This window comes from Halomonas sp. DN3, assembly GCF_024137905.1.
Taxonomy (GTDB): Bacteria; Pseudomonadota; Gammaproteobacteria; order Pseudomonadales; family Halomonadaceae; genus Halomonas; species Halomonas litopenaei.
Genome location: NZ_CP099965.1, coordinates 2,014,375 through 2,129,717, shown reverse-complemented (window position 1 = coordinate 2,129,717; position 115,343 = coordinate 2,014,375). Strand labels below are relative to the sequence as shown.

Sequence of the window (115,343 nt, the reverse complement as noted above, 5' to 3'; positions counted from 1 at the left end):
CGCTCGCCCCAGGGCCTGTTTCACCTGCGCCTGCCCCGCGAGCGCTGTCACGTCCTGCCCGGCGCCACCACGGTGGAACGCATCGCCCAGTGGCTGGCGGCGACCGTCGCCCGAGACACCGGAGAGGACACCGCGGTGCGCGCCTATGAAGGCGTCGACAAGGGCGCCACGGCAAGAAGCCCCGGCGAACGATCTCGATAACTTCTCGATAACTTCTCGATAACGTCTCGAGATCGGCAAGAGTGTCCGACCACCGAGACAACCAAGCGCATTTGAAGAATGCCATGAGCCAACCGACGTCATGAGCGAACTGATCGCCTCCTCCTCGCCGCACGAGGCCCGCACAGCGACCGGCGAACAGGGCTGCCGCCCCGGCTGCGGCGCCTGCTGCATTGCGCCGTCGATCAGCTCACCGATTCCCGGCATGCCGGCGGGCAAGCCCGCCGGCATCCGCTGCGTGCAGCTCGACGACGACAACCTGTGCCGCCTGTTCGGCCGACCCGAGCGTCCGGCGGTGTGCGAGCGCTTCGACTACGACACCGATATCTGCGGCAGCCACAGAGACCAGGCACTGGCCAATATTGACGAACTCGAACGTCTGACCTGAGTCGGGCTGACCTGAATCATGCTGACTTGCTCCGAGTAGCCGTCGCTCAGCATCATCTGCACCTGGTGTGTTCAGCACGCCCCCTTCTTGCTGCGCTCCCTACTGATGCCCACTCGACTGATGCCCCATCAGTGATCCACCAACAAGAAAAGACCGGGCCACCCAAAGGTGGCCCAGCCTTCCTTGTAACGACCTTCATGACAACCCTGGTCATGACGACCCAGGTCTACTCCACGTCGAGCTGCCCGTTATTACGCAGTATCGTCAGGAAGGCCTCCGACGACTGACCCTCCATGCTGACCCCGTCCAGGGTGATCTTCTGGTCGGCGTTGCTGTGCTGATCATCGAGCCCGCCATCGCTCTTGATGTAGAGCACGGTGCCACCGTCTTCCTCCTGGGCGAAGACAAAACTATCCAGCGCCGACTGGTCAGGGTCAGTGCTCGAGGAGTCAAAGTCGTTGAGCAGATCCTTTAGGGACAGCTTGTCGGCATTCGGGTCCTTGACCTGGAAGTCGCTGACCACGTCGAGCGCAGGGGCGTCAGCACTGCCGGCATCTCCCAGATTCCACACGAAGGTGTCAGACCCTAGCCCTCCAAGCAGGACATCATCGCCAGCGCCACCAATCAGTACATCCGCGCCACTTCCTCCAGACAGATCGTCATCGCCGCTTCCACCAATCAGGGTGTCATTGCCGGTTCCGCCAGTTAACTCCAAATCCTCATCAGGCAGAGTAAGGTTCAGAAGCCCTTCAGCAGTATCTCCATCACCGTCCGTCCCTTCCAGCGACAAAGGCAGTGTCTTGTCGAGCCAGGTGTATTTAAAATCGGTGCTTTGAGAGAAACCCTCCCAGTCACCAACACCTTTCAGCTCCAATGCTTCGAAGGGCTTATCGCTTGTCAAGACGAACTTCGATCCGCTAGGTACATTATTCAACCGAAGCGCGCCATCAGTCATTTCTATAATCGTTACCCGGGAAGTGATGTCAACACCCGATCCGTTGTAAATGCGCACATCGCCCGCATCGAGGTCAAGCTTCTGGTCCTGATTGTGATCGCTGGGACGACCACTGTCTTTGTCACCATCGGGAGCCCATGCAAAAGCCGTCACTATGAACTGCGGGGTAAGTTGTCTCGCCTGATAGATCGTCTGCTCAAAGCGAATGGCACTACGATGATCGTCCCAACTCGGGACATTAGACGAAACATCAAGGTTGTCAACAAAGTCATAACGCACGACTTCGCCACCGCCGGTATAATAATCAAAACCCGCCCCCATCTTCGAACCATTCGCCACAACTGTTGTTGAATTACCTGAATATACTGATCTGGCGGAGACAAGGACGTCGGGGGCGCCATTGCTACCATCGATGGTAAGGTAATATGAACCGAGGCCACTGCCGTCACTGATCATCGACGGGCTAGAGTCACCAACGGCCTTGAGATCATTATCGAAGGCCTCCACCGAATAGTTGGATCCATCCGCTGACAGGCTGACCCGGTAGACGACATCACCGCCGGATGTTCTTGCTTACACCGCCTTGCCATCGCTGATCACATGGTAGGTCAGCGTTTCGCCAGTCGACGTGGTCACCGTTCCGCCACCAAGGCCTTTCACCTCAGCCCCATCCATCGCGGGACTGAAGCCAAGTGACTCTAGACCGTCGGCACCGCTAGTGCTGAAGTTGACTGCACCGCCCTCGCCGGACACAAGGAAGGCGCCATCGGGAGTGAAATCCCTCGGTGCGTCATCGATAATCTCGATATCCAGCACACTGCTGGCGAAACCATCCTTAGAATCGATAACCAAGACCGAAAAGGCATCAGCATAGCCTTCATCATTTGCACCCGCCTGACTGTCGTTGTCTACCTTCCTATCAAGATGATATTCGTAGCTGAGCGTGCCTCCGCTCACATCACCGCTATATCCGGTCAGTGTTAAGGTGCCATAGTCAGTGCTCAGCACGACCGGAGTGCTGCTGGAAAGCGCCTGCAGCTCTGACAGTGTCAGGCTTTCAGTGCCGACCTTCAGCTCTTTCAAGCCATTGGGCGTAGATAGATTGAACGAACCTGTGCGAGAAAGCTCGTTGGCGTCTGGCTGACTGCCATCGGCCAGGTTCGCCTCAGCGACCCTGGCCTCAGGCTCTAAGGTATCGAACCCCGTCAGCGCTGCCGACGTAGCCTCCGAGGGTAACGTCAACTCCAGGCTACCGTTTGCCCTGTCACCATCACCATCCGTACCCTCCACCGGCAATGACAGTGCCTCGTCCAGCCAGGTGTAATTGAAATCACCCAGCGAATGGGCCCATGAATCATCGGTACCACGAATCTCGACCGCCTCGAAGGCTTCATCGGTGGTCAGCTCAAACCGGACGTTGTCCGGCAAGTTAAACACTCTAAGCGTGCCGTTGGCATTCTCGGTAAAGCTTACATTCGCAGTAATATCAGTGCCCGCACTGTTATAGACGCGAACATTCTCCTTCGTGATAAATATCGTCTCGTCAGTGCTCTCAGCGTAAGGATGGCCACTGGTGTTGCCCTCATCATCGGCCCAGGCAAACACCTTGATTTCAAGGCTCGCATTAGCTGGTTTTTCGTTGAAAACGACCTGCTCGAAACGCGTCACACCCCGATGATTGTCCCAGCTTGCTTCGCTATTCGAGAACTCAAGATTATCGACAAAGTCGAAGCGCGTCACTTCATTATGGCCTGTCAGGGAGTCGCCGCCCACGGACAGCTCGGAGCCCATACCGTGCTGAAACCAAGAAGCACTATTGCCATTTTTGCTCCAGGCCGATACCAGCACGTCCGGAGCCCCCTCGCGGCCCTCGAACTCAAGGTATTTGTCACCATCGAACTTGGGATTCGTGGGGTGTTGATAATCCACGTGTCTTTGGTATTCGTCAACATCATGGTCGGAATCGGCGAACGCTCTAAGCTCGTCATCAAATACGTTAACCGAATAGGTGGATCCATCCTCCGCTAGAACAACCTCGAATGCCACTTCATCATCGCCGGTCTTGGCCTCCAGTGTTTTGCCATCACCATCCAGTTGATAGGTAAGGCCCTTTCCAGCAGAAGTGAGAACCTTCCCACCATGGATGCCTGTGACTTCCTGGCCGTCGATGGACGAGGCGAATACCAGTGAGCCCACACCATCGGCACCTACGATATCTGCAAAGACATCTCCCACCATGCCGTTGGCCAGAAGTCCTTCCGCTTCGAATGCCTGGGGCATATCATCATCGATCAGCACCGACAGCTTGCCGTTGGCCTCGCTGCCATCGGCATCGGTCACGGTGTAGCCGGCATCGAACGTCAGGTCGTTTTCATTGTCGCCCGCCGCGTGCTTCAGCGCCTGGTGCAGCGTCACCTCGTACTTGCCTGCGGCCTGATCGGTCAGCTTGATGGTGATCACCGACGCTTTATTACCACTATCATCGGTCACCGTCCCGGTCAGCGTGTGGCCATCGGCACTGCGCTCAAAGCTCACCGTACGCCCGTCCACCGTCTCAAGGTCGTCGGGCAGGCCGGTCAGGTTCCACTGGAAGGCGTTGCTGGTCGCGGCGCCATCGTCGCCAAACTCATAGCCCAGCGTCCCTTCCGCAACGGTAGCCTCTCCCGTCACATCGCCGGTGCCTCCGGCGTTGCCGCCGTCCAGCCCGTCTTCGTCGACGGTCGCCGTCGGGCTCGCGGTGTTCGGGTTGCCGTCTTCGCCCGGCAAAGTGGGCGTGGAGTCGTCTGCCAGGGTCAGGCTCAGGATCGCCTCGCTGGTGTCCCCGTCACCGTCGGTGAGGGTGTAACGAATCTCCACCGGGCCCTCGGCGCCGGCCTTCGGAGTAAAGGTCACCTCACCGGTAGCAGCGTTGATACTGACGCTGCCCTTGGAAGCGGCGCCTTGCGGCACCACTTCTACGGCGCTCGTCAGCGTCGCACCATCGGCACCCACGCTGTCGTTGGCCAGGACATTGACCGTCACCGGCTGGTTTTCGTTATCGGCACTCTGGGTCGCGCTGTCGTCGGCCGCCACCGGGCTATCATCATCGATCAACACCGACAGCGTGCCGTTAGCCTGGCTGCCATCGGCATCGGTCACGGTGTAGCCGGCATCGAACGTCAGGTCGTTCTCGTTGTCGCCCGCTGCGTGCTTCAGCGCCTGGTGCAGCGTCATCTCGTACTTGCCTGCGGCCTGATCGGTCAGGGTAATGGTGATCACCGACTCGGCGACGTCGTTGCTATCGGTCACCGATCCGGTGAGCGTGTGGCCATCGGCACTACGCTCAAAGCTCACCGTACGCCCGTCCACCGTCTCAAGGTCGTCGGGCAGGCCGCTCAGGTTCCACTGGAAGGCGTTGCTGGTCGCGGCGCCATCATCGCCAAAGTCATAGCCCAGGTCGCCCTTCGCAACGGTGGCCTGTCCGGTCACATCGCCGGTGCCTCCGGCGTTGCCGCCGGCCAGACCGTCCTCGTCGACGGTCGCCGTCGGGCTCGCGGTATTCGGGTCGCCGTCGTCGCTCGGCACGCTGGGCGTGGAGTCGTCTGCCAGGGTCAGGCTCAGGATCGCCTCGCTGGTGTCCCCGTCACCGTCGGTGAGGGTGTAACGAATCTCCACCGGGCCCTCGGCGCCGTCATTCGGAGTAAAGGTCACCTCACCGGTGGTCGCGTTGATACTGACGCTGCCCTTGGAAGCGGCGCCTTGCGGCACCACTTCTACGGCGCTCGTCAGCGTCGCACCATCGGCACCCACGCTGTCGTTGGCCAGGACATTGACCGTCACCGGCTGGTTTTCGTTATCGGCACTCTGGGTCGCGCTGTCGTCGGCCGCCACCGGGCTGTCATCATCGATCAACACCGACAGCGTGCCGTTGGCCTGGCTGCCATCGGCATCGGTCACGGTGTAGCCGGCATCGAACGTCAGGTCGTTCTCGTTGTCGCCCGCTGCGTGCTTCAGCGCCTGGTGCAGCGTCACCTCGTACTTGCCTGCGGCCTGATCGGTCAGGGTAATGGTGATCACCGACTCGGCGACGTCGTTGCTATCGGTCACCGATCCGGTGAGCGTGTGGCCATCGGCACTACGCTCAAAGCTCACCGTACGCCCGTCCACCGTCTCAAGGTCGTCGGGCAGGCCGCTCAGGTTCCACTGGAAGGCGTTGCTGGTCGCGGCGCCATCATCGCCAAAGTCATAGCCCAGGTCGCCCTTCGCAACGGTGGCCTGTCCGGTCACATCGCCGGTGCCTCCGGCGTTGCCGCCGGCCAGACCGTCCTCGTCGACGGTCGCCGTCGGGCTCGCGGTATTCGGGTCGCCGTCGTCGCTCGGCACGCTGGGCGTGGAGTCGTCTGCCAGGGTCAGGCTCAGGATCGCCTCGCTGGTGTCCCCGTCACCGTCGGTGAGGGTGTAACGAATCTCCACCGGGCCCTCGGCGCCGTCATTCGGAGTAAAGGTCACCTCACCGGTGGTCGCGTTGATACTGACGCTGCCCTTGGAAGCGGCGCCTTGCGGCACCACTTCTACGGCGCTCGTCAGCGTCGCACCATCGGCACCCACGGCGTCGTTGGCCAGTACATTGACCGTCACCGGCTGGTTTTCGTTATCGGCACTCTGGGTCGCGCTGTCGTCGTCCGCCACCGGGCTGTCATCATCGATCAACACCGACAGCGTGCCGTTGGCCTGGCTGCCATCGGCATCGGTCACAGTGTAGCCGGCATCGAACGTCAGGTCGTTTTCATTGTCGCCCGCTGCGTGCTTCAGCGCCTGATGCAGCGTCACCTCGTACTTGCCTGCGGCCTGATCGGTCAGGGTAATGGTGATCACCGGTTCTTTTTCTGCGTTGCTATCGGTCACCGATCCGGTGAGCGTGTGGCCATCGGTACTGCGCTCAAAGCTCACCGTACGCCCGTCCACCGTCTCAAGGTCGGTCGGCAGACCGCTCAGGTTCCACTGGAAGGCGTTGCTGCTCGCGGCGCCATCGTCGCCAAAGCTGTAGCCCAGGTCGCCCTTCGTGACGGTGGCCTCTCCGGTCACATCGTCGGTGCCTCCGGCCTTGCCGCCGGCCAGACCGTCCTCGTCGACGGTCGCCGTCGGGCTCGCGGTATTCGGGTTGCCGTCGTCGCCCGGCAAGGTGGGCGTGGAGTCCTTCGCTACCGTCACCGTCAATGTCGAAGAGGACTCGTCACCGTCACCATCGGTGATGGTGTAGTCGATCACCGCGTCATCTTCAAAGCCACCCGCCGGGGTAAAGGTGATCTCGCCGTTGGGATCGATTGACACCGTACCGACGCTGTCGCCTCCCCGCACGGAGGCAGCGGTCAGGGTGGCACCATCGACGCCCTGGGTGTCATTGGTCAACACGTTGTAGGTTTTCGCCGTGTCTTCCGCCGTCTCGGTAGCGTCGGCAACCGCCTCGGGCTCGGTGTCGAGGATGTTGATCTCCAGCGCAGCGCTCGAGCTATCACCCTCGTTGTCGGTCACCGTCAGCGTAAAGCTGTCCAGCACCGTAGCATCACTGCTGTGATGGGCCCTCGCACCATTCTCGGTGTAGCTGTAGGTGATCTTGCCGCTGGCCGGGTCGTAGTCGATCACCGTAATACGGCCGTGCGCACTATTAATGGCCACATGAGTCGAGTCATCGCCCGCGCGGACCTTGGTAATGTCCTCGCCTTCCAAGGTCACCGTCGTGATGCCGGCATCCGCCGCCACCGTCATGGTGCCATCGAACGCGTCCCTGCTACCTTCCACTACGCTGTGATCGCCGGCCACCGACGCCGGATCATCGGGATCACTGCCGTCCGGCCCGTTGCCGTCGGGAATCTCGATCGTCGGTACGTCATCATCAACCCCGTTGATGGTGATCGTCAGCGTCGCGCTGCTGGTGTCATCGTCGAGGTCTTTGAGGGTGTAGCTGAACACCTCGTTCAGCGCAGCACTGTCGCCCTTCAGCGCCTGCACCGTCGCGTTGGTGTTGTCCAGCGCGTAGCTGTAACTGCCGTCCGCCGCGATGGTCAGGGTGCCGTACTGGCCCTGAATCGACACCTCACCAGTGGCGGGAACGGACGCACTGCTCCCCGATACGTTGTCACTGCTGATGGTGGTGACGTCGGGCTTATCTTCGCCCTGGGTGTCAGCCCCGGCGCCATTATTCGCACCCGCGATCACATTACCGCTGACCGAGGTGGCATTCTCCTGGATCGCGTTGGCGTCATCCTCTGCCACGGGCGCGGTGTCGAGGATGCTGATCTCCAGCGCAGCACTCGAGCTGTCGCCCTCGTTATCGGTTACCGTCAGCGCAAAGCTGTCCAGCACCGTGGCGTCACCGCTGTGATCGGCCCTCAGCCCATTCTCGGTGTAGCTATAGGTGATCTTGCCGCTGGCCGGGTCGTAGTCGATCACCGTAATACGGCCGTGCGCACTATTAATGGCCACATGAGTCGAGTCATCGCCCGCGCGGACCTTGGTAATGTCCTCGCCTTCCAGGGTCACCGTCGTGATGCCGGCATCCGCCGCCACCGTCATGGTGCCATCGAACGCGTCCCTGCTACCTTCCACTACGCTGTGATCGCCGGCCACCGACGCCGGATCATCGGGATCACTGCCGTCCGGCCCGTTGCCGTCGGGAATCTCGATCGTCGGTACGTCATCATCAACCCCGTTGATGGTGATCGTCAGCGCCGCGCTGCTGGTGTCATCGTCGAGGTCCTTGAGGGTGTAGCTGAACACCTCGCTCAGCGCAGCACTGTCGCCCTTCAGCGCCTGCACCGTCGCATTGGTGTTGTCCAGCGCGTAGCTGTAACTGCCATCCGCCGCGATGGTCAGGGTGCCGTACTGGCCCTGAATCGACACCTCACCATCGTCGGGAACGGAGGTCGCCTTGTCCGCCGCCACGTTGCTGTGGCGGATCGCGCTGACGTCGGGCTTATCTTCGCCTTGGGTGTCAGCCCCGGCGCCATTATTCGCACCCGCGATCACTTTACCGCTGACCGAGGTGGCATTCTCCTCAATGACGTTGGCGTCATCCTCTGCCACGGGCGCGGTGTCGAGGATGTTGATCTCCAGCGCAGCACTCGAGCTGTCGCCCTCGTTGTCGGTCACCGTCAGCGCAAAGCTGTCCAGCACCGGATCGCTGCCGCTGTGATCGGCCCTCAGCCCATTCTCGGTATAGAAGTAGGTGATCTCGCCGCTGGCCGCGTCGTAGTTGGTCACCGTCACGCTGCCGTGATCACCCACGATGGTCACATGGGTCGAGTCATTGCCCTCCTGGGCACCCATGATGTTCTCGGCCTTACCGTCCTTGTCGGTCAGGGTCACGCTCGTGATGCCGGCATCCGCCGCCACCGTCATGGTGCTGACCGGGGTCTTGTCACCGCTAGCTTCCACCACGCTGTGATCGCCGGCCACCGACGCCGGATCATCGGGATCACTGCCGTCCGGCCCGTTGCCGTCGGGAATCTCGATCGTCGGTACGTCATCATCAACCCCGTTGATGGTGATCGTCAGCGTCGCGCTGCTGGTGTCATCGTCGAGGTCCTTGAGGGTGTAGCTGAACACCTCGTTCAGCGCAGCACTGTCGCCCTTCAGCGCCTGCACCGTCGCGTTGGTGTTATCCAGCGAGTAGCTGTAACTGCCATCCGCCGCGATGGTCAGGGTGCCGTACTGGCCCTGAATCGACACCTCACCAGTGGCGGGAACGGACGCACTGCTCCCCGATACGTTGTCACTGCTGATGGTGGTGACGTCGGGCTTGTCTTCGCCCTGAATGTCAGCCCCGACCGCCGGATCCCCCACTCCATCGATCACATTAGCGCTGACCGAGGTGGCATTCTCTTCGATGACGTTGGCGTCATCCTCTGCCACGGGCGCGGTATCCAGGATGTTGATCTCCAGATCCGCGCTCGAGCTATCACCCTCGTTGTCGCTCACCGTCAGCGCAAAGCTGTCCAGCACCGGATCGCTGCCGCTGTGATCGGCCCTCAGCCCATTCTCGGTATAGAAGTAGGTGATCTCGCCGCTGGCCGCATCGTAGTCGGTCACCGTCATGCTGCCGTGATCACCTACGATGGTCACATGGGTCGAGTCATCGCCCTCCTGGGCACCCATGATGTTCTCGGCCTTACCGTCCTTGTCGGTCAGGGTCACGCTCGTGATGCCGGCATCCGCCTCCACCGTCATGGTGCTGACCGGGGTCTTGTCACCGCTAGCTTCCACCAAGCTGTGATCGCCGGCCACCGACGCCGGATCGTCGGGATCACTGCCGTCCGGCCCGTTGCCGTCGGGAATCTCGATCGTCGGTACGTCATCATCAACCCCGTTGATGGTGATCGTCAGCGTCGCGCTGCTGGTGTCTCCTTCGTCGTCGGAGACCGTATAGCTGAAGGTCTCGGTCAGCTTCTCGCCTTGCTTCAACGCCTGAACCTCGGCGTTGTCAGCATCGACACTGTAGCTCCAGGTACCGTCCCCGTTGTCGGTGAAGGTGCCGTATTTTGCCGTGTCGTCGTCGCTGAAGCTGTCGAACGACATGGGGTCGGCGCCGGCGGTGTCGTTGGTCAGCACATTGCCACTGCTTGCCGTATCGGCATCCTCACCCAATGCCGCGGTGTCATCCTCGGCCTGGGGTTCGGTGTCGAGGATGTTGACCTCCAGCGCAGCGCTCGAGCTATCACCCTCGTTGTCGGTCACCGTCAGCGCAAAGCTGTCCAGCACCGGATCGCTGCCGCTGTGATCGGCCCTCTGGCCATTCTCGGTGTAGCTATAGGTGATCTCGCCGGTGGCCGCGTCGTAGTCGGTAACCGTCACGCTGCCGTGCACACCATTGACGGTCACCGTCTTGCCGCTCGCGCTATCGGCCTCGGTGATGTCCTTGGCCACACCGTCCTTGTCGGTCAGGGTCACCCCGGTGATGCCGGCATCCGCCGCCACCGTCATGGTGCTGACCGGGGTCCTGTCACCGCTAGCTTCCACCACGCTGTGATCGCCGGCCACCGACGTCGGATCATCGGGATCACTGCCGTCCGGCCCGTTGCCGTCGGGAATCTCGATCGTCGGTACGTCATCGTCAACCCCGTTGATGGTGATCGTCAGGGTCGTGGTGCTGGTGTCACCGTCGTCGTCGGAGACGGTGTAGCTGAAGGTCTCGGTCAGCGTTTCGCCTTGCGTCAACGCCTGAACCTCGGCGTTATCAGCATCGACACTGTAGCTCCAGGTACCGTCACCGTTGTCGGTGAAGGTGCCGTATTTTGCCGTGTCGTCGTCGCTGAAGCTGTCGAACGACATGGGGTCGGCGCCGGCGGTGTCGTTGGTCAGCACGTTGCCACTGATTGCCGTATCGGCATCCTCACCCAACGCCGCGGTGTCAGCCTTGGCCTCGGGCTCGGTGTCGAGGATGTTGATATCCAGGCTGTCGGAATTGCTTTCGCCAGCAATATCGGTAACCACTACTTCGAAGCGATCGACAACACTGCCATCGCCGGCGTCATGATCTGCTCTTTGCGAGTTCTCGGTATAGCGATATTCAACGACACCGCTATCGAAACCAGTGATTTCGAGCATGCCTTGATCGGTTTCGATCACCACCGGATTGTCGCTGGTGGCCCCGGTGATATTCGAACCTGCAATGGTCGCTGTAGCGATCCCGGCGGTGGCTGACAGCAGCATCGCACCAGAGACCGTCTCACCACTGCCCTCCACTACGCTGTTGTCGCCGACGGAGAGGTCACCATCGCTATCCTGAATCACCACATTGGGATCACCATCCGTGCTGCCGTCGATCAGCACGGTCAAGGTCGCAGTGCTGACGTCACCATCTGCGTCCTTGACGGTGTAGCTGAAGGTCTCAACGAGATGCTCGCCATCATCAAGTGCCTGTACCGCAGCGTTCACCGTATTGACGGAGTAGCTCCAGGTACCGTCACCGTTGTCGGTGAAGGTGCCATATTTAGCTGAAGTGTCGTTAAAGCCTTCGAACCTCAGTCCATCGGGCCTGGACTGGTCATTTTCCAGAACATTTCCAATGACTGGCGAGCCGCTATCTTCCCCGACACGAGCCGCGTCATCTTCCGCCAACGGCACGGTGTCGAGGATGTTGATCTCCAGCGCAGCACTCGAGCTGTCGCCCTCGTTGTCGGTCACCGTCAGCGCAAAGCTGTCCAGCACCGGATCGCTGCCGCTGTGATCGGCCCTCAGCCCATTCTCGGTATAGAAGTAGGTGATCTTGCCGCTGGCCGCATCGTAGTCGGTCACCGTCACGCTGCCGTGATCACCTACGATGGTCACATGGGTCGAGTCATCGCCCTCTTGGGCACCCATGATGTTCTCGGCCTTACCGTCCTTGTCCGTCAGGGTCACGCTCGTGATGCCGGCATCTGCCGCCACCGTCATGGTGCTGACCGGGGTCTTGTCACCGCTAGCTTCCACCACGCTGTGATCGCCGGCCACCGATGCCGGATCATCGGGATCACTGCCGTCCGGCCCGTTGCCGTCGGGAATCTCGATCGTCGGCACGTCATCGTCGTTGCCGGTGATGGTGATCGTCAGCGTCGCGGTGCTGCTGTCGCCGTCGTTGTCGGAGACCGTATAGCTGAAGGTCTCGGTCAGCGTCTCGCCTTGCGTCAACGCCTGAACCTCGGCGTTGTCAGCATCGACACGGTAGCTCCAGGTACCGTCACCGTTGTCGGTGAAGGTGCCGTATCTTGCCGTGTCGGCGTCGCTGAAGCTGTCAAACGACATGGGATCGGCGCCGGCGGTGTCGTTGGTCAGCACGTCGCCACTGATTGCCGTATCGGCATCCTCACCCAATGCCGCGGTGTCATCCTCGGCCTCGGGCTCGGTGTCCAAGATGCTGATATCCAGGCTGTCGGAATTGCTTTCGCCAGCAGTGTCCGTCACCACTACTTCGAAGCGATCGACAACACTGCCATCGCCGGCGTCGTGATCTGCTCGTTGCGAGTTATCGGTATAGCGATATTCAACGACACCGCTATCGAAACCAGTGATTTCGAGTTTGCCTTGATCGGTTTCGATCACCACCGGATTGTCGCTGGTGGCCCCGGTGATATCCGAACCTGCAATGGTCGCTGTAGCGATCCCGGCGGTGGCTGTCAGCAGCATCGCACCAGAGACCGTCTCACCACTGCCCTCCACTACGCTGTTGTCGCCGACGGAGAGGTCACCATCGCTATCCTGAATCACCACATTGGGATCACCATCCGTGCTGCCGTCGATCAGCACGGTCAAGGTCGCAGTGCTGACGTCGCCATCTGTGTCCTTGACGGTGTAGCTGAAGGTCTCTACCAGATGCTCGCCATCATCAAGTGCCTGTACCGCAGCATTCACCGTATTGACGGAGTAGCTCCAGGTACCGTCACCGTTGTCGGTGAAAGTGCCATATTTAGCTGAAGTGTCGTTAAAGCCTTCGAACCTCAGTCCATCGGCTCTGGAGAGGTCATTTTCCAGAACATTTCCAATGACTGGCGAGCCGCTATCTTCCCCGACACGAGCAGCGTCATCCTCCGCCAACGGCACGGTATCGAGGACGTTGACCTCCAGCGCAGCGCTAGAGCTGTCACCCTCGTTGTCGGTCACCGTCAGCGCAAAGCTGTCCAGCACCGGATCGCTGCCGCTGTGATCGGCCCTCAGCCCATTCTCTGTGTAGTTGTAGGTGATCTCGCCGCTGGCCGCGTCAAAGTTGGTCACCGTCACGCTGCCGTGATCACCCACGATGGTCACATGGGTCGAGTCATCGCCCTCCTGGGCACCCATGATGTTCTCGGCCTTACCGTCCTTGTCGGTCAGGGTCACGCTCGTGATGCCGGCCTCCGCCGCCACCGTCATGGTGCTGACCGGGGTCGTGGCACCGCTGCCTTCCACCACGCTGTGATCGCCGGCCACCGACTCGGGATCACCTGGCTGACTGTTTTCCGGCTCGTTGCCGTCGGGAATCTCGATCGTCGGCACGTCGTCATCGTTGCCGGTGATGGTGATCGTCAGCGTCGCGGTGCTGGTGTCTCCTTCGTCGTCGGAGACCGTATAGCTGAAGGTCTCGGTCAGCGTCTCGCCTTGCGTCAACGCCTGAACCTCGGCGTTGTCAGCATCGACACGGTAGCTCCAGGTACCGTCACCGTTGTCGGTGAAGGTGCCGTATCTTGCCGTGTCGGCGTCGCTGAAGCTGTCAAACGACATGGGATCGGCGCCGGCGGTGTCGTTGGTCAGCACGTCGCCACTGATTGCCGTATCGGCATCCTCACCCAATGCCGCGGTGTCATCCTCGGCCTCGGGCTCGGTGTCGAGGATGTTGATCGCCAGACTCTCAGTGACAGTGCCACCGGCAGCATCCGTCACCACGATGTCAAAACGATCAAACACGCTACCATCACCTGCAGTGTGGTCGGCAGCCAAACCGTTCTCGGTGTAATCGTAAGTGGCGATTCCGGTTTCTGGATCGAAGCCGGTAATGGTCAACGTACCGTGCTCACCTTCAAGCACCAGCGGAAACTCGGAGGCAGCACTCGCGATCTCTCGCCCAGCGACACCGATCGATGCAACACCCGACGGCGCAGACACAGTAAAACTGCCGGTCACGGTCTCTTCACCGCCCTCAACGGCACCGTTGACGCCGGCAGATGCCTCTCCATCACTGTCTTCAAACTCTATCGATGGGGAGCCTGCGTCGACTTCCTCTTCAAGCTCTTCAAGCGGTGTACCGCCCACTTCCCCGCGCTCAGACGGTCCGATCTGGAGAGGATCACCAAAGGAGTAGAACTGTGAGCCAGAAACTTCGGCAATTCTCATCAAACGAACGAAGTCAAACCCATCATTGCCCCCACCCGCAACGTCGCCCGCTGTAGGTTCCTCGATCGCTTCGAGGATGTCGGTGTTGCCCTCGGCAATCAGCTCCAGCAGCTCCGAAACTTCCTCGCGGCTCAGAAAGTCAACGGAGTTGGCATCGCCCTGCCCCATATCCTCAGGCAACGAAACCTGCTGCGCATCGACCAGGGTGACACCGGGCCTGCCGTCCGCAAACTGCAGCGTCACGAGGGTGCCGTCCGCCGTGATGACGATATCGCCGACCTCCAGACGATCCCCTTCTTCCAGAGCGATGACGTCGCCATTCGGCCGTTTGACCCAGGCGTTTCCTTGCAATGAGCTGACAATAGCGATGGTAACAGGCACGGGGACCTCGAGTTTTTCGTAACGGGGCGTAAGACAATGGCTAGTAAACTGGTACGAAGAATACTACTTACGCTACACGTCGTTACACACTGTACCAATGGCCAATAGTCGCTACGATCAAGTAATGCACCTTCCGAGATACTGCTTTCTTCCTAGTCACCATAGAAAGCCATGCTTTTTGCTGCCACTTTTGTACGTTTTCTCTTCTTTTTCATGCTGATTTCGGAACAGCGTGGTGAAACATTGGCCCTTGCACAGGAGCGCTGGCGGCGAGAACAGACAGACTGGGGACGCCTTGAGCTGACAGCTCGAGACGCCTGTAAGAAACAAACAGAAACGCCCGACTGGCCAAGCCAGTCGGGCGTCGTCTTGTCGCTGAGACGTCAGTGAAGGGGCAGCTAGCGCATCAAGCGTCGGTGGTCTGCGATACCCGACGATCGAGCAGGCTTCGCCAGCGCATCAACACCGGCGCATCACTCAGGCTGACCTGGGACAGCAGACGGCGAAACTCGCTTCGAACCGCATCGTCGTCGGGATCGACACACGTCAGCCAGACTTCCAGAGCCCCGAGCAACTGATGAAGGTTGCCGTCCCGCTCCGCCTGGGTGCGCGCCTGCTCGGCGAGGGTCCGTACCGCTTCGGCGTCGCGACCCAGGCGGTGGCGTACCAGCGCCAACTGGGTGGCAAGCTCCGGGACAAACAGCGTCGTGCGCTCTCGGGCCATCAGCAGACACTGATCCAGATAGTCTTCGGCCTGCTCCAGCTCCCCCATGGCAAGACAGGCGTCCACGTACCACAGGTTCGGACGCTGACTCGGGTCCCGGCCGGTCACTTCCGCCAGTTCCTCGTGGGCCGCCTGAAGCTGCTGCAGGCCTTCACGACTCCCCGCCAACGCCTGCTGCCATCCCAGTACCGCACGGGAGGCGACCTGCCATAGGTGCAGATCGGAGCTGCCGGTGAGCTCATACGCTCTCTGGGCCCGATTGGCCGCTTCGTGGACATGCCCAAGCTGGCGGTACAACGCGGAGGCGTACATCAGCGCCATCGCCAGACTGCCGGGATGATGGATCTCTTCCGCCAGGCGAATGGCCGATTCCACATGGCGTTCCGCCCGCTGGTAGTCGCCACGCAGACACAGCGCCCATCCCTGGAAGCAGGCAGCCGCCACCTGCGGGTGGTCAGAGAACGGCAACCACTCGATCATCATCGGCTTGTTCAGCGGATCCAGCTCTTCCAGATGGTCATAGGCCTGGCGAATTCTGCCAGCCCAGTACTCACAGCTTGCCCCGGCGTAGTCGGCTAGGCGCTGGTAGCGCGGGTCCTCAAGACGCAAGGCGAGATCGTTCAGCCGCGAGGCCAGCAGAAAGGCGTCGGCGTGGGCGTTGCGCTGACTGCAGCCAACCCATAGTCCCCACTTGACCAGGAACGCCTGCTCGAGATCGTCCTCATCCTCGAGGTCGGTGGTGCACTCAGCCAGCAGCTCACGTGCCTTGACGAAGCTCTCGTGGGCAGTAGGCGAACCATGCCCCTCCAGGGCGAAAGCGGCCTGACCACGCACCGTCAGCAAGCTGATTTCACGCTCTGCCTGGGGCTCGACCTGGCGCAGACTGGCGAGGCCGGCGTCGGCCATCTTCAGCGCCGTGCGATTGGCACTGACCTTGAGCGCCTCCCGGGCGGCAAGCTCGAAGTAGCGCGCGCCTCGAGCGTAGTGACCACTGCGCCGCAGGTGCATGGCGAAGTCACCGGGATGACGACTGATCCACACCGGGAAACGTTCTTCGATCAACTGAACCACGCGGCGATGCATGTCGACCCGCACGTCACGCGGACAGGAAAGATAGGCTGCCTCATGCAACAGCTGGTGGGTGAACTGAAATTCTCGCGCCCCCACGTCACCATCGGACGGCTCGATGATCTCGAGTCGACGCATTTCTTCCAGCGCCCGGCTCAGCCGTTCCGGCTCCCAACCACTGCACTCGGCCAGAAAGTCGAAGCGGAAGTGGCGACCCAGCACCGCCGCGATGTGCGCCACTTCGCGATCGCCATCCAGTTGATCGATGCGACTGGTCAACAGGCCAAGCAGGCCGTGGGGCAGTTCGTCGAGCTGGACGCTACGCCCTTCCCGCCGGTCCATGTCGAGACGACGACAGATCTCCTGCAGGTAGAGCGGGACGCCATCGCAGCGCTCGATGATCTGGCCCCGCAGGCGCGGCGACAGATGCAGCCGATAGCGCCGAGCCAGCTGGGTCAACAGCCGCGACGACTGCATGGCGTCGAGCCTGCCAAGCGCAATCTGCTGATCCCAGTGCAGTCGGGTGGGCAAGGATTCACGACCATGATGGCTGGCGATCAACAACAGCGGACAGTTGATCGGCAGCCGCGCCTGGAGGCCGGCCAGCACCTTGAACGATGGCTCGTCGACCCACTGCAGGTCGTCGATCATCAGTACCAGCGGACGTTCCTGTGACAGCTCATGAATCAGCCCATGCAGAAGCGCCACCACCGCTTCCACCGCCTCGCTGCTCTGCGCAAGCAGCGAGACTTCGTGAGGTTCGCGAATACCCATGGCCTCTTCGAGCCAACGAATATCGTCGTCATCCAGCTCGCTTAGGCCCAGGCGCTCGACCAACGCCGCCAGGCCCTCGCTGTCGATCTCGCCCCCCAGGTGCCAGCGCACCAGGTGGCGCGCCACACCATAGGATTCCTGCACCGACATGCGGGTGTTGGGCTGCCAGCAGATGGTGGCGTCGCGACTCTGCTCAAGGTGGCGAAACCCTACCAGCAGTGCCGACTTGCCAAGCCCGGAAGGCCCCTTCACCAGCACGCTCTGACGCAGGCCGATACCGGCCCGCGCCAGTGCATCGCGCAGCATGCGCAGCGCGTTCTCGCGCCCCACCAGGCTTGGCGGCGTCGCGTCACGGCCGCCCTCATTGGTGCCCAGCACCAGGGCACGCAGGCGGACTCGGCCGTCGCTTGCCACCAACCGCGAAAACAACCTCGGTTGCAGGTCCAGCGCCGGCGGCATGTGCTGGCTGGCCTCCTGAGAAATGACGAGTTCGCTGCCCTCGGCGGCGCTCATCAAGTCGAGTGCCCGCTGGGTCACCTGACCCAGCGGGTCCACCAGGTGGCGCGACGGCAGATAGACCACCTGGCCGCTGTTCAGGCCCGCCGCCAGGGTCATGTGGGGCAGGCTCCCTTCACCGGTCCAGTGTCGCTGCAACTCTTCCGCCAACAGACGTCGACAGTGTTCGTACAGGGCCACCAGTTCTGCCAGCTGATGCGCCGGCCCATGGGTACCGAAACAGGCAAGCCCCAGCCCGCCCGTGGCCCCAGGCAACCAGAAACCTCCCAGATGGTGGCACTGCTTCTCGAGCCAGCGCATCAGTTCGATCTGCAATGCCAGACAGGCCCGCGTCTCGGCCCGGCTGCCCATGTCGCCGTCCAGTGTCAGGCGAATCGCCATGACCGACAGCTGCCTGTGCTCGACCTCCTCTTCGCCGAGCGGCGGACTGTCCATCGCCAGGGTCCGCGAGAAGGCGCCCTTGGGCGACAAGGACGGATTTTCGGGCTGTCCGTCGGACCAGTAACAAGCCAACTGCAGGAAACTGGGGTCTGGCTGTTGCCCGGACAGCGCCAGCAACTGCAGGAAGGCGTTGTACTGCTCATGCGCCGCCGCCATCTGGCCTTGCTCGGCCAGTTGGCGCACCAGCTTTTCATGAAAGGGAGCGTAACCGGAAAATCGGCTGACCAGCTCCTGCAACAACGCATCGGGGATGCTGCCTTCCTGGTCGAGCACGTCTTCGGCGAAGCGAATGACCCGCTGGCGCCACTCGTTGCGCACCTGAATCAGCCATCGCTGGAAGTCGGGACAGGCCGGCAGCTGTAGCTCCTCCACCAGGTCGCCTCGATATAACCCCAGCAATTCTTCCAGGGTGTCGATGTCACGACTGCCCTCCAGCAGCCGCTGCAGTTCATGAACATCGAACCCCCATTGCGACGGCAGTTGAAAGGCGATGGTCTGGCGCGACACCGTCAACACCTTGTCGGCCTCATCCCCCAGCGACTGACGCAGACAGTGAAGGGCATGTCTCAGGTTGGTGCGACCGGAGGACAACCCCTGGTCGGGCCACAGCAGTTCGGCCAGGGTCGCGCGGTTGACCGGCTGCTGATGCAGCAGCAGGTAGACCAGCAGCGCCTTGACCTTGTCGTAGCTGAATTGAACGAGGACATCGTCTCCCAGGTTGAGGGAAAAGTGCCCAAAGAGTGCCAGGTGGTCCTGGTCCGTTATCTGGGAAGCATCGTGTTGGGCGTCCCGCATGATGGTGTCCCTGCGTGGCGGTGCTATCGGCCTCAGGCCGGCACACCGCTGTGAAATCGAAAGGCGACGTCCGGGGTCGTCACAAGTTGCTCTTCGCGGGCCTTGAAGACCGCAATGCGCGCTTCTATCGGCGCGTCTGAAAGCTGGCTCGCCAGTGTGATGTAGTCCTCGAAGTGGCGTCCTTCCGACTTAACCAGACCTCGGTAGAACTTGGCAAGTTCGTCGTCGAGATGTGGAATAAGTCGCGCAAAGCGTTCACAACTGCGCGCCTCGATCAAGGCACCGACGATCAGCACATCCACCAGACGCTCCGGCTCATCGCGCCTGACCAGTTCCCTCAGTCCTTCAGCATAGCGCGATGCGCTGAGATGGCGGTACTCAATCCCCCTGGCGCGCATGATTTTCACGACCTGCTCGAAGTGCAGAAGCTCTTCACGAGCCAATTGCGACATCTTGGTCAGCAGGTCGACGTGATCCACGTAGCGATACATCAGACTCATGGCCGTGGACGCCGCTTTCTTCTCGCACTGGGCGTGATCGATCAACAACAGGGTTTCATTGTCCAGCGCCCACTCGACCCATGCATTCGGCGTCGCACACGGCAGGAACTCGAGAAGCTCCTCAGGCAGCGAGGTGTCATGGTCGGGGCTGATGGTGACATTCATGAAAGCGGTTTCCATTGCTGGGCCCCATCGGGCCCGGACTCGAGATGAAGTGTCCGACGTTCTTCGGCGGCCTGCTGAAGGGCCTGGCTGATGGCGGCGTACAACTGCTGAGGCTGGTCCGGCACACCTGGGCGCAGCACGATACCGTAGGCTGCCAGGTCGCCGATACGATCACGCCCCACCCTCAGCAGCTCTATCACACGCGACGCCGCCGGCTGAGACGAACGAAAACGCACGCGATGGCGTCGCATCTGGCGCTCCAGCAGGTCTTCGTCGATCACCTCGACGAAATTCGCGGCCACCTCGATACGCAGAGCGTCCAGTTCCCCGATCCGCCTCTCGCGCTCATCGCCATCCAGCGAGAACCAGCGCAGAATTTCCTGATCATGGCGCTGACAGCCACGGCAGACGTTATCGCCCACCGTGGTCGAACACAGCCCGACGCAGGGCGACACCACAACTTGGGTCATCGTCGGACACCTCATCGTGCTAAAAATTGAATCGGCACATGGTAACGCCTGCCTCGAGCGGACACACCCCTACCCCAGTCGAATAGGCACGAACCGGCCTCGGCGACCAAAGTTCAAAGCCCGTCATGACGGGCTCTCTTAACATTGTCGACAGTTTATTCTAGAATCCCGGCCACCGTTGACAGCGTGTCCCTCACGTTCGAGCGAGACGCGTTCGAGCGTGACCACCACAAACCAATGAGGGCCCCCACGTGCTTGAAGCCTATCGCCAACATGTCGAAGAGCGTGCCCAGGAAGGCATTCCCCCCAAGCCGCTGAACGCCGAACAGGTCGCCGAACTGGTCGAACTGCTCAAGGCGCCGCCCGCCGGAGAAGAAGAGACTGTCCTCGATCTGCTGACCAACCGCGTTCCGCCCGGGGTGGACGAGGCCGCCTACGTCAAGGCCGGTTTCCTGACCGCCCTGGCCAAGGGCGAAGCCGAATCTCCGCTCATCGACAAGGTGCATGCCGTCAAGCTGCTGGGCACCATGCAGGGTGGTTACAACATCGCGACCCTGGTCGAACTGCTCGATGATGCTGAGCTTGCCAAGGAAGCCGGCGAGCAGCTCAAGCACACTCTGCTGATGTTCGACGCCTTCCACGACGTCGCCGACCGCGCCAAGGCCGGCAACGAGGTGGCCAAGGACGTGATGCAGTCCTGGGCCGACGCCGAATGGTTCCTGTCCAAGCCGGCACTGGCCGACAAGATCACCCTGACCGTGTTCAAGGTGCCCGGCGAGACCAACACCGACGACCTGTCCCCGGCCCCCGACGCCTGGTCACGTCCGGATATTCCGCTGCATGCCAACGCCATGCTCAAGAACGAGCGTGACGGCATCGAGCCCGAAGTCCCCGGCACCAAGGGCCCCATGGCGCAGATCGAAGCGGTCAAGGCCAAGGGCTTCCCGGTCGCCTACGTCGGCGATGTGGTGGGTACCGGTTCCTCGCGCAAGTCCGCCACCAACTCGGTGCTGTGGTTCTTCGGCGACGACATCCCCAACGTGCCCAACAAGCGTGCCGGTGGCTTCTGCTTCGGCGGCAAGATCGCCCCGATCTTCTTCAACACCATGGAAGACGCCGGCGCCCTGCCGGTCGAGATGGATGTGTCGAAGATGGAAATGGGCGACGTCATCGACGTCTACCCCTACGAAGGCAAGGTCTGCCGTCACGACACCGACGAAGTGATCTCCACCTTCGAGCTGAAGACCCAGGTCATCCTCGACGAGGTCCGCGCAGGTGGCCGTATCCCGCTGATCATCGGTCGCGGACTCACCGACAACGCCCGCAAGGCGCTGGGTCTGGAGCAGTCCGACGTCTTCCGCCTGCCCGAGCAGCCCAAGGACACCGGCAAGGGCTTCACCCTGGCCCAGAAGATGGTCGGCAAGGCCTGCGGCCTGGAAGGCGTGCGTCCCGGCATGTACTGCGAGCCGAAGATGACCACCGTCGGCTCTCAGGACACCACCGGTCCGATGACCCGTGACGAGCTCAAGGACCTGGCCTGCCTGGGCTTCCAGGCGGACCTGGTGATGCAGTCGTTCTGCCACACCAGCGCCTACCCGAAGCCGGTCGATGTGGAAACCCACCACACCCTGCCGGACTTCATCATGAACCGTGGCGGCGTATCGCTGCGCCCGGGCGACGGCATCATCCACTCCTGGCTGAACCGCATGCTGCTGCCGGACACCGTCGGCACCGGCGGTGACTCCCACACCCGTTTCCCGATGGGCATCTCCTTCCCGGCGGGCTCTGGCCTGGTGGCCTTCGCCGCCGCCACCGGTGTCATGCCGCTGGACATGCCGGAGTCCATCCTGGTGCGCTTCAAGGGCAAGCGTCAGCCTGGTGTCACCCTGCGTGACCTGGTCCATGCCATTCCCTACTACGCCATCCAGCAGGGCCTTCTGACCGTCGAGAAGTCCGGCAAGAAGAACGCCTTCTCTGGTCGCGTGCTGGAGATCGAGGGCCTCGAGGATCTTACCGTCGAGCAGGCCTTCGAGCTGTCCGATGCCAGTGCCGAGCGCTCCGCGGCGGGCTGCACCATCACCCTGTCCGAAGACTCTGTCTCCGAGTACCTGAAGTCGAACATCACCCTGCTCAAGTGGATGATCGCCAATGGCTACGGTGACAAGCGCACCATCGAGCGTCGCATCCTGGCCATGGAAGAGTGGCTGGCCGACCCGAGCCTGATGCGCGCCGACGCCGACGCCGAGTACGCCGAGGTCATCGAGATCGACCTGGAGCAGCTCAAGGAGCCGGTACTGTGCGCCCCCAACGACCCGGACGACGCCCGTCTGCTGTCCGAGGTGGCAGGTCAGAGCATCGACGAGGTGTTCATCGGTTCGTGCATGACCAACATCGGCCACTTCCGCGCCGCAGGCAAGCTGCTCGAGAAGCAGCCCGCCGGCAGCCTGAAGACCAAGCTGTGGCTCGCCCCGCCTACCAAGATGGACCAGCACCAGCTGACCGAGGAAGGCTACTACGGCATCTACGGCCGTGCCGGCGCGCGCATGGAAATGCCGGGTTGCTCGCTGTGCATGGGTAACCAGGCCCGCGTCGCCGCCAAGAGCACGGTGGTATCCACCTCCACCCGCAACTTCCCCAACCGTCTGGGTGATGGTGCCGACGTTTTCCTGGCCTCCGCCGAACTGGCCGCCGTGGCCGCCGTGGAAGGTCGCCTGCCGAGTGTCGATGAGTACCGCCGCTACATGGGCGAGTTCGACGCCATGGCCGGCGAGATCTATCGCTACATGAACTTCCACGAAATCGAGGAGTACCAGAAAGCCGCCTCGAACGTGATCCCGGTGGCTCAGGAAGCCTGAGCCAGGCCGCGATCGCCAGGTGAGGCCCTGATCGGGCCTCACCAGTGCCAAGAGATTGGAACGCGGTTATCACGGAAATTTCCGGAAAGACATCCGGAAACAAGAAGCGCCCCGGAGGAAAACTTCCTCGGGGCGCTTTTTTCATACCTTCTTGTGATTATTCCACGTCGAGCTGTCCGTGCTGCACCATTTTGTCGAGGAAGCTGTCGCTGGAAGCACCGCCCATGCTGACCTCGGTGAGGGTGATCACCTGGTCGGCCCCGTCGCCACTCGCTCCTATGCCACCGTCCGTCTTCACCGAGAGCACGGTATTACTGCCCTCCTGGCTGGCGTAGAGGTACGCAGAGACGTCTTCATCGGTGGCGTCGTCGAGGATGTCAGACAGGTCCAGGGTGTCCGCGTCGGCGTTTGTCGCAGTATCTCCCAGGGTGAAGTTGTTCACCACGACCGAAGAGGGACTGGAGGCAGTGCCTACATCTCCCAGATCGAGCACGATGGTATCAGCACCGACGGCTGCCCAGATTTCACCGTCACCATCATCGTTGGCGCTGGTATCAAGGCTACGAGCCGACGCCGTTGCTGCACTGGCAGACCCAGCAGACGGCAAGGTCAACTCAAGGCTTCCGCTGACCGTGTCACCATCGCCATCCGCGCCTTCCACCGGGAGTGTCAGCTGGCCGTTGTTCGAACCAGACCCATCCCCCTTCTCCAGCCACGAATACTCGAAGTCACCACTCAGACCAAACGCGTACCAGTCATGCAATCCCTTGAATTCCAGCGCTTCGAACGGCTGGTCGGTTGCCAGCTCGAATCGAGAACCACTCGGGATGTTCATGATTCGCAGCGAGCCGTCGTCCAACTCGGTAATATCCAGGCTCGAGGTGACGTCGCGACCGCTGGTGTCAAAGAAGCGAATATCGCCGCTGCTCAGGGTCAGCACGTTTTCCTGGCCCACTTCGTAGGGATGCCCACTGGTGGCGTTGCCATCCGGCGCCAGGCCAATGGCCTTGATCGTGAGCATCGGGAATTCCATCCGCTCGGCGCGAAACACGACGTCGCTGAAGAAATTGACCCCACGATGATCTTCCCAGTTGGGACTATTGCTGGAGAAGGCGAGATCGTCGATAAAATCGATACGAGTGATCTCGTTCTGGCCGGTCAGGGTATCGCCACCCACCGCCACGAAGTTATCCCCCTGGGTCCTCAGGAAGGTCGGCCGACTCATGCCATCGTCGACCGACCAGGCAGATACTAGTACATCCGGGGCGACGTCGCCGTTGTCGAAAGCGAGGTAGCGATGCCCGAATCCGGTAGCACCTGTCCCCGTCTGGAAGGGAACGACAACCTCCTTGGTGGCCTCGCTGAGCTCGAGACTCGACTGCCCGATGGCGGCAATGCCGTCATCGAAGACATCGACGGTATAGCTGGAGCCATCCGCAGCCAGACTGACTTCGAATGCCACGAAACCGCCAGCGGTGGTTGCCTGAAGGGTCAGCCCGTCACCACTGAGCTGGTAGGTGAGAGTTTCACCGCCCGAGGTTCTGACCGGCAAGCCGCTCGGACTTGTCACCTGGGTACCCGCCAATGATGCACCGAAGGTCAGTGAACCGGCGCCGTCGGCCCCGAAGAAACTGATGTCATCGGTAGCGCCATCGGTCAACACACCGGCCTGGACCGCTGAAGGCTGAGGTGAGTCGTCATCGACCACGACGACCAGATTGCCTTGCGCCGTGTCTCCATCACTGTCGGTCACGGTGTAGCTGACGTTGAAGCGCAGATCGTCCTCGATGTCCGCCACCGGGTGATCGAGCGGCTGGGAAAGCACGACCCGGTACTGGCCCGTGGAAGCATCCAGCATGTCGATGGCGATGACGCGGTTGCCGGCTTGATCAAGACCCACCAGGGACAGGACATTGCTGCTCAGGAAGTAGCGAATATCCTGACCGTCAGATGTCTGCGCGGGCAGACCCGAAGAGTCGGCGCCCCAGGCGAAGCCACCACCGGCTGCGGGACCGTCGTCGCCAAAGCTGTAGCCCAGCAGACCGGTAACCACGACCGCCTCGCCCGCGGCGTCACCACTACCGCCCGCGATTCCTCCGGGCAGGCCATCTTCATCCACCACCGCGACCACCGGATCCGAGCCGTCCGTCTCTGGCGTGGAGGGTCCGGTACCGCTATCGCCGACCGCAACGCTGAGGCTGCCGCTGACAGCGCTGCCGTCCCCATCCGTGGCGGTGTAATTGATGGTGGCGTTGCCGACAAAACCGGGGTCGGGAGTGAAGGTCAGAGTGCCGTCCTGATTCACCGTGACGGTACCGACGCCGGCGCCGCCCTGGACGGTGGCGTTGGTGATGCCGCCGGAGCCATCCGCGCCAAAGTCGTCGTTGCCGAGCACATCGACGGTGACACTGCCATCGTTGTCGGTGGTGGCGCTGTCGGCGTTGGTGACCGGCATGTCGTCATCAATGGTGATATCGATGCTGCCCGTGGCGCTGTCGCCGGCGCTATCGGTGATGGTGTAGCCAACACTGAAATCGATATCGCTCTCGACATTGGGGTCGGAGTGATCCAGCGGCCTGGTCAGCACCACCCGGTAGCTACCGCTGGCGATGTCGGTCAATTGCACCGAAATGACACTATTACCACTGCTGTCGGAGCCGGTAAGTGAGAGTCCGTTACTGCTCGGCGACCAGTTGACCGGACTGCCGCCGGAGGTCAGGGCAGGTAGCCCCACAGTGCTCCAGGCAAAGCTGCCTGGCCCGGCGCTACCAAAGCTGTAGCCCAGCGAGCCGGTCGCCACGGTGCGCTCCCCGTGGACATCCTCGATGCCACCGGCAATGCCGCCAGGCAGGCCATCTTCATCGACAACAGCGTTAGGTGCAGTGGTATTGGGGTCGCCGTCGCTATCGGGAGTGGTGGGTCCAGTGCCGCCACCGTCGATGACGTCGACGTACCAGTGGCCCACCATCGGATCACCGTCGCAATCCAGCACCTTGTACTTGATGCTCGCACTGCCGGTGAAGCCATCATCCGGAATGAAGGTCAAGGTGTGATCGTCGTTGATCACCACCTGCCCATCGCCGGACACGACTTCGGCTTCGACCAGATGGCCGAGATCGGCGCCCGGGCTGTCGTTGGCCAGCACATCCTTGGTCACCGCCTGGCCCACCTCGGTACTGGAATTGTCGTCCACGACCAGCGGAGTGTCGTCGTCGACAGTGACCTCCAGGTAGCCCTTGGCCTCGCTGCCTTCGGCATCCTTGACCACATAGCCCAGCGCCAGGTCGATATCGTCTTCGGTTCCGGTGGCGAAGTGATCCAGCGGGCGCAACAGGGACACCGTCACCAGATCCGAATCATCCGCCCTGACCACCGTGAACACGGCCTCGCCCGTCACCTCGTCACGCCCGGTCAGGCTAAGGCCGTCAGCCGAGACCTCATAGACAACCGTGTTTCCCTGGCTCTGCAAGTTGGTCGGCAGGCCATCGGTGGTCCAGGTGAAGGCGCCGCTGGAGGCGGGTCCGTCTGCACCAAAATCATAACCTAGCTGCGCACTGACGACGGTGGCCTCACCGGCTACATCGCCAGGTCCGCCGGCATTGCCCTCGGGCAGGCCATCCTCGTCCACCACCACAGAGGGCGAAACGGTATTGGGGTCACCGTCGCTTGACGGGGTGGTCGGGCCGGTATCCATGGCTTCAGTAATGTCCACGGTGACCTTGACCCGCCCCCTATCACCGTCATTGTCGATCGGCCTCAGGGTGAATTCGAGCTCGGGATTGGTACTGTGATCGAGTCCCTCCTTGGCCTCGAACCTCCAGGTGCCGTCAGAGTTCACGGTCAGGGTCCCGACCGACAGCTCGATAGGCGTGTCCAGACGGTAAAAACCTGACGACTCGGAAACGTAGACGCGCATTTCGCGCAGACCATCAGCGCCTGCGTTGATCGACCAGGTGCCGCTGGCCACCTCTCCTTCGACCACCGAGTCCGGCGCGGTGGCGGTGGCATCAGGCACGTCATCCTCGACGAAAATCCGCAGGTTGTCGGTTTGCGTCCCCTGGCTAGCGCCGCTCACTTCTACCTTGAACGCGTCATTGACGCCTTCGTCGCCGCGCCCCTGAGAACGGTGATCGTCGGAGTTTTCGGTCAACTGATAGGTCCAGTTGTAGCTGCCCTGACCATCCACCGACACGGTCAGGGTGCCAAAATCGCCACTGAGGCTTCCCCCTCCCGTCAGGTCAACACCGTTCACCACGAAACTGTCGATCTGCCCCCCGGCCGGAGCTTCATAGACGCCTGAAGCCGAGGTCGCAGCCGACCCCGCGCTGGTGCCGTCAGCCAGCCCCGCTTCATCCACGCTGAAGTCGCTCGTAGTAGGCGGGGTGGTGCTATCACCTTCAGTGATCTCAACCGTGACCTTGGCTCGCCCCCGATCTCCGTCATTATCGATGGGTCTCAAGGTGAATTCGAGCTCGGGATTGGTGCTCTGATCGAGTCCATCCTTGGCCGTAAACTCCCAGGTGCCATCCGAGTTGACGATCAGAGTGCCCACCGATAGCTCGATGGGTGTGTCCAGACGATAGAAGCCCACCTCCTCGGACACGTAGACGCGCATTTCGCGCAGGCCATCCGCGCCGGCATTGACCGACCAGGTGCCGCTCGCCACCTCACCTTCGGCCACCGAGTCAGGCCCGGTGGCGGTGGCTTCGGGCACGTCATCCTTCACAAAAATCCGCAGGTTTTCGGTTCGCGTGCCCTGGCTATTACTGTTTACTTCGACCCTGAACGGATCATTGATGTCTTCTTCACCACGCCCCTGGGATCGGTGATCGATGGTGTTATCGGTCAACAGGTAGTCCCAGCGATAGTTGCCCTGGCCGTCCACCGATACCGTGAGAGTACCAAAATCGCCGCTGAGGCTACCGCCTCCGGTCAGATCGACGCCATTGACGACAAAGCTGTCGATCTGCCCCCCGGGTGGCCGTTCGTAAACACCTCCTGCCGAGGTCGCAACGGAGCCTGCCCGGGTGCCGTCGTCCAGCCCCGCCTCATCCACCATGAAGTCGCTATTCTGATTCGCCATGCTGTGTTCCCCACGTGTCACTGACAACAACGAGATATGACTGACGCGCCGCCGTGCGATATCCACACGCCGCTCCGACTCAGCCGAGCTACACATTTCCCATGGCAAAAGATATGCGCACACAACGATTTATGGTGTCCGAACTTCTTCATCGGCAATAGCTTAGGCAGAAACAGGCAAGCTATCCGCCTCCCCCTTCACGTACAGAAAGACTTGCTGCTCTATCAGACAAGAGGGTTCACACGGCTTCAGCGCCAACATCATTGGTCGCCATCTATCCTTCATCGCTGCATAGTACTTACCAAAGAGAGGGTTTCCCCAAGATCCCTGCTCCTCCACGCTATTTCCTCGATTCACGACCGCAGCTCTGGTGTTTCAAGCATGAGAAATCCCCGCCAGATATTGCTAAATCCTCTAACCATGCCACCGCCGAATTTCCAGAAACATAGTCGAACGGCAACGGGAAAAAGCTCTCCATAAGAAAGGAAGCATCTGAAATATATCTTCATACTATAGGAGTGAGACGGCACCACAACGATGAAACAACATCTCTCCTCAGAATATAAAATGACGCCTCAAGCACAGTTGATAAGACATTACCTATAACTGCCCAAGCATCGACTCTACCGTCTTCTAAAAAACGGATCTTCAAGCGACGATAAAACGAAAAATCGAATGATAAAAAAGCATATTTTTTAAAACATATGCGCACACTTTGTGCTAGAAACAAGACAACCATTCCGTTCAAGGCTACATGGGTGAGTAGAGGGACGGCGAAGATCCCCTGGAAGCGAATCCTCAGAAAGGCGCACCCAGGTATCAGTCCTCAGGGCACCGCCCCCTTGACTCATATTCGCGTGCAATCCGTCGTGGAACCTGCGAGGGGACGTACCCGCTTTGCTGATGCTCTGGCGGCTGTAGCGCTGAAGATACCCATCGTCGGGCCGGGTCTGCCGGCATCTGTCGCACTCAGCCCCCCTGCAGGACCTTGCAGAACGACGACGGGCCACCTCGCTCGACCTCCTCAGCCCCACATCCCCCGGGGGCTGGATAACATCGACACCTGTGGCATCATGCCAGGACTAGCCACGGAGACGCTCCCATGACCCAGATTGTCACGCCCGATATCTGCGACGCCTACCCCGAAGTGGCGGTGTGCGACCCGATCTTCGTCAACTACGGGGGCCAGGAGGCCTTCTTTGGCCCCGTGAAAACGGTCAAGTGCTTCGAAGACAACTCACTGGTCAAGCAGGCGGTCGCCGAACCAGGCGACGGAGCGGTGCTGGTGGTGGACGCCGGCGGCTCTACGCGCTGCGCCATGCTCGGCGACATGCTCGCTGAACAGGCCGCCGGTAATGGCTGGGCCGGGGTGATCATGTACGGCTGCGTGCGCGACGTGGACATCCTGGCGGAGACCGACCTGGGCATCCAGGCGCTCGGCGCCCACCCGCGCAAGAGCGAAAAGCGCGGCGAAGGTCAGCGTGATGTTCCCGTCGCCTTCGCCGGTGTCGACTTCACGCCAGGCCAATGGGTCTACGCCGACAACAACGGCATCCTGGTCGCCGAGTCCCGCCTCGAACTCGATTGACGGGCGATCATCCTTCCTTCTTTCATCACCACAGCGGTGGCGTCGCAAATGCTGACGCCATCGCTGCCTCACGGGGCGCCAGGCGCAAGGTTGCGCCCGCTCCTTCCGCCAACACCCAACGGCAGACGATAGAGTCATGACGCTTGCCAGGGATGTCTACACCAGCCTGCACGACCACCTGCGTCCCCTGCTGGCCTACCATCTGCTGTTCACGCTGTTCGCCTCGGCCGCACTGCTGCCGGCCATGGGCTGGCTGCTGGCCGGCTGGCTTTCCCGGGTTGGCCGCCCCCTGGTCACCACGGTGGATGCGGTCGAGCTGCTGCTGTCCCCGCTGGGCTTCAGCTGGATCCTCGCCTTTGCCGTCATCCTGCTGACGCTGCTTTACCTGCAGCAGGCCGGGATGATGCTGGTGGCGGTGGAGCGCCAGGGCTCCCACGCGCGCCAGGCCTTGATCGCCCTGTGGCAGAGCCTGCATCGTCTTCCCAGGCTGTTGGGCCTCGCCAGCCTGCAGGTGTCGATTCACCTGCTGGCCCTGACCCTCGTCGCCGCCTGTGCCAGCCTGGTCCACGATTCCCTGCTCGGTCACCTGGATCCCTACTATGTGCGGCGGGTGCGCCCACCGGCCTTCTGGCTCTACACCTCGACCCTGCTTCCGCTGGTCGGACTCTGGGCCGCGCTGGCGGCGCGACTCTACATCCGATGGTGGCTGGCGCTGCCCTGCGTGGTACTGGAGGGTCTCTCGCCTGTCGCAGCGATGCGCCGCAGCTACCAGTTGACCCGGCACCGCCAGGGGGGACTTGCGCGGGTCATCTTTTCGATGCTGGCGGTACTGCTGGTGCTGCCGTCGGCGGTGTCGATCGCCTTCAGCGCCTGGGTCGCCCCCCTCTTGTCGACACTGCCCGAGATCGGCGCGGTGGTCATCACGACCATGTTGCTGGTGGTCACCGCCGCGACCCTGCTGACGCTCAGTGTCGCCTTCGCGGTGATCGTGCTCAACGCCCTGCTGGCGACCTGCCTGTACCTGCGCCGCGCCCATCGACTGCCGCGCCCCGATCCCCCACCGGCAGACGCCCACCCGGGGCGGCTGGCCTGGGCGGTGGAGGTCGGCATCCTGGTATTCGCTGTCTCCCAGGCGTGGCTGATGGTGGAGCGACAGGAGCTCAATGACGAGGTCGAGGTGATCGCCCACCGGGGTAGTTCGGAGGTAGCGCCGGAAAACAGCCTGTCAGCCATCCGCCAGGCCCTGGAAGACGGCGCCGATCAGATCGAGATCGATGTACGCCTGAGTGCCGACGGCAGCGTGGTGCTGAGCCACGATGCCACGCTGCAGCGTCTTGCCGGTGACCCGCGGCGGGTCACCGACCTGAACTGGCAGGAGTTGGCAACGCTGGATGTCGGATCAGGCTTCAGCCATGCCTTCGCCGGCGAACGCCTGGCCAGGCTCGACCAGGCCCTGGCTGCGGTGCGTGGCCGCGCCGACCTGATCATCGAGCTCAAGCCGAGCCGTGGCCAGGAACAGGCGCTGATCGAGGCGGTCGTGGCAGAGCTTGACGCCGAACGCCGCTGGCGTCTGCACTGCCGAGACCAGGCAGAAGACCGCCTGGCACGCATGATCTGTGGCGATCCCAGGCTATTCGAGACCACTTGGCTTGCGTCCTTGTCGTACCGTCAGATCCACCTGATCGACGCCCAGGAGCCTCGCGCCAGGACACTGCTGCTGGCAGAGTGGGCCCTGCCCGGCAGCCTGCCGCAGCGTCGCTTCGACGGGCTCGGGCTGCGCAACAGCCAGATCGACGATGATCAACTGCGACGCGCCCACCTCAACCAGACGCCGCTCTACGCCTGGACGGTCAACGATCCTGGCCGCATGGCCAGACTTATCGACATGGGCGTGGACGGCATCATCACCGACCGCCCTGAAAGACTCAGCGCGCTGCTGCGCGAACGACGCAGGATGAGCGACGCCGAGCTACTGCTGACCAAGCTGCGCCACTGGCTGGCCGATGACTGAACGAAGAACCCCCGCCCCGGCGGTAGCCGGGAGCGGGGGCAACATCAGTCCGCGGAGCGAATGGCGCGCCTCAGTCGCCCATCACGACGCCTTCACGGCGGGGGTCGGCACCCCCATAGAAGCCGTCTTCGGTGACCTTCAGCGCCTGCAGACCGCTGGTCAACTCGCGAGTCTCGACCTCGTGGCCAAGCCCCCGCAGATCGCTCAGCGTGGCCTCGGGGAAGCGGCCCTGCTCCAGATAGACGGTGCCACCGGTGGTGATCGCATGGGGCAGATCGAGCGCCTGCTGGGCGTCCACACCACGCGTAAGCATGGCATCCAGCGTCTGGGCGGTGTAGTGGATGATCGCCGCGCCTCCGGGAGACCCGAGACTCGCTACCAGCTCGCCGCTCTCACGCTCGAACACCAGCGTCGGACTCATGCTCGAACGCGGCCGCTTGCCGGGCTGCACCCGGTTGGCGATCGGTGTGCCCTGCTCATCTGTCGGGGTAAAGGAAAAGTCGGTCAACTCATTGTTGAGCAGATAGCCGCCATCAAGCTCGCCGCCACCGTTGGCCATGATGCGCGAACCAAACGCCTGCTCGATGCTCGAGGTCATGGCGACCGCCTGACCCCGGGGGTCGACGATGCTGATATGGCTGGTGCCGTGCTCGGGCTGCTGGGGCTGGGAGGCGTAGGCGGTCTCCAGCGAACCGGGGTTACCGGGGCGCGCTTCGCCGCTGCCCATGCTCTGTTGCTTGATCAGCTCGGCGCGCTTGGCCAGATAGTCGGGTGCCAGCAGCGTATTCCAGTCGCCGCCAGGAGGTTCGACGAAGTCGCTGTCACCGATGTATCGGCCGCGATCGGCAAAGGCCAGGCGCGACGCCTCGAGAAACGGATGCAGCCAATCCACCGTGGGCACGCCCTCGTGGATGGCGGTCTCGATCTCCGGCAGGGCCTCCATCATGCCGAGTATCTGCATCACGGTCAGGTGTCCCGATGAAGGCGGCGGAAAGCCGCAGACCTCCCAGTCACGCCAGGGGGTACACAGCGGCTCACGCTCGAGCGCAGCGTAGCCCGCCATGTCCTCGAGACTCAGGGTTCCGGGCAATTCCGGGTGATTCTGCACCCGGGACACCAGATCCTCGGCGAACTCTCCGGTGTGAAGCGCAGAGCTGCCCTCCTCGGCCACCTTGGTCAGAATCGCCGCCAGGGCGGGATTGCGCAGGGTCGTTCCCGCCTTCAGCGGCTCGCCCTGGTCATCGAAGAAGTAGGCCCCGGCGATCTCGTCCTCGGCGAGACCTGGCGTCGACGCCAGGCTCTGATGCAGCCGCGGGCTGATCTCGAAACCTTCCGTGGCCAGGGTAATGGCCGGCGCAAACAGCGACTTCCACGGCAGCTCGCCGTATTCGTCGTGCGCCAGCTCCAGCATCCTCAAGGTACCGGGCACCCCCACCGAACGCCCGCTCTCCACCGCGGTCATGAACTCGATCGGCTCGCCATCGGCATCCAGGAAAAGCGCCTCATCGGCACCCAGCGGCGCCTTTTCGCGGCCATCGAAGGCGTGGACCTCTTCCCCGTCGAACAGCATCAGAAAGGAACCACCACCGATGCCACTGGATTGCGGTTCGACCAGCGTCAACACCATCTGCACCGCGATGGCGGCATCAATGGCCGAGCCCCCGGCCTTGATCACCTGATAGCCGGCGTCGGTGGCCAGCGGATTGGCCGCCGCCACCGCAAAGGACGCGGTCGACCAGCCGGGCTTCTCCTGGTAGCCGGAACTCGATTCCGGCGAGATGTCCGGGCGGGCGTATTCGAATCCCTCCTGGGCAAGGGCCGATGTGGTCAGCAGGCCGGCCAGCAGCAGATTGCCGCAGACGATGGAAGACGCCAGACGCGCCAACCTTGGCGAAGTACGCGATGTCATCACCGCTCCTTTTGTGATGAGAAAGACGGGAGTGTTGTGATTGCTTGATTCAGCATAGGCCCTGGACGTCGAGACGGCACGCACACACGGTGCCTTGCTCGTGCTTGCCAGCCATCGTTACCGCCGACGACCGAGGCTGTGATTCATTGCCGGCGCTCGTAACGATCAAGCCGCCAGCGGCAGAACCACGAGACCAGTGCCAGCGCCAGCAACGCCACGGCGGTCACACCGAGCACCGACACCAACTGGTGATACCCCTCAGGGGTGCTTTCGGCCCTGGCCGCCATGCCCTTCTCGGCCAGGCGCACCACACCGTATATCAACGCCATCAGCAGGCCCAGCGGCAGCGCCGAGCCACAGCGTGACAGGCCCCGAGTCAGCGCCCAGGGCGGCGTCGGCTCCTTGTTTCTGGTCGCCTTTGCTGAAGCAGCCTTGCCCCGTGTGGCCTTCGGCGCCGGCCCGGATTCTGGCTTGGCCTGGGCCTTGCTCGGGGCCTTGTTCGGGGCATCGCTGCGACTGCGGGCCCTGGGTCGTGGCTTCGTCTTTTGTGTTGCCGCGCCCGATGTCTGACGTCCCCCTGGCAGCAGCCGCCCGAGGGTCCAGCGCCCCAGCGACCAGCAGGCCCAGCCCAGGCACACCCCGATGGACAACAGCACGCTGCCCATGACCAACAGATACGCCATCACAAGATCCTGAAAAGAAAAGCTTCCCATGGTGCCAAGTTAGCGGGCACTTGGGGAGCCCCTCGAGGCGATTGAGCGAGTTTCGTACACCCGCTGAACGCAACGACGCCGCGGAAGGTCCGCGGCGTCGACAGGCAGGCGATCGTGTCGCCGTCTCACAGCATGGTGGCGGTCAGCCGATGGTCTCGCCGGCCAGCATGAACCAGGTCTCCAGTACCGCGTCCGGGTTCAGCGACACCGAGTCGATGCCCTGCTCCATCAGCCACTTGGCCAGCTCCGGATGGTCAGACGGCCCCTGGCCGCAGATCCCCACGTACTTGCCCTTGGCCTTGCAGGCCTGGATCGCCATGGCCAGCAGCTTCTTGACCGCCGGGTTCCGCTCGTCGAACAGGTGCGCGACGATACCGGAGTCCCGATCGAGACCGAGGGTCAGCTGGGTCAGATCGTTGGAACCAATGGAGAAGCCGTCGAAGTACTCGAGGAACTCATCGGCCAGCAGGGCGTTGGCCGGCAGCTCGCACATCATGATGACCTTGAGCCCGTTGTCGCCGCGTTTGAGGCCATTGGCCGCCAGCAGGTCGACCACTTCGCTGGCTTCTTCGGTGGTACGCACAAAGGGAATCATCAGCTCGACATTGTCGAGGCCCATCTCGTCGCGTACCCGCTTCATCGCCCGACACTCGAGCTCGAAGCACGGACGGAAATTCTCGGAGATGTAGCGCGACGCACCACGGAAACCGAGCATCGGGTTCTCTTCACCGGGCTCGTAGAGCTTGCCGCCGATCAGGTTCTCGTACTCGTTGGACTTGAAGTCCGACATGCGCACGATGACCCGCTCCGGATAGAAAGCCGCCGCCAGGGTCGAGATACCCTCCACCAGCTTGTCGACGTAGAAGCTGACCGGATCGTCGTAGCCGGCGATACGCAGATCGATGGTCTGCTGCAGTTCGCTGGGCAGGGTGTCGTATTCCAGCAGCGCCTTGGGGTGAACGCCGATCATGCGGTTGATGATGAACTCCAGACGCGCCAGGCCGACACCGGCGTTGGGCAGGGTGGAGAAGCTGAAGGCGCGATCCGGGTTGCCCACGTTCATCATGATCTTGAACGGGATGTCCGGCATGGCATCGACGCTGGTGACGTTGCGGTCGAACTCCAGCAGACCATCGTAGACGTGGCCGGCATCGCCCTCGGCGCAGGACACGGTGACTTCGCGGCCATCGCGCAGCACGTCGGTGGCGTCACCACAGCCCACCACCGCCGGGATACCCAGTTCGCGGGCGATGATCGCCGCGTGACAGGTGCGCCCGCCACGGTTGGTGACGATGGCAGAAGCGCGCTTCATGATCGGTTCCCAGTCCGGGTCGGTCATGTCGGTGACCAGCACGTCCCCGGCGTTGACCTTGTCCATCTCGTCCGGGCTCAGGATGACCTTGACCGCACCACGACCGATGCGCTGACCGATGGCGCGACCGGTGACCAGGGTGCGCCCCTTCTCCTTGAGCTGGAAGCGCTCCAGCGAGCCGCCCTCCTGCTGGGACACCACGGTCTCGGGGCGTGCCTGAACGATGTAGAGCTGTTGATCGTCACCATCCAGTGCCCACTCGATGTCCATGGGACGGCCGTAGTGCTCTTCGATGGTCATCGCCTGGCGCGCCAGCGCCATCACCTGTTCGTCGTTGATGCTGAAGCGACCACGATCGGCCAGCGGCACATCCACGGTCTCCACCGACTTGCCGGCGCTGGCATCACCGGTGTAGACCATCTTGATCAGCTTGGAGCCGAGGTTACGCCGCAGCACCGCCGGGCGGCCTGCCGCCAGGGTGGTCTTGTGGACGTAGAACTCGTCAGGGTTCACCGCGCCCTGCACCACGGTCTCGCCGAGACCCCATGACGAGGTCACGAATACCGCATCACGGAAGCCGGACTCGGTGTCCAGGGTGAACATCACGCCGCTGGCCCCGGTCTCGGAGCGCACCATCTTCTGCACGCCGGCGGACAGCGCCACGTTCTCGTGGGCATAGCCACGGTGCACCCGGTAGGAAATCGCGCGGTCGTTGAACAAGGACGCGAACACCTCGTGCACCGCCCGCTTGATGTTGTCGTAGCCTTCGATATTGAGGAAGGTTTCCTGCTGGCCGGCGAAGGACGCGTCGGGAAGATCCTCGGCGGTAGCGGAGCTGCGCACCGCCACCTTGAGGTTGGGATGCTTGCCTAGCATCAGCTCGTAGGCTTCGCGCAGGGCGGCCTCGAAGGCCGGCGGCAGCGGGGTATCGATGACCCACTGGCGAATCTTGCTGCCGGCCTCGGCAAGGGCATTGACGTCATCGACGTCGAGACGCGCAAGCTCCTGGTTGATTCGATCGTTGAGCCCCTCGTGGGAGAGAAACTCGCGATAGGCCTCGGCGGTGGTGGCGAAACCGCCAGGCACCGTGACGCCCGCGCCGGACAGGTTGGAAATCATCTCGCCCAGGGAAGCATTCTTGCCCCCGACTCGCTCGACGTCGTTCATGCCCAGCTGATCAAACCACAGAATGTACTTGTCCACGTGACCCCCTTGGATGTCGACGACCTCGTCCGTGACGCGCCGTCATGACTGGATGCTGGCGACTCTATCAGCGCCTCACCATATTCGCCATTGGTCTAAGAGCGAAGTCACTGGAGGATTTTTACAACACCCGAGGGAAATCGACGATTCCTGTAGTCAGCGCCCTGACGCCGCTATCGAGGTCTCCGCCAGGGCGCGCAAATCGCGACGTCGGATGCTGGCGTCAAAGTACCTGAAAGGCGCGCGAATGCTTGGCTCGGCCCCACCGCCAGGTCCCGTTTCAGAGGCTGATCGAAAGCCAGCCTATCTTGTAGTCGGGGACGCCTGTGCCGCCTTAGGTTTACTTTGGAACAGCGACAACTTGTCTCACCGCAGCGGTAAACGGACAATGCCATCACTGTCTTCAAGGGAATCGTCATGACCCGAACCGCCTTCTTCATTTCCGACGGCACCGGCATCACCGCCGAGAGCCTGGGCCGCAGCCTGCTGGCCCAGTTCGAGAACGTCGACATCCGCAAGCTGACCAAGCCCTACATCGACACCATCGAGAAGGCGCGCTCGCTGGTCAGCATCATCGAGGCCACCGCCGTGCGCGACGGCGTGCAGCCGATCATCATCGACACCATCGTCGACGAGAAGATCCGCGCGGTGATTCGCCAGGCACCGGGCTTCAAGGTCGACATCTTCTCGACCTTCCTCGAGCCGCTGGAGCGCGAGCTGGACACCCACTCCTCCTACAGCGTCGGGCGTACCCACGCCATCTCCAGCGACGATGTCTATATGGACCGCATCCACTCGGTACACTTCGCCCTCGACAACGACGACGGCGCCCGAACCCACCAGTACGACCAGGCAGATGTCATCCTGGTCGGGGTGTCACGCTGCGGCAAGACGCCGACCTCACTGTACCTGGCGCTGCAGTTCGGGGTGCGCGCGGCCAACTACCCGCTGACCGAAGACGACCAGGACGACAGCGGCACCCTGAAGCTGCCGCCGGTACTGGCCAAGCAGCGCCACAAGCTGTTCGGCCTGACCATCGACCCGCGCAGGCTTGCCGCCATCCGCCACGAACGTCGCCCCAACAGCCGTTACAGCAGCATGGATCAGTGCATGCAGGAGGTCGCCCAGGCCGAATCCATGTTCCGCCAGCTGCATATCCCCTTTATCGATGCCACCCGCTTCTCGGTGGAGGAAATCTCCACCCGCATGATCGCCGAGACCGGCATCAACCGCCGCTTCTCACCACGCTGACGCCCGCCTGCGTCCGCCGGTACAAGGCGGAAAGGTGCCCCCTTTCCGCCATCTCCCCGTCGGGCCGCTGCCCCTGCTCGGCTGCATCACAGCGCAGTGTCCGTGGGCTTGGGCATAAGGCTGAGTCACAAGGCTCCGGCCTGTTCCAGCGCACCCAGCGACTTGCAATGATAGTCAATCTCGTTACTATTTCTTTCCGTAGTGGACTTCCCGGCGCAGCCATCCCTTACCTGTCGTCGCCGCGCAAGAATAACCGCCCTGAGAAAAGGTAACGCCCCATGATCTCCCGTCTCGTCCGCCGTCCCCTGGCGCTTGCCATTGCCGCCAGTGCCGTTGTCGTGTCTAGCCACGTCGCCGCCGAAGACGTTACCGCCGAGGCGGTGGTGAGCCACTACACCGATCTCGCCCACACCACCTACAGCGACGCGCTGAAGACGGCCAAGGCGCTGGACGAGGCCATCGACAGCCTGCTGGCCGCGCCGACCCCCGAGACCCTGGCCGCCGCCAAGAAGGCCTGGCGTGAGGCGCGGGTGCCCTACCAGCAGAGTGAAGTCTTCCGCTTCGGCAACGCCATCGTCGACGACTGGGAAGGCCAGCTCAACGCCTGGCCGCTGGACGAAGGCATGATCGACTACGTCGCTCAGGACGGCTACCAGCACGAGCTGGGCAACGCCGGCGCTACCGCCAATATCATTGCCTCCGAGCGCATCAACGTCGGCGGCGAAGAGATCGACGTCAGTACCCTGAGCCCGGAGCTGCTGGCCGAGCTCAACGAGATCGGCGGCTCCGAGGCCAACGTGGCCACCGGCTACCACGCCATCGAGTTTCTGCTGTGGGGCCAGGATCAGCACGGCTACGAGGCCGGCGCCGGCGAGCGCCCCGCCAGCGACTTCGCTCAGGGCGAAGACTGCAGCAACGGCCACTGCGACCGCCGTCGGGCCTATCTGAAGGCAGCCAGTCAGCTGTTGATCAACGACCTGGAATGGATGGTCGCCCAGTGGGCGCCGGTAGACGGCGACAACTACCGCAGCGAACTGACCGCGCAACCGGCTGAAGAAGGCCTGCGCCGCATCCTCTTCGGCATGGGCTCACTGTCACTGGGGGAGCTCGCCGGTGAGCGTATGAAGGTCGCGCTGGAGGCCAACTCCTACGAGGACGAGCACGACTGCTTCAGCGACAACACTCACAACTCGCACTACTACAACGGTCAGGGCATCCAGAACGTCTACACCGGCAGCTACCAGCGCATCGACGGCACCACTCTGGAAGGCCCCGGCGTGGAAGCCCTGCTGGCCCAGCGCGACAGCGAGCTGGCCCAGACCCTGGAGCAGCAGATCGAGGCCTCCATGGACGCGCTCGGCACCCTCAAGGAGACCGCCGAGCGCAGCGACTCGCCGATGACCTTCGACATGATGATTGCACCGAGCAATGATCAGGGCGCTGCCATCGTCAACGATGCCATCCTGGCGCTGGTCACCCAGACCGGCTCCATCGAACAGGCCGCAGGCGAATTGGGCGTCACCTCGCTGCAGCCCGACGACGCTGGTCATACTTTCTGACCCGGTCACTGGACCCCGCTTGATCCAGATCAGGTGATAACGCCTTGGCGAATGATGCAATGAGAGTCATTCGCCCCAAGAAGCCGCACGGTCCACGTGCGGCTCACCTGTTTCAAGGAAACGCCAGATGCGTCAATTTCCGTCGCTCCTCCCGACTCTGTCAGCGTTGCTGGCGGCCCTCGTCATCAGCGCGCCGGTCAGCGCAAACGACGAGCCAGCCGGCGAGCCGCCCATCCAGAACGACCCACGCTCGGGTGGCGAAGGCTCGGTCAGCCAATTCGACCATAACGCCTACTCGCTGCCCCTTGGCAACATGAGCATGACCAAGCGCCTGGACTTCAGCGTCGGCAACAGCTTTTTCCGCAACCCCTGGGTGGTGGCACCGGCCAGCACCGATGCCCGTGACGGCCTCGGACCGCTGATCAACACCAACAGCTGCCAGGGCTGCCATATCAAGGACGGCCGCGGTCACCCTCCGGCCCCTGGCGAGGCGCCGGTGTCACTGTTCCTGCGCCTGTCACTGCCCGCCGAAAGCGACGAGGATCATGACATCGTTCGGCGCACCGGCGCCGTTCCGGTGCCCCACTACGGGCGCCAACTCCAGACCGCGGCGATTCCCGGCGCCACGCCGGAAGCCGACATGGTACGCACCCTCGAGGATCGCGAGATCAGCTTCGACGACGGACACAACGTAGTGCTCGCGGCGCCCGTCTATTCCATCGAGAAGCCCGCCTACGGGGAGCTGCCCGAGAATCTGCTGACGTCCCCCCGGGTCGCCCCGCCGATGATCGGCCTGGGCCTGCTCGAGGTGGTCGACGAGGCGCAGATCCTGGCCTGGGCGGATGAGCAGGACGCCGACGGCGATGGCATCTCGGGCCGGCCCAACCGGGTGTGGGACGTGCGCCAGCAGACCACCGTGCTGGGCCGCTTCGGCTGGAAGGCCGGCGAACCCACGGTGGAGCAGCAGAGTCTGCACGCCTTTGCCGGTGACATGGGCCTGACCTCGCGCCTGGCCGCGAGCACCGACTGCATGCCGGGCCAGGGCTGCGAGGACTTCCCCGATGGCGGCGATCCCGAAGTCAGTGACGAGGTCGCCGACTTCATCACCTTCTACGCCTCGAGCCTGGCGGTACCCGAGCGACGCGACATGGATTCGCCAGAGATTCAGGCCGGCGCCCGCCACTTCAACTCTCTTGGTTGCGCCAGCTGCCATCGCCCCTCGCTGACCACGCCGGAGGACACCGAGCGTGCCGAGCTGGCCGGTCAGACCCTGTGGGCCTACACCGACATGCTGCTGCATGACATGGGCGAAGGCCTCGCCGACGGTCGCCCGGAGTACCAGGCCGACGGCAACGAGTGGCGTACCCCGCCACTGTGGGGGCTCGGCCTGGCCCAGAGCGTCAACCCCCAGGCAGGCTTCCTGCACGACGGACGGGCGCGCACCCTGGAAGAGGCGATCCTCTGGCACGCCGGCGAGGCCGACGCTTCACGAGATGCCTACCAGGCGCTCGAGGCGCGTGAGCGCCAACAACTACTGGACTTCCTGAATTCCTTATGACGACTTCTTCACGACACTCGGGCAGCGCCCTGGCAGCCGCCCTGCTGCTGGCGACCGCCGGCTTCACGTTTGGCGGACCCGACACCGCCCAGGCCCAGGGCTCTGACGAGGTGACTGGCACGAACTCCGGCAAGGCCACCGACGTCCCCGCCGACACCGTTCAAGACGCCGACGGCGCCAACACCGCGCGCAGCGTCTGGCATCAGGATATCGGGCTTGGCTATCGGCAACTGGCAAGCCGGACCCAGACACTGGCCGAACGCCTGGAGGCGAGCTGCGGCGAGGCAGAGGTCGACCGACCGGCGCTGCGCAGTGAGTGGCTTGCGGCCTACCAGGCCTGGCAAGCGGTGCGCTTCGTGGATTTCGGGCCGATCGAGGTCGATAGCCGTGCCTGGCAGCTGCAGTTCTGGCCTGACGCCAAGAATCTTGTCGGCACCCGCGTCGGCGCCAGACTGCGCCAGGACACCCCCGTCAGCGCCGACGACATCGCCGAGGCCGGTGTCGCCGAGCAGGGTTTCCCTGCCCTTGAAGTGCTGCTCTACGACGACGTGATGGCCGGCCGCTCACTGGGCGATCCCCTGCCCTGCGCCCTGACCGGTGCCATCGGTAAGCATCTGGTCGCCGTCAGCGACGCCGTGGTGGCCGACTGGCAGGCCTTTGCGCCGCACTACCTGGCCTCCGACAGCTACAACGAGGCGACCCTGCACGGTGCGATGCAGTCTCTCGAGATTCTGGAGGACAAGCGCCTCGGCGAGCCGCTCGGCTTGATGGGCGCCGCGCCCAACGCCTATCGCGCCGAAGCCTGGCGCAGTGGCCAGTCGGTGGCCCTGGCGGCCGCCAGCCTGGCCGGCCTGGAGCAGTACTTCCAGCCGGGCCTTGCGACCTGGCTGGACCAGGCCGGCCATGCCGAACTGGGCGACGCCTTTGCTCGCCAGCTTGAGGACACGCTCGAACAGGCCGAAGCCATCGAGGGGGGCATCGTCGATGCTCTCGATGACAGTATCGATGGCGAACCCGAGCACCAGTCATCGCGGCAAGCGCTGGCGACCCTCTACCTGGAGGTGGCCCAGCTGCGAGCACTGCTCGATGATCAGATCGCCCCCGCCCTGGGGGTGGTCAAGGGCTTCAATTCCAGCGACGGAGACTGACCCGGTGGCGTCACTTCCTTCTCTGTCCCGGCGGCGCCTGCTCAAGGCGTCGCTGCTGGGAATGGCCGCCACTGGCCTTCCGGCCAGCCTGTGGGCGCTGGACAATGACGGCCGCCGGCAGTGGTACTTCAGCGCGGTGGACGACAGCGACGGTGGACACCATCTGGCTGGGCTGCGCCGCGACGGCGCGGGCCACTTTCTGCTGCCAAGCCCCGAGCGCTGCCACGGCGGATGCCTCAGACCGGGTCGTGATGAGGTCGTGCTGTTCGCCCGACGCCCGGGCCACCGCTTCCATGTGCTCGACGCCAGGCGCCAGACATCGGCGCTCGAGATCAGCGCAGGTCCGGGACGGCACTTCTACGGCCACGGCGTGTTCGACCCGAGCGGACGCTGGCTCTACGTCACCGCCAATCGCATCGACGACGCCATGGGGCTGATTCAGGTGCACGACGCCGAACACGACTACCGGCATGTAGGCGACCACCTTCTCGACGGCATCGGTCCCCACGAGATCGGTCTGATGCCCGATGGCGAGACCCTGGTGGTGGCGCTGGGCGGCATCCGCACCCATCCCGACAGCGGGCGGGCCAAGCTCAACCTCAGCGACATGGACCCCGCCCTGCTGTTGCTCGATCGCCACAGTGGCGAGATCCGCGAACGCCATCGACCGTCCCACCACCAGCTGAGCTGTCGCCATCTGGATATCGCCCCCGACGGCACCATCATCGCCGGCTACCAGTTCCAGGGTCCCGAGTGGGAGACCGACCATCCGCTGATCGCCAGGCGCGCGCCGGACGGCAGCTTCAGCGAGCAGGTACTGCCCTCACCTCTGCAAGCGCGGCTGGCCCAGTACACCGCCAGCGTGGCGGCCAGCCGGGTACGCCCGAGTGCGGCGATTTCCGCTCCCCGAGGCAACAAGGTGCTGGTGCTGGGCAGGGCCAGCGGCGAGCCGCTGGCACAATTCGATATCGAGGATGCCGCAGGACTGCGCTGCGACGGCGCCGGAGGCTATCTGGTCACCACCGGCAGTGGCGAGGTCCACCGAATAGACGATGGCGGCCGCCATCACCAACTGGCCGCCTTGCCGCTGCGCTGGGACAACCATTTGACCTGATCACCACCCGCGGGTTATCGGCCATCGGGCCGTCGACCATCAATACGTCGCCCCTGCCATCAACGACCGCGCCAACAACACGGCCAGGCCCCTTCGGGCCTGGCCGTTATGCACTCGGGTACTGCTGGGGGGGGGCTTAGCGGATGATGCCTTCCCTGCGCAGCCGCTCAATATCGGACTCCGACAACCCCATCTCGGTCAGCACCCTGTCGCTGTGTTCACCAAGGCGTGGTGGCGCGGACTCGGCGGTGGCACTGGCCCCATCGAAGCGCAGCGGGTTGGCGACCTGGGGTACGCCGTCGATCTCCCGGGCCATGCCACGGTGACGCACCTGAGGATCGGCGAACACTTCCGGCAAGGTATGGATGGGCCCCGCCGGTATCCCCCGGGCCTCGCATTCGGCGAGCCAGTGATCGCGCTCGCCGCCGCTCAGAATACCCTGGATCAAGGCCACCAGATCCTGGCGATGGGCGACCCGTCCTTCGTTGGTGGCGTAGTCGCCTTCGGCCCATTCGGGGTGCCCGAGCAACTCAGCCAGGCGGGCGAACTGGGCGTCGTTGCCCACGGTCAGCACCAGATGACCATCGCGGCAGGCAAACGCCTGGTAGGGCACGATATTCGGATGAGCGTTACCGAAGCGCTGCGGTGCCACACCGCTGACCAGGGTGTTGAGCGCCTGGTTGGCCAGGGTCGCCACCTGAACGTCGAGCAGCGCCAGGTCCACGTGGCTGCCCTCACCGGTCTCGCGCCGGCGATGCAATGCCGCCAGCACCCCCACGGTGGCGTAAAGCCCGGTCATCACGTCGGTGATCGCCACTCCGGTCTTCATCGGCATGCCGTCGGCGTCGCCGGTCAGACTCATCAAGCCGCCCATGGCCTGAATCATGAAGTCGTAGCCTGCCCGGTGGGCGTAGGGGCCGGTCTGGCCAAAGCCGGTGATGGAACACACCACCAGCGCCGGATTGATCTCTCGCAGCGAGGCAGCGTCGAGGCCATAGCGAGCGAGCCCGCCGACCTTGAAATTCTCGAGCACGATGTCGGCGCCCTTGGCCAACGCCTTGATCAGGCACTGGCCATCCGCGCTTGCGATGTCCACCGCCAGCGACTGCTTGGCACGATTGGCACAGAGGTAATAGGCGGCCTGGCGTTCGACGGCATCACCGTCGATCGGCTCGCCCTGATGCCAGGGCGGCCCCCAGCCGCGGGTGTCATCGCCACGACCGGGGTGCTCGATCTTGATCACCCGAGCGCCGAGGTCGCCGAGCAGCTGGCCGCACCAGGGGCCGGCCAGCACCCGCGACATGTCCAGCACGGTAACCCCCTCGAGCGGCCTGGCGGCGCTGGCGGCTTGCGCGCTTTCGCCTGGACCGCTACCGCCTGCCGTATTGCCGGCGCCGGCCTCCGCTGGGCTGTCTGCCTGGTGCATGGCGGTGTCACTCACCCGGTGAAGGCCTGCAGGCCGGTCTGGGCACGCCCGAGGATCAGGGCATGCACATCATGGGTGCCTTCGTAGGTGTTGACCGCCTCGAGGTTCATGACGTGACGGATGACGTGGTACTCGTCGCTGATGCCGTTGCCGCCGTGCATGTCCCGGGCGACCCGGGCGATATCCAGCGCCTTGCCACAGTTGTTGCGCTTGATCAGCGAAATCGCCTCGGGCACCAGTTGGCCGTCGTCGATCATCCGCCCCACCCGCAGCGACGCCTGCAGGCCCAGGGCGATCTCGGTCTGCATGTCGGCGAGCTTCTTCTGGATCAGCTGATTGGCGGCCAGCGGGCGGCCGAACTGCTTGCGCTCCATGGTGTAGTCACGTGCAGCGTGCCAGCAGGCCTCGGCGGCGCCCATGGCACCCCAGCTGATGCCGTAGCGGGCGCGGTTGAGACAGGAGAAAGGCCCCTTCAGGCCCTGCACGCCAGGCAGACGCTGGTCGTCGGAGACCTCGACGTCCTGGATCGCGATCTGGCCGGTGATGGAGGCGCGCAGGCTGAACTTGCCCTCGATCTTGGGCGCGCTGAGGCCAGGCATGCCCTTCTCGAGCACGAAGCCGCGGACCACCCCCTCCTCGTCCCGCGCCCAGACCACGAAGACGTCGGCGATCGGCGAGTTGGTGATCCAGGTCTTGGTGCCGTTCAGGCGCCAGCCGGAGTCGGTGCGATAGGCCCGGGTCGACATGCTGCCGGGATCGGAGCCATGGTCCGGCTCGGTCAGACCGAAGCAGCCCACCCACTCACCGCTGGCAAGCTTCGGCAGGTAGCGATCGCGCTGGGCGTCGCTGCCGAAGGCATGGATCGGGTACATGACCAGGCTCGACTGCACGCTCATGGCGCTACGATAGCCGGAATCGACCCGCTCGACCTCACGGGCGATCAGGCCGTAGCTGACGTAGTTCATGCCGGCGCAGCCGTAGCCATCGATGGTGGCGCCGAGCAGTCCAAGCTCCCCCATCTCGTTCATGATCTCGCGATCGAAGCGCTCGTGACGGTTGGCCTCGAGCACCCGGGGAAGCAGCTTTTCCTGGCAGTAGTCGTGGGCGGTCTGCTGGACCATACGCTCTTCCTCATCGAGTTGATCGACGAGGCGGAAGGGATCTTCCCAGGTAACGGGGGTGATGCTGGTCATGGCGGGGGCTCCAGAATTTCTACATTTTCACCAAATGTAGACCTAATGGTCGGTCTTGCCAACCCCCACCTTGGTCGAGCGATGACGAATCACGGGCCTCGACGTCGAACGACGAGGCCCGAACGTCGTCAGCCAGGCTATTGGCCGGACGGCTCGCCGGCCCGGTACAGCGACTGGATGCTGGAAAAATCCAGACCGCCGTTGCCCTGGGCGCTGTGCAGCGCGAACAGGTTGCGCGCCTGGGAACCCATCGGCACGCTGGCGCGGGACTCAAGCGCCAGCTCCCAGGCAAGCCCCAGGTCCTTGGCCATCAGGTCGGTCAAGAAGCCGCCCTGATAGTCACGTGAGGCGGCGGAACCCTCCATCACCCCGGGCCAGGGGTTGTAGACGTTCAATGCCCAGTTGCCGCCGCTGCTCTGCTTCATGATCTCCGACAGCACGGCCGGATCCATGCCGTTCTTGACACCCAGAGACAGCGCCTCGGCGGTACCGCTCATCAGGATGCCAAGCAGCATGTTGTTGCAGATCTTGGCCACCTGGCCGCTGCCGCTTGGGCCTGCGTGGAACAGGTTCTTGCCCATGGCCTCGAGTACCGGACGGGCCTGCTCGTAGGCGTCGGCGTCGCCACCGACGATAAAGGTCAGGGTGCCGGCCTTGGCGCCCCCGATGCCGCCGGACACCGGCGCATCGAGATAGGCCAGACCACGCTTGGCGGCCTCGCCCGCCACCAGCCGGGCATCGTCCGGCGAAATGGTGGAGGCATCGAGCAACAAGGGCCGCGAGGAGAGCTGGTCAAGCAGTCCCTCGGCACCGTCACGGCCGAGGTACAGCGCCTTGACGTGCGCCCCCGCCGGCAGCATCGAGACCACCACCTCGGCGCCTTCGGCGGCCTCCAGGGCGGAACTCGCCCGACTCGCGCCCTGCTCTTCAAGCGTCGCCATGGCCGATTCGACCAGGTCGAAGACCCGCACCTGGTGGCCCGCGCCGACCAGATTGGCGGCCATCGGCGCGCCCATGTTGCCAAGGCCGATAAAGGCGATTTGCATAAGATGTCTCCTGGCTATCTAACGAATTGTGATTGTTGTGCTGTCGCGTCAAGCGGCGATCAAAGGTCGTCGAGTGGCCCGGGACCGTTGCCCCAGGGGGCTCCGAACATCGCCGCCAGATCGGCGCTGCCTACGCTTGCGACGTCTCGATGCCGCCACTGCGGTGACTTGTCCTTGTCGATCAACAGCGCGCGCACTCCCTCGGCGAAGTCGCCCAGCACGTTGCACTGGATCGACACCACCAGCTCGTCGCGGAAGGCGTCGGCCAGCGAGGAGTGGCGATGTCGCTCGAGCATCCGCCAGGCCAGGTGCGCGGTCAGTGGGCAGCCCTTCTCGAGTCGTGCGCGATTGGCCGAAAGCCAGTCATCGTCGCGATCATCGCCCAGGATGGCAGCCACGGCGTCCTCCACGCGGCCCTTGAGGGTCAGCGAGGTGATGTGATCCAGATGCGGCCAGACCTGCGCCCCGGGAGCCTTCTCCGGCGCCTCGAATTCACCGAGTACGTCGCACACCAGCGCCTCGGCGTCATCCACGTGGCCGGGGGCGAAGTGGCAGTCGCAGAGCCGCGCGAGCAGCTCGTCGCGCCGCTCGCGCGGCACGAAACGATCCGCCATGCCCAGGTCAAGGGCGTCCCTGGCGTTGATGCTGGCACCGGTAAGGCCCAGGTAGAGCCCGACCCCCGGCGGCATCTTGTTGAGAAACCAGCTGGCCCCGATATCCGGATACAGACCGATGGTGATCTCCGGCATGGCGATCCGAGTGGTCTCGGTCACCAGACGATGCCGGCCACCGGCGGTCAGGCCGAGTCCACCGCCCATGACGATGCCATCCGCCCACACCAGCAACGGCTTGGGATAAGCATGCAGCCGATAGTCGAGGCGATACTCGGCGGAGAAGTAGTGGCTGGCATAGCTGCCGACATCGCGCTTGGCCTCCTGCTCACGCTTGAGCTCTCGCACCAGCGCCACCACATCGCCACCGGCGCAGAAGGCCTTGTCACCCTCACCATCCAGCCATACCGCGTGAACATCGGGGTCCCGGGCCCACTCCTCGAGTTTCTCGTCGAGCAGCTCGATCATCTCGAGCGACAAGGCGTTCAAGGCCCTGGGCGCGTTCAGGGTGGCGATGCCGATGCAGCCGCCGCCGGCCGCCGGGCGGCGTTCGAATCTGACCAGGTCGTGACTCATTGTTTGGCTCCTTGCACTCTTTTCCATGCGCTGTCTGTTCACTCCGCCGTCACTGCAGCGATTCGACCACGCCATCGGCGAGCAGGCGACGACCGACGATCAGGCGCATGATCTCGTTGGTCCCCTCGAGAATCTGGTGCACCCGGGTATCGCGGACCAGGCGCTCCAGCGGGTACTCACGAATGTAACCGTAGCCCCCGTGGAGTTGCAGTGCCTCGTTGCAGACCTTGAAGCCGATGTCGGTCGCAAAGCGCTTGGCCATGGCGCAGTGGGCGGTCGCCTCGGGATCGCCCTGATCCAGCCGCCAGGCGGCCTGGCGCACCATCAGACGGGCCGCCATCAATTCCGTGGCCATGTCGGCGAGACGGAACTGCAGCGCCTGAAAGGACGACAGTTCGCGACCGAACTGCTTGCGCTCACCCAGGTAGTCCCGCGCCAGCGTCAGCGCGTGCTGGGCCGCCCCCAGCGAACAGCTGGCGATATTGAGGCGGCCACCATCCAGCCCCTTCATGGCAAACCGGAAACCTTCGCCCTCGTCACCCAGCCGATGGTCGGCGCTCACCCGCACCCCATCGAAGCTGACCAGTCGGGTCGGCTGGCTCTTCCAGCCCATCTTGTCCTCGTTCTTGCCATAGCTGACGCCCTCGGCATCGGCCGGCACCACGAAGGCCGAGACGCCACGGGCGCCGCTGTCCGGCTCACCGGTACGCGCCATCACCACCAGCACCTCGGTGGAACCGGCACCGGAGATGAACATCTTGGCCCCATCGATGACATAATCGTCACCGTCTCGCACGGCCTTGGTGCGCAGATTGGCGGCATCCGAGCCAGCGCCGGGTTCGGTCAGGCAATAGGAACCGAGCCACTCACCGCTGACCATGGCGTCGACGTAGCGATCACGGACACTGTCGGTGGCCCAGTTGGCAATCATCCAGGTGACCATGTTGTGGATGGTCAGGTAGGCGGTGGTGGCGATACAGCCCTGGGACAGCTGCTCGAAGATCAGCGACGCATCCAGGCGCGAGAGTTCCAGGCCGCCGTGCTCTTCCGGGGTATAGATCCCCAGAAAGCCCGCTTCGCCGGCACGCCGAATGACGTCCAGCGGAAAGTGCGAGTTGGCGTCCCACTCGGCGGCGTGATCCTTGAGTTCGACCCGGGCAAAGTCGGCGGCGGCGTCGACCAGGGCCTTCTGATCGTCGGTAAGGGAAAAGTCCATGGTGGCATCCTTATGTTCAAGGCGTCGATGGCGAGCCAGACAGCGAGTCGGACAGCGAACCGTTCGGCTAGCCATCCAGCCGTCCGGGCGGCTTCCCCGCCATGCAATGGGACCCAACCTAGCACTTGCTCGGTTTTCGACCTATCAACCCATAGTCGTACACGGCGCTACGGCCCCGGACACCGGCGCCTCTTGCCCAGGCGAGGGGCAATTTCGCCACATACACTTTACGTTAACGTAAACTTTGACTAGTGTCTTTTCCAAGGACCCCGCTGCGTCGGGTCCTCCCAACAGGACAGAGCATCATGAGCAAAACCGCCAGCGCCACCCGCGCCGCAGGCTCCTCCAGCGAAGCTCGCCAGCCCACTGCGATCTCCCGCACCTACAGTATCGGAGAGCTGGCCAAGATGTTCGAGGTGACGCCTCGGACTATCCGCTTCTATGAGCAGGAAGGGCTGTTGGCGCCCCGACGCCAGGGCCAGAAGCGCATCTACCGCGAGAAGGATCGGGTGCGCCTCAAGCTGACGCTCAGAGGCAAGCGGCTCGGGTTCTCGCTGGCCGAGATTCGCGAGGTGGTGATGATGTACGACGCCATGCCGGACGGAAACGCCCGCCAGCTCAAGCGTCTACTCGAGATCATCGCCGAGAAGCGTGCCGAGCTCGACCGCCAGCTCGAGGATATCCGCCTGATGCGCCTCGAGATGGACGACGTCGACCGGCGAGCCCGTGACGCCCTGGGTCAGCTCGGCGAGAAGGGCTAGGCCTGGTCCTCAACGACTGGCTGCTGGTCCCTCGCCTGCTGCGACACCCCGACGGCCAATGCTCTGCCCCGAACAATGACAACACCCTGCCCCACGGCAATCACCAGACGACAAGACGAGAGCCACGATGACACGCCAGTCTGCTTCCTCTCCCGATCTCGCTCCCTCGACCGCACCCTCACCCTCGAGCGTGAGCTACGTCAGCGGCATCAGTGACCTGCCCCTGAAGGGCCAGACGATCGGTGACTGCTTCGACGAAACGGTATCCCGCTTCCCCGATCAGGACGCCTTGATCAGCCGCCACCAGGGGCTACGCTATCGCTGGCGCGAGCTTCAGGACGAGGTGAATCAGGCGGCCCGTGCGCTGCTGGCCATGGGCGTCAAGAAAGGCGACCGGGTAGGCATCTGGTCGCCCAACTGCGCCGAGTGGACGATCACCCAGTTCGCCACCGCCAAGATCGGCGCCATCCTGGTCAACATCAATCCGAGTTACCGCACCCATGAGCTCGACTACGCGCTCAAGCAGTCGGGCACCTCGACGCTGGTCCTTCAGGGCAGCTTCAAGACCTCGGACTACGTGGCCACCCTGGCCGAGCTGGCCCCGGAGCTCAATGACGTCCAGGGGGCCGGCCCGCTCAAACTGGCCGGGCTGCCCGAACTCAAACGTGTCATCTGCCTCGACACGGCCAAGACCCTGCCGGGCATGCTCGCCTGGGAGCGCATCTTCGAGCGCAGCGAGGAAGTCAGCGCCGAAGAATTGGCCGAGGTGCAGTCAGGACTGCAGTTCGACGAGCCGATCAACATCCAGTACACCTCCGGCACCACCGGTGCGCCCAAGGGCGCCACCCTGTCCCACCACAACATCCTCAATAACGGCATGTTCGTGGCCCGGGCGATGAACCTGACCGATCAGGATCGCATGGTGATTCCGGTACCGCTCTACCACTGCTTCGGCATGGTGATGGGCAACCTGGGTTGCGTGACCCACGGCGCCACCATGATCTACCCCGCCGACGGCTTCGACCCCGAGACCACCCTGGCGGCGGTGGCGGAAGAAAAGGCCACCACGCTGTACGGTGTCCCCACCATGTTCATCGCGGAGCTCGAACACCCGGACTTCGAACGCTACGACCTGTCGTCGCTGCGTACCGGGATCATGGCGGGCTCCATCTGCCCGATCGAGGTGATGCGCCGGGTCATCGACCAGATGAACATGCAGGACGTGACCATCTGCTACGGCATGACCGAAACCAGCCCGGTCAGCTTCCAGACCACCACCGATGCGCCGCTGGACAAGCGCGTTACCACGGTGGGTACCATCCACCCGCATCTGGAGGTCAAGCTGGTGCATCCGGAAAGCGGCGCGGTGGTACCGAAGGGCGAGACCGGCGAGCTGTGCACCCGTGGCTACAGCGTGATGCTCGGCTACTGGAACAACGAGGAAGCCACCGCCAAGGCCATCGACAATGCCGGCTGGATGCATACCGGCGATCTGGCGACCATGGACGATGAAGGCTATGTGGCCATCGTCGGCCGCATCAAGGACATGATCATCCGCGGTGGCGAGAACATCTACCCCCGCGAGATCGAGGACTTCCTCTACACCCATCCCGCCATCTCCGACGTTCAAGTCATCGGTGTACCCGACCAGAAGTACGGCGAGGAGGTCATGGCCTGGGTCAAGCTCAGCGAGGGCGAACAACTCGACGAGGAAGGCCTCAAGGCCTTCTGCAAGGGCAAGATCGCGCACTACAAGGTGCCGCGCTACGTCAAGTTCGTCGATGAGTTCCCGATGACCGTCACCGGCAAGGTGCAGAAGTTCAAGATGCGTGAGGAAGCCACCCACGAACTTGGACTGGCCTGAGTCTGAATAGCAGGACCTGAAGGCCAAGCCCCTGCCATACCAGGCACCCAAAAATAGAAGCGCCCCGGAGGGTATCCCCGGGGCGCTTCTTGTATCGCTGAAGCCGAACGCTGCCGGCCGGTCTTGCCCTTACCTTTTTCCCTTACCTTTTTACATCCCCTTCGGTGCGAAGATTCCGGGGACGTTGCGCCAGTAACCTTTACCGACCTTATATCAGCATACCGAAACCAAAGACGTAGCGGTCGGTCTTGCCCTTACCTTTTTACATCCCCTTCGGTGCGAAGATTCCGGGGGCGTTGCGCCAATAGCCTTTTATGTCCATCCCGAAACCAAAGACATAGCGGTCGGCGACCTCCAGACTGCAGTAGTCGGCCTTGAGGCCTGGCACTGCCTTGCGGTCGTGATTCTTGTCCACCAGCACCGCGGTCGAGATGCTCTTGGCACCGGCCTCGCGGCAATAGTCTAGGATGGCCGCCAGGGTGGCGCCTTCATCGAGGATATCGTCGACGATCACCACATGACGTCCGGCCATGGGGATCTCCGGCGAGACCCGCCAGAACAGCTCTCCCCCTCGGGTCTTGCCGCGGTAGCGAGTGGCGTGCAGATAGTCCACTTCCAGCGGGAAGCCCAGGCGCGGCAGCAGGTGGCCGGTGGTGATCAAGCCACCGTTCATCACGCAGTAGAACACCGGCAGCTCATCGCCGAGATCCCGGGTGATCTCCTCGGCCATGCGATCGAGCGCACGCTCGACTTCATCGTGGCTGATCAGGCAGTCCGCGGTGTCCATCACCTCACGCATATCGTCACGTGAAGCGCTATGGGCAGGGTCCAGTTTCGGCATAACAGTCAACTCGTTTCAAACATCAATCGGAAGTCATCGCCTCGAGGCGAGCGTGTACCCGGCGCCAGCGAGACAGGGCCGGTAAGGCATCCAGATCAGGACGTGCACGGCCATAGCGCAAGCGAGAAGCCCGGCGAACGGTGCGCTCGGCGCAGGCATCGAGCACCGCCTTGGCAGCGGCTCGGTCATTGCACACCAGCACCATGTCACAGCCGGCGTCGAGGGCCGCCTGGGCGCGCTCCACCGGCCCACCGGCAACCTGGGCGCCGGCCATGGTCAGGTCATCGGAAAAGATAAGGCCCTTGAAGCCCAGGCTCTCCCGCAGCATGCCAAGCCAGGGGCGCGAGAATCCCGCCGGCCTTGGGTCAAAGGCGGGATACACCACATGGGCCGGCATCATGCCATCGAGCTTGGGCGCCAGAGACTGAAACGGCACCAGGTCGTGCTGTCGGAGTTCGTCGAGGCTACGTTCGTCACGCGCGACTTCATGGTGGGTATCGGCCTTCACCCCGCCATGGCCGGGAAAGTGCTTGCCGACCGCCGCCATCCCGGCGTCATGCAGGCCCTCGACAAAGGCACCCGCCAGCAGTGTCACGATCTCGGGGTCACCGGCAAAGCTGCGATCTCCGATCACCGACGACAGCCCGACGTCGACATCCAGCACCGGCGCGAAGCTCAGATCGAGGCCACAGGCGGCCATCTCCATACCCAGTAGCCAGCCGGCGTCCTGACAAAGCCGCACGGTCGTCTCGGGTGAATCCAGGTACTCCTGTCCCAGGCGGGACATCGGCGGCAGCCGGGTGACACCGTCTTTCAGGCGCTGGACACGCCCTCCTTCCTGGTCGATGCCCAGCAGAAGATCAGGACGCACCTCTCGAATCGACCGGCACAGCTCGCGCACCTGGCGCGCATCTCGAGTGTTGCGTCCAAACAGGATGACACCACCGGTGGCAGGATGCTCGAGCAGCGACCGCTCCTCTGCCGACAGCTCATGGCCATCGAGATCCAGCATCACGGGTCCGAACGTCTGGGTCATGTCGCTTACCTGATCGGAAAAAGGGAACAATTTTAGACTAATGGCTGAGCAGGTGACACCCCAAGGGCGTCCCAGGGCGCCTGACAAGGGAAACCAGGCGCCTGGCATCGCGCCCTGCCTTGTCCTGTCACCAGACAATTGCCTCTTGCCAACGGTAGAATAGCCTCCTTTGACCGCCCCCGAACCACGGAGCTCCTTTTGCTGTTTTCGGATGTCACTTTCGCTTTGCTTGTTCTGGTTGCCTTGCTGGGGCTATGTCTCGGCAGCTTTCTCAATGTTGTCATCACCCGCCTTCCGGTCATGCTGATGCAGCAGTGGCGCACCGAAGCCCGTGCGGCCCTCGAATTGTCAGACGACATCGAGGAGCCACTGTCACTGGCTCGCCCCCGCTCTCGCTGTCCGCGCTGCCTCACGCCCATCGCCTGGCACGACAACCTGCCGCTGCTGGGATGGCTCAAGCGTCGCGGACGCTGCGCCAGCTGTCAGGGGAGAATCAGCATCCAATATCCACTGGTGGAATTGGCCAGTGCCCTGCTCGCGGTGTGTTTCTGTATCCTCCACGGGCCCACCTGGCCTGCCCTGTGGCTTTACGGCGCCACCCTGACGCTGCTGGCCCTGGCGGTAATCGATCTGCGCACCCAGCTGCTTCCCGACGCCCTTACCCTGCCGCTTTTATGGTGTGGCCTGCTTTACCAGCTGCTGTTCAGCCCCGCCAGCCTGGATGATGCGGTGATCGGCGCCATCGCCGGGTACGCCGTGCTGTGGACCATCGGCAAGACCTTTTACGTCCTCACCGGGCGCGACGGCATGGGGCTTGGTGACGTCAAGCTGATCGCCGCACTCGGGGCCTGGCTCGGCTGGCAACTGTTGCCACTGGTGATATTGATCGCGGCCTTGCTAGGTGCACTTTCGGGTCTACTGATACAGTGGAGGTCCCGACACCTGAAGGGCCAGCCCTTGCCGTTCGGTCCTTCGCTGGTAGTGGCCGGCGGTCTCGGCCTGCTGGCCGGCAATGAACTGCTTGCCGGATATCAAGCCCTGACGGGAATGACATGAAGAGGGGCTGCGCTCGGTGACACGGGATGAAATTCGTCTCGAATTGCATGATTGCACCTCGTAAACTGCGCTCTCTCACCGCTGCAACCTTTGATCGTCGCTTGCCGACGTTGCGGTCAAGGCCCAGGCTACTGCACCACACAAGCACTACGCTGAACACACGAAGGGAGTACGGGTGGCATGATAATTGGACTGACTGGTGGCATCGCCTCAGGCAAATCGACGGTGGCCCGTCTGTTTGGCGATCTCGGCGCTCGCTGGGTCGATGCCGACGATATCGCGCGAGAGGTGGTCGCCCCGGGCGAGCCGGCCCTCAAGGCCATCGTCGACCGATATGGAGATGCCATACTGACCAGGGAAGGTCGCCTCGACCGTGCTGCCTTGCGCGCCCTTGTCTTCGCCGACGAAAAGGAACGCCGCTGGCTTGAAGCGACCACCCATCCACGCGTGCGCGAACGGTTGGTCACTAGACTGTCACTGCTGCGGCAGCAAGACGCCCCCTATGTGCTGCTGGTTTCCCCGTTGCTGTTTGAATCCGGACAGGTGGACATGGTCCAGCGCACCCTGGTGGTAGACGTACCAGAAGCGCTGCAGATCGAACGCACCACCCAGCGCGATGATGTCGACCTGGCCCAGGCCAAGGCTATCGTGGCCTCGCAGATGGGTCGTGACGAGCGGTTGTCACTGGCCGACGACGTCATCACCAATGACGGTGATCTAGCGGCGCTCTCCGAGGCCGTCAAGGCACTGGATGCCACCTATCGCAGGCTCGCCGCCAAGGCCTGAGCCTGCCTCTTCCGCTTCGACGTTTACGTCTTGGATCAGGAGCCCCACATGTCACACAGCACTCGTCAGGGCACCTTGAAGGTTGCCTGCCCACAATGCCGCAAGGAAGTACTCTGGACGCCCGAGAACAGCTATCGCCCCTTCTGCAGCAAGCGCTGTCGTCTGATTGATCTGGGGGCCTGGGCCGATGGCAGTCATCGCATTGCCGGCGAACCCGCCATGGACGAAACCAGCATCGATGAATGGGTCGCCAGAGCCGAGCGCGACCTGCACAACCAGGACTGAACGATGGCCCGGCCAGGCAATGCCAGCGCCCCGTCACGGCCCGCCTACCAGCTATTGGCAGAGCTCGACGCAGGGTTCGATCGGATCATCGCGTGCGCCAGAGAGGTCGTCGACCGCTGGCAGGCATCACGCCTTCCTGCCTGGTCCTTCGATCGCGAGACAGCCGATGCGGACTGGCTGCGCCAGGCGTTACTGGATCTGTGGTATGTCGACGGCCAGGACGGCCGTGTCACACGCAGCTATATCGGTCTGGTGGCCGCAGACCCTGTCACCTGCGAGGCGGCTCTGGCGCTGAACCAGGCCAAGGCGGAGTTTTCTGAACGGCTGAGTGTCATTCGCCAGCAATCGCCCCAACTGATACCCGAGATCAAGGCCAGGCTGCCGATACGCCACCCGGAACTCAATGATCACCTGGGGGGCGCTGGCCTCGCCCGCCTCAATCTGAAACAGACCTGGCGCGCCCTGCCCATCGCCGAGGCGCCGGTGGAGCGGGTTCGTCTGGCCTGGTACGCCAGCGGACGCTCCATCACCCGCTTGAGCGTGGCCGAAGTCGAGCGCAAGCTGATGGCCTTCGACACCGAGTCACCGCACATTCGCATTCAACTCGAGCGCCTCGCCGGCATTCCTTCCAGCGAGCCCCTGGCCCAGGTGCAACGACAGGCACCGCTGATGCGAGCCAACCTCTTTTACCGGGACCCTCTGCCGGACGGTCGCCTCAGGCGTGCCATGAATGCGGCTCTACCCCTGCTTGTGCCCCAGGCGCAACTCCCCCATCACAACCTTCCGCCGGCACAACCGCCAGCCGAACGCCAACGCGCCCGGAGAAGCGACGAACGCCTCGAGGACACCCCCTTCCTGCCAAGCTTGAGAGTCTTTCGCTACCGCTGAAGGGCCCGGTGCGGCGCACGCCAGCGCGCCCGCTCAACGAGGCTTGCCCCTGACCTGCCAAAGCACCTGCACCCCGCCTCAGGCGCCTGCGTTCCGGCAACCGCCATAAGCAGCGCGCGCCTGTCGGCAAGCGCTGACATCAGCAATTGCTGACATCATTTTGCAGTATTTGCGCAAAGACGCCACGGCCTTTACCCACAGAGCCGTCGGAAAATCCCTGTCAAAATCGCACAGGTTGAAGTCCGGCAAGCTCCATCTCGATGACCCCTGACAAAGGCAGAGGTCATGCGGTCAGGCGATGCGCCCCATCGATTGCAGCGTGGCGACCAATTCCCGCACCGATTCAGGGGTCTGGGCATATTCCTGGATCAAGCCCAGCAGCCGCCGCTCGAAGTCCTCTTCCTTACGACGCTGCTCTTCTTCTTCCAGGCTGTCGATGGAGCGGACCGGAGGGCCGGTGGGGATCTCGGCGGCCTTGTTCGGGTTGTCCAGGCTGCGCAGCGCTTCCGCGAAGGCGTCATCCAATTCACGAAAGCGGCGAAGCTTCTCGCGTTCGTCCATAGGCTTTTGGGAACTCTGAGATTTCATTTGTTACCAGTCGTTAACGTCGATGGAGGTGCGACAGATTCAGTATCCTGCGGCACCACCTTATCAAGAAAGGCTCGAAAATAACGCCTTTTTTACTTTCACAACAGCATGTTAGATATGCAATCCATCACTGACGTTTTGTGCACAAACGATCAAAACGGCACATTGCACTTGCCAGACAGGCGCGCTAGACTGCATAACTACGTAACAGGATGTATCCTAACGCTACAAACCTACACCATCATACCTCGGGACAGGCGGATGTTCCGACTACAACGACCAGCGATACGGACGCTCGGATTCGCTCTCCGAGGACCCAGGGAGGGTCGAGTCCGCGCCGATGGTTCAGGGAGGCAAGACCATGTTCAACGAGATGATGCGCGCCGAAATCTGGCTCCAGGAAACCCTGGACAGTCAGCTGAGTATCGAAGATCTTGCCACGCGTATGGGGTACTCCTCATCCCAGGTGCGTCGGCGCTTCCGCCAGTCGTTCGGCATTTCTCCAAGTGCCTACCGCGACATGCTGCGACTCGAGAAGGCCGCCAGGCTGCTGATCCATACGCCCCACGGCGTGCATGATATCGCCAAACGCTGCGGCTATCGCAATCACTCGGCGTTCACCCGCGCCTTCCAGCGCCGCTACCGTGTCGCTCCCCGGGAGTACCGTCAGAACCAGCGTCTGGAACTCTATCGCCAGCGCCACAATCTGCCCCACTTCTCGGTGAAGATGGCCGACCTGCCGCTGCGGCGTGCCGCGGTCACCCGCCTCTATCAGCCGCCCGAAATCATCGAAAACCTGGACAACTGGCAGCGTAATGCCGAAGGCGCCTACGATCTGCCGGCACGCCTCACCAACGCGGCACCGATCGCTATCCTTCACGATCATCCGCTGGCCAGCGAGGCACCCCGCATCGACCTGGGTGTCCACGTCGACGAAGAGCACGCACACCGCCTGGCGCTGCCACTGCCGTTCCGCCTGGTCATGCTGCCGGCCCAGCGACACGCCTGCATCACCCTCGAGGACAGCTCACACCTGACCAGCGCCATGCTGTTCATGGCCTGTCGCGGCCTGTCTGAACACGGCGTCTACCTGAGCGGCGAAGCGCCTCAGCTGGTCAAAGGCAAGTATGGGCTGGAACTGCGACTGCCGCTACTCGAAGAGGACTGATCGCTTAGCCTCTCCGAGCCCGCAAGCCTCCCTTCTGGTGGCCACTTCGGTGGCCACCTTTTGCGTTCCATCATACCAGAATTCAAGCAGAGTACCGGCAACGGCAACGACAAGGCCACAGCCCCGCCTCGCCTCGCCTGCATCACACTGTTGCAGCGGGAGGCCACGCTTCGTCCCTTCCCCGGAAACTAGAAACATCGCAATCGGCAACATCGCAAGGGGCAGTCGAAGCTACGGGCCTCGCCTCCAACGAGACGCAGCCGATCAAGGAATACCGTGCAAAAAGAAACCGTCCCGAACAATACGACGACGTCACTGTCATGTCGATGGTTCAAGACGGTTCTGGTACAGCAAGCCTGAAGGTCAAAACAGTGTCGGGCCGATGCAACGTCCAAGGCACCGCTTCAACTGCGGCTCAAACAATCATCAGTCTTCTACACGCACCAGCCAGGACTCGACGGTGTCATTACCGTGCTCTTCCTTCCAGGCTTTCAACGTCTTCTGATTGCCACCACGAGTTTCGACGACTTCGCCGGTATTCGGGTTCTTGTAGATCTTCAGCTTGCGCTTGCGACGACCGCCAGCGGCCGGAGCAGCAGCCTTGGCCGGGGAAGCCGCGGCCTTGGGATCCAGAATGGCGATGACGTCAGATGCGCTCTTGTCGAACTCTTTCATCAGCTCTTCGAGCTTTCCCTTGAATTCGAGTTCGGACTTGAGACGGTCATCGTTCTGGAGCTGACCGAGCCTTTCCTGCAGTTGCTGGAGCTGCTGCTCCATCTGCATATAGTCATTCAAAAGTGAAGACATTAAGGTACGCCTATAGTAGTTGCTTTCGGATGCAGGGGCATTATCACTCCTGCATGAGTATATGACAACCAGCCAAACGACGTTATTCAAACGTTATTGGCCAAAAGCAAAGTCAAAATCCTGTCTAACAAACGGTAGATGCTTACAACAAGGGCATCAACCCGAAAACACGTCCCCTCAAGCATATGTGGTAAAAACTCGCCCCACTCACCAATAATACTGAGGCAGCGCCGCCACGAGGGGCATTCCAGCCCTCTACAATTTCTTACATATAAAAAAAGAGCGCTCCCCGAAGGAAGCGCTCTTGACCATTACCAGTCCCGAACAGTGTCGGGGTCCGGCTTAGTCCTGACCCATCTGCTGCTTGATCAGGTCGCCGATGGTGGTCGGGCCACCGGTCTCGACTTCCTGGTCGCGCAGCTTGCTCATGTTGCGACGGGTGTCGTCCTGGTCCTTGGCCTTGACGGACAGGGCGATCTGACGGTTCTTGCGATCGACACCGACGATACGGGCCTCGACACTGTCGCCTTCGTTCAGCACGTTGCGCGCGTCTTCGACACGGTCAGCGCTGATCTCGGACGCCTTGAGCACGGCAACGACGTCAGTCGCCAGCTCGACGTGAGCTTCCTTGGCGTCAACCTCGACGACACGACCGGTGACGATGGTGCCCTTGTCGTTGACGGACAGGAACTCGGCAACCGGGTCGGTATCGAGCTGCTTGATACCCAGGGAGATGCGCTCACGCTCCGGATCGATGGACAGGATGACGGCTTCGGCCTCATCGCCCTTCTTGAAGGAACGCACGGCTTCTTCGCCAGTCTCGGTCCAGGAGATGTCGGACAGGTGAACCAGGCCGTCGATGCCGCCGTCCAGACCGATGAAGATACCGAAGTCGGTGATGGACTTGATGGTACCGGCAACGCGGTCGCCCTTGTTGAACTGGGCGTTGAAGGTTTCCCACGGGTTGGCGGTGCACTGCTTGATACCCAGGGAGATACGACGACGCTCTTCGTCGATATCCAGCACCATGACGTCAACATCGTCACCGACCTGAACCACCTTGGACGGATGGATGTTCTTGTTGGTCCAGTCCATTTCGGAGACGTGAACCAGACCCTCGACACCCTCTTCCAGCTCGGCGAAGCAGCCGTAGTCGGTGAGGTTGGTGACACGGGCGTGCACCTTGGTGCCTTCCGGGTAACGATCCTTGATGTTGACCCACGGATCTTCGCCCAGCTGCTTCAGACCCAGGGAGACGCGATTGCGCTCGCGGTCGAACTTCAGCACCTTGACGGTGATCTCGTCGCCGACAGCCACGATCTCGCTCGGATGCTTGATGCGCTTCCAGGCCATGTCGGTGATGTGGAGCAGGCCGTCAACGCCGCCCAGATCAACGAAGGCACCGTAGTCGGTCAGGTTCTTGACGATACCGATGATCTGCTGGCCTTCCTGCAGGGTGGCGAGCAGCGCTTCACGCTCGGCGCTGTTCTCGGCTTCGAGAACGGCACGACGGGAAACGACAACGTTGTTGCGCTTCGGATCGAGCTTGATGACCTTGAAGTCGAGCTCTTTGTTCTCCAGGTGCGTGGTATCGCGCACCGGACGAACGTCGACCAGAGAGCCGGGCAGGAAGGCACGGATGGAGTCGACGTCGACAGTGAAGCCGCCCTTGACCTTGCCGTTGATCACGCCCTTGACGATCTCTTCCTTCTCGAAGGCAGCTTCCAGCACCTTCCACGCTTCGGCACGCTTGGCCTTCTCGCGGGACAGGCGGGTTTCGCCGAAGCCGTCTTCCACAGCTTCGAGGGCCACGTGGACCTCGTCACCGACGGCAATGGTCAGTTCGCCGCTGTCGTCGCGGAATTGCGCGGCAGGGATCTGACCTTCGGACTTCAGGCCGGCATTGACGGTGACCCAGTCACCTTCGATGTCGACGACAGTAGCCGCGACGATCGCGCCCGGCTCCATGTTGATGTCCTGGAGAGACTGTTCAAACAGTTCAGCAAAGCTTTCGCTCATGATGTTCCTACGTGATCAACGTTGAGTGCGGCAGGGCCGCTTCTCCGCACCACCAGCAAGTGCGGGCCATATTCAAAAACCCCCGGGGATGTTGGCACTGGTTGGACCTGACCGAGTTTTCCGTTTCCTGTACTCGGGCACGTCGTGACATCTGGCCGGGGACGCCGCAAGGGAGTTCAGGTGCCGGACAAGAGCCCCTTTCGGGCCAACAGTTCGGACAGCCGATCAACCACTTCCGGTATGCTCAGGCGGGTCGTGTCGAGCTCGATGGCATCATCGGCCGACACCAACGGCGCCACGCTACGCTGCGTATCGCGGTCGTCGCGCGCCTGAATCTCCTTCAAAAGACTCGATAGACTAGCATCCACCCCGGCCTCCCGCAACTGCAGGTGACGCCGGCGCGCCCTTTCCTCGGCGCTGGCGGTCAGAAATATCTTCAAGGGCGCATCGACGAACACCACGGTGCCCATGTCCCGGCCATCGGCGACCAGGCCGGGCGCCTGGCGGAAGTCCCGCTGGCGCTCGAGCAGCGCCTGGCGCACCGCCGGCAACGCCGCCACCAGAGAGGCACTGTTGCCCACCTGCTCGGTGCGAATCTCGCGAGTCACGTCACGCCCTTCGAGCTCGACCACCGCCTCGCCGTTCTCGGCGCGAAACACCACATCGAGGGCCGAGGCCAGTGCCGCCAGCGCCGGCTCATCGTCCAGCGCGATGCCCTTGCCGATAGCCGACAGCGCGGTCAGCCGGTAGAGGCTGCCGCTATCCAGCAGATGCCAGCCCAGTCGCTCGGCAATCAGCCGGCTGATGGTGCCCTTGCCGGCGCCGCCGGGGCCATCGATGGTCAGCACCGGGGCCGAATGCTCGTCATGATCGCTCATGCCTGCTCCTCGCGTACCTCTTCGAGTTCAAGGCCGACACCTCGTGCCAGCTCGACAAAGCCGGGGAAGGACGTGGCCACGTTGGCGCAGTCGTTGACCTCGATCGGGCTTGATGCGCGCAGGGCCGCGATGGTGAAGGCCATGGCGATGCGATGATCCTCATGACTGTCCACGCGCCCGCCGTCATAGTTGGCGCCATCGCCGCCATTGCCGACGATGTCGATGCCATCGTCATAAAGGGTGTTGTCGATACCCAGCACGCTCATGCCGTCGGCCATGGACTGCAGGCGATCGGACTCCTTGACCCGGAGCTCCTCGGCGCCGCGCAGTCGCGTGGTGCCTTCGGCGTTGGCCGCGGCAATGAACAGTGCCGGGAACTCGTCGATGGCCAGCGGCACCTGGTCCTCGGGAATGTCGATGCCCTTTAGCGGCCGATAGCGGATATGCAGATCGGCGACCGGCTCGCCCCCTACCTCTCGCTCGTTCTCGAGGCGCAGATCCGCCCCCATGGCGGTCAGGATGTTGATCACCCCGATCCGGGTCGGATTGATGCCGACGTGCTCCAGCACCAGATCCGACCCCGGGGTGATCGCCGCCGCCACCAGGAAGAAGGTCGCCGAGGAGATATCCGAGGGTACATCGATCGGGCCAGCGGCCAGCTTGCCGCCGCCCTGCAGCCAGCAGGTATCGCCCTCGCGCTCGACGGCGTAGCCAAAGCCATTGAGCATGCGCTCGGTGTGATCGCGGGTCGGTGCGGGTTCACGCACTCGGGTCTCGCCTTCGGCAAACATCCCCGCCAGCAGCAGACAGGACTTCACCTGGGCGCTGGCCATGGGCATGTCGTAGTGGATGCCCTTCAGCGCCTGGCCACCCTTGATCCTGAGCGGAGGACGCCCGCCTTCGGCGGTGTCGATCACCGCCCCCATCTGGCGCAGCGGATCGGCCACCCGCCCCATGGGACGACGCGTCAGCGAGGTATCACCGGTCAATTCAGTGTCGAAGGCCTGCCCCGCCAGCAGCCCGGCAAACAGCCGCATGGCGGTGCCGGCATTGCCGACGTAGAGCGGACCTGCCGGCTTCTTCAGGCCGTGCATGCCGACCCCATGGATGGTCACGCGGCCCTGGTGCGGGCCCTCGATGGCCACCCCCATCTCGCGGAAGGCCTGGAGCGTGGCGAGGCTGTCCTCGCCCTCGAGGAATCCGGACACCTCGGTAACGCCCTCGGACAGCGCGCCGAGCATGATCGAGCGATGGGAAACCGACTTGTCGCCGGGGACCCGGATGCGACCGGTGACGCTTCCGCCCGGGGCCACCCGGTAGCGCAGCATGGCTGATTCTTGCATCTGATATTCCGCCTGATAACTGGTCTGATTCAACAGAGTATCGAAATAGTGGCGCGCATGACTGGCGCGGTCGAAGGTGGCCAGCAGACCGTCGCCATCACCACGGTTCACCGCGTCCCTGAGTCGGGCCAGACCTGACTCGAAGTCATCCAGGGCTTCGAGCACGGCGCCCCGGTTGGCCTGAAAGATGTCTCGCCACATCACCGGATCACTACCGGCGATGCGGGTGAAGTCGCGAAAGCCGCCGGCGGCGTAGCGAAAGATCTCGAGGCGCTCATCCTGGCGCGCCAGGGTATCCACCAGCGAGAAAGCCAGCAGATGCGGCAGATGGCTAGTGCGCGCCAGCACCTGATCGTGGCGAGCCACGTCCATCTCCAGCACCTCGGCACCGGTCAACTGCCACAGGGCCCGCACACGCTCAAGTGCATCGGGGTCGGTAGCGCAGGTCGGCGTCAGAATCACCTTGTGGGCCTGGTACAGCTCCGGATTGGCCGCCGCCACGCCGCTCTTTTCCGACCCGGCGATGGGATGCCCCAGCACAAAGCGGGCGGGAAGCTCACCGAAGGCCTCGATGGCGGCCGCCTCGATCGCTGCCTTGGTGCTGCCGACGTCGGTGATCACCAGATCGCCGGAAGCGCGGCCACGCAACGCGCCTAGCTCGCCCATGACCTGGCCCATGGCCAGCACCGGTACCGCCAGCACCACCAGGGTAGCACCCTCGATGACCTCGGAGAGTTGTGTCGAGCCCGCGTCGATCAACCCCATGCGACGTCCGCACTCAAGCTCCTTCGGATCTGGGTCACAGGCCAGGATGAGACTGTCATCCCCCTGCCCCACCCCCGCCTTGCGCAAGGCAGCGGCCAGCGACCCTCCGATCAAGCCAAGTCCAACGATGACGATGCGTGAAGCCCGAGGCAAGGATGCGGGTACTGCGCCACGCGTTGCCACGTCCTGCATTGCGACGTCCTGCATTTCTTCTTCCTGCATTCCTTCTTCCTGCATTACTACAGGACCCCCTGGGGGTAGGAGCCAAGCACCTTGACCTCGGAGACACGCAGGCGCACCTCCTCGAGCAGCGCCGACACCCGCGGCTCCTCGACGTGGCCACAGAAGTCGATAAAGAACACATAGTTCCAGGCACCGGTGCGCGATGGTCGCGTCTCCAGACGCGTCAGATCGATCTGGTGGCGGTGGAACGGCTCGAGCAGGTCGTGCAAGGCACCCGGCTGGTTGCGGGTCGCCACCACCAGCGACGTCTTGTCGACCCCGGACATGGGCACGTCCTGGTTGCCGATGATCAGGAAGCGCGTGGAGTTGTCCGGGCGATCCTCGATCTTCTCGGCCACGTGGCTAAGGCCGTAGAGCTTGGCCGCCATGTCGCCGGCGATGGCCGCACTGTGCCACTCGCTCTTGACCAGCCTGGCTGCCTCGGCGTTGGACGACACCGGTACCCGCTCGGCGTGGGGGAAGTGGGCATCGAGCCATTTGCGACACTGGGCGAAGGACTGAGGGTGCGAGTAGATACGCGACACCTTGTCCTTGAGGGTAGTGTCGGCCACCAGCAGGTGATGGTGGATGCGCAGCACCACCTCACCGCTGATACGCAGCCCCGAATCGATGAAGGAATCCAGGGTATGGTTGATCACGCCTTCGGTGGAGTTTTCCACCGGCACCACGCCGTAGTTCACCGCGCCGGCCTCGACCTCTCGGAAGACCTCGTCGATGGCCGCCATGGGCAGGCTGATGGCGCTGTCGCCGAAGTGCTTGAGCGCGGCCTGCTGGGTAAAGGTGCCCTCGGGGCCGAGATAGGCCACCTTGATCGGCTGTTCCAGCGCCAGGCAGGCCGACATGATCTCGCGAAACAGCCGCGCCATTTCTTCGCTGTCCAGCGGCCCCTGGTTGAGCTCCATCACCCGGCGCAGCACCTGGGCCTCGCGCTCGGGGCGATAGAACACCGCCTGGGGGTCGCTGGCGGTCTTGGTCTCCGCCACCTGGCGAGCACACTCGGCACGCTCGCTGATCAGGCGCAGGATCTCGGTGTCGATATGGTCGATGCGCTGACGCAGCGACGAGAGGTTCGGCTCTTGCGAATCACTCATGGGTTGTCTCCTTGTAACGCCCCGTGACCGGGCGTTGACGCATGGCTGGCGAAACCTGGCCCCGCCACCTCTTTACTGGGTGCGCCAGCTCTCGCACGAACCTCAGCCGCGCCGCTTCTCGAAATCGCCCATGAACGCCACCAGGGCGTCCACCGCGGCCTCAGGCACCGCGTTATAGAGGCTTGCGCGCATACCGCCGACGCTGCGATGGCCCTTGAGATTCAAAAGCCCCGCCGCTTCCGCCTCTTCCAGGAAGGTGTTATCCAGGGCGCTGTCGGCCAGCACGAAGGGCACGTTCATCTTCGAGCGATTACGCACCGCGATGGGGTTGGAATAGAAGTCGCTGCGGTCGATGGCCTCGTAGAGCTTGGCCGCCTTGCGGTCATTGATCTCGGCCATCGCCTCGAGACCACCGACGTCGCGCTTGAGCCAGTCGAACACCAGACCCGCCAGGTACCAGCTATAGGTAGCCGGCGTGTTGATCATCGATCCTGCCTCGGCCAACTGACGATAGCTGAACAATGACGGCATCTCGCTCACCGCCTGGTCAAGCAGATCATCGCGCACGATCACCAGTACCAGACCGGCCGGCCCGATGTTCTTCTGGGCGCCAGCGTAGATCACACCAAAGCGCGAGACGTCCAGCGGCTCAGACAGGATGGTCGAGGAAAGATCCGCCACCACCGGCACCCCGACCCCGTCGCCGCGCCGCGCCACGGGCACAAAGTCCAGTGCCAGACCACCGATGGTCTCGTTGGGAGTCACGTGGAGGTAGGCGGCGTCGTCTGACAGCGCGATATCACCCTGCTGCGGCGCTTCGACATGGCCGTTCTCGGCGCTGGAGGCGGCGATGTGGGCGCTGCCGAACAGATGCCGCGCCTCCTTGATCGCCTTGTTGCCCCAGATACCGGTCTCGATGAAGTTGGCACGACCGCCGCGGCCAAGCAGGTTCATGGGCACCGCGGCAAACTGCTGGGTGGCACCCCCCTGGGTGAACAGCACCCGATAGTTGTCAGGAACTGCGAGCAGTTCACGCAGATCGGCCTCGGCGCGCTCGGCGATGGCCACGTACTCGCTGGAGCGGTGGCTCATCTCCATCACCGAGAGCCCGCGGCCCTGATAGTCCAGCATCTCGCGCTGGGCACGTTCGAGTACTGCGGTAGGTAGCGCGGCGGGACCCGCGCAGAAATTGTAGTGGCGTGTCATGGTGTCCTGGCGATTGATCGTCAAGGGCAGGCGTCCGGCGACGCCCGCCAGTCACTATATAGGCGGGCCACGGCGTCCATCGCGGACACCGTGGCACCCCGGATCAGTCGTTATTGTCGGTGCTGCTGTCGTCGTCCGCGCTGTCGTCGCCCGGTTCGGCGCTGCCGCCCTCGGCGGCGTCATCTGCCGAGTTCTCGACAGTGTCCTCACCACCCTCTTCATCTTCGGCGTCGAGCTCGTCGTCGCCGTCAAGCTCCTGGATACGCACGGTCTTGACCAGCGATTCGGCTTCGCCGAGGCGGATCAGGGTGACGCCCTGGGTGTTGCGCGAACTGATCGAGACTTCCTCGACCCGGGTGCGCACCAGGGTGCCGCGATCGGTGATCAGCATCATCTCGTCGCTGGAACAGACCTGCATCGCCGCCACCATGGCGCCATTGCGGGCGCTGGTCTGCATCGCGATCACGCCCTGGCCGCCACGACCGCGCAGCGGGAACTCCTCGAGACGGGTACGCTTGCCGTAGCCGTTTTCGCTGCCGGTGAGGATATAGATCTGGCCGTCGTCACCGCTGGCGTCGACATCACCGGCCTCGCCACGCTCACCGCCCTCGGCGTCGGCATCGATCTCTAGGCTCTGCGGGATGATCAGGCTGATCACCTCGGCGCCATCGAGCAGTCGCATGCCGCGCACACCGCGCGCGGTACGGCCCATGGCACGGACCTGGGACTCCTCGAAGCGGATCGCCTTGCCGTTGGACGACAGCAGCATGGCGTGGTCGCTGCCGGAAGTAATCGCGGCGCCCACCAGGCGATCGCCCTCCTCCAGGTCGATGGCGATCAGGCCAACGCTGCGCGGACGCGAGAACTGCTCGAGGCTGGTGCGCTTGACCGTGCCCCGGGCGGTGGCAAAGAAGATGTAGCAGTCCGGATCATAGTCCTTGACCGGCATGATGGCGTTGATCGACTCGCCTTCTTCCAGCGGCAACAGGTTGACCAGCGGCTTGCCGCGGGACCCGCGACTGGCCGCAGGCATCTCGTAGACCTTGAGCCAGTAGACCTTGCCGCGATTGGAGAACAGCAGAACGGTGTCGTGGGTCGAGGCCACCAGCAGGTGCTCGATGACGTCCTCGTCCTTCATCGCGGTGGCCGACTTGCCACGACCACCACGACGCTGGGCCTGATAGTCCGACAACGGCTGGGTCTTGGCGTAACCCGAGCGGGACACCGTGACCACCATGTCTTCCTCGGCGATCAGGTCCTCGATGGACAGGTCCAGGTGGCTTGCCTGAATGTCGGTACGACGCTCGTCGGCGAACTGATCGCGCACCGCGATCAGCTCTTCGCGAATCACCTCGAGCAGGCGATCGGCGGAGGCCAGGATGGCCATCAGCTCGGCGATCTTCTCGAGGATCGACAGATACTCGTCGAGCAGCTTCTCGGTCTCGAGGCCGGTCAGGCGGTGCAGGCGCAGCTCGAGGATGGCCTGGGCCTGGGCCGGCGACAGACGGTACTCGCCTCCAGCCTGGTCCAGACCAAAGCCTTCTTCCAGGTCTTCGGGCTTGCACGAGGTGGCGCCGGCGCGCTCCAGCATGCCGGTGACCTGGCCGGGCTGCCAGGACTTGGCCAACAGCTTTTCCTTGGCTTCGGCAGCATTCGGCGAGGCCTTGATCAGCTCGATCACCTCGTCGATGTTGGAGATCGCCACCGCCAAGCCTTCGAGGATGTGGCCGCGCTCACGCGCCTTCTTCAGTTCGAACAGGGTGCGCCGGGTGACCACCTCGCGACGGTGGCGAATGAAGGCCTCGAGCACCTGCTTGAGGTTCATGGTCTTCGGCTCGCCGTCCTCCAGCGCCACCATATTGATGCCGAAGACATTCTGCAGCTGGGTCTGGGCGAACAGGTTGTTCACCACCACCTCGCCACTCTCGCCGCGCTTGACCTCGATCACCACCCGCAGACCGTCCTTGTCGGACTCGTCGCGCAACTCGGCGATTCCCTCGATCTTCTTGTCCTTGACCAGCTCGGCGATCTTCTCGATCAGCCGCGCCTTGTTCACCTGGTAAGGCAGCTCGGTGACGATGATGTGGTCACGGCCGGACTTGTCGTCGTGTTCGATGGTGTGCTTGGCGCGTATATAGATGCGCCCGCGGCCGGTACGATAGGCCTCGAGAATGCCCGCGCGGCCGTTGATGATACCGCCGGTGGGGAAGTCGGGCCCCGGCACATGCTCCATCAGATCATCGACGCTCAGGGTGTAGTCGTCGACTAGCGCCAGGCAGGCGTTGATGATCTCGTTCATGTTGTGGGGCGGGATATTGGTCGCCATGCCCACGGCGATGCCCGAGGAGCCGTTGACCAGCAGGTTCGGCACCTTGGTCGGCAGCACGTCGGGGATCCGCTCGGTACCGTCGTAGTTGTCGACCCAGTCGACAGTATCCTTCTCGAGATCGGCCAGCAGCTCGTGGGCCAGGCGCGCCATGCGCACCTCGGTGTAACGCATGGCGGCGGCGTTGTCGCCGTCGATGGAGCCGAAGTTGCCCTGGCCATCGACCAGCACGTGGCGCATCGAGAAGTCCTGGGCCATACGCACGATGGTGTCGTACACCGCACTGTCGCCGTGGGGGTGGTACTTACCGATCACGTCACCCACCACACGGGCGGACTTCTTGTATGGCTTGTTCCAGTCGTTACCCAGCTCGTGCATCGCAAACAGCACACGCCGATGAACCGGCTTCAGGCCATCGCGCACGTCCGGCAGCGCTCGGCCGATGATCACGCTCATCGCGTAATCGAGGTACGACTGCTTCAGCTCGTCCTCGATATTGACTGGCAGAATCTCTCTGGCGATGTCACCCATGGGTCGTCAAGTCCTTTGCACAGCAACAGGTAGGCGCGTCACGCAGCCGTGACAAGGCGCACAAATACAGCGACCTAGCATACCACCCTTGGGGCCTTCCGCGCAGCGTCTGTCGTTGTGTGCGGCGCCTTGACCGCTGCCGTCATGACACCACCAGCGGCGCCAGGGCATCACGCAGCTCACCCTCGATCGCCACCGCACTGTTGCTGGCCACGTCCAGCAGCACGAAGGTCAGCTCGGCGCGAGCCACCAGGGCACCATCGCGGCGGCGCAGGATCTCGTGGCGCATCTTGGCGCTGCGCCCGCCCAGGGCCGACAGACGGGTGGAAATGTCCAGCTCGTCACCGGCCACCGCCGCCTGGCGATAGTCGATATTGAGATTGACCGCGACGAAGGCGACATCTCCCTTTCCCAAGCGAGACATCAGCGCCGGATGCTTGTCGAAATAGTCCCAGCGCCCTTCCTCCATGAACTCCAGGTAACGGGCGTGATTGACGTGGCCATAACCGTCAAGGTGGTAGCCACGAACCTTCAGCGAAGTGGTGCTGATAGCGTCTTCCATGTCATTGCTCCTCATTTAAACTACTGTTTGATTCTGACCTCGAGCGGGCAAAGTGGCAACACTGTCACCAAAGAGGGACGGGCGCGGGCGACGCAGCCTGCTAGGCTTGGCCGCAACCCTGTTCAATCGACCATTGCGATGGCTGGCAACTGGCACCCGAAGGGACCATTCGCCATAATGTGCCTCCTTTTTGACCCGAGAATTGCTCCATGTGGTTCAAGCACTTGCACCTCTACCGTCTGCACGACGCCAGCACCCTGGACAGCGAGCAGCTGGAGACGGCCCTCGCCGAACAGGCTTTCCGCCCGCTCGGTGGCACCGAAGCCCGCCGCATCGGCTGGACGACGCCTGCCGGACGGGGTAGCGATCGCTATCTCCACGAGCTGCAGGGCCAGCGCCTGATGACCGCCCTGCGCCAGGAGCGCATCCTGCCCGCTTCGGTGGTCCGCGAAGAAGTCGACGAGCGCGTCGAGGTCATCGAGACCCAGGAAAGCCGCAAGCTACGCCGCCAGGAAAAGCAGGCAATCAAGGAGCAGGTCTACGAGGAACTGTTGCCCAGGGCCTTCGTACGCAGCCAGAAGACTGACCTCTGGTGGGATACCCGGCGAAACTTGATCGCCGTCAACAGCTCCAGCCGAAAGCGCGCCGAAGAGCTGCTGGATCTGTTGCGCGAGTCCCTGGGAAGCCTCAAGGTAACGCCGCTCTCGGCCCAGACACTGCCGATTCGCGCCATGACCACCTGGCTCAACGACGCCTCCTCGCGCCCCGCCGACATGCTGCTCGGCGACCAGGTCGAACTCAAGGCCAAGGGCGACGACGGCGTGCTCAAGGCACGTCAGGTGGACCTCGACGGCGACGACATTCAGCAACTGCTCGAAAGCGGCCGACAGGCCAGCAAGCTGGCGCTGGGCATGGAGGGGCGCCTGCGTTTCGTGCTCCACGACGACCTGGCGGTCAAGTCACTGGCCTTCGATGACGCCCTGATCGACGAAGCCAACCAGGCAGATGACGGCGACGATGCCGTGCTGCGCATGGAAACCGACTTCATTCTGATGGCCCAGACCCTGGGTGAAAGCGTCGACCGCCTGATCGACTGGCTGGGCGGCGAAGCCCAGAGTTCTTCTGTTTCGGCTACTGACCTCACTGCGACGACACCATGACTTCAACATCCGATGCCCCGCAGGATCCCTGGCACGATATTCGCCCCTATCAGGACGACGAGGTGGCGACGACCCTGACTCGCCTGGCAGAGGACCCGGAGCTGTTGAGCGCCCTGACCCGCTATCGTCTGCCGCGCCTTTCCCGCATGATGCCGCGCCTGTCACGCACGCTGGCCAGCTGGGCGATCAAGCGCGAGACGCGCGACGTCACCAGCGTGACGGCGTTTCAGCAACGCATCGCGGCCTACATGCAGCGCATGCTGAAGACCTCCACCGACGACTTTCGCGTCGACGGGCTCGATCGCCTGGATCCAGGTACCGCCTACCTGTTCATCGGCAACCATCGCGATATCTCGCTGGACCCGGCCTTCGTCAACTATGCGCTGTACCTTGCCGGTCGCAACACCGTACGCATCGCCATCGGTGACAACCTGCTCAAGAAGCCCTACGTCACCGACCTGATGCGGCTCAACAAGAGCTTCATCGTGCCGCGTAGTGCTCGCGGCAAGCGCGCCATGCTGCAGGCCTACCACAAGCTGTCGAGCTACATCCGCCACTCCATTCAGGACGACAATCACTCGATCTGGATGGCCCAGCGCGAAGGCCGGGCCAAGGACGGCATCGATCGCACTGACCCTGCGATCATCAAGATGATGACCATGGCCCACCGTGCCGACAACCGTCACGCCCCGCTGGGGGAAGGCATCGAGGCCCTGCGCCTGGTGCCGGTATCGATCAGCTACGAGTACGACCCCTGCGACGTGCAGAAGGCCAGGGAGCTGAAAGCCGTCAGTGAAGACGGCAGCTACAACAAGAGCGAATTCGAGGACATCAGCTCCATCGTCGCCGGCATCACCGGCCACAAGGGGCGTGTCCATCTGCGCTTCGGCACGCCGATCGACCGCAGCTTCGATACGCCGGAAGCGGTCGCTGCCGAGATCGACCGCCAGGTGCTGAATGGCTATCACCTCTTCCCCAGCCACCATCTGGCGCTGGAGGCCCTGGGCAGCCATCCTGAGCTGGTGGACCTGTCCGAGGTATCAGAGGCCGACCGCGATCGATTCGCGCAACGTCTTTCCGAGGTCCCGGAAGACCTCAGATCCTGGTGGCTGGCCCAGTACGCCAACCCTGTCATCAACTGCGCGCGGAGCGAGCCTGCGTCGTGAGCCAGAAAAGCCAGCCGGGACGCTCCAGACACGCCTTTGCCTGGACGGCCCAGGGCGTCACCCTGATCGGCGCCGGCGTGGATCTTGTCGTCGGCGTGCTCAAACTGGTGACCGGCGTGATCGTCGGGTCGGCCGCGCTGATCGCCGACGGCATCCATTCCTTTTCGGATATCGTCACCGACGCCTTCGTGCTGGCGGCGACTCACTACGGTCGCCAGGCGCCCGACCGCGACCACCCCTACGGCCACGGCCGCATCGAGACCCTGGCGACGCTGTGGCTCGGCAGTGTGCTGATCTTTGTCGCCGGCGCCATCGCCTGGTCGAGTGTCGAGCGCCTGCTCGATCGGTCTTCGAGCGCCGCACCCGGCCTCGTTGCCATCGCCGTGGCCGTGGTCTCGCTGCTGGCCAAGGAAGCGATCTACCACTACACCTTGCGCGCCGCCCGCCGCTTCGACTCACCGCTGCTCGAGGCCAACGCCTGGCACTCGCGCACCGATGCCATGTCTACCCTGGTGGTGCTGGTCGGCCTGGTGGCGGGGCAGTTCGGCGTCGGCTGGATGGACGCGGTGGCCGCCATCGTGGTCGGCCTGATGGTGGGTTGGGTCGGCGGACGGCTGATGTGGCAGTCATCGCGAGAGCTGATCGACACCGCCCTGCCGATCGAAGAGCAGCGAGCCATGCGTCAGCTGGCAGAGTCGGTGCCAGGCGTCGAGAGCGTGCACGACCTGCGCACCCGCCAGCTGGGCAGCGACGTCGTGCTCGATCTGCATATCGTAGTCGCCCCCAGGGTCACGGTGTCCGAAGCCCACGAGATCGGCAACGCGGTCAGCCGACAGCTGCGCGAGGCACACACCCGCCTGAAGGATGTCACCTTCCACATCGACCCCGAGGACGACGAGGGCCAGACCGAACACAGCCTGCGTCCGGGCTTGCCGCTACGCGAAGAGATCGAGCAACTGCTGGATGAGCGCTGGTCGCATCAGCGTGCCTGGCAACACCGTACGGCGCTGAATCTGCACTATTTGGATGACCGCATCGACATTTCGTTGTACGTTGACTCTGATATCCATCATGGGGACCTCGATGAATTGGCTCATCAATTGTGCCGAGACCTCGACACCCTGCCCTGGGTGGGCCAACTGAAGCTGTGGCAAGGGCCCGGCAAGGCCTGACCTCCGCCCGGCTTGGAACTCGCCATGAGCCCAGATGCCGTCCTATCTCGCCCGACTCGCCGACGCCCCCCTCCCTGGCTCGCCTGGGGATCTGCGAGCCTGTTGAGCGTCGTCCTGGTGCTGGCACCCGCGCCGGTGGATGCGACGCTCGACCATGCGAGAATGCGCGCGGCCATGAGCGCCGAGTACGGCAGTCAGGGGGTAAGAGCCCTGGACGACTGGCTCAACCTGATCGATCGCCTGAGAGGCGCCGACCTTCGGACCCAGCTACGCGACGTCAATGATTTCTTCAATCGCGAGATGCAGTGGCTCGAGGACCGCACCATCTGGCGCCAGAGCGACTATTGGGCCACCCCCATCGAATCGCTGGGACGCGGCGCAGGCGACTGTGAGGACTACTCCATCGCCAAGTATGTGACCCTCAAGGAACTCGGCATACCCATCAGCAAGTTGCGCATGATCTATGTGCGTGCTCGACTGGGACGTAGCCAGGTCACCCAGGCCCATATGGTGCTCGGCTACTACGAGACGCCAGGCGCCGAGCCCCTGATTCTCGACAACATTGCCGCCGGCATTTCCCGGGCCAGCCTGCGCACCGACCTGGACCCGCTATTCAGCTTCAACAGCAGTGGCCTGTGGGCGGGTGGAACCACCCAATCGCGGGCGGATCCCCTGGCGCGCCTGTCGCGCTGGCGAAATGCGCTGGATCGCATGCGCCAACAGGGAATCCAGTGACATCATGCCAATCCTTCATCTAGAGACGTCGCCATGTCGTTGATCAAACAACTCTGGCTCGCCATCATCGCCATCCTGCTGGTTGCCCTGATCGGCAGTCTGGTGGTGGCCGTATCGGGCAGCCGCGCCTACATCGAACAGGAAATACTGATCAAGAACGCGGACAACGCCAATGCCCTGGCGCTGAGCATGAGCCAGATGCCTGACAAGGATGAAGTGACGCTGGAGCTTTTGATCTCGGCCCAGTTCGACACCGGCCACTACCGCAAGATCCAGCTGCTGGACACCGAGGGTAGGCCGATCATTCGTCGCGTCTCTTCCACCCCCGAGGATACCGGCGTACCGGGCTGGTTCCGTGAGCTGGTGGCCTTCGAGGTCCCCGCCGGCACGGCGGTCATCCAGGATGGCTGGCAGCAGCTTGGCACCTTGCAACTCGAAAGCGCACATGACTTCGCCTACCAGTCGCTATGGCAAAGCACTCTGCGCATGGCCACCTGGTTCGTGGCAGCAGGCGCCCTCAGCCTGCTGATCGCCTACCTGCTGGTACGTCAAATCCGCACCCCGCTGAAGACCCTGACGCGCCAGGCCAACGATATCGGTCAGCGTCGCTTCACGGTCGCCCCGCTGCCCCGCACGCTGGAGCTGCGCGAAGTGTCCGACGCCATGAACCGGCTGTCGGAAAGCGTGCGCGAGATGCTCCAGCGAGAGAGCGAGCAGATCGACCGGCTGCGCCGACAGTTGCTGCACGACTCGGTGACAGGCGCCTTGACCCGGGAAGCCTTTATCGACCGTCTCAACTACAGCCTCGAGCAACAGGGTGAATCCAGCTACGGCGTGGTGGCGATGATCCGCGCCACCGACCTGGCCGCGCTCAACGAGCGCCGCGGCCACTTGCACACCAATGGCGTGCTCAGCGACCTTTGCCAACGCCTGACCGCCATCGCCGATGCCCATGGCGAAGGCTACGTGGGTCGCCTCAATGGCAGTGACTTCGCCCTTATGCTGTGCGGCAACGTCGACGAAAGCTGGGCCCGAGAGCGGCTGGACGATAATCTCTCGACCCTGGCGGAACAGAACGCACCGGTGCTGCGGCTGCCCGCTGCTCTGGCGACCTACCACCACGGCCAGGAGCGCACCACCCTGATGGCGGCGCTGGATGGCGCCCTGTCGCTGTCCGAGACCCGCCCGGGACAGGCGATCGAATCCTGCCACAATGTGGAACAGGAAACGCTCTACCGTAGCCGCGCCGAGTGGCGCTCATCGCTGGTCGACGCGATGGAGCACGGCGTGCTGCTGGGACAGTATCCGGTGCTGGATCGGCGCGGGCAGCTGCTCCATCACGAGGCCCCTGCACGACTCAACATCAAGGGCGAATGGCGCCAGGCGGGTGTTTTCATGCCCTGGATCGCCCGTCTGCGCCTCCACGACAGCCTGGATATCAAGGTGATCGATGCCGCCCTCGACACCATCCATCACCACCGGCAACCGCTGGGCATCAACCTGTCCCATGCCGCCATCACCCAGCCCAATGTGGTGATCGCCCTGCAGCAACGACTCAGCGCCCGCCCGGACTCGGCCCCTTTCCTGTGGATCGAGGTGCCGGAGTCGATCGCCCGAAGCGATCTCGAGAGCTTCCGTTATCTGTGCCAGTCGCTGGCCCCCTTTGGCTGTCATCTGGGCATGGAGCACGTCGGTGCGGCCTTCCGCCAGCTGGGAGATCTGCAGGATCTTGGGCTGTCCTACATCAAGATCGACGCCACCCTGTGTCGTGGCGTGTCGGAGCGGCCGGAGCAGCAGACCATTCTCAGGGGCATGGCGACCCTGTGCCATTCGCTGGCGATCCAGGCCATCGCCGAGGGCATCGACGAGGATCGCGATATCGACACCCTGTTCGACCTGGGCCTGGACGGTGTCACCGGCCCCGCGGTGTCCGCCAGGATGGAGCCCGACAGGCATTCGTGAGCATCGATGCAACAGGACATACCGCGGAAAGTGCCAAGGCAAAGATAGACAGCAAAAGGCCACCCGAAGGTGGCCCTTTGTCTTGCGCCAAGCCGGCGCACGCGTCTTCAGGCGAGCTTAGCTCAAATGAGGGGTTCGTCGTCCCCCACCAGATCCACATCGTTGTAGCGACGACGCAGTGACTGGCGGTCCATGATCTTGCGGCGCGCCGCGTCAGGCAGATCGGTGAAACTGATCACGCCCTTGTCCATCAGCAGATCGAGCACGTCCTCGAGCACCCGCACAAAGGCCAGGTCCGAGGCATGAAACTGGGACTGATCGTTGCGGGCATTTCCGTCTGACAGGAAGAACAGCAGCTCCTGATCATCCGGCGCCATGAATTCGTCGCAGGTTGCTGTAGGCTCCCGGCTGACACAGACAAGCTTTCCTTCCCCGTCACGCTGGACGTACATGTCACGTTCTCCGCAATCTTTGTTGGTCGAGCATATATCAAGTTTCCCTTGATCAGTAGCCCTCGGCGCTTACCGCCGAGGGCCCTGCTCGTTTCACGCTATACGGCTGGGTCGAGCGCCTGCCTAGACATCCAGCTGGCCCTGGTTGAGCAACTGGGTCAGGAAATCATCGGGGCTCGGTGCCGCATTGGCTACACCTTCCAGGGTAATAACCTGATCTGCATTCGCGTTGTCATTCGCCAGATCCCCATCGCTCTTGACGTACAACACGATATCATCCCCTTCCTGTTCGGCGTGGATATAGTCATTCAGCGATTGCTGGTCATCGTCCTTGTCGTAGCCTTGCAGCAACTCGCTGAGATCCAGCACATCCGCTTCTGGGTCCTCGCTGGCATCCACACCGGCCGGTGCTACATGAAAGTCGGTGATGACATCATCGGCGGGATCTCCCGGCACGCCCTCATCACCCAGCACCCAGGCGAAGGTATCCGCACCGAGGCCACCGACCAGGGTGTCGTCACCGGCACCACCGAGCAACAAGTCATCACCCTCTTCACCGTACAGCGTATCGCTACCACCACCACCGATCAGGGTGTCGTCACCGTCACCGCCCTTGAGGGTGTCGGCGCCGCCATCCTTGCGCTCGGTGTCCATCAAGGATTCATAGTTTCCGCGAATGTACTCGAGCACCTGGGTTTCGTCAGGGTCCGCTCCGCCATTTTCCGACCACTTGAGGAACTCGAACAGCCCTTCAAAACCAAGGCCATCATGCTCGCCTGCCCTGAATGCCTCACCATCGCCATTGGTCCATTCGAGATGGTCGGTATTGATGGTGTCACCGAAGATGATGTCACCACGATCGGTCCCATCGAGTACATCGTCGCCGAGTTCCGCCAGCTTGTCGAAGGACGAGCCGCCCTTGAGCACCGCCTCGAGCTCCTCGGCGGTGTTGACGATAGAGGGCTCACCGGCAGGTGCAGACAGCTCGTACTCATTTACAGTAATCTTATCCAAGATAATGCTGTCAGATTGCCCCGAACCGTTCACCACGTTAACGATAATTCGATAAACCCCAGAATCGAGGAAGCTACTTTCTAACGTTGTCCAGCTTTCGCTTTCACCGCCTACTTCACTGTATACAGTGCTCCATCCCCCCTGACTATCGTATTTCTGAATCAGGTATTGAAACTCATCATCGGGGCCATACAGATCCGTTCTGTAACGAATTTCTATAGCCGTTTCTTTGCCAGGCGCAGAATCTAACGTAAAGGAATCGCTAATCGCGTACGCACTCCAACTGTTTGTCCCGGACGTTACGTCCGTCAGCTCGAGCTGCCCGCCAGAAACTCGCAAGGAGCTCCGCTGATCACCATACAGCGTCCACGCCCCCTGGGCATCCAACTCATCGTTTTTACCCGAAAAGTCGGCCAATACACGGGAACCGCTAAGTTCAATCGCACTACCGCTTCCTTCATCCAGTACATCGGTGTTGTCAAAAAATCTTAGAATATCCTTATCAACACCAGAACCTATACCAATCGTTTCGACGCGACTGACCGCAGAAAGCTCTCCAAAGGCATCAATAGAATTTACAAACTCATCGACCCCAAAGCTCCTACCGGTTCCACCGACATCGCCTGTATCGGTGACATAGAAGGTCGGCTGACCATCCGTCAAGAAAAACGTCAAATTCTCGTAACCATTATTCTCCGCAAGCGCCTTCAGCCAGCCTTCAGATTCGGTAAATGCCGCTTCGTAATTCGTCCCCCCACTGGCTAATGCCTCATCAATGTGCTCAATAATGTCCTCGAGGTCTTCAGACGAGGATCCTAAGTCAAGCGCTTCTACTGCGCTTGCGCCTTCATCAAAATCAATGATTTGAACGTTGACGGTACCTTCAAAGTCAGCGAGCTGCTCGACCAGGTTCTTTAATGCTCTTTTGGCCAACTCCATACGAGTCAAGCCTTCAGTACCTGAATCCTCGCCCATACTGCCCGAGGAATCGAGAATCAGAGAGATGTTGTAGTTCTGAGCCGGATTCACCACGGTGAAGCTGCCACCGCCATCGCCAACCATGACGTCACTGCCGCCACCGCCGGAAACAGTATTGTCGGAGTTGTCACCGACGTATAACTGATCCGGGGCGCTGACTTCGACGGTCAGGCTGCCCGCAGCGTTATCGCCGTCACCATCAATACCGGTCAATCCGAGCTCGATGTCAAAAGCATCCCCGGCCTCACCAAGCCGATAGTCCATATCACCCAGGGTAAAGGGAGTGCTACCACCGCCCATGACCTCAATGCCCTGGAAGCTAACACCGGGACTCAGCTCAAACGACCAGCCATCCTGCATACCGATGAGCTCAAGGTCACCAGTCTTCTCGACAACCGATATGGAGACTTTGCTCGTCACGTCGATGCCCGCTTCGTCGAGGATACGGACATCCCCCTCCGCCAAAGTGATGTTAGTGGCTTCCAGCTCGCCAGGATCATCAGAACCAGCGCTGCCGTCGGCATAGTTGAAGGCAGCCACGGTGACCACTGCCTTGGCGCCGTCCCCTTCAACATGGATGGTCTGGGTCACCTCGGACACACTTTCGTGACCCTGCCAGCTCGGCTCACCGGTGATGGAGAAACCCAGGCTATCGAGGAAACTGATGCGGATGACCTCGTCAAGCTCGATACCAGGGCTCGCACCACCGAAGACACCAAGGGTACCGTCCAGCGGCACCATGCCAACGCCATTGGGCGTCGAGTAGAGAACGTCGTTGTCACCCTCATCGTCCTGGTAGTTAATGCCGTGGTACTGCACGACACCATCGAGACTCAGATCAGAGATATCGGCACGCTCGACACGCCCGTTGCTGATCTCGCCATCGCCAACTTCAATGCTGTAGCTGTCGCCGGCGGGATCCAGCGTCATGCTGAAGCCGACAGTGCCATCTGCGGTCACCGCCTCAAGGGTATGCCCATCGCCGGAAAGCTGATAGGTCAGCGGCTCGCCATTGAAATACAGCGTGTTGCCATCACTATCCGTCGCAGCCTGCCCCTGCAGGTCGGCAAAGGTCACGTCCTTGACCCCATCGGCTCCGGAGACAGCCGCAAAGTTCAACTGCCCAGTCTGGCCGCCGGCAAGATCGATAGCATCGGCCGTGAAGGTCTCCGGACTGTCATCGTTGACCAGCACCTGCAACTGGCCATTCGCCGGGCTGCCATCGGCGTCAACGATGGTGTAGCCGACATTGAACGCAAGCGAGTCCTCCGTACCCTGCTCACCATGATCCAGCGGCTGGTGCAGTGTCACCTTATAGGCGCCATTGGCCACCCCGGTCAGGGCAACGGTCAACACCAGCGCGTTGGAGGCGTCACGCCCCGTGACCGTGCGGCCGTCGTCGCTCAACGTGTAGGACACCGTCTGGCCACTGGCCGTTACCGTGGGCAGGCCATCAAGACTCCAGCTGAAGGCGCTTGAGCTCGCCGCCCCATCGTTGCCGAAGGAATAGCCAAGCGTCCCGGTGACGACGGTCGCCTCACCGGCCACATCACCCGGGCCACCGGCATTGCCACCCGACAAGCCATCTTCGTCCACGCGAGCGACACCATCGGCGGCCTCCGGCGTGGAGTCAGCCGCCACATTGACAGTCAAGGTGGCGTTGCTGGTGTCGCCGTCGGCATCGGTGATGGTGTAGTCGATGACTGCATCGCCCTCGAAGCCGTCCGCCGGGGTGAAGGTCACCTCACCGCTGTCGCTATCGATGGTCACCCTGCCAGCACTTTCGTAGCCCGACGCCATGCTCGCCGACACCAGAGTGGCGCCATCGGCTCCGCCCTCGTCGTTGGCCAGTACGTCGACGGTGACCTCAGTGTCCTCGGCGGTGCTCACCGCATCATCGACCGCCTTTGGCACGTCATCGACAATATTGATGCTGATGCTGGCAGTCGAGCTATTGCCGTGGGCATCGGTCACGGTATAGCTGAACACGTCCTGGCCATTCAGGGTGTTCTGACCGTTATCCGCCTCGGCGCCGGTCACGGCGGTATCGAGGGTATAGGTGTAGGACCCGTTCTCCTCGATGACCAGAGTGCCGTAGTTGCCGCGCAGGGTCGTGGCGGTGAACGTCAGTGCGTCGCCCTGGGCATCACTTGCCTGAAGCTGGCCTTCCGCCACTTCGCTATTGCTGGCGGCATCGCTGCCCGTGGCAAGCCCGGCCTCGCTGACGGTTGCCGCGCTGGCATTGGCCGTGGGCGAGCCGTCGTTCACCACAAACTTGATGTTGGCCTGGCTGGTATCACCGTCGGCGTCCCTGATGGTGTAGCGCACCACCTCTTCATAACTGCCATTGGCGTCGGCGGTGTAGGTGTAACTGCCGTCGGCGTTCCAGCTGAGCTGACCACGCAGCCCGCTGTCATCGACGGAGACAACCGTGGCCCCGTCCGCACCCTGGACGTCATTGGCCAGCATTCCGTTGCCCGCTGTGGTGGTCAACGAGGTACCGGACTGCAGCGAAGCGGGGGTGTCATTGACGGCCTGAGGCACATCATCGATGACATCGACGGTAATGGTGCCGGTGGCAGAATTGCCGTGGCTGTCGGTCACCGTATAGACAAAGCTCTCGGCGTCATCGACGGGGTTATCCGACGAGTTGACCGGTTTGGTCAGGGTGTAGGTGAAGGAACCATCGGCGCGGATGTCGATCTCGCCATAGCTGCCCTTGATGGTCTCCGCCTTGAAGGTCAAGTCGTCGCCCTGGGCATCGGTCGCCACCAATTGCCCTTTCACTTGCTCTGAATGGGTCGCCGACTGGGAACCCTCGTCAAGCCCGGCCTCGTTGACCTGCACGTTGGTCGGCTGAGTCGTCGGCGTACCGTCTTCGACATTGATGGTCAGGGTGGCCTGACTGGTATCACCGTCGGCGTCGGTGATGGTGTAGTTGACCACCTCGGTGTAGCTGGCGTTGTCCTTGGCGGTGTAATCAAAGCTGCCATCGGCGTTCCACGTCAGGGAACCCTGCAGGGAAGACTCATCGACGAAGGTCACGGTGGCGCCGTCGGCGCCCTGGGTGTCATTGGCCAGCAGACCAAGATCGGCACCCTTGCTGATCTCCTGCGAAGACTGCACGCCATCGAGCTGATCATTCACCGCCTCCGGCGCGTCATCGACCACCGAAACCTTGACGGTAGCCGTTGCACTATCCCCATCAGCCTGGCTCGCCACCACACTCACGCCATCGATAGACAGTGAGTTCTTCAGCGTCGCTGCCACCTCATGGGGCAGACTGTCGCTGAGCGTGGCCGTGACACTGACATCGCCACTGTTCTGAGCCGCCACCGAGGCCGGCGCCTGCAGGCTCAGGGTCAGCACCAGGTCGTCGCTGCCAGCGAGTCGAGCCTCCAGCTCACCCTCGTCGTTTGCGCTCCAGACCAAGGACTCACCAGCCGCCAGACCCTGGACGCTGATGCCGGTGACGCTGTTATCGGCACCGATATTGCCAAAGCCGAAGTTCACCAGGCTGTCGCTACCCGCCTTAAACGTCAGTACGCCACTGTCCAGATCCGCAGAGACTCCGGTGTCGGCGTCCTGCAGCGTCAGATCCAGCGCCTCGGTAGTAGCATCATCATCGCCTTCCTTGATGCTGACGCTCGGGCCGGTGCCGTCGGTAATGGTGACGCTGTGGCTATCGGTGGCGCTGTCGCCATCGCTGTCTTCGGTGGCGATGGTGAAGTCGATCGACGGGCTGTTGCCCTGGTCGAGGTTGTCCTTGGCCTCGAAGGTCCAGGTGCCGTCGCGACCGACGGTCAGGGTGCCTTCATCAAGATCGAAGGTCACGATATCGGTAGCACCGTCGCCCAGCACCTTGTCGATGCCGCCGGCGGTCACGGTCACCGTGGCACCATCGGCACCGGCGTCGGTGGTCCAGGTGCCGTTGGCACTCTGGCCTTCGACCACGGTCTCGGCGGTATCCGCGATCTCGAGGGTCGGCTGATCGTCGGCCACGCTGACCGAGACACCCGCCTCGGTACTGGTGCCGTCGGTATCGGTGCCGACCACGCTGATGCCGGTGATCGACAGGCTATCGGCGTCGACCGCGTGGGCCAGGCTCTCGGCCAGGGTCGCCGTCACGGTGACAACCTGCTCCTCGCCCGCGGCCACAGGACCAGAAGAGCTCAGGGTCAAGGTCAGGACGGCGTCACCGCCGGCCTCGGTGCGGCCTTCCAGCTCACCGGCGTCGTTGGTGCTCCAGATCAGCTCGCCATCCAGGCCGGTGACGCTGATGTCGGCGGTGTCACCAAAAGCGATCGAGGTGATGGCGTCGCTGCCGGCGGTAAAGGTCAGGCTGGCCACGTCGCTGTCGGTCGCCGCGCCTTCGGTCTCGGCGTCATCCAGTGCCAGGCTGGCCAGGGTCGAGGCCGGGTCGCTGCCGGTGACGCTGACACTCGGGCCGGTGCCGTCGGTGATGGTGACGGTGTGGCTGTCGGTGGCGGTGTCGCCATCACTGTCTTCGGTGGCGATGGTGAAGTCGATCGACGGGCTGTTGCCCTGGTCAAGGTTGTCCTTGGCCTCGAAGGTCCAGCTGCCATCGCCAGTGACGGTCAGGGTGCCTTCATCAAGATCGAAGGTCACGGTATCGGTAGCACCGTCGCCCAGCACCTTGTCGATGCCGCCGGCGGTCACGGTCACCGTGGCACCATCGGCACCGGCGTCGGTGGTCCAGGTGCCGTTGGCGCTCTGGCCTTCGACCACAGTCTCGGCGGTATCCGCGATCTCGAGGGTCGGCTGATCGTCGGCCACGCTGACCGAGACGCTCGCCTCGGTACTGGTGCCGTCGGTGTCGGTGCCGACCACGCTGATGCCGGTGATCGACAGGCTATCGGCGTCGACCGCGTGGGCCAGGCTCTCGGCCAGGGTCGCGGTCACGGTGACGACCTGCTCCTCGCCCGCGGCCACAGGACCAGAAGAGCTCAGGGTCAGAGTCAGGACGGCGTCACCGCCGGCCTCTGTGCGGCCTTCCAGCTCACCGGCGTTGTTGGTGCTCCAGATCAGCTCGCCATTCAGGCCGTCGACACTGATGTCGGCGGTGTCGCCAAAGGCGATCGAGGTGATGGCGTCGCTGCCGGCGGTAAAGGTCAGGCTCGCCACGTCGGTATCCGCGGCGGTGCCTTCGGTGTCGGCATCCTGCAGGGAAACGGACGCATTGCTGCTGGCCGGATCGCTGCCGGTGACCGAAACGCTCGGGCCGGTGCCATCGGTGATGGTGACGGTGTGGCTGTCGGTGGCGGTGTCGCCATCGCTGTCTTCGGTGGCGATGGTGAAGTCGATCGACGGACTACCGGCGCTGTTCTGTACCTGGTTGTCGTTGGCGTCAAAGGTCCAGGTGCCGTCGCGACCGACGGTCAGAGTGCCTTCGTCGGTGGTGAAGCTGACCGTTGCATCACTGGCATCACCCAGCGGCTTGGTCTCGCCTGCCACCGTCACACTGACGGTCGCCCCATCGGCACCGGCGTCGGTGGTCCAGGTGCCGTTGGCGCTCTGGCCTTCGACCACAGTCTCGGCGGTATCGGCGATCTCGAGGGTCGGCTGATCGTCGGCCACGCTGACCGAGACGCTCGCCTCGGTACTGGTGCCGTCGGTATCGGTGCCGACCACGCTGATGCCGGTGATCGACAGGCTATCGGCGTCGACCGCGTGGGCCAGGCTCTCGGCCAGGGTCGCCGTCACGGTGACAACCTGCTCCTCGCCCGCGGCCACAGGACCAGAAGAGCTCAGGGTCAAGGTCAGGACGGCGTCACCGCCGGCCTCGGTGCGGCCTTCCAGCTCACCGGCGTCGTTGGTGCTCCAGATCAGCTCGCCATCCAGGCCGGTGACGCTGATGTCGGCGGTGTCACCAAAAGCGATCGAGGTGATGGCGTCGCTGCCGGCGGTAAAGGTCAGGCTGGCCACGTCGCTGTCGGTCGCCGCGCCTTCGGTCTCGGCGTCATCCAGTGCCAGGCTGGCCAGGGTCGAGGCCGGGTCGCTGCCGGTGACGCTGACACTCGGGCCGGTGCCGTCGGTGATGGTGACGGTGTGGCTGTCGGTGGCGGTGTCGCCATCACTGTCTTCGGTGGCGATGGTGAAGTCGATCGACGGGCTGTTGCCCTGGTCAAGGTTGTCCTTGGCCTCGAAGGTCCAGCTGCCATCGCCAGTGACGGTCAGGGTGCCTTCATCAAGATCGAAGGTCACGGTATCGGTAGCACCGTCGCCCAGCACCTTGTCGATGCCGCCGGCGGTCACGGTCACCGTGGCACCATCGGCACCGGCGTCGGTGGTCCAGGTGCCGTTGGCGCTCTGGCCTTCGACCACAGTCTCGGCGGTATCCGCGATCTCGAGGGTCGGCTGATCGTCGGCCACGCTGACCGAGACGCTCGCCTCGGTACTGGTGCCGTCGGTGTCGGTGCCGACCACGCTGATGCCGGTGATCGACAGGCTATCGGCGTCGACCGCGTGGGCCAGGCTCTCGGCCAGGGTCGCGGTCACGGTGACGACCTGCTCCTCGCCCGCGCCACAGGACCAGAAGAGCTCAGGGTCAGAGTCAGGACGGCGTCACCGCCGGCCTCTGTGCGGCCTTCCAGCTCACCGGCGTTGTTGGTGCTCCAGATCAGCTCGCCATTCAGGCCGTCGACACTGATGTCGGCGGTGTCGCCAAAGGCGATCGAGGTGATGGCGTCGCTGCCGGCGGTAAAGGTCAGGCTCGCCACGTCGGTGTCCGAGGCGGCGCCTTCGGTCTCGGCATCATCCAGTACCAGACTGGCCTGGGTCGAGGCCGGATCGCTGCCGGTGACCGAAACGCTCGGGCCGGTGCCATCGGTGATGGTGACGGTGTGGCTGTCGGTGGCGGTGTCGCCATCGCTGTCGACGGTGGCGATGGTGAAGCCGATCGACGGATTGCCAGCGCTGTTCTGCACCTGGTTGTCGTTGGCCTCAAAGGTCCAGCTGCCGTCGCGACCGACGGTCAGAGTGCCTTCGTCGGTGGTGAAGCTGACCGTTGCATCACTGGCATCACCCAGCGGCTTGGTCTCGCCTCCCACCGTCACACTGACGGTCGCCCCATCAGCACCGGCGTCGGTGGTCCAGGTGCCATTGGCGCTCTGGCCTTCGACCACGGTCTCGGCGGTATCCGCGATCTCGAGGGTCGGCTGATCGTCGGCCACGCTGACCGAGACGCTCGCCTCGGTACTGGTGCCGTCGGTATCGGTGCCGACCACGCTGATGCCGGTGATCGACAGGCTATCGGCGTCGACCGCGTGGGCCAGGCTCTCGGCCAGGGTCGCCGTCACGGTGACAACCTGCTCCTCGCCCGCGGCCACAGGACCAGAAGAGCTCAGGGTCAAGGTCAGGACGGCGTCACCGCCGGCCTCGGTGCGGCCTTCCAGCTCACCGGCGTCGTTGGTGCTCCAGATCAGCTCGCCATCCAGGCCGGTGACGCTGATGTCGGCGGTGTCACCAAAAGCGATCGAGGTGATGGCGTCGCTGCCGGCGGTAAAGGTCAGGCTGGCCACGTCGCTGTCGGTCGCCGCGCCTTCGGTCTCGGCGTCATCCAGTGCCAGGCTGGCCAGGGTCGAGGCCGGGTCGCTGCCGGTGACGCTGACACTCGGGCCGGTGCCGTCGGTGATGGTGACGGTGTGGCTGTCGGTGGCGGTGTCGCCATCACTGTCTTCGGTGGCGATGGTGAAGTCGATCGACGGGCTGTTGCCCTGGTCAAGGTTGTCCTTGGCCTCGAAGGTCCAGCTGCCATCGCCAGTGACGGTCAGGTGCCTTCATCAAGATCGAAGGTCACGGTATCGGTAGCACCGTCGCCCAGCACCTTGTCGATGCCGCCGGCGGTCACGGTCACCGTGGCACCATCGGCACCGGCGTCGGTGGTCCAGGTGCCGTTGGCGCTCTGGCCTTCGACCACAGTCTCGGCGGTATCCGCGATCTCGAGGGTCGGCTGATCGTCGGCCACGCTGACCGAGACGCTCGCCTCGGTACTGGTGCCGTCGGTGTCGGTGCCGACCACGCTGATGCCGGTGATCGACAGGCTATCGGCGTCGACCGCGTGGGCCAGGCTCTCGGCCAGGGTCGCGGTCACGGTGACGACCTGCTCCTCGCCCGCGGCCACAGGACCAGAAGAGCTCAGGGTCAGAGTCAGGACGGCGTCACCGCCGGCCTCTGTGCGGCCTTCCAGCTCACCGGCGTTGTTGGTGCTCCAGATCAGCTCGCCATTCAGGCCGTCGACACTGATGTCGGCGGTGTCGCCAAAGGCGATCGAGGTGATGGCGTCGCTGCCGGCGGTAAAGGTCAGGCTCGCCACGTCGGTATCCGCGGCGGTGCCTTCGGTGTCGGCATCCTGCAGGGAAACGGACGCATTGCTGCTGGCCGGATCGCTGCCGGTGACCGAAACGCTCGGGCCGGTGCCATCGGTGATGGTGACGGTGTGGCTGTCGGTGGCGGTGTCGCCATCGCTGTCGACGGTGGCGATGGTGAAGCCGATCGACGGATTGCCAGCGCTGTTCTGCACCTGGTTGTCGTTGGCCTCAAAGGTCCAGCTGCCGTCGCGACCGACGGTCAGAGTGCCTTCGTCGGTGGTGAAGCTGACCGTTGCATCACTGGCATCACCCAGCGGCTTGGTCTCGCCTCCCACCGTCACACTGACGGTCGCCCCATCAGCACCGGCGTCGGTGGTCCAGGTGCCATTGGCGCTCTGGCCTTCGACCACGGTCTCGGCGGTATCCGCGATCTCGAGGGTCGGCTGATCGTCGGCCACGCTGACCGAGACGCTCGTCTCGGTACTGGTGCCGTCGGTATCGGTGCCGACCACGCTGATACCGGTGATCGACAGGCTATCGGCGTCGACCGCGTGGGCCAGACTCTCGGCCAGGGTCGCGTCACGGTGACAACCTGCTGAGTACCGCAGCGGCCGTCAACCGCCGGACTCAGGGTCAGTCAGGACGGCGTCACCGCCTGCCTCTGTGCGGCCTTCCAGCTCACCGGCGTTGTTGGTACTCCAGATCAGCTCGCCATCCAGGCCGGTGACGCTGATGTCGGCGGTGTCACCAAAACGATCGAGGTGATGGCGTCGCTGCCGGCGGTAAAGGTCAGGCTGGCTACGTCGGTATCCGCGCCCCTTCGGTCTCGGCGTCATCCAGTGCCAGGCTGGCCTGGGTCGAGGCCGGGTCGCTGCCGGTGACCGAACGCTCGGGCCGCTACCGTCGGTAATGGTGACGGTGTGGCTGTCGGTGGCGGTGTCGCCATCGCTGTCTTCGGTGGCGATGGTGAAGTCGATCGACGGGCTGTTGCCCTGGTCAAGGTTGTCCTTGGCCTCGAAGGTCCAGCTGCCATCGCCAGTGACGGTCAGGGTGCCTTCATCAAGATCGAAGGTCACGGTATCGGTAGCACCGTCGCCCAGCACCTTGTCGATGCCGCCGGCGGTCACGGTCACCGTGGCACCATCGGCACCGGCGTCGGTGGTCCAGGTGCCGTTGGCGCTCTGGCCTTCGACCACAGTCTCGGCGGTATCCGCGATCTCGAGGGTCGGCTGATCGTCGGCCACGCTGACCGAGACACCCGCCTCGGTACTGGTGCCGTCGGTGTCGGTGCCGACCACGCTGATGCCGGTGATCGACAGGCTATCGGCGTCGACCGCGTGGGCCAGACTCTCGGCCAGGGTCGCCGTCACGGTGACGACCTGCTCCTCGCCCGCGGCCACAGGACCAGAAGAGCTCAGGGTCAGAGTCAGGACGGCGTCACCGCCGGCCTCGGTGCGGCCTTCCAGCTCACCGGCGTCGTTGGTGCTCCAGATCAGCTCGCCATCAGGCCGGTGACGCTGATGTCGGCGGTGTCACCAAAGCGATCGAGGTGATGGCGTCGCTGCCGGCGGTAAAGGTCAGGCTGGCACGTCGGTGTCCGAGGCGGTGCCTTCGGTGTCGGCATCCTGCAGGGAAACGGACGCATTGCTGCTGGCCGGATCGCTGCCGGTGACCGAAACGCTCGGGCCGGTGCCATCGGTGATGGTGACGGTGTGGCTGTCGGTGGCGGTGTCGCCATCGCTGTCTTCGGTGGCGATGGTGAAGTCGATCGACGGACTACCGGCGCTGTTCTGTACCTGGTTGTCGTTGGCCTCGAAGGTCCAGGTGCCGTCGCGACCGACGGTCAGAGTGCCTTCGTCGGTGGTGAAGCTGACCGTTGCATCACTGGCATCACCCAGCGGCTTGGTCTCGCCTGCCACCGTCACACTGACGGTCGCCCCATCGGCACCGGCGTCGGTGGTCCAGGTGCCGTTGGCGCTCTGGCCTTCGACCACAGTCTCGGCGGTATCCGCGATCTCGAGGGTCGGCTGATCGTCGGCCACGCTGACCGAGACGCTCGCCTCGGTACTGGTGCCGTCGGTATCGGTGCCGACCACGCTGATGCCGGTGATCGACAGGCTATCGGCGTCGACCGCGTGGGCCAGGCTCTCGGCCAGGGTCGCCGTCACGGTGACAACCTGCTCCTCGCCCGCGGCCACAGGACCAGAAGAGCTCAGGGTCAAGGTCAGGACAGCGTCGCCGCCGGCCTCGGTGCGGCCTTCCAGTGCACCGGCGTTGTTGGTGCTCCAGATCAGTTCGCCATCCAGGCCGGTGACGCTGATGTCGGCGGTGTCACCAAAGCCGATCGAGGTGATGGCGTCGCTGCCGGCGGTAAAGGTCAGACTGGCACGTCGGTGTCCGAGGCGGTGCCTTCGGTGTCGGCATCCTGCAGGGAAACGGACGCATTGCTGCTGGCCGGATCGCTGCCGGTGACCGAAACGCTCGGGCCGGTGCCATCGGTGATGGTGACGCTGTGGCTGTCGGTGGCGGTGTCGCCATCGCTGTCTTCGGTGGCGATGGTGAAGTCGATCGACGGACTACCGGCGCTGTTCTGTACCTGGTTGTCGTTGGCGTCAAAGGTCCAGGTGCCGTCGCGACCGACGGTCAGAGTGCCTTCATCAAGATCGAAGGTCACGGTATCGGTAGCACCGTCGCCCAGCACCTTGTCGATGCCGCCGGCGGTCACGGTCACCGTGGCACCATCGGCACCGGCGTCGGTGGTCCAGGTGCCGTTGGCGCTCTGGCCTTCGACCACAGTCTCGGCGGTATCCGCGATCTCGAGGGTCGGCTGATCGTCGGCCACGCTGACCGAGACACCGCCTCGGTACTGGTGCCGTCGGTATCGGTGCCGACCACGCTGATGCCGGTGATCGACAGGCTATCGGCGTCGACCACGTGGGCCAGACTCTCGGCCAGGGTCGCGGTCACGGTGACGACCTGCTCCTCGCCCGCGGCCACAGGACCAGAAGAGCTCAGGGTCAGAGTCAGGACGGCGTCACCGCCGGCCTCGGTGCGGCCTTCCAGCTCACCGGCGTCGTTGGTGCTCCAGATCAGCTCGCCATCCAGGCCGGTGACGCTGATGTCGGCGGTGTCACCAAAACCGATCGAGGTGATGGCGTCGCTGCCGGCGGTAAAGGTCAGGCTGGCCACGTCGGTATCCGCGCGCCTTCGGTCTCGGCGTCATCCAGCGCCAGGCTGGCCAGGGTCGAGGCCGGGTCGCTGCCGGTGACCGAAACGCTCGGGCCGCTACCGTCGGTAATGGTGACAGTGTGGCTGTCGGTGGCGGTGTCGCCATCGCTGTCTTCGGTGGCGATGGTGAAGTCGATCGACGGGCTACCGGCGCTGTTCTGCACCTGGTTGTCGTTGGCCTCGAAGGTCCAGCTGCCGTCACGACCGACGGTCAGGGTGCCTTCGTCGGTGGTAAAGCTGACCGTTGCATCACTGGCATCACCCAGCGGCTTGGTCTCGCCTGCCACCGTCACACTGACGGTAGCGCCATCGGCACCGGCGTCGGTGGTCCAGGTGCCATTGGCACTCTGGCCTTCGACCACGGTCTCGGCGGTATCCGCGATCTCGAGGGTCGGCTGATCGTCGGCCACGCTGACCGAGACGCTCGTCTCGGTACTGGTGCCGTCGGTATCGGTGCCGACCACGCTGATACCGGTGATCGACAGGCTATCGGCGTCGACCGCGTGGGCCAGACTCTCGGCCAGGGTCGCGGTCACGGTGACGACCTGCTGAGTACCGGCAGTGATCGGGTTGTTCGCGTCAACCGCCGGACTCAGGGTCAGAGTCAGGACGGCGTCACCACCTGCCTCTGTGCGGCCTTCCAGCTCACCGGCGTTGTTGGTACTCCAGATCAGCTCGCCATCCAGGCCGGTGACGCTGATGTCGGCGGTGTCACCAAAACCGATCGAGGTGATGGCGTCGCTGCCGGCGGTAAAGGTCAGGCTGGCTACGTCGGTATCCGACGCAGCCCCTTCGGTCTCGGCGTCATCCAGCGCCAGGCTGGCCTGGGTCGAGGCCGGGTCGCTGCCGGTGACCGAAACGCTCGGGCCGCTACCGTCGGTAATGGTGACGGTGTGGCTGTCGGTGGCGGTGTCGCCATCGCTGTCTTCGGTGGCGATGGTGAAGTCGATCGACGGGCTGTTGCCCTGGTCAAGGTTGTCCTTGGCCTCGAAGGTCCAGCTGCCATCGCCAGTGACGGTCAGGGTGCCTTCATCAAGATCGAAGGTCACGGTATCGGTAGCACCGTCGCCCAGCACCTTGTCGATGCCGCCGGCGGTCACGGTCACCGTGGCACCATCGGCACCGGCGTCGGTGGTCCAGGTGCCGTTGGCGCTCTGGCCTTCGACCACAGTCTCGGCGGTATCCGCGATCTCGAGGGTCGGCTGATCGTCGGCCACGCTGACCGAGACACCCGCCTCGGTACTGGTGCCGTCGGTATCGGTGCCGACCACGCTGATGCCGGTGATCGACAGGCTATCGGCGTCGACCGCGTGGGCCAGACTCTCGGCCAGGGTCGCGGTCACGGTGACGACCTGCTCCTCGCCCGCGGCCACAGGACCAGAAGAGCTCAGGGTCAGAGTCAGGACGGCGTCACCGCCGGCCTCGGTGCGGCCTTCCAGCTCACCGGCGTCGTTGGTGCTCCAGATCAGCTCGCCATCCAGGCCGGTGACGCTGATGTCGGCGGTGTCACCAAAGCCGATCGAGGTGATGGCGTCGCTGCCGGCGGTAAAGGTCAGACTGGCAACGTCGGTGTCCGAGGCGGTGCCTTCGGTGTCGGCATCCTGCAGGGAAACGGACGCATTGCTGCTGGCCGGATCGCTGCCGGTGACCGAAACGCTCGGGCCGGTGCCATCGGTGATGGTGACGCTGTGGCTGTCGGTGGCGGTGTCGCCATCGCTGTCTTCGGTGGCGATGGTGAAGTCGATCGACGGACTACCGGCGCTGTTCTGTACCTGGTTGTCGTTGGCCTCGAAGGTCCAGGTGCCGTCGCGACCGACGGTCAGAGTGCCTTCGTCGGTGGTGAAGCTGACCGTTGCATCACTGGCATCACCCAGCGGCTTGGTCTCGCCTGCCACCGTCACACTGACGGTCGCCCCATCGGCACCGGCGTCGGTGGTCCAGGTGCCGTTGGCGCTCTGGCCTTCGACCACAGTCTCGGCGGTATCCGCGATCTCGAGGGTCGGCTGATCGTCGGCCACGCTGACCGAGACGCTCGCCTCGGTACTGGTGCCGTCGGTGTCGGTGCCGACCACGCTGATGCCGGTGATCGACAGGCTATCGGCGTCGACCGCGTGGGCCAGGCTCTCGGCCAGGGTCGCCGTCACGGTGACAACCTGCTCCTCGCCCGCGGCCACAGGACCAGAAGAGCTCAGGGTCAAGGTCAGGACAGCGTCGCCGCCGGCCTCGGTGCGGCCTTCCAGTGCACCGGCGTTGTTGGTGCTCCAGATCAGTTCGCCATCCAGGCCGGTGACGCTGATGTCGGCGGTGTCACCAAAGCCGATCGAGGTGATGGCGTCGCTGCCGGCGGTAAAGGTCAGACTGGCAACGTCGGTGTCCGAGGCGGTGCCTTCGGTGTCGGCATCCTGCAGGGAAACGGACGCATTGCTGCTGGCCGGATCGCTGCCGGTGACCGAAACGCTCGGGCCGGTGCCATCGGTGATGGTGACGCTGTGGCTGTCGGTGGCGGTGTCGCCATCGCTGTCTTCGGTGGCGATGGTGAAGTCGATCGACGGACTACCGGCGCTGTTCTGTACCTGGTTGTCGTTGGCGTCAAAGGTCCAGGTGCCGTCGCGACCGACGGTCAGAGTGCCTTCATCAAGATCGAAGGTCACGGTATCGGTAGCACCGTCGCCCAGCACCTTGTCGATGCCGCCGGCGGTCACGGTCACCGTGGCACCATCGGCACCGGCGTCGGTGGTCCAGGTGCCGTTGGCGCTCTGGCCTTCGACCACAGTCTCGGCGGTATCCGCGATCTCGAGGGTCGGCTGATCGTCGGCCACGCTGACCGAGACACCCGCCTCGGTACTGGTGCCGTCGGTATCGGTGCCGACCACGCTGATGCCGGTGATCGACAGGCTATCGGCGTCGACCACGTGGGCCAGACTCTCGGCCAGGGTCGCGGTCACGGTGACAACCTGCTCCTCGCCCGCGGCCACAGGACCAGAAGAGCTCAGGGTCAAGGTCAGGACGGCGTCACCGCCGGCCTCGGTGCGGCCTTCCAGCTCACCGGCGTCGTTGGTGCTCCAGATCAGCTCGCCATCCAGGCCGGTGACGCTGATGTCGGCGGTGTCACCAAAAGCGATCGAGGTGATGGCGTCGCTGCCGGCGGTAAAGGTCAGGCTGGCCACGTCGCTGTCGGTCGCCGCGCCTTCGGTCTCGGCGTCATCCAGTGCCAGGCTGGCCAGGGTCGAGGCCGGGTCGCTGCCGGTGACGCTGACACTCGGGCCGCTACCGTCGGTGATGGTGACGGTGTGGCTGTCGGTGGCGGTGTCGCCATCACTGTCTTCGGTGGCGATGGTGAAGTCGATCGACGGGCTGTTGCCCTGGTCAAGGTTGTCCTTGGCCTCGAAGGTCCAGCTGCCATCGCCAGTGACGGTCAGGGTGCCTTCATCAAGATCGAAGGTCACGGTATCGGTAGCACCGTCGCCCAGCACCTTGTCGATGCCGCCGGCGGTCACGGTCACCGTGGCACCATCGGCACCGGCGTCGGTGGTCCAGGTGCCGTTGGCGCTCTGGCCTTCGACCACAGTCTCGGCGGTATCCGCGATCTCGAGGGTCGGCTGATCGTCGGCCACGCTGACCGAGACACCCGCCTCGGTACTGGTGCCGTCGGTGTCGGTGCCGACCACGCTGATGCCGGTGATCGACAGGCTATCGGCGTCGACCGCGTGGGCCAGACTCTCGGCCAGGGTCGCCGTCACGGTGACGACCTGCTCCTCGCCCGCGGCCACAGGACCAGAAGAGCTCAGGGTCAGAGTCAGGACGGCGTCACCGCCGGCCTCGGTGCGGCCTTCCAGCTCACCGGCGTCGTTGGTGCTCCAGATCAGCTCGCCATCCAGGCCGGTGACGCTGATGTCGGCGGTGTCACCAAAAGCGATCGAGGTGATGGCGTCGCTGCCGGCGGTAAAGGTCAGGCTGGCTACGTCGGTATCCGACGCAGCCCCTTCGGTCTCGGCGTCATCCAGCGCCAGGCTGGCCTGGGTCGAGGCCGGGTCGCTGCCGGTGACCGAAACGCTCGGGCCGCTACCGTCGGTAATGGTGACAGTGTGGCTGTCGGTGGCGGTGTCGCCATCGCTGTCTTCGGTGGCGATGGTGAAGTCGATCGACGGGCTGTTGCCCTGGTCAAGGTTGTCCTTGGCCTCGAAGGTCCAGCTGCCATCGCCAGTGACGGTCAGGGTGCCTTCATCAAGATCGAAGGTCACGGTATCGGTAGCACCGTCGCCCAGCACCTTGTCGATGCCGCCGGCGGTCACGGTCACCGTGGCACCATCGGCACCGGCGTCGGTGGTCCAGGTGCCGTTGGCGCTCTGGCCTTCGACCACAGTCTCGGCGGTATCCGCGATCTCGAGGGTCGGCTGATCGTCGGCCACGCTGACCGAGACACCCGCCTCGGTACTGGTGCCGTCGGTATCGGTGCCGACCACGCTGATGCCGGTGATCGACAGGCTATCGGCGTCGACCGCGTGGGCCAGGCTCTCGGCCAGGGTCGCCGTCACGGTGACAACCTGCTCCTCGCCCGCGGCCACAGGACCAGAAGAGCTCAGGGTCAAGGTCAGGACAGCGTCGCCGCCGGCCTCGGTGCGGCCTTCCAGTGCACCGGCGTTGTTGGTGCTCCAGATCAGTTCGCCATCCAGGCCGGTGACGCTGATGTCGGCGGTGTCACCAAAGCCGATCGAGGTGATGGCGTCGCTGCCGGCGGTAAAGGTCAGACTGGCAACGTCGGTGTCCGAGGCGGTGCCTTCGGTGTCGGCATCCTGCAGGGAAACGGACGCATTGCTGCTGGCCGGATCGCTGCCGGTGACCGAAACGCTCGGGCCGGTGCCATCGGTGATGGTGACGCTGTGGCTGTCGGTGGCGGTGTCGCCATCGCTGTCTTCGGTGGCGATGGTGAAGTCGATCGACGGACTACCGGCGCTGTTCTGTACCTGGTTGTCGTTGGCGTCAAAGGTCCAGGTGCCGTCGCGACCGACGGTCAGAGTGCCTTCATCAAGATCGAAGGTCACGGTATCGGTAGCACCGTCGCCCAGCACCTTGTCGATGCCGCCGGCGGTCACGGTCACCGTGGCACCATCGGCACCGGCGTCGGTGGTCCAGGTGCCGTTGGCGCTCTGGCCTTCGACCACAGTCTCGGCGGTATCCGCGATCTCGAGGGTCGGCTGATCGTCGGCCACGCTGACCGAGACACCCGCCTCGGTACTGGTGCCGTCGGTATCGGTGCCGACCACGCTGATGCCGGTGATCGACAGGCTATCGGCGTCGACCGCGTGGGCCAGACTCTCGGCCAGGGTCGCGGTCACGGTGACGACCTGCTCCTCGCCCGCGGCCACAGGACCAGAAGAGCTCAGGGTCAGAGTCAGGACGGCGTCACCGCCGGCCTCGGTGCGGCCTTCCAGCTCACCGGCGTCGTTGGTGCTCCAGATCAGCTCGCCATCCAGGCCGGTGACGCTGATGTCGGCGGTGTCGCCAAAGGCGATCGAGGTGATGGCGTCGCTGCCGGCGGTAAAGGTCAGGCTGGCCACGTCGCTGTCGGTCGCCGCGCCTTCGGTCTCGGCGTCATCCAGTGCCAGGCTGGCCAGGGTCGAGGCCGGGTCGCTGCCGGTGACGCTGACACTCGGGCCGGTGCCGTCGGTGATGGTGACGGTGTGGCTGTCGGTGGCGGTGTCGCCATCACTGTCTTCGGTGGCGATGGTGAAGTCGATCGACGGACTACCGGCGCTGTTCTGTACCTGGTTGTCGTTGGCGTCAAAGGTCCAGGTACCGTCGCGACCGACGGTCAGGGTGCCTTCATCAAGATCGAAGGTCACGGTATCGGTAGCACCGTCGCCCAGCACCTTGTCGATGCCGCCGGCGGTCACGGTCACCGTGGCACCATCGGCACCGGCGTCGGTGGTCCAGGTGCCGTTGGCGCTCTGGCCTTCGACCACGGTCTCGGCGGTATCGGCGATCTCGAGGGTCGGCTGATCGTCGGCCACGCTGACCGAGACGCTCGCCTCGGTACTGGTGCCGTCGGTGTCGGTGCCGACCACGCTGATGCCGGTGATCGACAGGCTATCGGCGTCGACCGCGTGGGCCAGGCTCTCGGCCAGGGTCGCGGTCACGGTGACCACCTGCTGAGTCCCAGCAGCGATCGGATTATCCACGTCAACCGCCGGACTCAGCGTCAGCGTGATCACGGCATTGCCGTCACCCTCCACACGCCCTTCCAGCTCACCGGCGTCGTTTGCGCTCCAGACCAAGGACTCACCAGCCGCCAGGCCCTGGACGCTGATGCCCGTGACGCTGTCATCGGCACCGATATTGCCAAAGCCGATCGAGGTGATGGCGTCGCTGCCGGCGGTAAAGGTCAGGCTCGCCACGTCGGTATCCGAGACGGCGCCTTCGGTCTCGGCGTCATCCAGTACCAGGCTGGCCTGAGTCGAGGCCGGATCACTGTCGGTGACCGAAACGCTCGGGCCGCTGCCGTCGGTAATGGTGACGGTGTGGCTATCGGTGGCGGTATCGCCATCGCTGTCTTCGGTGGTGATGGTGAAGTCGATCGACGGACTGTTGGCCTGGTCGAGGTTGTCCTTGGCCTCGAAGGTCCAGTTGCCGTCACCAGTGACGGTCAGGGTGCCTTCGGCGAGCTTGAAGCTGACACTCTCGCCATCGCCCAGCGGTTTGGTTTCGCCTGCCGCTGTCACGCTGACGGTGGCCCCATCGGCACCGGCGTCGGTGGTCCAGGTGCCCTCGACTTCCTGGCCTTCGACCACGCTGGCAGGCGCTTCGACAAACTCGATGGTCGGGCCGTCATCGGCGATCGCAATGCTGAGACTACCGTTGGCCGCACTGTCGTTGTCGTCGGTGACCACCAGGGCCACCGTCTCGGTGAAGCCAGCATCCGTGGCGTCAGCCTGGCTGTCATTGTCGACGCGGGTGTCCAGCGTGTAGCTGTAGCTCACGCTGCCGCCGGCGGCCGGGTTGGCACTATCCGACGGTGTAAAGCCGGTCAGGCTAAGGCTGCCGTATTCGGTATCGACCACCACCGGGCTATCGGCGGTCAGGCCTTGCAGCTGGGCCAGGGTCAGCGACTGGTTGCCCACCTGCACGCTGGCCACGCCATCGGCGCTGGTAAAGGTGAAACTGCCAGGCTGGGTCAGTGCGCTGCTGTCGGCATCGCTGCCACCAGCAAGATTCGCTTCGCTGACTGCTACGTCGCTGCCCTCGCTCGCCAGCCCCGAGAGGCTGACGCCGTCGTCGGTACCGGTCACGGTGATGGTCAGCGTCGACGGTGAGGTGTCCCCGTCGGCGTCGGTCAGGGTGTAGGCAAAGGTCTCAGTCAGGGTCTCCTTGCCGCTAAGCGCCTGCACCCGCGGATCGTCGTTATCGAGCTGGTAGGTGTAGCTGCCGTCGCTGTTGAGCGTCAGCGTGCCGTACTCACCGGCGCCCGTCGGCGCGTCCAGCGCTACGCTGGCCGGATCGGCCTCGGTGGAATCGGCGCCGGTGGTGTCGTTGGACAGCACATTGCCGGAAACAGAAGCGGTCTCCTCGGCAATGGTGTCGCTGTCGTTACTCGCCGACGGGCTATCATCAGCGATCGCGATGCTGAGGCTGCCGTTGGCCGCACTGCCGTCATCGTCGGTGACCACCAGGGCCACCGTTTCGGTGAAGCCAGCATCCGTGGCGTCAGCCTGGCTGTCGTTGTCGACGCGGGTGTCCAGCGTGTAGCTGTAGCTCACGGTGCCGCCGGCGGCCGGGTTGGCACTATCCGACGGTGTAAAGCCGGTCAGGCTAAGGCTGCCGTATTCGGTATCGACCACCACCGGGCTATCGGCGGACAGACCCTGCAGCTGGGCCAGGGTCAACGACTGGTTGCCCACCTGTACGCTGGCCACGCCATCAACGCTGGCGAACGTAAAGTTGCCAGGCTGGGTCAGAGCCGCAGCATCCGCCGCGGAGCCCTCTTCCAGATTCGCTTCGCTGACAGAAACGTCGCTGCCTTCGCTCGCCAGGCCAGAGAGGCTGACGCCGTCGTCAGTGCCGGTCACGGTGATGGTCAGCGTCGCCGGTGAGGTGTCCCCATCGGCGTCAGTCAGGGTGTAGGCAAAGGTCTCGGTGAGGGTTTCCTTGCCGCTGAGTGCCTGCACTCGCGGATCGTCGTTGTCGAGCTGGTAGGTGTAGCTGCCGTCGCTGTTGAGCGTCAGGGTGCCGTACTGGCCGGCGCCCGTCGGGGCGTCCAGTGCAACGCTGGCCGGATCGGCATCAGTGGTGTCGGCGCCGGTGGTGTCGTTGGACAGCACATTGCCGGTGACCGTGGCGGTCTCTTCGGTAATGGTGTCGCTGTCATTACTCGCGGACGGACTGTCGTCGGCAATGGCGATGCTGAGGCTGCCGTTGGCCGCACTGCCGTCATCGTCGGTGACCACCAGGCCCACCGTTTCGGTGAAGCCGGCATCCGTGGCGTCAGCCTGGCTGTCGTTGTCGACGCGGGTGTCCAGGCTGTAGCTGTAGCTCACGGTGCCGCCGGCGGCCGGGTTGGCACTATCTGCCGGTGTAAAGCCGGTCAGGCTAAGGCTGCCGTATTCGGTATCGACCACCACCGGGCTATCGGCGGTCAGACCCTGCAGCTGGGCCAGGGTCAACGACTGGTTGCCCACCTGTACGCTGGCCACGCCATCAACGCTGGCGAACGTAAAGTTGCCAGGCTGGGTCAGAGCCACAGCATCCGCCGCGGAGCCCTCTTCCAGATTCGCTTCGCTGACAGAAACGTCGCTGCCTTCGCTCGCCAGGCCAGAGAGGCTGACGCCGTCGTCAGTGCCGGTCACGGTGATGGTCAGCGTCGCCGGTGAGGTGTCCCCATCGGCGTCAGTCAGGGTGTAGGCAAAGGTCTCGGTGAGGGTTTCCTTGCCGCTGAGTGCCTGCACTCGCGGATCGTCGTTGTCGAGCTGGTAGGTGTAGCTGCCGTCGCTGTTGAGCGTCAGCGTGCCGTAATGGCCGGCGCCTGTCGGCGCGTCCAGCGCCACGCTGGCCGAATCGGCATCGGTGGTGTCGGCGCCGGTGGTGTCGTTGCCCAGCACATTGCCGGAAACGGAAGCGGTCTCCTCGGCAATGGTGTCGCTGTCGTTACTCGCTGACGGGCTATCGTCGGCGATGGCGATGCTGAGGCTGCCGTTGGCCGCACTGCCGTCATCGTCGGTGACCACCAGGGCCACCGTCTCGGTGAAGCCGGCATCCGTGGCGTCAGCCTGGCTGTCATTGTCGACGCGGGTGTCCAGGGTGTAGCTGTAGCTCACGCTGCCGCCGGCGGCCGGGTTGGCACTATCTGCCGGTGTAAAGCCGGTCAGGCTAAGGCTGCCGTATTCGGTATCGACCACCACCGGGCTATCGGCGGACAGCCCCTGCAGCTGGGCCAGGGTCAGCGACTGATTACCCACCTGCACGCTGGCCACGCCATCGGCGCTGGTAAAGCTGAAATTACCGGGCTGGGTGAGTGCCGCAGCATCCGCCGCGGAACCCTCTTCCAGATTCGCTTCGCTGACAGAAACGTCGCTGCCTTCGCTCGCCAGGCCAGAGAGGCTGACGCCGTCGTCGGTGCCGGTCACGGTGATGGTCAGCGTCGCCGGTGAGGTGTCCCCATCGGCGTCGGTCAGGGTGTAGGCAAAGGTCTCAGTGAGTTTCTCTTCGCCGTTGAGTGCCTGCACCCGCGGATCATCGTTGTCGAGCTGGTAGGTGTAACTGCCGTCGCTGTTGAGCGTCAGCGTGCCGTACTCGCCGGCGCCTGTCGGGGCGTCCAGTGCTACGCTGGCCGGATCAGCCTCGGTGGTGTCGGCGCCAATGGTGTCGTTGCCCAGCACATTGCCGGTGATCGACGCGGTCTCCTCGGCAATGGTGTCGCTGTCATCACGTGCCTTCGGCACATCGTCGTTGACGTCGATGGTCAGGCTGGTCTGTGCTGTATCGCCATCGCTGTCGGTAACGACAATGGCGAACAGATCCGCCAGGTCGTCGCTGCCGGTGCCCTGGCTGGTGTGGTCCTGGGTGCTGCCGTCCAGGGTGTAGCTCCAGCTGTACTCCCCGTCAGAGACACTGACGCTCAGGGTGCCGTAGTCGGCTTCCACCGTGCCGCCGCCCGTCACGTTCTGGCCGTTGATCACCAACGAGGCCAGGCTGTCGCCGCCGGTGGTGATCGGCAGACTACCGCCGGTGGACTGGCTGCCGTCGCCCGCCGCGCTACCGCCCGGCAGTCCGGCTTCGCTGACGCTGAACTGACCACCTTCGGCATCGGGGGATTCGTCCGGCACGCTGACGGTGGGCGTGGAGTCCGCCGCCACCGTCACGGTGAACACCGCGTCGCTGGTGTCGCCATCGGCATCGCGAATGGTGTAGTCGATGACCGCATCGCCTTCGAAGCCCGCCGCCGGGGTGAAGGTCACCTCACCGGTGTCGCTGTCGAAGGACACGCGGCCCTGGCTCGAATCACGCAAGGTGGCGTCGGTGACACTGGCACCGTCCACGCCCTGGGTGTCGTTCGCCAGCACGTTGTAGGTGACGGGGGTGTCTTCGCCGGTGTTGGTGGCGTCATCCACGGCCACGGGCACATCGTCGTTGACATCGATGGTCAGACGGGCCGAGGCCTCGTCGCCATCGCTGTCGGTAACGACAATGGCGAACTGATCCGCCAGGTCGTCGCTGCCGGTGCCCTGGCTGGTGTGATCCTGGGTGCTGCCATCCAGGGTGTAGCTCCAGCTGTACTCGCCGTCAGAGACACTGACGCTCAGGGTGCCGTAGTCGCCTTCGACCGTGCCGCCGCCCGTCACGTTCTGGCCGTTGATGACCAACGAGGCCAGGCTGTCGCCGCCTGTGGTGATCGGCAGACTGCCGCCGGTGGTCTGGCTGCCGTCGCCCGCCGCGCTGCCGCCAGGCAGTCCGGCTTCGCTGACGCTGAACTGACCACCTTCGGCATCGGGGGATTCGTCCGGCACGCTGACGGTGGGCGTGGAGTCCGCCGCCACCGTCACGGTGAACACCGCGTCGCTGGTGTCACCATCGGCATCGGTGATGGTGTAGTCGATGACCGCATCGCCCTCGAAACCTGCCGCCGGGGTGAAGGTCACCTCACCGGTGTCGCTGTCGAAGCTCACGCTGCCCTGGCTCGAATCACGCAGGGTGGCGTCGCTGACACTGGCACCGTCCACGCCCTGGGTGTCGCTGGTGCCGTCTGTATTGACCAGGACGTTGTAGGTGACGGGGGTGTCTTCGCCGGTGTTGGTGGCGTCATCCACGGCCACGGGCACATCGTCGTTGACGTCGATGGTCAGACGGGCCGAGGCCTCGTCGCCATCGCTGTCGGTAACGACGATGGCGAACTGATCCGCCAGGTCGTCGCTGCCGGTGCCCTGGCTGGTGTGATCCTGGGTGCTGCCGTCCAGGGTGTAGCTCCAGCTGTACTCGCCGTCAGAGACACTGACGCTCAGGGTGCCGTAGTCGCCTTCGACCGTGCCGCCGCCCGTCACGTTCTGGCCGTTGATGACCAACGAGGCCAGGCTGTCGCCGCCGGTGGTGATCGGCAGACTACCGCCGGTGGACTGGCTGCCGTCGCCTGCCGCGCTACCGCCCGGCAATCCGGCTTCGCTGACGCTGAACTGACCGCCCTCGGACTCGGGGGAATCGTCCGGCACGCTGACGGTGGGCGTGGAGTCCGCCGCCACCGTCACGGTGAACACCGCGTCGCTGGTGTCGCCATCGGCGTCGCGGATGGTGTAGTCGATGACCGCATCGCCCTCGAAGCCTGCCGCCGGGGTGAAGGTCACCTCACCGGTGTCGCTATCGAAGGACACGCTGCCCTGGCTCGGATTGCGCAGGGTGGCGTCGCTGACACTGGCACCGTCCACGCCCTGGGTGTCGCTGGTGCCGTCTGTATTGACCAGGACGTTGTAGGTGACGGGGGTGTCTTCACCAGTGTTGGCGGCGTCATCCACGGCCACAGGCACATCGTCGTTGACGTCGATGGTCAGACTGGTCGAGGCCTCGTCGCCATCGCTGTCGGTAACGACGATGGCGAACTGATCCGCCAGATCGTCGCTGCCGGTGCCCTGGCTGGTGTGATCCTGGGTGCTGCCGTCCAGGGTGTAGCTCCAGCTGTACTCGCCGTCAGAGACACTGACACTCAGGGTGCCGTAGTCGCCTTCGACCGTGCCGCCGCCCGTCACGTTCTGGCCGTTGATCACCAGCGAGGCCAGGCTGTCGCCGCCGGTGGTAATCGGCAGACTGCCGCCGGTGGTCTGGCTGCCGTCGCCTGCCGCGCTACCGCCCGGCAATCCGGCTTCGCTGACGCTGAACTGACCGCCCTCGGACTCGGGGGAATCGTCCGGCACGCTGACGGTGGGCATGGAGTCCGCCGCCACGGTGACGGTGAACACCGCGTCGCTGGTGTCGCCATCGGCGTCGGTGATGGTGTAGTCGATGACCGCGTCGCCCTCGAAGCCCGCCGCCGGGGTGAAGGTCACCTCACCGGTGTCGCTGTCGAAGCTCACACTGCCCTGGCTCGGATCACGCAGGGTGGCGTCGGTGACACTGGCACCATCAGCGCCCTGAACATCGCTGGTGCCGTCGGTATTGACCAGCACGTTGTAGGTGACCGCTGTGTCCTCGCCGGTCGTGGTGGCATCATCCACCGCCTCGGGCGCATCGTCGAGAATCGCGATATCCAGAGTGCCACTGGTGGTACTGCCATCGCTGTCGACAGCACTAATCTCGATGCTGTCGACCACGCCATCGTCGGTTGCGCCATCGACGCTATCATTGTCGACGTTGTCGGTCAGATCGTAGGTGTAGGCAACGCTACCACCGGTGTCATCGCCGCTATAGCTTGTCAGCGTCAGGCTGCCCAAGGGCGTCTCGATGGTCAGCGGATTGCCGGACAGGCCATTGAGCCGATCCAAGCTGATCGGACCACTGCCGCCAACGGTAATGAACGACAGGCCATCGGGAGCGGATACACCAAAACTGCCACTCGCTGATGTCGCGGCGGTGCCTGATGCACTACCGCCAGGAAGTCCTGCCTCACTGACGGTCTGTTCGGCAGAGGAAAAGCCGATATCGGCGCTGCCTGCTGCTCCCGCAGGCCCATCGAGCCCCGTCAGGGTGACGGACTCGTCCTCATCGGCCGCGGTCCCGCCATCCTGCTCCTGAACGTCGTAGGCCTCGCGCTGATAGCCGTACTCGAACGACAGCGGCGACACTTCTTCGACAATACGCAAAAGACGCACGAAATCGTGCCCGCCCTCGACGCCGGCGCCCCCCGCAGCGCCAGCGGCAGGAGCTTCCAACGCCTCGAGCAGATCTCCTTCGCCCTCTTCGAGCAGCGCCAGGACCCTGGCGACCTCGGCGTCTTCTATCACCTCGTCATCGGCCGACCCTTGCTCGTTGATCGCCTCGCTAATCGCCACCTCAACCTCGCCGCCGAGCTGCGCCAGGCGGGTGCCATCGGGTTGCACGAGGTTCACTCGAGCGCCGGTTTCGGTGATCACCACCTCGCCCTCAGTCAGGCGGTCGCCCTCGGCCAGGGGCCTCAGGTTGCCTTCAGCATCTCTGGCCCAGGCTTGGCCGGTAACTTGTACGACGATGGCGATGATCATAGGGGCGCGTCTCTCTTTTTTTGGATGACAGACCTAGGCCTTGTGAACAAAGGGATGACAAACCTAGTCCGGCAGCAACAAAACTGTGCTTATGCGCACATTACATGCATGGGGTATAGGTCAATACTGTACTAGAGGACAATGAACTACCTCTAATCCAATGGCCCAACTTTCCCATGCCTCTTCGCTACCCCTTTGATGCTTCACGTCAGTCCTTGTTGAGCCCTCCTCCAATACAGAGCCGCCTCCCCTGGCATTCCCCTGGCCCGCACCTCGGCGCTGCCCAGGGGCCAGATACGAAAACGGCGCGCCCTTTTGGGGCGCGCCGTTTTCGTGGTCAAGAAACCCTGAGCCATATCATCAGGGTTAGCTAATGCAGATTACCGTCCAGAACATCTCATCCGAGTATGAGGACGGCGTACCAGGACGCGGCTCGAGGTCGCTACGTCAGATCATCGCATCAGGTTATCGCATCAGGTCTGTCAGTCCTGGCGCATCTTCCAGCCCAGGGTTTCACCGGCACGCAACGGCACCAGCGTCTTGCCTTCGCCAAACGGCAGTTCTGCCGGTACCTGCCACTCGACCTTGTCCAGGGTGATCGAGTCGCTGTTGCGCGGAAGGCCATAGAAGTCGGGACCGTGGTGACTGGCGAACCCTTCCAGCCGATCCAGCGCGCCGGCCTGTTCAAAGGCGGTGGCGTACAGCTCGATGGCCGTCAGCGCGGTATAGGCGCCGGCACAGCCACAGTCACTTTCCTTGTCGTGACGGGCATGGGGCGCGCTGTCGGTGCCGAGGAAGAAGCTCTTGTCGCCGGAGGTCGCCGCCTCGATCAGCGCCTCCCGATGACGCTCGCGCTTGAGGATCGGCAGGCAGTAGTAATGCGGTCGAATCCCGCCTACCAGCATATGGTTGCGGTTGTAGAGCAGGTGATGAGCGGTGATGGTCGCGCCGATATTCGACGGTGACTCGGCCACGAAGCGCGCCGCGTCGGCGGTGGTAATATGCTCAAACACCACCTTGAGGTCAGGATGACGGGACAGCAGCGGCTTCATGACCCGCTCGATGAACACCGCCTCGCGATCGAAGATGTCGATCTCGTGATCGGTCACCTCGCCATGCACCAGCAACGGCATCCCCAGCCGTGCCATGGTGGCTACCGCTTCCTCGCAGTGACGCAGATCGGTCACGCCTGAGTCGGAATTGGTGGTGGCCCCGGCCGGATACAGCTTGACCGCCTGCACCTTGCCGCTGCCCCAGGCCGTCTCGATGTCTTCCGAAGTGGTGCGATCGGTAAGATAGAGGGTCATCAGCGGTTCGAACTGGCTTTCCGCAGGCAAGGCAGCCAGGATGCGTTGGCGGTAGTCCAGTGCCTGGTCCAGATTGGTCACCGGCGGCTTTAGGTTCGGCATGATGATCGCACGGCCCATCTGGCGGGCGGTATCGGCCACCACGGAGGCCAGAGCGACGCCATCGCGCAGGTGAAGGTGCCAGTCGTCGGGCCGGGTCAAGGTAATCGCAGTCACTTGTTATCCTGTCGTCGAGTGATCCATGGTCGGGCGCAGTATACCGTAAAGGGCAACGTTTCATGGCCCAAACGGGGTGAGATTTCGCGTATCATTCGAGGGAAATGCGCCCGGATCTGATCCGCACCGTCGAGGAGTCGCGGCACGTTACCATCGATGTCCTGGGCGATACGTCGTCAAGGGCGCCGTCAACGAGCCGACGAGTACCAGGGCCTCTGGCCGCGCGCAGACTTATTACAGAAACATCCTAGCGAGAGTTACATGCCCAAGGTTCGTCACTACGCCGACCTCGTCGCCACCCTGGCAGGCCTGATGTGGCTGATGCTTTACTGGTCGATCAGCGTGTCGCTGCATATCGGCAGCGCCGAGCCGGCCCTGGCCGCCCTGCTGCTGCTCAGCAGCATGATCCTGGTGAGCTTCGTTCACCGCCCGGTGCGGGTGATGCTGGGCCGCTACCACGTCCGCAAGCGGCGCACGGAGATGTGGATGCACATCCTGGCCCTGCCGCTGAACCTGGCATTTCTGCTGGCCATCGGCATCGACCATCTGATTACACCGATGAGCGGCGCCCAGAAGATGCTGCTGTTCAATGTACTGGCGACGGCCAGCTGGCTGGTGTTCCTGGTGACGCTGCTGATCAAGCTGCTGGCACGCGCCCTGGCCGATCGCCGCGGGTCATCCGGCGCCGAGCCTGCTCTTTCGACCGATAGCTCGACCAATAGCGCGAGCGATACCTTGAACGATACCTCGAACGACGGTAACTCAGCCTCCGACCTTCACCGTCGTGACGCCGACGAGGCCTGATAAAGGCCTCAGATCATGAGGGGGCCGATGTCTGGTCACCGACTGGCCCCAACCTGACCTGCCCCGCCGCCGCCGCCGCCGCCGACAACAGCGCTTGCACGCAGCTTGCGCGCCGCTTCACCACCTCTTTCGCCCTCGCTGACTACCACGCTAGACCGCCCCTTGCAGAGGCGGCATGGCCCCGGACTACCGGCATGGGCCGGCGCTAACGCACTGCCGACATGGGCCGGCGCCAGCGCGGGATCAGAAGCGGTCCACCCTGAACGGCGCCATGTCGATGTCCGGCTGCTCGCCATCGATGACCTGCGCCAGCAGCTTGCCGGTCACCGGGCCCAGGGTGAAGCCCTGATGACCGTGGCCACAGGCCAGCCACAAGCCTGACTGCCCGGGTACGCCACCGATCACCGGCTTCATGTCCGGGGTACAGGGTCTGGCGCCTTTCCACGGCGTGGGCTCGAGACGCTGCCCCAGCGGAAACAGCTTGCGTGCCTGCTGCTCCGCTGCCTCCAGCTGTTCCAGGTGGGCCGGCGCATCAAGACGCTCGAGCTCGGCCCCCGTGGTCAGGCGAATCCCGCTACTCATGGGCGCCAGCAGATAGCCTACCTCGGCGTCCATCACCCAGTGGGTCAGCCTGGCGTCATTCGACTGACCATAGTGCATATGGTAGCCACGCTTGACGAACAGCGGGATCGACAGCCCCAGGGCCTTCATCCAGTCCTGTGACCAGGGACCTAACGCCATCACCAGCCCATCTGCCTCCAGGGTGTCGCCCGAAGTGTCGATGCGCCAGGTATCGCCCTGCCGGCGCACATCGGTGACGTCCGCCTGGATGATCTCACCGCCGTCATCGGAAAATGACTTGGCGTAGGCGGCCACCAGATCGCCCGGGCTTGCCACCGTCCAGGGATCGAGCCAGTGGATCGCCCCGGCAAGTCCGGACTCCAGACCCGGCTCAAGGCGCGACAGCGCCTCGCTGTCGAGGTAGTCGAAGCGGATGCCGAAGCGCTTGGCATCCAACTCGGCCTGGGCCGCTCGCTCGCCCAACGCCTTGCTGCTCCGATAGACCTCGAGCCAGCCCTGGCGACGTACCAGCGCGTCGGCACCGGAAGCCTCGATCATCGCCGAGTGGGCCTCCAGGCAGCCGCCTATCAGCGAGGCGTACTCCGGTACGATCTGTTCGTAGCGGGCGGGCGCCGAGTTCTGCCAGTACTTGAGCAGCGTCCCGGCGCTTGCGAACATCGCGCCCGGACGATAGCGAATGTCGATCTGGCGATTGGGTACCACCCGCAACAAGGTCGCCAGATCGCGCGGGAAGGCATAGGGACGCACCGCCTCACGCTGGATGATGCCGGCGTTGCCGTAGGAGGTCTCGCGACCGGGCTCACGGCGGTCGACAAGTGTGACCTGGTGGCCACGGCGCCTCAGATGCCACGCCACCGACACACCGACCATGCCGGCTCCCACTACCACCATCTTGCGCGACATCATTCCCTCCTTGTCCTATAACGCCTGCTAACGTCTGATGACGTGTGATTACCTGGACACGCCGCCCGTCGCCAGTAAAACCATGGCGGCCACGGCGTCATATGCAGAAAAACTTATTGTAACGTCAAGACTTTCGCTACACACCCTCGGCGCGATTCTGTTCGACGATACGGGTGCGCACGAAGTCCGAGTGGCTAACGTGCAACAGCTCCGCCAGGGCGCGGATACGGTGTTCCTCCAGGGCATCCTTCTCGCCGTCGGCAAACGCCAGCGCCCACATCTGCTGTACCAGCGCTACCCGATCTTGGTAGCCGGTGCGGTCACGCAACTCACGCACGAAGCGGTGATGATCCACCGCTCCCTCGGCCTCTTCCCGAGCCAGTGTCATCAGCTCGTCCAGCGCTTCGTCCTCGAGTTCGAACTGTTCCTTGAGCTGGCTGCGCATCAGCTGGATCTCGCTGTCATCCAGGCGGTAGTCCGCACGAATCACCTCGCACAGCAGCACCGCCGTGGCCAGTGACAGGTCCCCCCTGGACGACGCATCTTCTTGCTGCGCCACATCATTGATCCAACGCTTCAGGGACGCCATCATCGTCATCGTGTTTTCCTCGTTGTTGCGCCTTCCAAGAGTTGCGCTTTCCAGGAGTTGCGCCTTCCAGGAGGCTCATGAACCGCGCGTGACGGCGCCCCATGCTTCGCCCTCGACATTCATGGGCTCATTTGGAATACCACCATGCCTCATCCGCTGCTGATCGTCTCCCTCGCCGCTCTGATCGGTGCCGTCATCGCCGGCGTCGGCGCGTACAAGGTCCGCGACGTCAACCGCTGGCCGACCACTGAGGCCACCGTGACCCACGCCGAGATCCGGCTGGCGGAAGCCCAGCGCCACCAGCGCGAGCGAGACGATCAGCAAAGGCGTTACCTGGCATTGCTGCGCTTCGAAGCCACCATCGACGGTCGGCGTATTCAATCCGACAACGCGGGCTTCGATGGCGTTCCCTCCTTCGCCCGACAGGAAGACGCCGATGCCTACATCGCCGACTATCCCGTAGGCAGCGTCGTGCGTGTGCGCTACTCACCGCGCAAGCCTGAGCTGATGCATGTGGGCAACGCCTCGCTGCCCTGGGGCCGCATCGGCCTGGCGGGTTTCCTGCTGGTGGCAAGCCTCGGCGCCTTTGCCCTGTTCTCGTTCAAGACTTGAATCACGCCTCACGCCCACTCGCTGTCGCCAGCCCCGCACATCCTGGCGTTGAAACATGAATGTGTAATGCAGACTACAATCGTCCCGACAGCCTGATATCGCCCCCTCCTGGATTGATGGAAGCCACGATGACGTCCGCAGATTCATGCTCTACACCGAAGGGCGAGGCCCGCCGCCAGCGGCTGCTGGCCGCCGCCCGCGAGGTATTCCTGGACAAGGGCTACGCCGGCGCCAGCGTCAATGACATCGTCGCCCGCGCGGGCGGCTCGCTAAGCACCCTCTACAAGCTGTTCGGCAACAAGGAGGGGCTATTCACCGCGGCCCTGGAAGCCCAGGCGTCCAGTGTCTGGTGTCGACTGGGACAGGCCGGCGAGCGTCCGCCGCAAGAGGTGCTGGAGGAGCTTGCCCGAGACCTGATCGACCTGGCGCTGCCAAACGCCAACATCCGACTGATTCGTGGCATCGCCGCCGAGGCCGAGCGCGCCCCGGAGCTGGGAGCACTGTTTCTCGATCACGGCCCGGATCGTACCCGCCGTGAACTGGCCGAGTACCTGCGCGACCAGCATGCCCGCGGCAAGCTGGTGGTAAAGGACCCGCGCACCTCGGCCGGCTTGTTTACCGGCATGGTGCTCGGGGAATGGATGCTCGATTCGCTGGTCGGGCGCCCACCCTCGCTGACACTGGAGGCCAGAGACCACCGCGCACGCTACGCAACCGAGCTTTTTCTGGCGGGGCATGCACCGACTTGAAGATTGGGCTGACTCCTCGCCCCACCCCGCTTCGGGCACCTCTTCTAGCGGGCTTCCTACAAGAAAACCTGCTTAGATGTCAGGCCCGTAGTCACCCTCCTTGAAAATGCGCCACTCCTCGGCGCGACGCCGCTCCAGTCCTGCCATCACCTCGCCGCCAGCATACTTCCAGGCAAGCCACGCCTGTTCCAGCGTCGCGTAGGGGGTGACCGTACGCGGATCACACAGCATGGCCACCAGCGAAGAGCTCGAAAATGCCGCTAGTCCGATATTGAAGGCCAGCAACACCAGGGCATCGAACTGGTGCTGACGAAGACCTCGCGCGCCCACCCTGGGACGACAGGCCTCGAGGCGATCGAGCACCCCAAGCTCCACGTGCTGCAGGTCCTGGCGCAACAGTGACTCCGCCCAGTTCCTGTCGATGCCGTTGGCAAACCGCGGCCACTGCTGTCGAATGATCAGATGGCCCACCCCGATCGTCGCCCCCTTCTGCCAGTGGTGGATGGGCGCTCCGCTCAGATCGAGATAGGGCATCAGCCGGCAGCCCTCGGCGTTGATCAACCATCGCCGCCCTCTCGGGCTCAGGCGACAGGGCGGAGGCCTGACCTCCGCGTCGATCACATCGTAGAGCGAAACCGATCTCGGCCCTGTACGCCTTGTCCCGCTGGCTGCGGGATTCTCCTCCGGGTCATCCTTGCTGCCCACTTGTGTTGCCATGCCACCCTCCGTGCCAATTGACGCGGGCTCTGCATGAAAGGTCGACATTCCTGAGACCGCGCGTGCAGCACCCGCCGCTCCACTCCATGGAGCAACGCCTTCAGATTGGCAGCCTGCTGACGGCAAAACCCCGACTCAGGACAACAGAAACCGAGTCGTTCGGCGGTCACAGACGAAAGTGCTCGGCCCAGTCAACCTTGGCGGGTCGAGCTTGAGGCGAGGGATTTGGCGGGCGGGTCTTGCCGACAGGCCTTCGGGTCAGACTTTAGGGCTGAGCTTGCAGGCTGTGCTTGTGGCCCGAGCGTTCAGGCCTGGCTTGCACGGCGAACGTGAGGGCCCGGCCAGGGCTGGCCGGACCATGGGCATCACTGCGGACAGGTATCGGAAGCGACCTGGCCCTCGGCCCAGCGCCCCCAGCGATACAGAAATAGCGCGTAGGCCTTGAGGGTGTGCTGGATAGAGGCAATCTCGACCCGCTCATCGATGCCATGGATGCGTTCGGCCACGGGCCCGTAGCAGGTCCCGGCGATGCCGTGTCGATTGAGCGCTCGCAGATCCGTGGTGCAGGTCAACGCCACCGAGGGCAGCTCCTCACCGGTCAGGGCACGATGACAATCGGCAAGCAGGGCGACCCCGGGGCTGTCGGTGTCGACGTGGTGGCCCTCGGAGCGAAAACCGTGAAACTCGACGTCCAGTCCGGAGATGCCCGGGCCCAGCGAGGCGCTGGCCGCCTCGACGCAGCGCCGCACCTTTTCCATGATGTCTTCCACCCGGACTTCAGGCGCGAAGCCGATACGTCCCTCCAGGGTCGCCCGGGACGGCACGCTGGACGCCCAGTTGCCCCCTTCGATCTTGCCGATGTTCAGGTTGAACGGGTGCTCGATCTCGTCATAGGGCGGCTCGCGCCCGGCGTTCAGTTCCGCCTCCAGTGCCTTGAGCGGCGCCACCACCGACTGGATCGCCTCGATGGCGTTGGCCCCGGCGGCGGTATCCAGCACGTGGGCCGGCACCCCGTCCAGCGACACCTTGAACCACAGGGTGCCGATCTGGGCCGTGGTCAGGGTCGCCCCGAACGGCTCGGGAATCAGCGCAAAGTCGCCGCGGCCGTCACGGGCCAGGCAGGCCAGCGCACCATGGCCGGTGCATTCTTCTTCGATCACCGTCTGCAGCGTCAGCGGAAAATCAATCTCGAGCCCTGCCCGCTTCATCGCCGCCACCGCCGTCACCATGGCGGCGATGCCGGCCTTCATGTCGCCAGCGCCACGCCCGTAAAGCCAGCCATCCTCCTGCCAGGCTTCCCAGGGGGGACGAGACCACATCGACAGCGGCTCCGCCGGCACCACGTCCAGGTGGCCGTTGAAGATCAGGTGCGGCCTGGACGAGGTGCCGTTGATCACCGAGATCAGGTTGTGTCGGTCGACGCCCCTGGCCACCGGTGCCTGCTCGGCATCTGCGCCTTTCTCGGGCAGTGGTACGCGCTCGACAGGCAGCCCCATGTCCAGCAGATGGCTTTCCATCACCTCGAGTACCCCGGCCTCCGCCCCCAGCACGCTGTACTCGCGCACCAGAGCGCTGGTCAGGGCAAGGGTCTCCGGCATCAGTTCGTCGCAGGCATCGAGCAGCCGCCGTTCGTTGGCGTCCAGGGCATCGGTGGATAGTTGTGGTGTCGTCATTGACGGCAAATTCCGCATGTTAAATGTGTTTTACGCTTACTAGTTATGCACCTTCGAGCACCTGCAACACAAGCCCACCGCACCTGATACAGGCTCTAGCCGCGGCCCTGGGCCCACCGTTCGACCAGGACTTACGTCACTATTTGAATCGCTACTTGAGCCACGACGTCACTCCCGACGCCGCCCACTCGTTCAGCCACGCGCCACCGCGGTGTGATCGGCCAACCGCTCGATCACCGAGTCCCTGGCCACGCCAATATGGTAGTCCACCTCGTCCCGGCAGCGCTGAGGATCACCGCTCTTCAGTGCCTCCAGCAGCCGCCAGTGGGAAGCGGCGATGCTTTCGGGGGTCTCGTGGGTACGGGTGATCAGAGTGATGCACAACCGCAGCTCGAAGCTCAGGTCGTCGAAGGCACGTGCCAGCCGGGCGTTGTCGGCCAGCTCGAACACCAGGCGATGAAAGGCCAGGTCCTCCTCGATCTTGAGCCCCTCGTCATCACCGGCGGCGACCTCGCACAGACGACTGATCTGCCGATGCAGACGCTGCTCGGTATCCGCGTCGAAGCGCATCATCACTCGCTCGAAGGCGTGGCGTTCCAGACCGATGCGCAGATCGAAGACATCGCTCAGCTCGGCCACATCCAGGGTACGCACGAAGAACCCGCGCCGCGGTCGCGATACCAGCAGGCCACGGCTCTCCATCAGCCTGGCGGCCTCGCGTACCGGGGCCCGGCTGATGCCGAGCTCCGCCGCCAGTCCGGCCTCCGACAACCGCTCGCCCGGTGCGAAGCGCGAGGCCAGGATCGCCTCGGTCAAGTAGTCGACCACCTGGTCCACCAGGTTGCGCTGAACCACGAAGGGCGCGGCTGAGGGGTCCCGAGGATTGGCCATGCTCGACTCCCGTAGTTGGCCTGAAGGGTCATACCCCAGTATGACCGTATCCTGCGTCGAACAACAGTCGATTGCCGACTGTCGACAGTTTGTGCCGAGGCTGCTAGGTTCTAAAGGGCTTACGGAAATCCCCAACAACAACAGTCCCGGAGCTGGCCTCAGCGACGCGAAAGCCCGGCAACAGCGCACTGGCGGCGCTTTCTGCCCCTGGCTTCACGCACCTCTGGCAACACCTCCGGGCCACCAAGGTGCCCTGATATGACCTCGAACTCCCGCCACCCCCGCTTCGCCGTTCTGCCATCTTGCTCGCCGCTGTCCCCCTCGACCCGGGCAAGCTCGACCCAGGCACGCGCCTCTCGCTTCAATACTTCCCTGCTGACGCTGGGGCTCGCCGCCCTGCTGCCGCTGGCGGCCACGCAGGCAATGGCCCAGGACGACGGCCAGGACGCCCAGCAAGAAGCCACCCAGGAACCCCAGCGTGGCGGTGTCATCGACACCATCATCCAGCCGGAGCCGCCGGGCCTGGTGCTGGGCATGATCCAGAACGCCCCCACCCGCACGGTGGCCGGCAACATCTACGAGGGCCTGCTGCGCTACTCCACCGACATGGAGCCGATGCCGCAACTGGCCAAGAGCTGGGAGATCAGCGAAGACGGCCTGACCTACACCTTCCACCTGCAGGAAAACGCCAAGTGGCATGACGGCGAGGCCTTCACCGCCGAAGACGTGGTGTTCTCCGCCGACGTCTTCCACCGCGACTTGAACCCCAGCGCCCGAGCGGTGCTCGAGCACGTCGAGAGCATCGAGGCGACCGACGACCACACCGTGGTGTTCACCCTGAAGAAGCCCTTCGGCCCCTTCCTGATCTCGTTCGAGGCCGGCACCTTCACCATGGTGCCCGAGCACATCTACGCCGGCACCGACTTCCGCAACAACGAGGCCAACAACCATCCCATCGGCACCGGCCCGTTCCAGTTCGACAGCTGGGACCGCGGCACCGTCATCAAGCTGACCCGCTTCGATGACTACTACGAGGAAGGCCTGCCCTACCTCGATGGCATCAACTGGCACGTCATCCCGGACGGCGCCTCCCGCGCGGTGGCCTACGAGAACGGCACCGTCGACGTGCTGCCCTACGGCACCGTAGAGAACTTCGACGTTCCCCGGCTGACCGCCATGGACAACACCTGCGTGACCGAGAAGGGCCACGAGTACTTCAGCCCCTTCGCCATGCTGTGGATGAACAATCGTGAGGGACCGACCGCCGACAAGCGCTTCCGTCAGGCGGTGATGTACGCCATGGATCGCGAATTCGCCCGCGACGTGCTGTGGAATGGCATGGGCCAGGTCCCGTCAGGGCCGTTTGGCTCCAACGCCAAGTTCAATGACGCGGACCTCGAGGGCTACAGCTACGACCCGGACAAGGCCGAGGAACTGCTCGACGAGATGGGTTACGACGGCGAGGAGGTCACCCTGCTGCCGCTGCCCTACGGCGAGACCTGGAATCGCTGGGCCGAGGCGGTACAGCAGAACCTCAAGGAAGTGGGCATCAACGTGCGCACCGAGGCCACCGACGTGGGCGGCTGGAACCAGCGCCTGGGTGAGCGCGACTTCGACCTGGCCTTCACCTACCTGTACCAGTACGGCGACCCGGCGCTCGGCATCTCGCGCACCTACCTGTCCACCAACACCGAGAAGGGCTCGCCCTGGAACAACGTCGAGGGCTACCAGAACCCCGAGGTGGATGAGCTGTTCAACGCTGCCGCCACTGCCTATCCGGACAGCGAGCGCGAGCGTCTCTACCACGAGGTGCAGCAGAT

At 63.7% G+C, this 115,343-nt stretch carries 66 protein-coding genes (2 of these 66 only partly in view); 26 read left to right on the top strand and 40 right to left on the bottom strand.

The features are described 5' to 3' along the window. Both NKF27_RS09215 and NKF27_RS09210 read left to right on the top strand, forming a co-directional pair. A protein-coding gene (locus tag NKF27_RS09215) for a 6-carboxytetrahydropterin synthase (RefSeq protein WP_253556195.1) crosses the window boundary here: on the top strand, positions 1-201 show its 3' portion. Its footprint begins 645 nt before the window's first position; only the last 201 of its 846 coding nucleotides appear in the window; its start codon lies beyond the left edge, outside the window; the stop codon is at positions 199-201. A 100-nt stretch (positions 202-301) separates the two neighbouring features. Then, positions 302-607, top strand: coding sequence for a YkgJ family cysteine cluster protein (locus tag NKF27_RS09210; RefSeq protein WP_253556194.1), 306 nt, complete (start codon positions 302-304; stop codon positions 605-607). Between the two features lie 226 nt (positions 608-833). On the opposite strand, the gene NKF27_RS21165 is transcribed toward NKF27_RS09210, so the two are convergent. The 5 genes from NKF27_RS21165 to NKF27_RS09180 all read right to left on the bottom strand — a co-directional run bounded on the left by NKF27_RS21165 (position 834) and on the right by NKF27_RS09180 (position 20,215). Then, on the bottom strand, positions 834-2,069 hold the full coding sequence (locus NKF27_RS21165) for a calcium-binding protein (protein WP_301271189.1): 1,236 nt from the start codon (positions 2,067-2,069) through the stop codon (positions 834-836). Between the two features lie 66 nt (positions 2,070-2,135). Further along, positions 2,136-14,762, bottom strand: a complete 12,627-nt coding sequence (locus tag NKF27_RS09195; RefSeq protein ID WP_253556193.1) for a VCBS domain-containing protein — start codon at positions 14,760-14,762, stop codon at positions 2,136-2,138. A gap of 406 nt (positions 14,763-15,168) precedes the next feature. Next, positions 15,169-19,080, bottom strand: coding sequence for an AAA family ATPase (locus NKF27_RS09190; protein WP_253556191.1), 3,912 nt, complete (start codon positions 19,078-19,080; stop codon positions 15,169-15,171). 32 nt (positions 19,081-19,112) lie between these two features. Beyond that, positions 19,113-19,745 carry a tRNA-(ms[2]io[6]A)-hydroxylase gene (locus NKF27_RS09185; protein WP_253556189.1) on the bottom strand — a complete coding sequence of 211 codons (633 nt, stop codon included), beginning with the start codon at positions 19,743-19,745 and terminating at the stop codon, positions 19,113-19,115. Next, positions 19,742-20,215 (bottom strand): DUF1289 domain-containing protein, encoded by a 474-nt coding sequence (locus tag NKF27_RS09180; RefSeq protein ID WP_253556187.1) that lies wholly within the window; start codon positions 20,213-20,215, stop codon positions 19,742-19,744. Before NKF27_RS09180 ends, NKF27_RS09185 begins: the two co-directional genes overlap by 4 nt. A 251-nt stretch (positions 20,216-20,466) precedes the next feature. On the opposite strand from NKF27_RS09180, the gene acnB reads away from it, so the two are divergent. Next, a complete protein-coding gene (acnB, locus tag NKF27_RS09175; RefSeq protein WP_253556185.1) occupies positions 20,467-23,070 on the top strand; it encodes a bifunctional aconitate hydratase 2/2-methylisocitrate dehydratase in 2,604 nt (867 codons plus the stop codon). 157 nt (positions 23,071-23,227) lie between these two features. Here acnB and NKF27_RS09170 read toward each other — a convergent pair whose 3' ends face one another. Then, the gene (locus tag NKF27_RS09170; protein ID WP_253556183.1) at positions 23,228-28,153 is read right to left on the bottom strand and encodes an Ig-like domain-containing protein; all 4,926 of its coding nucleotides are present in this window, start codon (positions 28,151-28,153) and stop codon (positions 23,228-23,230) included. Positions 28,154-29,255: 1,102 nt separating this feature from the next. Between NKF27_RS09170 and rraA the strand changes: the two genes are divergently transcribed. Both rraA and NKF27_RS09160 read left to right on the top strand, forming a co-directional pair. Further along, positions 29,256-29,741, top strand: a complete 486-nt coding sequence (gene rraA / locus NKF27_RS09165) for a ribonuclease E activity regulator RraA (RefSeq protein WP_253556182.1) — start codon at positions 29,256-29,258, stop codon at positions 29,739-29,741. A gap of 136 nt (positions 29,742-29,877) precedes the next feature. Continuing rightward, complete coding sequence (locus NKF27_RS09160; RefSeq protein WP_108447825.1) at positions 29,878-31,752, top strand: glycerophosphodiester phosphodiesterase family protein; 1,875 nt, start codon at positions 29,878-29,880, stop codon at positions 31,750-31,752. Positions 31,753-31,822: 70 nt separating this feature from the next. Here the strand turns inward: NKF27_RS09160 and ggt are convergent, their stop codons facing one another. From ggt to ppsA, 3 genes are all read right to left on the bottom strand, one after another. After that, positions 31,823-33,661 carry a gamma-glutamyltransferase gene (ggt, locus tag NKF27_RS09155; RefSeq protein WP_253556181.1) on the bottom strand — a complete coding sequence of 613 codons (1,839 nt, stop codon included), beginning with the start codon at positions 33,659-33,661 and terminating at the stop codon, positions 31,823-31,825. 143 nt (positions 33,662-33,804) lie between these two features. Then, a complete protein-coding gene (locus tag NKF27_RS09150) occupies positions 33,805-34,344 on the bottom strand; it encodes a hypothetical protein (RefSeq protein ID WP_253556180.1) in 540 nt (179 codons plus the stop codon). Between the two features lie 172 nt (positions 34,345-34,516). Further along, positions 34,517-36,889: a phosphoenolpyruvate synthase gene (ppsA, locus tag NKF27_RS09145; protein WP_253556179.1), complete on the bottom strand. Its 2,373-nt coding sequence runs from the start codon at positions 36,887-36,889 to the stop codon at positions 34,517-34,519. 417 nt (positions 36,890-37,306) lie between these two features. On the opposite strand from ppsA, the gene NKF27_RS09140 reads away from it, so the two are divergent. From NKF27_RS09140 to NKF27_RS09120, 5 genes are all read left to right on the top strand, one after another. Then, on the top strand, positions 37,307-38,140 hold the full coding sequence (locus tag NKF27_RS09140; protein WP_045994921.1) for a pyruvate, water dikinase regulatory protein: 834 nt from the start codon (positions 37,307-37,309) through the stop codon (positions 38,138-38,140). A 278-nt stretch (positions 38,141-38,418) separates the two neighbouring features. Next, a complete protein-coding gene (locus tag NKF27_RS09135; protein ID WP_253556178.1) occupies positions 38,419-39,699 on the top strand; it encodes an imelysin family protein in 1,281 nt (426 codons plus the stop codon). Positions 39,700-39,826: 127 nt separating this feature from the next. Continuing rightward, positions 39,827-41,257 carry a di-heme oxidoredictase family protein gene (locus NKF27_RS09130; protein ID WP_253556177.1) on the top strand — a complete coding sequence of 477 codons (1,431 nt, stop codon included), beginning with the start codon at positions 39,827-39,829 and terminating at the stop codon, positions 41,255-41,257. Then, a complete protein-coding gene (locus NKF27_RS09125; RefSeq protein ID WP_253556176.1) occupies positions 41,254-42,405 on the top strand; it encodes an imelysin family protein in 1,152 nt (383 codons plus the stop codon). The genes NKF27_RS09130 and NKF27_RS09125 overlap by 4 nt, the downstream gene beginning before the upstream one ends. A gap of 4 nt (positions 42,406-42,409) precedes the next feature. Continuing rightward, positions 42,410-43,519 (top strand): DUF1513 domain-containing protein, encoded by a 1,110-nt coding sequence (locus NKF27_RS09120; protein WP_253556174.1) that lies wholly within the window; start codon positions 42,410-42,412, stop codon positions 43,517-43,519. A 136-nt stretch (positions 43,520-43,655) separates the two neighbouring features. On the opposite strand, the gene NKF27_RS09115 is transcribed toward NKF27_RS09120, so the two are convergent. The 5 genes from NKF27_RS09115 to NKF27_RS09095 form a co-directional block, all read right to left on the bottom strand. Then, positions 43,656-44,960 (bottom strand): CaiB/BaiF CoA-transferase family protein, encoded by a 1,305-nt coding sequence (locus tag NKF27_RS09115; RefSeq protein ID WP_301271188.1) that lies wholly within the window; start codon positions 44,958-44,960, stop codon positions 43,656-43,658. Next, positions 44,957-46,138: an acyl-CoA dehydrogenase gene (locus NKF27_RS09110; protein WP_045994918.1), complete on the bottom strand. Its 1,182-nt coding sequence runs from the start codon at positions 46,136-46,138 to the stop codon at positions 44,957-44,959. The genes NKF27_RS09115 and NKF27_RS09110 overlap by 4 nt, the downstream gene beginning before the upstream one ends. Before the next feature lie 137 nt (positions 46,139-46,275). Next, positions 46,276-47,184 (bottom strand): 3-hydroxyisobutyrate dehydrogenase, encoded by a 909-nt coding sequence (gene mmsB / locus NKF27_RS09105; protein WP_253556172.1) that lies wholly within the window; start codon positions 47,182-47,184, stop codon positions 46,276-46,278. A 59-nt stretch (positions 47,185-47,243) separates the two neighbouring features. Beyond that, positions 47,244-48,371, bottom strand: coding sequence for an enoyl-CoA hydratase/isomerase family protein (locus tag NKF27_RS09100; RefSeq protein WP_253556170.1), 1,128 nt, complete (start codon positions 48,369-48,371; stop codon positions 47,244-47,246). Positions 48,372-48,420: 49 nt separating this feature from the next. Further along, positions 48,421-49,587: an acyl-CoA dehydrogenase family protein gene (locus tag NKF27_RS09095; protein ID WP_253556168.1), complete on the bottom strand. Its 1,167-nt coding sequence runs from the start codon at positions 49,585-49,587 to the stop codon at positions 48,421-48,423. A gap of 305 nt (positions 49,588-49,892) precedes the next feature. Between NKF27_RS09095 and NKF27_RS09090 the strand changes: the two genes are divergently transcribed. After that, positions 49,893-50,348 carry a MerR family DNA-binding transcriptional regulator gene (locus NKF27_RS09090; RefSeq protein ID WP_301271187.1) on the top strand — a complete coding sequence of 152 codons (456 nt, stop codon included), beginning with the start codon at positions 49,893-49,895 and terminating at the stop codon, positions 50,346-50,348. A 127-nt stretch (positions 50,349-50,475) separates the two neighbouring features. Beyond that, complete coding sequence (locus NKF27_RS09085) at positions 50,476-52,212, top strand: AMP-binding protein (protein ID WP_253556166.1); 1,737 nt, start codon at positions 50,476-50,478, stop codon at positions 52,210-52,212. A 262-nt stretch (positions 52,213-52,474) separates the two neighbouring features. On the opposite strand, the gene NKF27_RS09080 is transcribed toward NKF27_RS09085, so the two are convergent. Continuing rightward, entirely contained in the window at positions 52,475-53,053 is a 579-nt protein-coding gene (locus NKF27_RS09080) for a hypoxanthine-guanine phosphoribosyltransferase (RefSeq protein WP_045992365.1), read from the bottom strand. Between the two features lie 22 nt (positions 53,054-53,075). Continuing rightward, positions 53,076-54,089: a beta-N-acetylhexosaminidase gene (nagZ, locus tag NKF27_RS09075; protein ID WP_253556165.1), complete on the bottom strand. Its 1,014-nt coding sequence runs from the start codon at positions 54,087-54,089 to the stop codon at positions 53,076-53,078. 198 nt (positions 54,090-54,287) lie between these two features. Between nagZ and NKF27_RS09070 the strand changes: the two genes are divergently transcribed. The 4 genes from NKF27_RS09070 to NKF27_RS09055 all read left to right on the top strand — a co-directional run bounded on the left by NKF27_RS09070 (position 54,288) and on the right by NKF27_RS09055 (position 57,104). Beyond that, entirely contained in the window at positions 54,288-55,145 is an 858-nt protein-coding gene (locus tag NKF27_RS09070; RefSeq protein ID WP_253556164.1) for an A24 family peptidase, read from the top strand. Between the two features lie 180 nt (positions 55,146-55,325). Next, complete coding sequence (gene coaE, locus NKF27_RS09065) at positions 55,326-55,931, top strand: dephospho-CoA kinase (protein WP_253556163.1); 606 nt, start codon at positions 55,326-55,328, stop codon at positions 55,929-55,931. A 48-nt stretch (positions 55,932-55,979) separates the two neighbouring features. Beyond that, positions 55,980-56,216 (top strand): DNA gyrase inhibitor YacG, encoded by a 237-nt coding sequence (gene yacG, locus NKF27_RS09060; RefSeq protein ID WP_045992369.1) that lies wholly within the window; start codon positions 55,980-55,982, stop codon positions 56,214-56,216. Between the two features lie 3 nt (positions 56,217-56,219). After that, positions 56,220-57,104, top strand: coding sequence for a DNA replication terminus site-binding protein (locus tag NKF27_RS09055; protein ID WP_253556162.1), 885 nt, complete (start codon positions 56,220-56,222; stop codon positions 57,102-57,104). A 291-nt stretch (positions 57,105-57,395) separates the two neighbouring features. Here NKF27_RS09055 and NKF27_RS09050 read toward each other — a convergent pair whose 3' ends face one another. After that, the gene (locus tag NKF27_RS09050; protein ID WP_045992371.1) at positions 57,396-57,692 is read right to left on the bottom strand and encodes a hypothetical protein; all 297 of its coding nucleotides are present in this window, start codon (positions 57,690-57,692) and stop codon (positions 57,396-57,398) included. Between the two features lie 361 nt (positions 57,693-58,053). Here NKF27_RS09050 and NKF27_RS09045 point away from each other — a divergent pair, with 361 nt between their 5' ends. After that, positions 58,054-58,860 (top strand): helix-turn-helix transcriptional regulator, encoded by an 807-nt coding sequence (locus NKF27_RS09045; RefSeq protein ID WP_045992373.1) that lies wholly within the window; start codon positions 58,054-58,056, stop codon positions 58,858-58,860. A 426-nt stretch (positions 58,861-59,286) separates the two neighbouring features. Here NKF27_RS09045 and NKF27_RS09040 read toward each other — a convergent pair whose 3' ends face one another. From NKF27_RS09040 to NKF27_RS09005, 8 genes are all read right to left on the bottom strand, one after another. Continuing rightward, on the bottom strand, positions 59,287-59,667 hold the full coding sequence (locus NKF27_RS09040; RefSeq protein WP_108133796.1) for a histone-like nucleoid-structuring protein, MvaT/MvaU family: 381 nt from the start codon (positions 59,665-59,667) through the stop codon (positions 59,287-59,289). Between the two features lie 342 nt (positions 59,668-60,009). Next, complete coding sequence (gene rpsA / locus NKF27_RS09035) at positions 60,010-61,686, bottom strand: 30S ribosomal protein S1 (protein ID WP_045994817.1); 1,677 nt, start codon at positions 61,684-61,686, stop codon at positions 60,010-60,012. 176 nt (positions 61,687-61,862) lie between these two features. After that, positions 61,863-62,564: a (d)CMP kinase gene (gene cmk, locus NKF27_RS09030; protein ID WP_253556161.1), complete on the bottom strand. Its 702-nt coding sequence runs from the start codon at positions 62,562-62,564 to the stop codon at positions 61,863-61,865. Then, a complete protein-coding gene (locus NKF27_RS09025; protein WP_253556439.1) occupies positions 62,561-64,864 on the bottom strand; it encodes a bifunctional prephenate dehydrogenase/3-phosphoshikimate 1-carboxyvinyltransferase in 2,304 nt (767 codons plus the stop codon). The genes cmk and NKF27_RS09025 overlap by 4 nt, the downstream gene beginning before the upstream one ends. A gap of 47 nt (positions 64,865-64,911) precedes the next feature. After that, a complete protein-coding gene (gene pheA, locus NKF27_RS09020) occupies positions 64,912-66,006 on the bottom strand; it encodes a prephenate dehydratase (protein ID WP_045994814.1) in 1,095 nt (364 codons plus the stop codon). Positions 66,007-66,108: 102 nt separating this feature from the next. After that, the gene (gene serC, locus NKF27_RS09015) at positions 66,109-67,212 is read right to left on the bottom strand and encodes a 3-phosphoserine/phosphohydroxythreonine transaminase (protein ID WP_253556160.1); all 1,104 of its coding nucleotides are present in this window, start codon (positions 67,210-67,212) and stop codon (positions 66,109-66,111) included. A gap of 103 nt (positions 67,213-67,315) precedes the next feature. Next, on the bottom strand, positions 67,316-70,069 hold the full coding sequence (gene gyrA / locus NKF27_RS09010; protein WP_253556159.1) for a DNA gyrase subunit A: 2,754 nt from the start codon (positions 70,067-70,069) through the stop codon (positions 67,316-67,318). 142 nt (positions 70,070-70,211) lie between these two features. Then, positions 70,212-70,631 carry a thioesterase family protein gene (locus tag NKF27_RS09005; RefSeq protein ID WP_108133793.1) on the bottom strand — a complete coding sequence of 140 codons (420 nt, stop codon included), beginning with the start codon at positions 70,629-70,631 and terminating at the stop codon, positions 70,212-70,214. 209 nt (positions 70,632-70,840) lie between these two features. On the opposite strand from NKF27_RS09005, the gene NKF27_RS09000 reads away from it, so the two are divergent. The 5 genes from NKF27_RS09000 to NKF27_RS08980 all read left to right on the top strand — a co-directional run bounded on the left by NKF27_RS09000 (position 70,841) and on the right by NKF27_RS08980 (position 76,826). Further along, positions 70,841-71,791 carry a recombination-associated protein RdgC gene (locus tag NKF27_RS09000; RefSeq protein ID WP_108133792.1) on the top strand — a complete coding sequence of 317 codons (951 nt, stop codon included), beginning with the start codon at positions 70,841-70,843 and terminating at the stop codon, positions 71,789-71,791. Continuing rightward, on the top strand, positions 71,788-72,957 hold the full coding sequence (locus NKF27_RS08995; RefSeq protein WP_253556157.1) for a 1-acyl-sn-glycerol-3-phosphate acyltransferase: 1,170 nt from the start codon (positions 71,788-71,790) through the stop codon (positions 72,955-72,957). The genes NKF27_RS09000 and NKF27_RS08995 overlap by 4 nt, the downstream gene beginning before the upstream one ends. Then, on the top strand, positions 72,954-74,129 hold the full coding sequence (locus tag NKF27_RS08990; RefSeq protein WP_253556155.1) for a cation diffusion facilitator family transporter: 1,176 nt from the start codon (positions 72,954-72,956) through the stop codon (positions 74,127-74,129). Before NKF27_RS08995 ends, NKF27_RS08990 begins: the two co-directional genes overlap by 4 nt. A gap of 162 nt (positions 74,130-74,291) precedes the next feature. Beyond that, entirely contained in the window at positions 74,292-74,864 is a 573-nt protein-coding gene (locus NKF27_RS08985) for a transglutaminase-like cysteine peptidase (protein WP_253556438.1), read from the top strand. A 33-nt stretch (positions 74,865-74,897) separates the two neighbouring features. Then, positions 74,898-76,826, top strand: coding sequence for a LapD/MoxY N-terminal periplasmic domain-containing protein (locus NKF27_RS08980; RefSeq protein ID WP_253556153.1), 1,929 nt, complete (start codon positions 74,898-74,900; stop codon positions 76,824-76,826). Between the two features lie 122 nt (positions 76,827-76,948). On the opposite strand, the gene NKF27_RS08975 is transcribed toward NKF27_RS08980, so the two are convergent. The 10 genes from NKF27_RS08975 to pyrC all read right to left on the bottom strand — a co-directional run bounded on the left by NKF27_RS08975 (position 76,949) and on the right by pyrC (position 106,003). Then, complete coding sequence (locus NKF27_RS08975; protein ID WP_253556151.1) at positions 76,949-77,278, bottom strand: tryptophan synthase subunit beta like protein; 330 nt, start codon at positions 77,276-77,278, stop codon at positions 76,949-76,951. A gap of 123 nt (positions 77,279-77,401) precedes the next feature. Beyond that, positions 77,402-85,789: an Ig-like domain-containing protein gene (locus NKF27_RS08970; RefSeq protein WP_253556149.1), complete on the bottom strand. Its 8,388-nt coding sequence runs from the start codon at positions 85,787-85,789 to the stop codon at positions 77,402-77,404. Then, entirely contained in the window at positions 85,786-86,811 is a 1,026-nt protein-coding gene (locus NKF27_RS08965) for a hypothetical protein (protein WP_253556148.1), read from the bottom strand. Before NKF27_RS08965 ends, NKF27_RS08970 begins: the two co-directional genes overlap by 4 nt. 248 nt (positions 86,812-87,059) lie before the next feature. After that, positions 87,060-88,112 carry a hypothetical protein gene (locus tag NKF27_RS08960; RefSeq protein WP_253556147.1) on the bottom strand — a complete coding sequence of 351 codons (1,053 nt, stop codon included), beginning with the start codon at positions 88,110-88,112 and terminating at the stop codon, positions 87,060-87,062. A gap of 102 nt (positions 88,113-88,214) precedes the next feature. Further along, positions 88,215-88,970, bottom strand: a complete 756-nt coding sequence (locus NKF27_RS08955) for a hypothetical protein (RefSeq protein ID WP_253556146.1) — start codon at positions 88,968-88,970, stop codon at positions 88,215-88,217. A 207-nt stretch (positions 88,971-89,177) separates the two neighbouring features. Further along, on the bottom strand, positions 89,178-89,768 hold the full coding sequence (locus NKF27_RS08950; protein ID WP_253556145.1) for a VCBS domain-containing protein: 591 nt from the start codon (positions 89,766-89,768) through the stop codon (positions 89,178-89,180). A 209-nt stretch (positions 89,769-89,977) separates the two neighbouring features. Continuing rightward, positions 89,978-90,442, bottom strand: coding sequence for a hypothetical protein (locus tag NKF27_RS08945; protein WP_253556144.1), 465 nt, complete (start codon positions 90,440-90,442; stop codon positions 89,978-89,980). After that, positions 90,328-90,789, bottom strand: a complete 462-nt coding sequence (locus NKF27_RS08940; protein ID WP_253556143.1) for a hypothetical protein — start codon at positions 90,787-90,789, stop codon at positions 90,328-90,330. The genes NKF27_RS08945 and NKF27_RS08940 overlap by 115 nt, the downstream gene beginning before the upstream one ends. Next, complete coding sequence (locus NKF27_RS08935) at positions 90,777-104,480, bottom strand: VCBS domain-containing protein (protein WP_253556142.1); 13,704 nt, start codon at positions 104,478-104,480, stop codon at positions 90,777-90,779. Before NKF27_RS08935 ends, NKF27_RS08940 begins: the two co-directional genes overlap by 13 nt. A 482-nt stretch (positions 104,481-104,962) precedes the next feature. Next, positions 104,963-106,003, bottom strand: coding sequence for a dihydroorotase (pyrC, locus tag NKF27_RS08930; protein WP_045993004.1), 1,041 nt, complete (start codon positions 106,001-106,003; stop codon positions 104,963-104,965). 261 nt (positions 106,004-106,264) lie between these two features. On the opposite strand from pyrC, the gene NKF27_RS08925 reads away from it, so the two are divergent. Continuing rightward, on the top strand, positions 106,265-106,807 hold the full coding sequence (locus tag NKF27_RS08925; RefSeq protein ID WP_367399260.1) for a hypothetical protein: 543 nt from the start codon (positions 106,265-106,267) through the stop codon (positions 106,805-106,807). Between the two features lie 243 nt (positions 106,808-107,050). Here NKF27_RS08925 and NKF27_RS08920 read toward each other — a convergent pair whose 3' ends face one another. Beyond that, complete coding sequence (locus tag NKF27_RS08920) at positions 107,051-108,292, bottom strand: FAD-binding oxidoreductase (protein ID WP_253556141.1); 1,242 nt, start codon at positions 108,290-108,292, stop codon at positions 107,051-107,053. A gap of 136 nt (positions 108,293-108,428) precedes the next feature. Next, on the bottom strand, positions 108,429-108,890 hold the full coding sequence (locus NKF27_RS08915; protein ID WP_253556140.1) for a TerB family tellurite resistance protein: 462 nt from the start codon (positions 108,888-108,890) through the stop codon (positions 108,429-108,431). Positions 108,891-109,025: 135 nt separating this feature from the next. Between NKF27_RS08915 and NKF27_RS08910 the strand changes: the two genes are divergently transcribed. Together NKF27_RS08910 and NKF27_RS08905 are read left to right on the top strand one after the other, a co-directional pair. Next, positions 109,026-109,493 carry a DUF3592 domain-containing protein gene (locus NKF27_RS08910; RefSeq protein WP_253556138.1) on the top strand — a complete coding sequence of 156 codons (468 nt, stop codon included), beginning with the start codon at positions 109,026-109,028 and terminating at the stop codon, positions 109,491-109,493. A 128-nt stretch (positions 109,494-109,621) separates the two neighbouring features. Then, the gene (locus tag NKF27_RS08905) at positions 109,622-110,242 is read left to right on the top strand and encodes a TetR/AcrR family transcriptional regulator (RefSeq protein ID WP_124804465.1); all 621 of its coding nucleotides are present in this window, start codon (positions 109,622-109,624) and stop codon (positions 110,240-110,242) included. A 72-nt stretch (positions 110,243-110,314) separates the two neighbouring features. Here the strand turns inward: NKF27_RS08905 and NKF27_RS08900 are convergent, their stop codons facing one another. The 3 genes from NKF27_RS08900 to NKF27_RS08890 form a co-directional block, all read right to left on the bottom strand. Next, positions 110,315-110,959, bottom strand: a complete 645-nt coding sequence (locus NKF27_RS08900) for a lysozyme (protein WP_253556137.1) — start codon at positions 110,957-110,959, stop codon at positions 110,315-110,317. A gap of 365 nt (positions 110,960-111,324) precedes the next feature. Next, complete coding sequence (locus NKF27_RS08895; RefSeq protein ID WP_045993009.1) at positions 111,325-112,632, bottom strand: ArgE/DapE family deacylase; 1,308 nt, start codon at positions 112,630-112,632, stop codon at positions 111,325-111,327. Positions 112,633-112,824: 192 nt separating this feature from the next. Further along, complete coding sequence (locus tag NKF27_RS08890; RefSeq protein WP_253556136.1) at positions 112,825-113,523, bottom strand: GntR family transcriptional regulator; 699 nt, start codon at positions 113,521-113,523, stop codon at positions 112,825-112,827. Between the two features lie 423 nt (positions 113,524-113,946). On the opposite strand from NKF27_RS08890, the gene NKF27_RS08885 reads away from it, so the two are divergent. After that, a protein-coding gene (locus NKF27_RS08885) for an ABC transporter substrate-binding protein (protein WP_253556437.1) crosses the window boundary here: on the top strand, positions 113,947-115,343 show its 5' portion. The gene runs 136 nt beyond the window's last position; 1,397 of the gene's 1,533 nt are visible here — the first part of the coding sequence; the start codon lies at positions 113,947-113,949; its stop codon lies off the right edge, out of view.

Excerpts from the sequence above, each read along its gene's own strand:
- NKF27_RS08910 (WP_253556138.1), top strand. The coding sequence starts at position 109,026 with ATGCCTCATCCGCTGCTGATCGTCTCCCTCGCCGCTCTGATCGGTGCC.
- NKF27_RS09210 (WP_253556194.1), top strand. The coding sequence starts at position 302 with ATGAGCGAACTGATCGCCTCCTCCTCGCCGCACGAGGCCCGCACAGCG.
- NKF27_RS08985 (WP_253556438.1), top strand. The coding sequence starts at position 74,292 with ATGCGCGCGGCCATGAGCGCCGAGTACGGCAGTCAGGGGGTAAGAGCC.
- NKF27_RS09095 (WP_253556168.1), bottom strand. The coding sequence starts at position 49,587 with ATGGACTTTTCCCTTACCGACGATCAGAAGGCCCTGGTCGACGCCGCC.
- mmsB (WP_253556172.1), bottom strand. The coding sequence starts at position 47,184 with ATGCAAATCGCCTTTATCGGCCTTGGCAACATGGGCGCGCCGATGGCC.
- rraA (WP_253556182.1), top strand. The coding sequence starts at position 29,256 with ATGACCCAGATTGTCACGCCCGATATCTGCGACGCCTACCCCGAAGTG.
- NKF27_RS09190 (WP_253556191.1), bottom strand. The coding sequence starts at position 19,080 with ATGCGGGACGCCCAACACGATGCTTCCCAGATAACGGACCAGGACCAC.
- NKF27_RS09180 (WP_253556187.1), bottom strand. The coding sequence starts at position 20,215 with ATGACCCAAGTTGTGGTGTCGCCCTGCGTCGGGCTGTGTTCGACCACG.
- NKF27_RS08905 (WP_124804465.1), top strand. The coding sequence starts at position 109,622 with ATGACGTCCGCAGATTCATGCTCTACACCGAAGGGCGAGGCCCGCCGC.
- NKF27_RS09150 (WP_253556180.1), bottom strand. The coding sequence starts at position 34,344 with ATGGCGTATCTGTTGGTCATGGGCAGCGTGCTGTTGTCCATCGGGGTG.
- gyrA (WP_253556159.1), bottom strand. The coding sequence starts at position 70,069 with ATGGGTGACATCGCCAGAGAGATTCTGCCAGTCAATATCGAGGACGAG.
- NKF27_RS09005 (WP_108133793.1), bottom strand. The coding sequence starts at position 70,631 with ATGGAAGACGCTATCAGCACCACTTCGCTGAAGGTTCGTGGCTACCAC.
- NKF27_RS09110 (WP_045994918.1), bottom strand. The coding sequence starts at position 46,138 with ATGACCAGCATCACCCCCGTTACCTGGGAAGATCCCTTCCGCCTCGTC.
- NKF27_RS09055 (WP_253556162.1), top strand. The coding sequence starts at position 56,220 with ATGGCCCGGCCAGGCAATGCCAGCGCCCCGTCACGGCCCGCCTACCAG.
- NKF27_RS09125 (WP_253556176.1), top strand. The coding sequence starts at position 41,254 with ATGACGACTTCTTCACGACACTCGGGCAGCGCCCTGGCAGCCGCCCTG.
- serC (WP_253556160.1), bottom strand. The coding sequence starts at position 67,212 with ATGACACGCCACTACAATTTCTGCGCGGGTCCCGCCGCGCTACCTACC.
- NKF27_RS09050 (WP_045992371.1), bottom strand. The coding sequence starts at position 57,692 with ATGAAATCTCAGAGTTCCCAAAAGCCTATGGACGAACGCGAGAAGCTT.
- NKF27_RS08920 (WP_253556141.1), bottom strand. The coding sequence starts at position 108,292 with ATGTCGCGCAAGATGGTGGTAGTGGGAGCCGGCATGGTCGGTGTGTCG.
- NKF27_RS09040 (WP_108133796.1), bottom strand. The coding sequence starts at position 59,667 with ATGTCTTCACTTTTGAATGACTATATGCAGATGGAGCAGCAGCTCCAG.
- NKF27_RS08900 (WP_253556137.1), bottom strand. The coding sequence starts at position 110,959 with ATGGCAACACAAGTGGGCAGCAAGGATGACCCGGAGGAGAATCCCGCA.
- NKF27_RS08890 (WP_253556136.1), bottom strand. The coding sequence starts at position 113,523 with ATGGCCAATCCTCGGGACCCCTCAGCCGCGCCCTTCGTGGTTCAGCGC.
- NKF27_RS08895 (WP_045993009.1), bottom strand. The coding sequence starts at position 112,632 with ATGACGACACCACAACTATCCACCGATGCCCTGGACGCCAACGAACGG.
- NKF27_RS09140 (WP_045994921.1), top strand. The coding sequence starts at position 37,307 with ATGACCCGAACCGCCTTCTTCATTTCCGACGGCACCGGCATCACCGCC.
- NKF27_RS09000 (WP_108133792.1), top strand. The coding sequence starts at position 70,841 with ATGTGGTTCAAGCACTTGCACCTCTACCGTCTGCACGACGCCAGCACC.
- NKF27_RS09045 (WP_045992373.1), top strand. The coding sequence starts at position 58,054 with ATGTTCAACGAGATGATGCGCGCCGAAATCTGGCTCCAGGAAACCCTG.
- NKF27_RS09025 (WP_253556439.1), bottom strand. The coding sequence starts at position 64,864 with ATGCAGGACGTGGCAACGCGTGGCGCAGTACCCGCATCCTTGCCTCGG.
- rpsA (WP_045994817.1), bottom strand. The coding sequence starts at position 61,686 with ATGAGCGAAAGCTTTGCTGAACTGTTTGAACAGTCTCTCCAGGACATC.
- NKF27_RS08975 (WP_253556151.1), bottom strand. The coding sequence starts at position 77,278 with ATGTACGTCCAGCGTGACGGGGAAGGAAAGCTTGTCTGTGTCAGCCGG.
- ggt (WP_253556181.1), bottom strand. The coding sequence starts at position 33,661 with ATGACATCGCGTACTTCGCCAAGGTTGGCGCGTCTGGCGTCTTCCATC.
- pheA (WP_045994814.1), bottom strand. The coding sequence starts at position 66,006 with ATGAGTGATTCGCAAGAGCCGAACCTCTCGTCGCTGCGTCAGCGCATC.
- cmk (WP_253556161.1), bottom strand. The coding sequence starts at position 62,564 with ATGAGCGATCATGACGAGCATTCGGCCCCGGTGCTGACCATCGATGGC.
- yacG (WP_045992369.1), top strand. The coding sequence starts at position 55,980 with ATGTCACACAGCACTCGTCAGGGCACCTTGAAGGTTGCCTGCCCACAA.
- NKF27_RS09080 (WP_045992365.1), bottom strand. The coding sequence starts at position 53,053 with ATGCCGAAACTGGACCCTGCCCATAGCGCTTCACGTGACGATATGCGT.
- NKF27_RS09085 (WP_253556166.1), top strand. The coding sequence starts at position 50,476 with ATGACACGCCAGTCTGCTTCCTCTCCCGATCTCGCTCCCTCGACCGCA.
- NKF27_RS09130 (WP_253556177.1), top strand. The coding sequence starts at position 39,827 with ATGCGTCAATTTCCGTCGCTCCTCCCGACTCTGTCAGCGTTGCTGGCG.
- NKF27_RS09135 (WP_253556178.1), top strand. The coding sequence starts at position 38,419 with ATGATCTCCCGTCTCGTCCGCCGTCCCCTGGCGCTTGCCATTGCCGCC.
- NKF27_RS09185 (WP_253556189.1), bottom strand. The coding sequence starts at position 19,745 with ATGAATGTCACCATCAGCCCCGACCATGACACCTCGCTGCCTGAGGAG.
- coaE (WP_253556163.1), top strand. The coding sequence starts at position 55,326 with ATGATAATTGGACTGACTGGTGGCATCGCCTCAGGCAAATCGACGGTG.
- NKF27_RS09160 (WP_108447825.1), top strand. The coding sequence starts at position 29,878 with ATGACGCTTGCCAGGGATGTCTACACCAGCCTGCACGACCACCTGCGT.
- NKF27_RS08935 (WP_253556142.1), bottom strand. The coding sequence starts at position 104,480 with ATGATCATCGCCATCGTCGTACAAGTTACCGGCCAAGCCTGGGCCAGA.
- NKF27_RS09090 (WP_301271187.1), top strand. The coding sequence starts at position 49,893 with ATGAGCAAAACCGCCAGCGCCACCCGCGCCGCAGGCTCCTCCAGCGAA.
- NKF27_RS08915 (WP_253556140.1), bottom strand. The coding sequence starts at position 108,890 with ATGACGATGATGGCGTCCCTGAAGCGTTGGATCAATGATGTGGCGCAG.
- NKF27_RS08980 (WP_253556153.1), top strand. The coding sequence starts at position 74,898 with ATGTCGTTGATCAAACAACTCTGGCTCGCCATCATCGCCATCCTGCTG.
- NKF27_RS08925 (WP_367399260.1), top strand. The coding sequence starts at position 106,265 with ATGCCCAAGGTTCGTCACTACGCCGACCTCGTCGCCACCCTGGCAGGC.
- NKF27_RS09100 (WP_253556170.1), bottom strand. The coding sequence starts at position 48,371 with ATGAGTCACGACCTGGTCAGATTCGAACGCCGCCCGGCGGCCGGCGGC.
- NKF27_RS09170 (WP_253556183.1), bottom strand. The coding sequence starts at position 28,153 with ATGGCGAATCAGAATAGCGACTTCATGGTGGATGAGGCGGGGCTGGAC.
- nagZ (WP_253556165.1), bottom strand. The coding sequence starts at position 54,089 with ATGACCCAGACGTTCGGACCCGTGATGCTGGATCTCGATGGCCATGAG.
- NKF27_RS08995 (WP_253556157.1), top strand. The coding sequence starts at position 71,788 with ATGACTTCAACATCCGATGCCCCGCAGGATCCCTGGCACGATATTCGC.